The following is a 112,081-nucleotide window of genomic DNA, read 5'->3' on the forward strand; positions in this document are numbered from 1 at the left end:
ATGACAAGGAGGACGGTTCGGGAAATGATGACGGCGCGGACGGCGATGCTGCAGAAAACGGAGACGATGAGGCGGAGGACGGTTCGGGAACCGCTGAGGACGCGGACGATGATAGGGACGACATAGACGAGGACAATTCGTCGACGTCGAACGAGTCGACCGACCTCGACAACGAAACCGGAACGACCGACCCCGACGAACCGAACGCGACCGTCGACGAGGCGGAATCGAACGCGTCCGACGACGCCGACAACGAAAGTAGTCCGAACGCCTCCGACGACGCGAACAACTCGAGCAGTGGGCTCGGGATCGACCTATTCGACTGAAACCGTATCGGTCCGGAAAACTGTAGCCAGCCTATCTGTGTCTATCGAAAGCCCGAAAGTGCGACGCCACTGGGAGCGAAACACAGCTGCTCGATACAGCTCCGGGACAGGATATAATTACAGGGATATACACAAGAATTATATCGGTCGTCGATATGGTGTCGGTATGGTCCCACACAGACAATCGCTCACCCTCTCCGCCGAGACCCTCCACCGCGGAACGACGATCCGGTACCACTACCGGACCGGTAGCGCGCTCGCGACCGTCGTCGAACGGACGCCCGAACGGGTGACGTTCGTCGGCGAGGACTGCGACGGCACCTTCACCGACGACCAGATCGACCGCCTGTTCGCGACGGATCGCCTGCAGGTCGTCCTCGACGACGAGCTCCATCTCCCCGCCGACGCCACGTTTGAGGAGTAGTCGTCGCTCGAACGCCGCGTGCGCGGACGAAGAACAACTGTTTTGTGGTGATCAATGATACCGTACACAGTATGAAACACGTTCACGGACCATTGTGCTCGATCGATCTCGACGACCGCTCCTCGTCGACCGAGGACGTCGACGACGTCCTCGAGTCGTTCATCGGCGGGCGCGCGGTCGGGACGAAGCTGGCCCACGACCGCATCCCGTTTGACGCGGATCCGCTCGGGGCCGACAACCGGCTCTACCTCGCGACGGGACCGCTCCAGCACTCGACGATGAGCTTCACCGGGCGGATGTCCGCGACCGCGGTCTCGCCGCTGACCGGTGGCCTGCTGTCCTCGAACGCCGGCGGCTTCCTCTCGCGGAACTTCACCGCGACGGGGTACAGCGCCCTCGAGGTTACCGGCGCCAGCGACGAGCTCGTGATCGTCCACGTCACCGACGGGGTCGATGAGTCACACTCGTCGGGCAGCGAGACTTCGTCTCGCCCGCGCGTCGAGTTCGAGAAAGTACCGGAGCTCGAGGAAGCGACGGTCTCCGAGACCTGCGAGTACATCGAGGACGAACACGGCCTCGAGTCCGAACACACCGTCGTCGTCGGCCCCGCCGGCGAGAATGAGGTTCGGTTCGCCTCGATCATGACCTCGAAGGAGCGGGCGTTCGGCCGTGGCGGACTGGGTGCCGTTCTGGGTTCGAAGAACGTCAAGGCGATCACCTTCGACGGCGACTCGACCCGAGAAGTCGAGATCCCGCCACTGCAGATGGAGGTCCACGGCGAGGCCGCCCAGTCGGATCACATCATGAAACGACAGGGGACGTCCTCGATGACCGAGTTCGCGAACACCGTCGAGGCGCTGCCGACGCGGTACTTCTCCGAGCGCTCCTTCGAGGGCGCGGAGGGCGTCAGCGGCGACCGCGTCGAGGAGAAGAAGTACAAGAAAGGGACCTGCTCGGCCTGTGCGTTCGCCTGCAAGCTTCCCACCCGGGACGAGGAGTCGGGCCTCGAGACCGAGGGGCCCGAGTACGAGACCGTGATGGCGTTCGGGCCGAACTCGGGGGTCGACGACATCGTCGACGTCATGCAGTCGAACAAGCTCTGTGACGAGCTCGGACTGGACACGATCTCCTGTGGCGACACGATCGCTGCGTACCTCGCGAGCGAGGACGAGTTCGGCAACGCCGACCTGATCCACGAGCTCGTCGAGAAGATCGCCTACCGCGAGGACGTCGGCGACGACTTGGCGGAGGGGATCGACCGTGTCCACGACGAGCTGGGGGTCGACAACTGGACCGTCAAGGGCCTCGAGTTCCCCGCCCACGACGGGCGGACGCTGAACGGGCAGGGGCTTGCCTTCGCCACCTCCAACCGCGGCGCCGATCACATGTACGCCGAGTTCTACCCCTACGAGTACCCGCTGGTCGACTCCGAGAAGGCCTTCGAAAAGGAGGGGCTCGACGACAAGCCGCCGAAGGTGATCGAGCTCGAGAACGTCAACGCGATCAAGGACAGCGCCGTCCTCTGTAAGTTCTCGCGGGACTTCGTCGACGAGGACCGACTCGCGACCCTGCTCGACGCCGACTACGAGGACTTACTGGCGGTCGGCGGGCAGGTCGTCGCGCTCGAGCGCCACTTCAACAACCAGCGCGGCTTCGACCGAGAGGACGACGCCTTGCCCTACGAGCTGCCCGACTTCGAGGACGCACTCTCGGAGTACTACGCACAGCGGGGCTGGAACGACGACGGAACGGTTGCGGACGACCAGCTGAGCGCCGCGCCCGCCGACGACTGAGCTGTCCGTTTTCCAACTGTCAGGTGGCGGCGTCGACGGTCGGCGCCTCCGGCGTTCCCGTCCAGAGCCACGTCGCCGCGATCGTCGACGAGAGCAACACTGCGAACCCGATCACGAGCCAGATCGCCCGGTTCAGGCCGTAGACCTCCGCTAGGATGCCGACGACGGCCGGCGAGACTGCGATCCCGACGTAGGTCGCTCCGGTCGTAAGGGCGTTGATCGGACCGCTGTACTCGGGGGCCGCTTCGACCGCGTAAGCCGACAGCGCGGGGAAACAGCTCGAGAGCCCGGCGCCCGCGACGAAGACGGCCGCGAAGAGGACGGGGCCGGTGATCCCGGAGAACGCGACCGCGAAGGCCGGGATCGCCGGGACGGTCGCGACCAGCATCAACAGGAGGTAGGGGACACGATCCACGAGCAGCGTGTACCCCGTTCGAGCGGGGATGTACGCGAGCAGGTACGTCGACAGCAGCAAGCTTGCCATGCCCGTCCCGTAGAACCCCTCGGCGTAGTAGACGAGCCAGGTGAAGACGATCCCCTCGACGGCGCCGGTAAACAGGATTCCGACGGTAGCGCCGACGACGGCGGGGCGACCGAGCAGCGCGCGGAGCGCGTCGACCGAGATCGATCGCTCGGCCCCCATCGAGGGGAGTTCGGTCCGGGCGGCGACGACCGCGACCGGAACGAAGAGCCCGGCGAGAACGAGGAAGACGGCCCGCCAGTCCGCGACCGCGAGGACGACGGTGACCAGCTGCGGCCCGAGCACGGCGCCGACGGCCCAGGCAAGCGCGTAGGCGATGTAGACTCGCCCGCGGTTAGCCGAGTGGATGTGGCTCAGGGCCGCCCGATCGACGCCGCGAAAGACGCCCGCGGCGCCGCCCTGGGCCAGCAACGCGAGCAGGAAGACGGCGTAGACGGGCGCGGCCGCCATCGCGACCAGCGCACAGATCACGCCCGCGACGCCCGCGAACAGCGCCCACCGCATCCGGAGCCGTCCCGCGAGCAACCCCGTCGCGACGGCGGCGACGGCAAAGCCCGCGGTGCCGGCCGGCGCTACCAGTCCGAGCGCGGCCTCCGAGACCCCGAACGTCGCCTCCAGGCTCGAGAGGATCGGTCCCCGCGCCTGCATCGCCATCGCGTCCCCGAGGACGAACAGGAAGATCGCGACCGTCCAGACCGTCGCTCGCTTCATACCGGTGGTGTCGGTTCGTCGAAGAAAACCGTGGCTATCGTCGGGCGTCGAACGCGCCGTCGCTTTCATTACAGCAAGCGTAGTTTGGTAACGTTTGACGAACGGTGAAGGTCTTCCCCGCCCTATCGTCCGATAACAGATGGCAGTCAAAACCACGACGCCCGACACGGGGGATCGCTTCGACTCCGTCGTCGAGGTACTGGCCAAGGCGAACGAACCCAAGACCGGCGACGAGCTGGCCGGAGTCGCGGCCGACTCGGACGCCGAGCGGGTCGCCGCCAAGCGAGCCCTCGCCGGAATGCGACTCAAGACGCTGCGGGAGAATCCCGCCGTCCCCGCCGACGAGGACGAGGTGACCCGGGTCATCCAGGAGTCGGTCCGGGAACCGGTCTACGACGAGATCCGCGAGTGGACCGTCGCCGACCTGCGGGAGTACCTTGTCGCCACCGACACGGGCGAGCGGGAGATCGCCGCGATCCGACCCGGGCTCACAAGCGAGATGATCGCCGCGGTGACGAAGCTCATGTCGAACCTCGACCTGGCGCTTGTCACCTCCCGGATGGAGGTACCTGCGCGCTGTAACACGACGGTCGGCGAGCGGGGCACCCTCTCCTTTCGACTGCAGCCCAACGACCCCGCCGACGACGTCGCGAACATCATCGACGCGACCCGGGAGGGACTGTCCTACGGCGTCGGCGACGCCGTGATCGGCGTCAACCCGGTTCAGGACGGCGTCGAGACGACGACGCGGATCTTGGAGGCGACCCACGAGTTCATCGAGGAGTGGGCGGTTCCGACCCAGAACTGCTGTCTCTCCCACGTCACCACCCAGATGGACGCCATCCGCGAGGGCGCCCCCGCGGACCTCGTCTTTCAGAGCCTCGCGGGTACCGAGGCCGGCAACGACGAGTTCGGCGTCGACGTCGACCTGCTCGACGAGGCCCACGAGCTCGCACAACGTCGGTGTACGTCCTCGGGCCCGAACGTGCTGTACTTCGAGACCGGACAGGGCGCCGAACTGTCGGGCGACGCCCACGAAGGGGTCGACCAGCTCACCCTCGAGGCGCGCTGTTACGGCCTCGCGAAGCGGTACGACCCCTTTCTCGTCAACACCGTCGTTGGCTTCATCGGCCCGGAGTACCTCTACGACGGCCGCCAGGTGACCCGCGCCGGCCTCGAGGACGTGTTCATGGGCCAGCTCCACGGGATCCCGATGGGGATCGACGCCTGCTACACGAACCACATGCAGGCTGACCAGAACGACATCGAGAACCTCGCCGTGGTGCTCGCGGCGGCGGGGGCGAACTACTTCATCACGGTCCCGATGGGCGACGACGTCATGCTGAACTACCAGTCCAACAGCTACCACGACGCCCCCGCCCTCCGGGAGCTGTTCGACCGCGACCCGGCGCCCGCCTTCCGCGAGTGGCTCGAGGAGATGGGAATCCGGCGGGACGGCCGGCTCACCGACCGTGCGGGCGATCCAACGATCTTCACGTAACCATGGCATCCGACGCGAACTCCGACGCCGACGGACCCGAACCGACCGCAGACCGCGACGCCGAGATCGAGACCGAGGTTGGCGATGACGACGACCAGGACGGTCCGGACGAAGACGCGCTCCGGCGAATCGCCGACCGTACGCCGACCCGTCTCGGCGTCGGTCGCTCCGGTCCGCGGCCGACGACCGAATCGCTGCTGGCGTTCCGAGCCGACCACGCGGTCGCCCGCGACGCGGTCCACTCCCGGGTGGACGACGAGCTGCTCGCGGAGCTCGAACTCGTCGAACTCCGGACGCGGGTCGAGGACGCCGACCAGTACCTCGCCCGCCCCGACCTCGGCCGGGAGCTCGACGCGGAGAGCCGTGAGCGACTCCGAGAAGAGTGCGAGCCCGAACCCGAGGTCCAGCTGATCGTCAGCGACGGGCTCTCCTCGACGGCCGTCGAGGCGAACGTCCCCGAGCTACTGCCGATCCTCCGGGACGGGCTCGCGGACCGCGGGATCTCGGTTGGCTCCCCGGTGTTCGTCGAATTCGGCCGCGTCGACGTGATGGACGCGATCGGCGAGGAGCTCGGCGCCGACTGCTGTGTGATCCTCATCGGCGAGCGACCCGGGCTCGGCAGCGCCGAGAGCCTGAGCGCGTACCTCGTCTACGGCCCCGAGCGCGGAACGGCGACCTCGAAGAAATCGGTCGTCTCGAACGTCCACGACGGCGGGCTGCCGCCGGTCGAGGCCGGCGCCGAACTCGTCGAGCTGATCGAGGACACCCTCGCGGCCGAGGCCAGCGGGATCGACCTCCGCGAGGACGATCGCGAGTTCCGGGAGTCCTGACCGCCCGTGACCAACCGCTCGGAACGGCTCACCAGCGTCGGGATCGACGTCGGGACGACGACGACGCATACGGTCGTCAGCCGCTTACTCGTCGAGACACCTCCAGGGGGTGCCGCGAGCCCCGAGATCGCCGACCGCGAGATCGTCTACCGCGGTGCGGTCCGCGAGACGCCGCTGGTCGATCCCGAGACGATCGATATCGAGGCGGTCGCCACACACGTCGCGGCCGACCTCGAGGCGGCGAGTGTCGACCCCGACACCATCGACACCGGCGCGGTGATCGTCACCGGCGAGACCGCCCGCCGGGAGAACGCCGAGCCGCTCGTCCACCGGATCGCCACCGACGCGGGACGGTTCGTCGCGGCGACGGCCGGCGCAGAGCTCGAGGCCGTCCTCGCAGGTCGGGGCTCCGGCGCGGCGGCTCGCGCCGCAGCGACGGGCGAGACCGTCGCTAACGTCGACGTCGGCGGGGGGACGACCAACGTCGCGATCTTCGAGGGGCGATCGACCGATGGACGCGAGCGGGACGGTGCTCGGGTCCGGGAGACGCGCTGTCTCGACGTCGGCGGGCGACTCGTCCGGTTCGACGAGGACGGACGCCTCAGTTCGATCTCGCCACCAGTACGGCTGCTCGCGGACGCGCTCGAGCTGCCGCTTTCGGTCGGCGACCGACCCGACGGAGAGACGCTCTCTGCGCTCGCGGCGGCGATGGCCGACCGTATCGTCGACCTGCTGGAGGGACCGCCGTTCGATCCCCTCACGTGCGAGCTGGCGGTCGGCGATCTGCCGTCGGACCCCGTGTCTCTCGGCGGGGTCGTCTTCAGCGGTGGCGTTGGCCGTCTCGTCGGTTCGCCGCCGTCCGAGCCGTTCGCCTACGGCGACCTCGGCGGCCCGCTCGCGGCTGCGCTTCGTGACCACGAGCGGGTCCGATCCTGGCCCATCCGCGAGCCCGCAGAGGACTTGCGGGCGACCGTCGTCGGCGCCGGCACCGAGTCGACGACGCTCAGCGGGCGCACGATCTCGCTCGAGGACGCCCTGCTCCCGCTCAGAAACGTTCCGGTCGCCGACGCCGGCGACCTCTCGGAACTCGACGGGGACGCCCTCCGTGAGCCCCTCGAGGACGCGGTCGCGCGGCTCCGGGAGCTCCACGACCTCGCCGATCTCGACGGCGTCGCCCTCTCGATCCCGGCCGTCGGCCCGCTCGAGTACGAACGCCTCGGAGTGGTCGCGGACGTCCTCGCGACGGCCGTCGACTCGCTTCCGCCGTCGCTTCCGGTCCTCGTCGTGACGCGACAGAACTGCGCGAAGGCGCTCGGCCAGCTCCTCCGTCGGCGAACCGATCGGCCCCTGGTCGTGCTCGACGAGCTCCGTCCTCGGGGCGGCGACTACCTCGACGTCGGGACGCCGATCGCGGGCCACCGGAGCGTTCCCGTCGTCGTCAAGGCGCTGGCGTTCTGACGGCGCTACCGTTCGTCCTCGGCGCCCGACCCATTTGGTTCCTGGAGCTCCTCCGACTCCTCCCGGTCGTCGCCCCGCGAGGAAACGGGCGCGTCGTCCGCCCGAGAGGGGTGGATGTTGTAGTTTTGCCCCCTGTAGGGGTCGCTCTCGGGATCGTAGTCGAGCTCGCTGCGCTCGAACAGGTAGATAAAGAAGCCGAAGATCGGGATCGCGAAGGTGATCGCGACCCACTTTCGCGTCGGCTCGAGCCCGACGCGGCCGGAGTCGTAGTAGACGAACGCGGTGAGCCCGAGGTGCCAGGCGAGGGGGATGCCGACGATCGCCACCAGCAGGATGGTGCTCATTGGTCCCGATAGGCACTCGAGCGTTGTAAATCGCCTGCTGGTAGACTCCTGATGGCTCAGAAATCGCCTGAACTATCGCTCCTCGGGGGCCGAAAGACGCGACGCGTTCGTCTCAGTTGACCTCGAACTCGATCGCCGCGCCCTGTCCGAAGCCGACACACAGCGTCGCGAGGCCGCGTCCGCCGCCGCGCTTTTTGAGTTCGTGGATCAGCGTAACGGGCAGGCGCGCGCCGGAGGCACCGAGCGGGTGGCCGATCGCGATCGCCCCGCCGTTGACGTTGAACTTCTCGGGGTCGATTCCGAGCTGCTCGCGGGAGTAGATCGACTGGCTGGCAAAGGCCTCGTTGAGCTCGACCAGGTCGTAGTCCTCGATCTCGCGGCCGTTGCGCTCGAGCAGCCCCTCGGTCGCCGGCACCGGGCCGATCCCCATCACCGTGGGATCGACGCCCGCGACGTTGTTCGTGCCGACCTCGGCGAGAATCTCGAGGTCGTGTTCCTCGGCGAAGGCCTCGCTGGTGACCAGCACGGCCGAGGCGCCGTCGGAGATCTGGGAGGCGTTGCCCGGCGTGACGGTGCCGTCGGACTTGAAGACGGTCGGTAGCTCGGCGAGCTTCTCCGCCGTCGTCCCCGGCCGAATGCCCTCGTCTTCGTCGACTGTGCCGTCGTCGGTCTCGATGGGGACGATCTCGTCGTCGAAACGACCCTCTTCGGTCGCCTCGGCCGCGCGTTGCTGGCTCCGGGCGGCGTACTCGTCCTGCCGTTCGCGGCTGACGTCGTACTCCTCGGCGACCTTCTCGGCGGTCATCCCCATCTGGAGCTCGCCGATGTTGTACAGCTCGGCCATCCGCGGGTGGACGTTGTGAGTGTTCTCGCCCATCGCCACGCGGGACATGTTCTCGACCCCGCCGGCGATGATCGCGTCGCGGTTGCCCGCGGCGATGGCGTCCGACGCCGAGATTACCGCCTGCATCGAGGACGCACACCAGCGGTTGATCGTCGTCGCGGGGACGTCCTCGCCCAGCTCGGACAGCAGCGCGATCACGCGGGCCAGGTTGTTGCCCTGCTCGCCGCGCTGCTGGGCACACCCCCACATCAGATCGTCGATCTCATCGCCGGAGAGGCCGGTCTCCGTGAGGATCTCGTCGATCAGCGGGACCGAGAGGTCCTCGCTGCGCACGTCCGCGAAGGCGCCGTCCTCTTTCCCCTGGGGGGTTCGTACCGCCTTGGCGACGACCGGTGTCTGTGACATACCGTATCGAACATTCCTCACGAACTTAAATACGATAGAACTCCCGAGGATGCAAGCGGAGTTTACGCTGCTGCTGGAGAACAATGCTTATCCCGGGTAGCTGGCAATACGCGGCCATGAACGACGACGGTGCGGACGCCGGACTCGAGGCCGAGGACGCTCGGACCGACGGATCCGACAGCGATGAGCGCGATCCGGCCAACGCCGGAGACGCGGCCGATACCGGCGATTCCGGTGGCGGCGATCCGATGCCGAACGTCCCGGACCCCAAACCGGAGGAGAGCGACGTCCCCGAGGACGTCCGGAAGTACGCCCGGTTCAAGAAGATGGACGGCGCCCAGTACGAGCGGGTCAACGAGTTCCTGCGGGACCGAACGTACATCACGGCCCGCGAGTGGGCGATCGCCCGGCTCTGTTCGGACTTCCGGACCGAGACCGGCGTCGAGATGACCAAGATCGGCGAGAACCTGCCCGAGCTGGTTCCGTTTATGACCGACACCTACACGCCCCAGGCGGTCAATCAGGCTCGCGCGTCCTTCGAAGAAAAGGTCCGTATGGCGGGAGCGACCTTCCTCTACGGCGCGATGTGTGACTTCTTCACCGCCGAGGAGCTTGACGACGTGATGTACGAGTCGACGGAGGTCGCGAAGTTCCTGCTGGAAGTCGAGGGGGTCGACCTCTCGGTCGAGGAGGAACTCGAGGCCGAGGAGCGGATCTCGACGGTGATGCGGGAGGTACGGGAGGCCAGCGAGGAACTGCGCGAACAGGAGATCGACTCCGACTCGGACGCCGAGTGATCAGCCGTCGCTCCAGGCCCGAACGTCGCGCTCCTCGAGGAACAGCGACGGCTCCTCGTGGGAGAAGACGATCCACTCGTCGGCAGCCTCCGGCCGGACGTGGACCCGGAGATCGGATTCACGAAGCGCGTGCTCGAAGACCGCCCGAGCAGCGGGAAACACGTACGTGACGGGGACGAGGACGGCCGTCTCGCTGCACTCATCGCGCTCGACGATCAGCGCGAACCGCCGATCGCCGCCCTCCGAGGGGCGGTAGTACACCTCCGCGTCCCCGACCGTCACCGCCTCGTCGCCGACGACGTCCTCGAGCCGGTCGTACGCCGATTCGGCGATCGTGACGTCGAGCCCGGATCGGTCCCCGCGCTCGACTGGGGTCACGTCGATGGGCTCGAGGACGAGGACGTCCCACCCCTGCTCGCGGTACCCCGCGGCGATCCCGTCGGCGTCGGCGAGCAACTCCTCCCACTCGGGGGTCGTCGTCGGGTTCGGCTCGTCGCTCATCGCGATCCCTCCGCGAGTCGTGTCATACTCGAGTTCCCCACCGCCCGTCGGAAAAGCGTTGCTGGCGCCGCGTCACAGCCGATCGATCCCTCCCGGACTGTTTCGACGTGAGAACTGTCCGCGTCCTCGGGTAGCGAGTGCTTTTGATTCGTGTAAAGTCGCGAAAACTACGACCAGGCACCGTACCGGACGAAGCTGTCTGAGGCGGTCGTTTCGCCAGATACCTGTTCAGGACCCTACCGCTCGTTTCGGAGACGATACGTCGCGTCAGACGGGCCGTAACGGCTCGCGTCGACTGGTAGCCGGTTCGATACTTTGACGGGTGATATGTCAGTCGTAGCTGGAATGACGACGAACCGTTCGAATATCGACGACGCAGCGAGCGAACGACGCGACGAACACGACCCCTCCCGCGGGGCGAGCGGTCCCCGGATCTCCCGCCGCCGGACGCTTCGTGCGGGCGGGGTTCTCGGCGCCGGCGGACTGCTCGGCCTCGCGGGGCTCGGCGTCGATCGGGCCGCGGCGGCCTGTAGCGACCCCGAGGAGATCCTGCACCTCGACTACGACGCGGTCGCCGACTGGACCGATCTCTACCGGGTCTCGAACGGCGACGCCGGAAACCTCACCCTCGTCTCCAGCCCGACCGCCTCCGGCGATCGGGCCCTACAGCTGCGGATCGTGGAGGGCGACAACTGGGGCGTGAGCACCCACTACGACTTCGAGGACGGACTGTTCGAACTCAACGGCCGCGTCAACTTCGCCCTCGACACCGGATGGTCGATGGCGGGGCGGCAGTTGGCCAACTGCCGGCTCTGGAACTGTGCCATCGCGCGCGGACCCGGGAGCGCGGGCGGCGGCACGCCCGACGGCACCAACGGCTGGAGCAACCGAATGTACGTCACCACGCGGGACACCGACCCCGAGGGTCCCTACCACCTCCTCTCGAACACGTATCATCTGGGCGAGGGACAGGGCGCGTACGGCGAACAGGACTACATCGTCGACGGCGAGCAGTACGCGCTCGCACAGCCCGAAATCGTCCCCGGTCGGTGGTACGAGTTCGAGTACTACGTCCGCGTGAACACGGTCAGCGGCGGCTCGCCCAACGCCGACGGCGTCGTTCGCTACTGGCTCGACGGTGCCCTGATCTACGAGCGCGAGAACTTCCAGTTCACGACCGACCGGGAGAACAACGTCATCGACACGACGGGTCCCGTCGGCCACTACGGCGGCGGCTACACGGCCCCGAAGAACCTCTACGCCTACTACGACGACCACTCGATGGCGATCGAGGGGGCGTTCGACCCCGCGGCCTGTGACCCCTAACGAGGCGGGGCGGAGCGCGAACCGGCAGTCGTCGTCGCGATCATGCCACCTCGACGATCTCCGGGTTTCGATCGCCGACCAGTCCGTCCTCGATCACTCGCGCGATCGTGGTCGGATCGTCCTCGCCGGACACGCGGGCGACGCTGCCGACGGCGTCGGGGTCGAACGCCACCCCGAGCGCGCCGTAGACCGCCTCGAGGACGTCCGCAAGCTCCGCGCGGTTGTCGACCACGAGGATCCCCGAGACCAGCGCCGCGTCCTGGCGGACCCGCTGGGCGATCCCGGCGACCTTCCGGAGCCCCCCACGGTCCGACGTCGACAGCGAGTGGGCGCCCGGACAGAACGACGCGTCGGGCTCGCCGCGCTCGAGGACGACCCCTAGCTCCGCCAGCGTGCGGGCCACGTCCGTGGTCAGGCGCTCGTAGCGCTCGTCGGTGCCGCGTCGAAAGTCCTCGATCGGCTCGGCGCGGGCGAAGGCCAGCGTCGTCTCGCCGTCGTAGGCGACGGCCCGCCCGCCCACGCTGCGCTCGATTGGCGGAAACCCGCGTTCGCGGGCGGCCTCGCGGGCCCGCTCGTACCCGTCGAGTCGGCTATCCCGGCGCCCGAAAGCGACCTGCCGGTGGGGGGTCCAGACCCGGACTGCGGGCTCGCCGTCGGCGGCGTCCTCGAGCAGGCGCTCGCTCACCTCGCGGTCGGCGTCGATCGTCCCCGCTCGGCCCCGGAACACGCGCATGGCCCGACGTTCGGGTCGATGGGTCTAAACGCTCCCGCTCCCGACTCGCAGGCGAGAGATGGCCGTCACCCTCCCCGACGCGCTGCTCGCTCGCTACCGGCGGTTCTCGCTGTACAACTCCCCGTACCGCGCCCACGACGGGGGCTGTGCGGTCGATCTGTACCCAGGCACCCTGCGGGACGGTCGGACGACCGCTGCGCCCAGCCCCGTCTCCGGCGTCGTCCGCGAGACCCGCACCGTCCGCGCGCCGCCGAAGCCGTACGCCCCCGAGCACGACCACCTGATCGTGATCGACTGCGACGGCCCCGGTGAACTCGCGGAACTGACCGCCCGCATCCTCCACGTCGAGCCGACCGTCTCGGCCGGGGATCGGGTCTCAGCGGGCGACTCGCTGGGACGGCTCGTCCGCGCGGGGTTTTTCGCACCCTGGGTCGACAACCACCTCCACGTCGGCTTCCGCGACGCCGACCAGAACCCCTATCGCGCGTCGGGTTCGCTCCCGCTCGAGCCCGGCGTCGAGATCGAACCGCTCGCCTGGGACGGCACCGGCGAGGTCGTCGCGACGGGCGAGACCTACGCCGTGCTGGACGCGCCAGCCCACCCCGATCCGGGGTCGCGGTTCGTCGGCATCGGCGCCGACCGGAGCGAACCGAGCGGCGAACGGGCAGCCCCGTCCGCGCGACGCGTCGGCGGCGTCCTCGACGGCGGCCTCCCCCACTACGACGGCGGTGGGCTGCTCGGCTCCGCGAGGACGTCGTTGGGACCAGTCTCCCTGAACGGGGATCGGCTCGGCGTCCTCGACGGGCGGACGATCGCCTGGGACGACGTGGTTGTCACCGCGAACGGCAAGCCGATCACCGGCCTCTCGCTGTTCTGTGCCCGCGACGAGGAGTTCGGCGCGAAGCTGATCTGTCCGGACCGGGAGTTCGTGGTCGGCCAGCGGGTCGGCGTGAGAATCGAACACGACGGGTGAGACGTCCGTTCTGTCCCGAGAACTACTCCCGGTGGCGTTCCTTCGCCTCCCGGTAGGTCTCGTCCTCGCGAACCCGCTCCCAGTAGGACTCGAAGACCAGCGCGGCCCGGCGTTTCTCCTCGTCGGCCCACTGTTCGGGTTCGCGTTCCGTCCCGTCGTCGTCGTACTTCGTCCCACCGGGGTACTTCGCGTAGCGCATCGCCCGCGTGTACCCCATCTGGAGGTACTTCCGGGCCATATCCATCCCCGGAAAGTCGTCGTCCTCGCGGTACTCCTCGTAGCGCTCGTAGATCGCCTCGGCGGCGTCCTCGGCGCTCTCCTCGTCGGCGTACGACCACAGCGGGAGTAGTTCGCTCTTGTAGGGTTCGACCTTGAAGACGCCCTCCTCGCCGCGACCGATCTCGTAGGCGTCGGGGTGGTCGCGGAAGTCGACGTCGTACTCGGGGCCGTCGTCGCCAGGGTCGTCGGTCATCACTGCTCCCCTCCATCCGCGGACGTCCTGCCGCTCGATGGATCACTCACACCGGTGGGACGGCCCCGGAACGGATGAACGCCCGCCCTGTGCTCGACAGCCGTGAAAGCGTAGCCGTAAAGAGCGTCGCACGTGCACGGAGTGACATGACCGACGAGTCGCCGCGTTCGGCCGAGGATATCGACGACCTCGCCCGGTACCTCCAGCACTACATCGACGAGAACCACGAGTTCCTCTCCTGGATCGGCACCAGCGTCGAGGACGTCGACAACGGGACGATGACGCTGTCGATCCCCTACGACGAGAAGCTGACGAACACCCGGCCGACCGCGGGGCCCGACCAACGTCCGGACATCCACGGCGGCATCGCCGCGACGCTGATCGACACCGTCGGCGGCTTCGCGATCCAGACCCAGCTCGAGGACCCGCTCTCGACGGGCGTCGCGACGATCAACCTGAACGTCAACTACCTCCGGCCCGCCACGGGCGACCTCGAGGCGACCGCGGAGGTCGTCCGCGCGGGCTCGACGGTCGGAGTCAGCGAGGTCACCGTCGAGAGCACGACGCCGGACGGCGAGACGAAGGCCGTCGCGACGGGGCAGGGCTCGTTCCGGATCTTCCGGGACGACTAGGGCGACGAGCCGTCGGGCCGCTCGGCGTCGCGCGCGGGCTCGTCGTCTCGCGTCCGTCGTGCGCTGGCCTGGATCCGGAGATGGAGGTAGCAGCCGACCGCCGCGACCAGCAGAAAGTAGCCGTAGATCGCGGTCTCGAGGTGAGTGGGCAGCGGTTCCATACGTCCTCGTCGTCGCTCGAGCGGGTACGAGTACGGCTGTACGGATTGTCGCTTTATCGGTCGCTGGAGACCATCCAGTACCGGACGCTGAGGTAGACGATCACGAGCCCGAACGTCGCGGCGTACAGTGTCGACCCGGTCGTGGCTGCGGCGATGAGTGCGACGGCGTTGAGGGCGATCCCGCCGGCGTACAGCAACTGGAGGTTACGGCGCTTCATCCTCGACTCTCCCCGCAGGTTGGTCCCACGGTCGGTGTCGCCGATCCGAGTCGGTCGATCGCTCGCGTCCTGACGCGTCGCCGGAAAACGCTCATACTGGAGCGTTCGAAGGAGACACCAAAAGCGCTCTCCTCGAGGTGCCGTCCAGCAACGGCTCGCGATTCGGGACGGGAGCTGCCTACCCGTCGTCGAACGCGACGTCGTCGCTCTCGACGACCTCGCCGAACAGCCACTCGGCGTGCTCCAGGGCGTACTCGCGGTGGTCGGGCTCGACGTGGCCGATACAGTCCTCGACCATGATCGGCCGGAAGTCCCGCAGCCCGGCGCTGCCGCCAGTATGGAGCACGCAGACGTTCGCGAGGGTACCACAGATAACCAGATCGCGGAACCCCCGAGCCGAGAGCCACCCCTCGAGTTCCGTCTGGTAGAACGCGTCGTAGGTGTGTTTCTCGACGACGTGGTCCTCCTCGCGAACCGCGAGCTCCGCGACCAGTTCGGCGTCCCAGGAGCCCTCGAGGACGTGCTCGCCCCACTGGTCGAACTCGTCGTAGTAGTAGCTCTCCTCGAACTGCTCGGGCGGGTGGACGTCCCGCGTGTAGATCACCTGCGCGTCGGCCTCGCGTGCACGACCGATGAGGCCGACGATCGGTTCGATCGCGTCCTCGCTGCCCGGCGCGTACAGCGATCCCTCGGGGTGACAGAACGCGTTTTGCATGTCGACCGCCACGACGGCGGTGGTCGCTGGATCGAGGCGCATACGCGAGTGTAGGGAGCCGACCCACAAAACGTTCGCCCGACCGTCGGTCTTTTGATCCGTCCTCGCTTACGGGTCGGTATCCCGGAATGAACTCGAGGCGAACGCGGACGATCGTCGCCCTCCTCGCGGTGGCGTCGGTACTGCTCGTCGCCGCGGCCGGCGTCGCGGTCCCGGGGGTGCTCTCGGCGGGACCGCTGGGCGACACCGCTGCGACCGACCGCCCTGGCGAGCCGACGACCGAAGACACCGCCGGCTACGTCGAGGGGTACTGGTACGACGACGAGCTCGCCGTCGACGACCGCGAGGACGCCGTCGTCGAGGACGACGAGCTCGATTCGGTCGTCTACCGATCGATGGCCCGCGTTGAGGAACTGCGCGGGCTGACCTTCGACGAGGAGGTTGCCGTCGAGGTGATCAGCCGCGAGGAGTTCGAGGACGAGAACGACGAGCTGTTCGCGAACGCGACGGGCGACGAGCGGATCCAGTTGAACGTCAACGCGGAGGCGCTGTTCGCGGTCGATCGCGGGACCGACGCGACCGAGGAGCGAGAAGCCCTCTACGGCGGGACCGTGGGCGGCTACTACGAGCCCAGCACCGACCGGGTCGTCCTCGTCTCGGACAACGCCGAGATGCCCGAGGTGAACGAGGCGATCCTCGGTCACGAGCTGTTACACGCCCTGCAGGACCAGCAGTTCGATCTGACGAGCTACGAGCGGGAGACGGTCGACCAGGACAACGCCAAGAACGGCCTCATCGAGGGCGACGCGGTCTGGATCGAGTCCGAGTACGAGGACCGTTGTGAGACTGAGTGGGAGTGTCTGGAGCCCGGCGAGGCTGCGAGCGACTCGCCCGACGTGAACTGGGTGCTGTACGCGACGATCTTCCAGCCATATAGCGACGGCCCCGGCTACGTCGAACACCGCCTGGATGCGGACGGCTGGGACGCCGTCGACGCGGCCTACGACGAGCCTCCGGTGAGCAGCTCCGAAGTGATCCGTCCCGGGGAGGAGCGCGAGCCCGCCGAGATCGAGGTTGCCGACCGTTCGAACGAGAGCTGGAGCCAGCTCGAGATCGACGGCGAGCCCGCCACCGAGACCTACGGCGAGGCGGGGCTGGTCGCGATGTTCGCCGGCGACGCTCACGACCCCGACGAGCCGTCGGTGATCGGCCCCGAGGCGTTCTTCGAGTCCGATCTGGGCGGGTACGACTACGACCAGCCCTACACCGACGGCTGGGCCGGCGACGAGCTCGTCACCTACGTCGCCGTCGACGCCGAGACCGACGATCCCGCCGCGGCCGCCGATCGGGCCGGCTACGTCTGGGAGACCGAGTGGACCTCGAGCGAGGACGCCGAACAGTTCCTCGCGGGCTACCGGGAGCTGCTCGAGCTCCACGACGCCGACCCCGTCGAGGATCGTCGGGACACCTACGCGATCGACGAGGAGTTCGCCGGGGCGTACTACCTTGAGCACGACGGGGAGACGGTACGGATCGTCAACGCACCCACCGTCGAGGAGCTCGCCGCGGTCGACGAGGGGGCCGCACCCGACGGCGAGGACGCGATCGAGACCGACGACGTCGATCCCGACGCCGAAGCGAACGACGAGCCGTCCGCGGCCGACGACGGCGTGGACGACGAGTCGACTCCCGGGTTCGCCGCCCCCACCGCGGTCGTCGCAGTGGCGGTCGCGACTGCCGTCGCCGTCGCGAGCCGACTCGGCCGATCGAACCGATAACCGCCGGCGAGCGACGCACCTTTGGTCCCGCCGGCGAATGCACCACCGATGCGACGCGGGACGCTGCTCGCGGTCGTCGTCCTCGTCGTTCTCTCGGGGTGTACGCTGCCGTACGCGCCCGATCAGTTCGACGAGGACCGCGAGCTCGGTCAGATCGGCGACTACTCCCATGACGACAGCTTCGCGTTCGACGGCGAGGCTCGGCTCACGGAGTCCGAGCTCGAGGCCGCGAGCTACCGCTCGATGGCTCGGATCGAGCTCCTCCGGGGGCTGCCCTTCGAGCACGACGTCTCGATCGACGTGATCACCCGCGAGGAGTACCGCGAGCAACGGGCCGAGCCCGCGAACGCCTCGGCGTTCCGGAACGAGCTCTGGCGGGGTGCGTTCGTCGTCGACGGCGAGACCGACGTCAACCGCGAGTTCGACGACCTGTACGGCGCGTCGGTCCAGGGCTACTACTCGGACGGGGAGATCGTCCTCGTCGCCAACGACGCCGACTCGATCCGGGTCGATCGCGCCACGTTAGTCCACGAACTCGTTCACGCCCTGCAGGACCAGCGGTTCGGCCTCGAGCGCCGCGGGGAGACCCTCGACGAACGCCGCGCCGAGGAGGGCGTCCTCGAGGGCGAGGCGAACTACGTTCCGTACCTGTACGACCAGCGCTGTGACGCCGACTGGGACTGTCTCGCCGAGCCGCCCGAGCTGACGACCGCGCTCGGCGAGCGGCCGTTCAACGTCGGCCTCTTCCTCTCGATCTACGTCCCCTACGCCGAGGGGCCGACGTTCGTCTCTCACCTCCACGAGACGGGCGGCTGGGACGCCGTCGACCGTGCTCACGAAGAGCGACCGAACACTACCTCGGAGCTGATCCACCCGGAGCGCTACCCCGACGAGCCCGCCGAGATCGAGCTCGAAGACCGCTCGACCGACGCGTGGGAGCTCGCGACCGACGGCGACGGTGAACCCAGAACCGAGACGGTCGGCGAAGCGACCCTGTTCGCGAGCCTCTGGGCGAACGGCGTGATCGATCGCCCGATCGACGAGGGCGGGACCGAGCCGGTGCCGTACAACTACTCCCACCCCGCGACCGACGGCTGGGCCGGCGACGCGTTCCGGGTGTACGAGGGACCCGACGACGAGACGGCTCACGTCTGGTCGCTTTCCTGGCAGAGCGAGGACGACGCCGAAGCGTTCGCCGACGCCTACCGCGAGCTGCTCGCGGCCAACGGCGCCGAACCCGTCGACGACTCGAGCGCCGACGACGCCAACGCCTACCGTATCGACGACGAGGACGCCTTCGCCAGCGCCTACCGCGTCGTGGTCGCCGACGAGACCGTCGAGATCGTCGGCGCGCCTACACTCGAGGACCTCGAGGACGTCCACCCGATTGGAACCGAAACCGCCGCCGTGTCACTCGAACGCGTCGTGCCGGAGGCGCCGACGCCGGCCGGACTCGCCGCGCCGACGGCGGGGCCTGGATTGCCGACCGCGAGCGCGCCGGCAGACGGGTAGCTTATCTGATCGCCGCCTGAAACCGACGGTATGACGAATCCGTTCGGAATCGTGTCGTCCGAGGCGATCCTCGAGGGCGCCGCGACGGACGCGTACTTCGAGCGCACGCGGACCACCCTCGAGCACGCGGAGAAGAACCCCCGGGTGGTCGCCGAGGTGACCGCAGACCAGTTCCCTACCGGCTCCTTCGAGGTCTGTACCGGCGTCAAAGACGTCGCGACGCTGTTCGAGGGTCGCAACGTCGACGTCGACGCGCTTCCCGACGGCCAGCTGTTCGACGGCGGGCCCGTCCTGCGGGTCGAAGGCCCGTACCTCGAGTTCGCCGAACTGGAGACCGCCCTGCTCGGGTTTCTCTCCCAGCCAAGCGGCTTCGCCACGGCCGCCCTCGAGGCCCGCCTCGCGGCACCCGACGCGACGGTGCTTTCGTTCGGCGCGCGTCACGTCCACCCCGCGATCACGGCGACGGTCGAGCGCGCCGCCCTGCTGGCCGGGCTCGACGGGTTCTCCCACGTCGCCGCGGGCGATATTCTGGGTCGAGAGGCCGGCGGAACGATGCCCCACGCGCTCATGTTCTGTTTCGGTGAGGGGAACCAGGACGAGGCCTGGCAGACGTTCGACGAGGCCGTCCCCGCGGACGTCCCCCGGATCGCGCTCGCGGACACCTTCTGGGATGAGAAAAGCGAGAGCCTGCTGGCCGCGGAAACCCTCGGCGAGGATCTCGATGGCGTCCGGATCGACACGACGGGCTCCCGCCGGGGCAATTTCAGACACATCATCCGGGAGGTCCGCTGGGAGCTCGACGCGCGGGGCTACGAGGACGTCGACATCTTCTGTAGCGGCGGGCTCGGCCCCGAGAACATCCGCGAGCTGCGGGACGTCGCCGACGGCTTCGGCGTCGGCAGCCACATCACTGAGGCCGACTCGGTCGATTTCAGCCTCGACATCGTCGCGATCGGCGACGAGGCCGAGCCGATCTCTAAGCGCGGCAAGCTCTCGGGCGTGAAAGAGGTCTATCGGACCGACGATGGCGGCCACCACGTCGCGCTGGCCGACCGGGACGGCCCCGCCGACGCCGAGCCGTTGCTCGAGCCGCTGGTCCGTGACGGCGAGATCGTCCGAGAGTTCGACCTCGAGACCGCCAGCGAGCGCTGTCTGGCGGACGCTTCGGCGGTCGGGTTCGACAGCTGATCGATCGGCGACGAAGAGAACGGCTGCTATCGGCGTCTCAAAGCTCCTCGACGCTGCCGTCGGCCTCCCGCTCCCGGAAGACCTGCCCCTCGAACAGCGTGACGACGACGTCGTCGTCCTCCCAGGCCCCCGGGGCGAGTTTCGCCTTCCGACAGGTACGATCGAGGTACTCACGAGCGCTCCAGCCGTTCTCGACCGGAACCGTGGGGTAGAGCCAGCCACCCTCCCCGCCGTCGATGGCGACCCCGTGGACCCCAAGCTCGAGGTCGGCCAGCGGGTCGTCGGTGAGGACGACGCTTTTGACAGCACAGACCGAGACGGTGAGGTTCGGTAGCTCCGAGGGACTCACCTCCGAGCCACAGGAGTCCTCGCTTGCGGCCTCGATCGCCGCGTCGACGATGACGTGGCCGAGCTGGTCGTCCGAGCGGTAGCCGCCGGCACAGCCCCGCAGACTACCCCGTCCGCGGGTCGACTCGAGCCGGACGAACGCCCCCGTTCGCTCGTAGAAGGCTTCCCGCATGCTGCCCGGTTGCTCCCGCTGTCCGTGTTGCACGTAGGATTCGACGGCTTCGCGCGCGAGTTCGACGGCGCGTGCACCGTCCTCGTAGGAAAGGTCAACGCCCTGTCGCTGGGACATACAACCAGACATGGTGATTGTCGTCCTAAAGCGCTTCCATTCGGTTCGAGGACACGAGGGATCCGACCGCGGGACTTATTCGGCTCCCGACCCTACTTCTCACTGGGAGAGAGAGCCCGGCTGCCGCGATGACCGTGCCGGCGACGGCGCGGTCACCATGGGACGGCGCGACTCGACGTCGCGTCGTCCCCCCACGTTGCCCGTCCCTCCGGGACGCGCAACGCTCGCGAGGAAAGTCCCCCCACCCGTTCGGGCGGGTGACCGGACGCAAGTCCGGAGCGGGAGACCGCTGGCTCTGGAACAGAAACGACACGTCTCGGCCCGACCGATGAGGCGCGCGACCCCGACCGCGAGGAAGGGAAGCTAACCCGCCGAGGGACGCGCGGTCCAACGGACCGCGAAACGTGAGACGGCGCGAGCCGTCGAGCAGGCGACTCGAGCGCCAGAGGCGCTCGAGTCGCCGACAGACGAGGCGGTGCAAACCGCCGAGTCGCGTGTGGTCGCACACACGTGGTTCGAATCCGCGGACCGCGCGATTCACGTCGACTGGCGCGGTCGACCACACACAGACGGCCGAGGATCGATGGAACGGCGAACCCTCACCGGTGCAAGTCCGTGCCGTGGTAGCCCGAACGCCCCGCGATTTCGCGGACGGCACGGACGCTCAGCCGAATGCCGGATCGAACAGAAGGGGGCTTACTCCTCTCACCCAGTTTTCGTCCTCGAGTGGCGACACGGTTCAATTGACCCGCGATCTCGAGCGAAACAGTACCATGCTACCAGAACACCCGTTCTACGGCCGGTCGTTACGTACAGCGAACTTTTTTACCGAGGGCATCGGCTGGCGTCTGCGACACCAGCCTCAACCCCCGGCAAAAAACTTCGATGAAAAAAGGCCGACGGCTCGCCCGTCGGGCTCGCCGTCGGTGAAACGCCTCGCTTCGCTCGGCGTACGCTTCTCCGACCCGCTCCGTTCCATACGCTTATCCCTCGTACCGTCTCGATGACCGTCCTCGCTCGTGTTCGGACGGTCCACAGCGCGCGCTACCGCACGTGAAGCTTTCAGTCGTCTCGAGGTCGCCGACTCTCTCGCCCGTACCGCCGATTCGAACCGATCGAGCCTCGGCTCCGATCCTGCCGTCACTCGAGGACGTCGGCGATCCGATCCACGCAGCCGACATCGGGTTTCGTGTAGGCGCAGTGGTCGCCGACCTCGCCCGTGACGTCGACGTCGGTGTAGTTCGCCGGGCACGAACTCCCGCTGCGAAACCAGCCGCCGCCGCAGTCGCTGCCCGCACAGCCCAGCCCGCTCGCGAACGACTGCAGGTCGTAGCCGTAACAGACGCTGGCGTCGTCCTCGGAGTGGTAGTTGTACACCGCGTCGGCTCCGTGCTCGATCCCGCGGCCGTACGCGCCGGCCGTACAGACCGCGTCGTCGTCGGCCGCGGTCCCGAGCAGCGAGACGGTCTCGACGCGGGTCTCGAGAACGGCGAGCGTCTCGAGACACGCCCGACCCCCAAGCGAGTGGCCGACCAGGTGGACCGTCGCGTCGGGGACGTCCTCGAGCCAGGCGGCGAGGCGCTCGCCGACGGTTTCGGTGGTGCGCTCGGCGCGCCAGTAGTTGTAGGTGTCGGCCGCCCAGGTCGCCGCGAGGACGGGACGGTCGTACCCGTTCTGATCCAGCGCCTCCCGGAGGGTAGCGGCCTGGTCCGTACTCGTCTCGCGGCCGTGCCAGCCGTGGACGAAGACGACGAACTCCTCGCCGATTTCCTCGAGGTTCGAGGCGGTCGGCTCGGCGTCAGTGAGGTCGATCTCGGGGTAGTCGGCGGGTGCCTCGAGCCAGTCGTCACAGCCGACGCGGTCGCTCGCTGCCGCCGGATCGGAGACGGCGCCCACTCCCGCAACCCCGGCGGTCGCACCCGCCGTCGCGCCGAGGAGCTGGCGCCGGCTGACAGCAGTCGAGTGCGGTTCGCACTCGTTGTCGTCCTCGGTCGCCGTGCTCGAGCGGTGCCCGTTCATGGATGGATCGTCGTCGGAGTCACGACTCGAGTCGACTCTCGTGACCGACGCGGGTACGTCCCGTGCAGGCACGTTCCGGGCGCCGAGGGCGCAGCTTCCTACGAAAGAACGAGTAGCTCCGTGGTTCCCTCGCCTTCCCAGCCGGCGCTGGTTCCCGCGAACAGCTTCCCGTCGGCAGCGGTGACGGCGCTGACCGCGCCCTCGCCTGCGTAGTCGAACCGGCGCTCGCCGACGCGAAGCGAACGAACCCCGTACCCGCCCTCGATATCGATCGCGCGGAGCCGATCGCCCCCGACGTAGACCGTGTCGCCGACGACGATTGGCGGACTCTCGGCGCTCCGGTCGAGGTCGACCCGCCACCGCTCGTCGCCGTCGGTCGCGTCGAGCGCGTACAGGGTCGTCCCCGAGCGAGCCAGCAGCGTCCGGTGGCCGATCGCGATCCCGTCGGCGCCGAAGCTCCCGAGTTCGGTCTCCCACTCCCGCTCCCCGCCGATGTCGAAGTAGGTGATCGTCCCGTCGCTACCGGCGACGGCGACACCGTGACCGGTCCGACGATCCTCCGACGTCAGTATCGTCGGCGCGCTCGCGATCCCCGCTTCGATCGTCCGCCGCCACTCGACGGTGCCCCACTCCGTGATGCAGTACAGCTCCCCGCCCCTCGTGGGAACGTAGAGGTAGCCCCCGTACACCGCCGGCGTGTATCGGGGCGAGCCGAGCAGCTCCTGCTCCCACAGCCGATCGCCGCTTTCGGCCTCGAGTGCGTACATGGCGTTGCCGGCGGCCGCGTAGACGCGATCCCCGTCGTCGGTCTCCGAGACGGTCAGCGAGCCGGATCCGATCGTCGAATCGAACTCGCGAGTCCAGTCGGCCTCGCCCGTCTCGAGGTCGCGGGCGGTCAGCGTGCTCACCTCCGGCAGGTACGCCCGTTCGCCGATCACCGTCGGCGCCCCGTTGTAGGTGTAGGCCTCGTTGTCGGGATCGATCGACCACCGCCGCTCGCCAGTCTCGCGGTCGACGGCGACGATGTCGACTCCCGTGGTGACCAGAACAGCGTCGTCGGTCACGATCGGCTCGGCGGTGACGAACGCCGAGCCGAGCTCGTGGCGCCACTCGAGGGTCGGGTCCTCGCGGGGGGCGACGCCGCCGGCGACGGCTCTGGAGTTGCCGAGATCGGCGCCGGGCGTCGGCCACGTGTAGCCGTCCTCGGTTCCGGGCTCGGCGTCGACCCGTCCGAGACAGCCCGCGAGCGCCGCGGTACCGACGGCCCCGGCCCCGGCCCCGACCCTCGTGAGGAGATCGCGTCTGGTTGGCATTGCCGAACGACTCGCGGACGGCTCGGAATGAGTTTTGTGTCCGACCGCCGCTCGATCGCGGAGGCCGACTCGGCGTCAGGATTCTCGAGGTATCGACAGGATCGGTCCGCAGGGGTCTCTGCAAAGACCGCGAGCAGCGGCCGCTCACGCTGCTACGCGTCGCTCGCGGTTTGAGAAGCGTCCTGACGGAGTCCAACGCGAGTGAAACGAGCGTTGGGCACGTCAGGACCGAACGACGCAGCGAGTGCTGAACGAAGTGAAAGCACTCGTAAGGAGTGAGCGTCCTGACGGAGATTTGAACTCCGGTCCCTGGCTCCGCAAGCCAAGAGGATAGTCCACTACCCTATCAGGACTCATCTCTACGTACTGCCGTCGACATTAAAGCCCTTTCGAAAGTATCCGGTCGCTGGCCGCCGATTCCGGGTGTGAGTGTCACGCGGGCGCCGCGGGTTTATCCCGGAAGGCGCAGCCAACGATCGTATGCGCTCCGACCGTCGACTGCCCCGAGTCGCCGCGTCCGTCCCGACCGTCGTGTGGGTCATTCGCTCTCGAGGCTGTCGAATGAGCAATTCTTATGCGCGGGCTACTCATGAACGAACATAGAATGAGCGACATCGAGGGCGTGTACGAGGACCTCGAGGCCGACGTTTCTCTCGAGGAGTTTCGCGAGGCCGTCGAGGAGAAAGTCGAGCAGATGGGCGGGCTCGCCGACGAGGAGACGGCGGCGATGCTCATCGCCCACGAGATCGGCGAGAGCGAGGTCGGCGGCGTCGCCGACGTCGAACCCGGAATGGAGGAGGCCAAGTTCGTCGCCAAGGTGATCGACATCGGCGAGCTGCGCACCTTCGAGCGCGACGGCGAGGACGAGGACGGCCGCGTCGTCAACGTCGAGGTCGCCGACGAGACGGGGTCGATCCGGGCGGCGTTCTGGGACGACCACGCCGCGGCCGCCACCGAGGAGCTCGAGGAGGGCCAGGTGCTGCGAATCAAGGGCCGTCCGAAGGACGGGTTCTCGGGCGTCGAGGTCAGCGTCGACGAGGTCGAACCCGACCCCGACACCGAGATCGACGTGCAGATCTCCGATACCCACACCGTCGAGGCGCTGTCGCTTGGCCTCTCGAGTGTCAATCTCGTCGGCGTCGTCCTCGACACCGACAGCGTGCGCACCTTCGACCGCGACGACGGCTCGGAGGGGAAAGTCGCGAACCTCGTCGTCGGCGACGCGACGGGCCGAATCCGGGTGACGATGTGGGACGAACGCGCCGAGCAGGTAACGGCGTTCGAGACGGGTGACACCGTCGAGGTGATCGACGGCTACGTCCGCGAGCGGGACGGCTCGCTCGAACTCCACGTCGGCAACCGCGGCGCGATCGAGGACGTCGACGCCGACGTCGAGTACGTTCCCGACAACACGCCGATCGAGGACGTCGAGATCGGCGAGACCGTCGACATCGCGGGGGTCGTTCGCTCGGCGGATCCCAAGCGGACGTTCGACCGCGACGACGGCTCGGAGGGCCAGGTCCGTAACATCCGAGTCCAGGACGCGACCGGCGACATCCGGGTCGCGCTCTGGGGCGAGAAGGCCGACGTCGACGTCGGTCCCGGCGACGAGGTCGCGCTGGCCGACGTCGAGATCCAGGACGGCTGGCAGGACGACCTCGAGGCGAGCGCGGGCTGGCAGGCGACGGTGACCGTCCTCGATTCCGACGCCGAAGCGGGCGCTGGTGCCGGGACCGACGCCGGCGCTGCCGACGGTGGGGACGAGCACGCCGGACTGTCGTCGTTCGCCGACGGCGCCGGTTCGGCGACGGCCGACGACGGCTCGACTACTACCGGGGGCGAGGACGACGGTGAGACCGGTGCCGACGCCGATCGGAACGATCCCGAACCCGGCGAGGAGACCGAGTTCACCGGCGTCGTCGTCCAGGCCGGCGACCCGGTTGTCCTCGACGACGGCGAGACGACGATGAGCGTCGCGACCGACGTCGATGTCGGCCTCGGCGAGGAGGTAACCGCCCGCGGGGTCGTCCGCGACGGTCGACTCGAGGCGAGCGACGTGTTCTGAGACGTCGAAAAACGCCGAATCACGAGGAAAAGCGTTAAGGGAGTTAACTCCGGCTATCATGATATGAACGTCGAACTCCCGTTCGCGCCGGTGGATACGATCATCCGGCGGAACGCGGACGAGCTTCGGGTGAGCGCCGACGCGTCCGAGGAACTCGCAAAGCGCATCCAGGACCGCGGGAGCGAACTCGCGACCGAGGCCGCCGAGCGAGCGAACGCGGACGGGCGCAAGACGCTGATGGCCCAGGACTTCGGGGTCGAGACGGTCGTCAACAAGGAGAGTCTCGAGCTCCCGGTCGCTCCGGTCGACCGCATCGCGCGTCTCGAGATCGACTCCCGGTACCGGGTCTCGATGGACGCCCGGATCGCACTGGCCGATATCCTCGAGGACTACGCCGACAACGTCGCCCGGGCCGCGGCCGTCCTCGCTCGCCACGCCGATCGGCGCACGATCACGGACGACGACATCGAGACGTACTTCTCGCTGTTCGAGTGAGATGCAGTTTGGTTACAGCGAGACCTGTCTCGCACACGATCCCGGCGCGCGCCACCCCGAGTCGCCGGACCGACTGCGGGCGATCCGTGAAGGACTGAAACGAAAGTACGGCGTCGACTACGTCGAGGCCGATCCCGTCGGCATTGACGTCATGGCGGGTGTCCACGACCGCGACTACCTCGAGGACGTCAAGGAGTTCTGTGCCGATGGCGGGGGGAACTGGGACCCCGACACCACCGCGGTCGAGGAGACCTGGGAGGCGGTCAGATACAGCGCCGGACAGGCCTGCTGGGCCGCCGAGACGGCACTCGACGGTGCTGACGGCCGGGACACACCGTTCTCGATCGGTCGGCCGCCGGGTCACCACGCCGTTTACGACGACGCGATGGGCTTTTGTTTCGTCAACAACGTCGCCGTCGCCGCCCAGCACGCCCTCGACAGCCGGGACGTCGACCGGGTCGCGATCGTCGACTGGGACGTCCACCACGGCAACGGCACGCAAGACATCTTCTACGACCGCGAGGACGTCTTCTTCGCGTCGATCCACGAGGAAGGGCTCTACCCCGGTACCGGGGAGGTCGAGGAAACCGGCGAGGGGGCAGGCGAGGGGACGACGATGAACCTCCCGATGCCAGCCGGAACCGACGATCGGGACTACGTCGAGGCGGTCGAAGGTCCCGTCGCGAGCGCCCTCGAGGCGTACGATCCCGACCTTCTACTGATCAGCGCCGGCTTCGACGCCCACCGTCACGATCCGATCTCGCGGATCCGGCTCTCGACGGAGGCCTACGCCCTGCTGACCGATCGCCTCCGCGGGGTCGCCGATCGGACCGACGCGGCGCTTGGGTTCGTCCTCGAGGGAGGATACGGGCTCGATGTGCTAGCGGATAGCGTTGCGCTGGTTCACGAGACCTTCGACGGACGGGAGCCGATCGAGCCCGACGGCGACCGCAGCCCCGACGCCGTCGAGCTGCTCGAGGACGTCGCGCGGACCCACGACATCGAGCTGGATCTGGACTGAGGGTTCGAGCCAAGCGAGTTCTAGGGCTGCGGATCGAAGTACGCGCCCAGCTGACGGTCGAACTCCGGAAGCAGCGCCGCCGTCTCCTCGCCGACGAGGACGTCGTACCCGTCTTCGAGGGCCGTCTCGACGTGGGCGCCCAGCCCGACGTCGAAGACGGCGTCGCTCTCGAGGAACGCGCGGGCGGTCGTCCACTCCCGGGCTCGCTCCGCGACGTAGCGGTCGCCGTCGACGAAGGGGCCGTACACCTCCGGATCGTCGGCGTAAGCGTCGTAGAACCCCTCGGCGTGGGCGCGGACGTGAATCGGCGGGCCGAGGTGACGTTCGATCGCGGGTCGCTCGGCGACGGAAAGCTCTGCGAGGACGACGGCCGTCTCGGCGGCGAACGTCTGCGCCCGGAGCACGTCGAACCCGCAGTCTTCGAGCCCTGTGACGATCCCCGCGAGGGATTTCCGGAGCTGCGGGTAGAGCTGATCGTCGACGAGTTCGGGCGTCTCGAACCGGACCGCTACCGGCGTCGTCCCGCGATCGGAGAGATGTTCGCGAAGCGCCGCCTCGGTCAGCGGCGTCGGCTCGCGGGGCTCGAAGAACTCGACCGACGGCGCGGTGCGGAACTCGCGGGCGTAGTGTTGCAGACGGGCGACGTTTTCCATCGCGCAGACCGCGGCGACGTTTCGTTCGGGGTCGGTCGGATCGATGACGACCAGCGGGTCGCCGAACGAGATGTCGGCGCCGTGGTCCTCGGGATCGATCTCGACGGGCGGGTGCCAGTCGGCCGCTGCCTCGAGCAGCGAGCGAAAGCCGCCGTACTCGACGACCAACAGCTCGGTGAGGTAGCCGCTGAACCCCTGCGTCCGGAGGTCGCTCCCGTAGACGCCGATCCCCTTCAGAAACTGCTTGGCGAGGCGAACGTCGGCCGCGAGCGCCTCGTCGAGTCGCTCCTCGAGGTAGCGGTTGTGAAACGGCGTCCGATCGACGGCCGAGCGGATCTCGGTCGCCGACTCGAGCCGAAAGCAGGGGACGACGTCGACGTCGAACCCCTCGACCTCGCCTTTGACGTAGGGGTGTTCGGCGTACTCCTCGTGGCCGTCCGGAACCGTCGCGTGGCCGACCTCGAGACCGTACTCCGCGAGGGTCTCGCGGTCGAGTTCGGGCGGAAAGCGGACGAAGACATCGATGTCCCGATCGCCGCTGATCCAGGTGCCCCGTGCCGAGGACCCGACCTGCAAGACGTCGGCGCCAGCCACGAGATCGGTCGCCGCGTCCTCGGCGCGTTCGGTGAGCGTCGCCGCGACCGCGCGCAGCCGTGCCCGCTCGTCGGCGTCCGGATCGACTCGACTCTGGACCGTCGAGAGGACGTCCTCGAGCTCGCCCCCGTCGTTCGATCCGGTCGCACCGTCCTCGTCGCGGTCTGCCTCGTCGTCGCTCATCGGGTTGTGCTACTCGAGCGGTGCGTGAAAGCGTGTCGAACTCGGGGGAGGGAAAACGAAAGCCCTATCAAACCGACCCGATTACCTGATGATGAGCCGAAGTAGCTCAGATGGTAGAGCACCTCGCTGTTAACGAGGTTGTCCCAGGTTCGAGTCCTGGCTTCGGCGTCCGACAAATTTCTTCGAAATTTTCGGGCAACTGGGACGCAGAGCGTTCCAGCCCTGCTGATTTTCGAGCAATCACATGCGGGAAGCGGTAGCGCCGAGCGAACGCGGGGTTCACAAACGCGAGACGACCTGGCTCGACTCTCGAACCGATTACGTCGAGGACGGTTCCGGAGCCTCCCCGTTCGTACCGAAAAACGCCGAGAGCAGACACCAGTTCCCCCGGCGGAGGTGCTGGTGGAGCGTCGACGAGGAGATCCCGATCGAGTCGGCCAGCTCCTCGGCGGTGATCTTCCGGGGCCAGTCGTAGTAGCCGGCGAAGTACGCCGACTCGAGAGCCGCGCGCTGTTTGTCGGTTAGCCGATCGCCGACCGACTCCCGGAACGTGTCCGCGGTCGTCACCGACCGCTCGCGTTCGCGTTTTGCGACCAGTTCGAGCCCGTCGAACTCGGCGTCGAACCGCGCGACGATCTCGCGGACGTCGGCGCTCTGGGGGGCCTCGAGGACGATCGTTCCCGCGCCGTCTTCCGCCACCGCCGAGCGAACCGCGGTTCCGGACGCGAGCGAGAGCTGGATCATCGAGTTCGACGTAACCGTCTGGAGAACGAACCCGTCACTCCGTTCGGAGACCGCGCGGGCGCTCTCGATCCCGGCGGCGTCCTCGGCCGCCCCGAGGACGGCACCGGGATCGGCGCCCGACACCTCGTGGTAGAGCATCACGCGACCGTTATCGAGGGGGATGGCGCGCTGAAACACACAGCGACAGTCGAGCTCGTCGCTGATCCGCACGTAGAAGACGCCCGGGTCGCGAAGCGTAAACTCGAGCTCGACGATCGAGTCAGCGAGCAGCAGCTCCCGGCTCTTGAGGGCGTTCTTCGCGAAGCCGACGATCCGACCGAGCGACTCGAAGCCCGCGATGGCGTCGTCGGTGAAGACGTCGTCGCGGACGCTGTTTATGACGAGGACGCCGACGGTTCGGTCGCCGTACAGAAGCGGGACGGCGGCGATCGCCTCGACTTCTCGAGGTGGATCCCCGTCCGTCTCGGGATCGTCGGCGATCCGATACTGGCGGAGGACCCGAACCGTCCGAGCGTCGATCGCTCGCTCGACGATACCGCCGGCGATCGCGCCGAGCCGGGTGCGAGTCACCGTCTCGAGATACCCCTCCTCGACGCCGGCGCCGACGGGCGAGCCGATCCGGTCGTCGACGCCCTCGACGCGGCCGATCCATGCGCTGCGGTAGAGATCCGACGCGACCAGCTGCTCGCAGACCATCCGATCGAGCTCCTCGCGAGTCGTCGCCGCGACCAGCCCCGTGACGAGCTCGTCGTTGACCGCGCCGATCCGGTTTAACGTCTCGAGCTGATCGCGTTGCTGGCGAAGCTCCCGCTCTTGCGTGCGAAGCAGCTGGGTCCGCTCGGCGCGGGTCAACGCCGCGCCGATCCCCATCGCCAGCATCTCGGTGAGATGGACGTCGCTTCCGGTAACGGTCTCGTCGCTCCGGGCCAACACCGTGAGCACGCCGCGGGGGCCGATCGGAACGTGGATGCTCGAGTGTTCGAACAGCGAGGACTCGTCCCGTTCGCGCTCGCCGATTACGTTCTGAACCGACTCCCGGTTCCTGAACGCGCGCCCGGCCAGCGTCGCCTCGAGGTCGTAGGCGGCTCGTCTCTCGAGCAGGGCCTCGGCGCCGTCGGTCATCGCGACGCACTCGAGCTGATTCGTCTCGGGTTCGAAGAGGCGGACACAGGCGATCTCGAACCCCAGCACGCCGTCGACGGCGTCAACGCCCGTTCGGGCGATCTCCGGCGCGGTCTCGACGCCCATCAGCTCGCGGGCGACCTCGTTGAGCGCCTCGAGGCGTCGCTCCCAGGATTTCCGTTCGGTGACGTCGCGAACGACACAGACGATCCCGTCCTCGAGCGCGGTCAGCGAGTGATCCTGATAGAACCGGGTGCCGTCGGCCCGCAGTCCGACGGCCTCGCCACGCCAGTGGCCCGCCTCCAGCACCGCCGGGATCGCCTCCCGTTCGAGGCGCTCGACCTCCGTCTCCGGGAACAGCGTTCGCCAGGACGAGCCGACGAGCTCGTCGGGATCGGCGTACCCGTGCAGGTCGGCGAGTGCGCGATTCACGTAGCGGAGCTCGCCGGACTCGTCGGAGATCCCCATCCCGTCGGTCGCCGACTCCATCGCCGCCGATCGGTGGCGGATCGCGTCCTCGGCGTCGAGGCGGTCGAGCGCGGCCTGAATCGTCGAGGCCAGGATGCCGACGAGGTTCCGAAGCGAGTCGTCGATCGTCTCGTCGTCTGTCGAGCCGACGGTCAGAAGCCCGACCGTTCCGATCGGAACGACGAGGCGCTCCTCGAGCCCGATCTCCGGATGGGCGGGCCGACCGACCGTCGGGTACGCCTCGAACAGCCGAGCGACACCGTCCCGGAAGGCGTCCATCTCCACCGTCCCCGGTGAGATCGGCGCGATCCCCGCCGCGGCTCCGCCGTCGACGGTCGAAGAACGGACCGATCGGCTCGCGGCCAGCGGCTCGAGCCGATCCGCCGCCGAATCGAGCAGCCAGACGGCGGCGTAGGACCGACCGAGGACGGTCTGGACGAGCTCGACGGCGATCCGTCCGACGTCCTCGCGGCTCGTGGCCGCGTGAAGATTCCGACTCGCCTCGTAGAGCGCCTCGAGCCGGCTCTCGTCGCGCTCTGCTCGTGTTTCGGAGTCTATCCGTCGGTCGTCGATTTCGATGCGCGTGGCCGGTCGATCCCTTCGCCCCGACGGGTCGTCGGGATCGGTTCGAACGGCGACGGTGAGATAGCGGTCACCGTCGACCTCGACCGTCGACACGGCCAGCTCGACCGGGACCGAGCGCCCGGTGTCGTGGACGAGCGAGCAGTCGATCGGATCGGTGTCGAACGATGGCGCCCGCTCGAGGAGCGGACCGATCGGCGTCGCCTGCCCGTCGGGAAAGAGCCGATCGACCGGCTCACCGAGTAGCGCCTCGGTCCCGTAGCCGAGCAGCTCGGGGACGTGTGAACTCGTAAAGACGATCCTGCCCTCCGCGTCCAGGATCACGAACCCGTCGGTGACGGTTTCCACCACCTCCCTGAAGAGCGGATCGTCGGCTGGCGACGGGGTGTGTACGTTCATGTGTAGCTATTCACCACTGTAGTGCATAACTGTACGCCAACCACCGGATATTTCGCACGTTCTTTTCTCATTTTGTGATCTGTACGGACGATATCCGCACGAGCCGTGTCTGTTTGGTTACCGTTCGTCGTTCGTCTCGACGACGACGCGAACGTCGTCGCCGTCTTCGAGGACGTAGCGTTCGGGGTCGACCCGTTCGCCGTCGACGGTCGTCGAGACGGTCGTTCCGGGATCGTCCTCGCTGAACGTCTCGCCGTCGACGGCGAGGGAGTCAGCGGAGAGCTCGAACCCCAGCGTTCCCAGCGCGTACTCCAGGGTCACGTCCTCGCAGTGGACGTGCCAGCGTTCGGCGTCGTCGTAAGCGTGGAAGTGGAAACAGCCGTCCCGTTCGATGTACATCGGGTCGTCGAAGTCGACGACTGCCCCGTCGTACTCGAGGTGGATCGCTCCGTGGAGGTGGGTCGGAGCGTCCGGATCGGGCTGCTGGACCGCCGTCGTTTCGGGCGACGTGGCCGACGACAGCGCGAAGATCGCCAGGTACGCCGCAGCGAACAACACCAGCACGACGCCGCCCAGTACGTACAGCTTGCGCGGGCGCGACCGTGACCCCGATCGGCGGGCCACGAGCCGTCGATCGAGCCCCTCGAGCTCGTCCTCGTGGGCGCGCTCGAGGTGGCCCGGATACTCCTCGTCGGGCACCGACCGACCGCAGTACGGACAGGTTCGCGTCATCGGTACACACGCACGCGGCGAGCGCTCATCAACGAGCGACGAACGACGTCGGAGATCGTTCGCTACGCTTCGCGATCGTTCGCCGCCGAGCCGTCCCCGCAGCTTCGGACCGTCGTCGGCGTCGCCTGGAGCGCGGGCACCCCGTCACTCTCGCGCGGAACGCGAGCGGATCGACCCCAAGGCGCGCGAACCGTCCCGTTTCTCCCCGGTATTTCGCCGCCCGTTCTTGAGCGCGCCGGGCGAAGTGCGTGCCGAGCTGCTCGACAGCGCGGAGGAGACGACCAGGAAATGATTCAGGAACTCAGCGTACTCACGGCCATCGGACTCATCGTCCTCGCCGGCGCGATCGGCGCGGGTAGCATCGTCGGCCCCGACGATCACGTCGTCGTCTACACGCTGGACGATGAGCGATGCGACGTGAGCGAACAAACGGACGAAGTCATCGCGTCCGAGACCGACCTCGACGAGCGGGAAAGCGAGAGCCACAGCGACCGGGAGCGCGGTAATCTCGACCACAGCGAGAGCGATAGCGAGCGCGACCTGAGCGAGCGCGACAGCATCAGCGACAGCGAAAGCGACAGGGAGCGCTCCGAAAGCGAGCGCAGCGACCGCGACAGCGCGAGCGAGAGCGACAGCGAGCGCGACCGGGTCGACTCCGAGCTGAACGATCGCGACGAACAGCGCGACAGTTCGAGCGAGCGCGACGTCAGCGAGATCGACGAGAGCGACAGCGATCGTTCCGAACGGACGGTCGACGACACCGACGTCGAGAACGAACGGGACGACCGCGAGCACGAGCGCGACGCCAGCGACGCTTCCGTGAGCGAGCGCGAGAGCGACAGCACGCACAGCGAGCGCGACAGCCGCGACGGGGATAGCACGTACGACGAGGACGAGACGACTCAAAGCGAGTCCGACGAACGCGAGAACGCAAGCGAGAGCGACGCCTCGGAGTCCGAGCGCGACGCCAGTGAGAGCGACGTCGACGCCGACCGCGACGACCGCGAGGAGAGCGAGTCCGAGCGGGGCGACGCGAGCGAGCGCGAGGACGAACGGGCGTCGTCCGCGAGCGAAAGCGCGGAGAGTGAGCGCGACGCTAGTGAGGACGAATCGACCGAGAGCGACGCCGAGCGGGGCGAAAGCGAGCGCGACGAAAGCGAGAGCGCGTCTCAGGAGCGCGAGGAACACGAGCGCAGCGCCGAGACCGACGAGCGGGATCGGACCGACGGCGACGACGACCACGAGCGCTTCGACCGCGCCGAGAGCGAGGACGTCGGCGACCGCACGGCTCGCGACACGATCGACCGCGAGGAGGCCGCGTCGGATCTCGAAGAGAGCGAGCACGAAACGGCGGAACGCACCGCCGACGAGAGCGAGCGCGACGAAAGCGACAGTGAGGAAACCGAGTCGGAGTCCGACCGGGAAGCCGAGGAAGGCACCGAACGGGACGCCGAGCACAGCGAATCTACCGATCGGGGCGCCGAGAGCGAACGTGACGTGAGCGAACGGGATGCCGACGAGAGCGAGTCCGACCGCGAGAGCGCCGCCGCCGACAGTACGGAGAGCGATCGCAGCGTGAGCGAGACGGACAACGACTCCGCCGAGCGCGACCTCGAGACGACCGACAGTGAGGCCGAACGCGACGCGAGCGAGTCCGACGAGCGCGAGCACGCCAGCTCGAGCAGCGAGGCCGAGCGCGACGGCAGCACCGCCATCGACGAGCTCGACGAGAGCGAGCGCGACCGCAGCGAGGACGTCGCCTCCGAGCGCGAGTCCGACCGCGAGCGCGACGGCGGCACTGACGAGCGCTACCAGTCCGAGTCCGCCAGCGACTCCGAGAGCGAACGGGACAGCGCTCACGACTCGAGCGACCGCGAGGAACGCGAGAGCGAACGGGACAGCGCCGCGGAGAGCGAGCGCGAAGAAAGCGAGCGCGACAGCGATCTCGACACGCGCGAGATCACCCGCACCGACAGCGACCGCGACACCGACTCGCGGACGTCACAGAGCGAGCGCGAGGACACGACTCGCGAACAACAGTCCGACGAGGACTGCGAGACGGTCTCCGAACGCCTGCTCGTGACCGACGACAGCTACGACGAGCTGCGGGCCAAGGGAGCGATCGAGGAGAACGACGACGGGACGTTCGACGTCGACGTCTCCAAGCTCTGAACTCCCGTCTCTGCGAACTCGTTTTTCGTCGGCAGCTCGCGATCGCTCGAGTGCGACCGCGCCGGTCCGATCCGAAACGGCGTCGATCGGTCCGATCCTTCGTCGCCCTTCGTCGCCGGTTTTTGTAGCCGTTGCGCGGACGTTCGGCTAGCCTAGTGGGCAACCCGTAGAACAGCTAGGTACACAGATGAGTCGAAAAATCATTGTTATCACAGTCGTCGGACTTCTCGTCCTGGCCGGTGCGATCGGTGCAGGTGGCGTCCTCGGCGGCGACGCCGACCCGGCCGCACTCAGCGTCCAGGATACCGACCGGTGTGATTCGAGCGAACACGACGAGGAGGACAGCAGCTCCGTCGACGAGGTCGACGAGAGCGAGAGTGACAGCGAGAGCGAGTCCGATCGCTCCAGTAGCGACGCGAGCGAGAGCGATAGTACGCGGGACGTCTCCGAGCGCGACAGCTCGAGCGACAGCGACAGCGAGCGCGAACTGAGCGACAGCGAGGAGAGCGACAGCGACAGTTCGAGCGACAGCTCGAGCGACAGCGAGGAGAGTGACTCCGAGCTGAACGACCGCGACGAGCAGCGCGACAGCTCGAGTGAGCGCGAGGAAAGCGAGATCGACGAGAGCGAGCGCGACGTCAGCGAGAACGAGATCGACGACACCGACGTCGAGAACGTCCAGGACGACCGCGACAGCGAGCGCGACGCCAGCGACGCCTCCGATAGCGAGAGCGAGAGCGAGAGCACGCACAGCGAGCGCGAGAGTTCCAACAACGACAGTAGCCTCGACGAAACGGAGGTCACGGCAAGCGACAGCGACGAACGCAGCAGCTCGAGCGACAGCGAGGAAAGCGAGAGCGAGCGCGACAGCTCCGACCGCGACGTCGACAACGACAGCCTCGACCGCGAGGAGAGCGAGCGCGACGCCAGCGACGAGAGCGACAGCGAGCGCGACAGCGCCTCGAGCTCCCTCGACAGTGAAGAGAGCGAGCGCGACGCCAGCGACAGCGAATCCACGGAACGCGACAGCTCGAGCGACGAGAGCGACTCCGAGCTGATCGAGAGCGACGAGAGCGAGTTCGAGGAAAGCGAGAGCGACGCCGAGCACGACGAACGCGACCTCGTCGAACGCAACGGCGCGGACCGTGACAGCTTTGACGTCATCGATAGCGAGAGCGACAGCGAGGAGAGCGAGTCCAGCTCGAGCGAGCGCGAGGAGAGCGCCAGCGACAGCGAGTCGACCGACAGCGAGTCGACCGACGTCGCGAGCGACGAGAGCGAGCGCGAGGAAAGCGAACTCGACGACCGCGAGAGCGCAAGCGAGCTCGACAGCGCCGCCAGCGAGGAGAGCGAGCGCGAGGAAAGCGAGTCCAGCGATCAGGGCTCCGAGAGCGAATCCGACGAGAGCGAGCGCGACGCCAGCGAGAGCGCGAGCGAGCACGACAGCGCCGCGAGCAGCAGCGACGAGAGCGACCGCAGCGTGAGCGAGACGGACAACGACAACGCCGAGAGCGAACTCGAGACGTCCGACAGCGACGCCGACCGTGAATCGAGCGAATCCGACGAGAGCGAGCGCAGCAGCTCCAGTCTCACCACCGAGCGCGACGGCAGCACCCACACCGTCGACAACGATCTGAGCGAGAGCGACCGCAGCGAGAGCTCCGAGTCCGAACTCGACACCGAAAGCGAGAGCGACACCGGGCTCGACGAGATCGAACGCTCCAGCTCCGACAGCGAGCACAGCTCCGAAAGCGAGAGCGACTCGAGCGCCAGCGACCGGACCGAAAGCGAGAGCGACTCCGAGAGCGACTCCGAGAGCGAGCTCGATGAAAGCGAGAGCGATTCCGAGAGCGACGAGAGCGAGACCACCAGAAGCAGCAGCGACGTCGATAGCGACCGCGAGAGTTCCCAGTCGACGACCGAGGAGTCGAGCTCCTCCTCGAGCTCCGAGGACGACTGTGACACCTTCGGCACGGGTCTCAACTCCACGATGCTCCCGGCGACGGGTACCGTGGCGACGCTCGCGGCTGTCGAAGCGAACTGACCGTCCCGAACGGACGAACCGACCCAGCGGCCTTTTTGCGCGTCGATCCGACCGGCGGCCGATCGTCCGCGCCGAGAACCGGGTCCGACGGCGACGGTTCGACCCGATCCGCCCCCATCGTTCACCGACCCTATAGGCTCCCTGCCATCGTCCGTTCGGGCGATGAAACGACGGACGTTCGTCGGCGTCGCCGGTATGGGAGTCCTCGGGGTCGCGGGCTGTACCCACAGCAGGACGGAGCCGGAGGCCGACGGAAGCGAGGACGGCTCGACCGCGAGCGAGCCCAGCGGCGCGGACGACGGCGGTGACGAGAACGGCGCCGATGACGACGGTAACGAGGACGCGGCGGACAAAGCGTCCGAGACGATCGCCGTCGGCGAACTCGTCGGCGACGAGCTGGAGTTCGTCGTCAGCGACGTCGATCGACGACGCTCGTTCGCGGGGCTCGTCCCCGAAGACGACGGCTCCCTCCACGACGACGACGAACGCGGCCAGGCGAGCGCGGACGCGGCGTTCGTGGTCGTCGAGTTCGCCGTCAGGAACGCCAGCGACGAGTTCGTGTCGACGGCCGACGTCCTTGAACCGGTACTCGAGGACGACGCCGAACGCACGCACTCCGGGGTTCGCTCGGTCAGCGAGCAGATGCTCGCGGACGGCGTCCTCGCTCCCGGAGAGGTCGAGCGCGGGGAAGTTGCCTACGAGCTATCCCGGGACCGGTCGGGCTCGTCGCTAACCCTCGAGGCCGGAGCGACGGCACTCGGCGAGGACCTCGTCGTCGACCTCGAGCGCGAGGCCGACGAGGTCGCGACACTCGAACAGGAGCTCCGAGTCCCGATCCGTGAGTTCGGGGCCGCGATCGAGCGCGACGGGCTCGATATCGGCGTCGATCGGCTGGGGACGGGCAACGATCTCGGCTCGTTCTTCGAGCCCGAGCCGGACCACGAGTACGTCGTCGTCGGGCTCACCGTGACTAACGAGGCCGGTGAAGACAGGGAGTTCTCGCTCGGCGACCGCAGCCGGCTGAAGGACGGCGTCGGCCGGAGCTATCCGGCGGACCCCGACGCGCTGTCGTCGCTCGAACGGTTCGACGACTCGGTGTCGCTCGCGGACGGCGATCGGTACGAGGGGTCGATCGCCTACCACGTCGAGCGCGATCGGGAGGAGCTGTACTGGTTGCTCGAGCCGCCGTCGTGGACGGACGAGAAGGAGTTCTGGCGGATTCGGTAGATGGCGGGACGGCGAAAACTACAGCCGGGGCGCGTTCGCTCGGCGCCCTTCGGTACCGTCGTCCTCGTAGGTCGCCATCATCAGTCCCACGACCTCCGGGTTCGACGGCTCGTAGCCGAGTCGCTCCTCCATTCGGTGTTTGATCTCCTCGAATCGGTCGCTCTTCGATCCGTACAGTTTGATGTGTGAGGTCATTGCTTCTCCTCCGATCGTTCGGCCGGACGCCCCGTCCGGACGGGGTTTCCCGTACGGCCGACTGCAGTGTGTGGAAACGACCCGAACGGCAAAGAACGGGCGACCTACGTGGTGGAACCTTCCCCACCCGACGCCCTTCGGTACCCGTGGGCAAACAGGATCGCCAGGAGCTTTCGCTGTGCGGCATGGAGGTGGTGGTTGAACGTCGGCTGGGCGATATCGAGCATAGCCGCGACCTCGACCCCGCTGCTCTCGCGGGGGGTCTCGAAGTAGCCGCTGGCGTAGGCGGTTCGCAGGACCTCGTACTGGCGGTCGGTGAGTTGTTGCTCGACCGCAACGAGGAACTCGAACCGCGTCCGCGGTCGCCGGTCGCCGTGTTGGCGACGGACGAGCGTCGCCCCGGGATAGGTCGTGGTGATTCCGTCGACGAGCCGCCGGACGTCCGCGTCACCCGGGAGCTCGACGACGAGGGTCGCGCCGTCCGGATCGCTCTCCAGCGACCGAGCGACGGCACCGTACTCGAGCAGCCGCGAGACGATGCTGTCGGGCGTGAACAGACACGCGAACAACCCCGTCCCGTCGCGCTCGGTGACGAACGTCGTCCCGTTTGTCTCGGGCGCCCGACTCGCGAGCTCGAGGACTCGATCGACGGCAACCCCCTCGACCGTGAACAGCCCGCGGATCGAGCCGTCGCTGCGCGCGAAGGCGCCCTCGAGAGCGATCCGGCCGTCGGTCGCGGCGGCCCACCGGACGAACGACGGCTCCGTCCCGCGGAGCCGAAACTCCAGTTCGACGATCTCGGTCGTCTCGAGCTGTGCGTGCGCGAGTTCGAGCGTGTGGAGCGCGCGTCCGAGACGGTTGCCGATCGCCGCCAGCGCACGACGCTCGGCAGCGCCGAACGCGTCGTGTCGGTCGGCGTAGACCGTCAGCCCGCCATACTGGAGTGCATCGGAGTCGATGGGAACGCTTACCACCGACCGATAGCCGCGTCTGGCAGCCTCGCGGCGCCACCGTCCGGGACGGTCGTCCGAGAGCAGGCGCTCGAGGCTCTGTGGGGCTCCCGTCCGGACCGCGGCAGCCGTCGGCTCCTGGTCGTCGGTCGGCGCCGTCAGGTCGATCGCGACGCTGTTGAGGTAGCTGCGTTCGGCGCCCGCCCACGCGCGTGGCTCGATCGTTTCTCCGACCTCGTCGTACGCGCCGAGCCAGGCGAACGTGATCCGCTCGTGGCCGACCAGACGATCACACGTCATCGTCTCGAGGTCGGCCCGCGAGCCAGCCGCGTCGATCGCGCTATCGATCCGTCGGTCGAGGTCCGCGAGCGCTTCGAGGCGATCGAGTCGGACTGCCTGCGCGTCGATCGCCTCGTCACGGACTGTCAGTCGCCGCTCGCGCTCGCGGCGATCCAGCGCCGTGCGAACGAGCGCTGCGGCGACTGTGAGCTCCCCATCCGCACGCGCGGGCCGTCCGTCGATCGCGGCGAGGACGGCCCCGTGCTCTCCCAGCGGGAAGACGACGCCGCGAGCGTCGCCCGTCGAACCCGCTGCCGACGGCTCCGGACCCAGCTCCGCGACGGATGTCGCCTCTCGATCGACGAACGCCTGCCAGATCGCTCCCGCCTCGAGCGTTGGCGCCGGCTCCGGGCCGTCCCGGTCGCCGAACGTGCCGGCCCGAGCGGTACGCCGGAGCGCGTCCTCGTGGTCGTCGTACAGGTAGATCGCCGCGGCCGCGACCCCTTCGAGATCGGCGACGACGTCGACGGCTCGCCGGGACGCCTCCCGGATCGTCCCGGCGTCCTGGAGTGTTTCGGAGAGCGCTCGAAGGCCGCGACACGACGTCCTCGGTCGGTCGTGATCGTCGCCGATCCCGCGCTGGCGGCGGAGAGTTCGTTCGAGCGGGGCTGTTCGTCGGTCGGTGCCAGTGAGATCGAGCAGACGACATAGATACGTCCCCGGTTCGACTGCGGTCACCGACCGCTGGACCGGGACGAGCCGCCCGTTGGCCCGCTCGCCGAGCGCGTCGTCGACCGCCGAGCCGCGGCGCCTGACGGTCTCGCGTACCGCGTCGGTCGCCCCGGTGCCGCGATCGGTCGGGAACAGCTTTGCCCACCGCTTGCCGACCAGCGCGTCCGGCTCCGTCCCGTAGAGGTCAGCGAACAGCTCGCTGGCGTCGATTGCGCGCAGATCGCCGTCGAACAGACAGCTCCCGCCCGCGGTCGGAAGCGCGTCCTCGGCGTCCTCGTCGATCGGGACGATACCGGACCCAGTCCCGTCGACGATCGACACGAGACGGGACGTGAGTTGCTCGATGTTCTCACCGTCGGCCTTTCGGAGGACGTCGGTCGCCCCCGCAGCTCGCGCCCGCCGAACGAGTTCGCGTCGCGGCGAGCGAGCGAGTACCACGGTCGGAATCTCGGGCCATCGGTTCCTCACTGCCTCGAGAAGCTCGACGCCGTCCCGTCCCGGGAGCTCGGCGTCAGTTACGAGACAGTCGAACTCGCCGTCGGCAAGTCGTCCGAGCGCGTCGCTCGCCCGGGTCACCGTCGTCACCGTGATCTCCTGGGTCGCCTCGAGCGCGTCCGCTGTCGCAGCGGCCGTCTCGCGATCCGGATCGACGTAGAGTATCCGGACGCGTCGGCTCGACTGCGGGCTCGTGTGCGGTACCATTGTTCGTTTTCGTCGTGCGAGCGCTCCTCGCTCGAGGACTCTCGGAGCGATCGGCCGTCCGCGAGAACGGGTTGGCGCTCCCAGCGGAGAGGGTCGATCCGCGGACGCTGGCTCGATCCAGAACCGTCCTGAACCCCGCCGGAGCGGGGTCTGTGCTAGACGTGAGTTTCACCGGTAGCCTCGAGAAAGGACAGCCTTCGATCGTTGAACGAGCGAACCGACGTGGCTAGCCCGGCTGCCACCGCCGAAAACCGGTGGTTCCGGCTGCCACCGTCGAAAACCGATCGTCGAATCCGTGTCGATCGACGTGGAGGAGCCGTTCGGAGGTCGCGCCGATCGCTATCGTCGTCGACGGCTACCGACGTACGTGCCGTACTACTGGTCGATGGCGCCACTGGCGAGGGGCTACTCATTCAGTTACCTCGTTTTCCCGTCCTCGGCGCTACTACCGAGTGGAGCCCGACGATGACGACAGATCGTTCCACCGACGGGGACCGTGACATCGAGACGAACCAGCTCCCCGCTGCAATCGCCGCGACGATTCGAGAGTTCACCGAGTTACGAGCCGTCAGCGCGAGGCGTTCGGATGGCGTTACGGTTCTGGTCGAACCTGCCGACCAACCGTCGGCGCTCGACGGAGACGTGCTCCGTCTCGAGGGCGCCGTTTCGCTTTCGGAACCTGCGCCCGGCCTCGTCCTTCTCTGTTCCGTCGGCGCGCTCTCGACTTTCCGGGACGAATCGGCGGTACGTTCGCGCTCGGCGTTCGCTTCGTCGGTTCAGTGGCTGGTCTCCGAGGCGTGTCGAAACGGCGTCGACGTCCGCGGTAGCTGGTCGCTGCGGACCGAGGAGACGTTCCCCGACTTCGAGGTCGAGATCCTCGAGGTCGAGAAACCGATCCGAAGGGACGAGTCCTCATGACACCCTCCAGTCTATGATACACAGAAGATATGAATGATGGTAATAATACAATAATTGTGGTGTTAGTATATTATATATATATATATATATATATATATATATGTGTGTGTGTGTGTGTGTGTGTGGGTGGGTGTGTGTGCGTCCGCCTTTGTGTGTGTTTGTATTAGCATATTAATGAGTTCCTGGAGGGGGTGTTACATGATTTCGGACGACGCGGCTCCGCTACTGGTTGCCGCTAGGGGTGGGGTTCACACACACCTTTTTCGAAGTGAAATCCCCCTCGCAAGGTCTAGGGAGTCTACCCTCACACCCCTTTTTCGAAATGAAATCTTTCCGTAGAGCACGGAGACGCCGATTCAGGGCCTGGAGAGTCACAGAGACGCCTGTTGTGCGTATCACTTCTCGAATTCATTTCGATCGTGCCGGCTCGAGCAACCGATTCTGAGTCGACACTGGTTGCTCAACGGAAAATCGAGCGGTTCCCCGCTCCCTCTTCGCCGGTTTCATTTCGATAACGGTGTGTGGGTGCTAGAGCCACCGATTTCATTTCGACGATGGTGCCTTCATTTCGACGCCGGTAACTCGCCCGATTTTTCATCTCGATGACGGTGTTCTCATCTCGACGGTGGTGCGCTCACTTCGATACCGGTTCCGAACCGTATCATTTCGAAATGGGTGTCTTCATTTCGGTGATGGTGGCTTCAATTCGATCACAGCACCTTCTCTTCGAAATCGGTATTAGCGGCCAGCGTACATCACAAGCCGTGAATCACAATCCATCAGAGACACTCGGGACGAACGATGATGGATCAGACTCCGAGCCCTCTATCGTCGACGATATTCTCGACGGCGAACGAAAAACCGTCTTCGAGGACAAACAGCTCGTCGACTCGAATACGATCGTCGATCACAACCGGATCTACGGTCGCGACGAACAGCTCGCGGCCGAGGCCCGTGCGTTCCGCGATACGCTCGACGGTGAGCGTCCGCCGGATCTCCTCCTCTACGGACCGAGCGGAACCGGAAAGACCCTCACCGTGAAAGCAGTTGCCGAGAAAGTCAAAGACCGGGCCCTCCAGAACAGCATCGACTTCGATTTCGTCGCGGTCAACTTCAAGACGATGGAGTCACACTCGCTGGATCGGGCCGTCTGGAAGCTTGGCTACCAAACCGCCGAAAAGGCCGGCGTCGCATGGGACATTCCGCGAAAAGGGGTCTCTACCGACGCGAAGTACGTCCGTCTGTACGAAATCGTCGATCGCCACTTCGACGCGCTCGTGTTCATCCTCGACGAGATCGATACCCTCACCGGTCACGCCGGTGCCGACGAACCCGCGTACTCGCGATTGCTGTACAGCCTGAGCCGAGTCATGGCCGAGCAGCACGTCGATACGCTCGTCTCGACGGTCGTTATCACGAACCATCCGAAGTTCCGTGAAAATCTCGACAGCCGGACCGACAGCTCGTACAACCCCACTGGGATCCACTTCTCCGACTACGACGCGAACGAACTCATCGAGATCCTCAACCGCCGGCGTGACGCGTTCAAGGACGGTGCACTCGACGAGGGGGTCGTCGAACTCGTCGCCGCGTACGGCGCGAAAAACGAGGGCGACGCGCGACGAGCGATCGATCTGCTCCGCGACGCCGGAGAGATCGCGAACAGGAACGGAGAGACGGTCGTCACCGAACAGCACGTCCACGCCGCAAACGACTCGGTCGTCAAGAACCGGGTCCTGGAGATCGTCGGCGGAATGTCCCTCCAGAAGAAACTCTCCCTGTACGCCGCGGCCATCGTCGCGGACGTAAGCGACGGTACGGCGCCGAGTCCGGCGGTCTATACGTTGTATCGAGAGATCTGCCAACGGTCCGATCGCGACGTCTACACCCAGGAGACCGTCAACAGCCACATCAACAAAGCGGGAACGTACGGCGTCCTCGAAAGCGAGCGAACGAGCGACGGCTTCAAAAGCGGCGTCCATCTCGTGTTCGCGTTTACCGAACCCGTCGACGCGGTTATCGAGACGCTCGAGGAGGACGACGTCTTCGACGACATCGAACTGGCTACCGTACGGTCGATCGCGCGTCGAGCGCTTCGCAACACCTGATCTGCCCGAAGCCACTACTCAGCGGAACCAATGGTGACGAGACGCCAGCAGATCGTGCTCTGCTCTCGGGTATTCGATAGGAATAGCCCCGACCTGAGGACGAAGCTATTCAAACAGCTACCATCGCCTTGTAGATCGCTCCAAATGCACCGAATAGCGACGAATCGGGTCGGACGACGAAGAAACGACGACGATCGCTCCGCGCGAGACGACCCGTCGGATCGGCCGGCGAACCGATTGTCGGAGCGACCGATGGAGACCAGCGACCATGAACCGATCGAACCAAGCGACGCGTCGGCTTCGCGACCGCCGCTCGGGAACCATCTCAGGCGTTCGTGTCCCTACGGGCGTCGATAGTCTTGAACGGCACGGTTCGAACGTCGACCGTCGGTATCGCTGCGGTTCCGTGGCCTCCTGGAACCGTCTCCGCTTCCACTCCACTAAACGATGAACCTCACAAGCTTCTCTCGTCGGGATGTCCTCACAACGATGGCTAGTACCTCGGTCGCCGCTACCGGTCTCGGTGCAGTCGACGAGGACGACGCCGACGACTGCCACCGGTACGTCGTCGGAACGTCGCCCAACGCCACGACCAGATCGATCTCGAGTGACGCCGTCGCGGTCCACCGAACGTTCTCGTTCGGATCGACCGGCGGTGCGACGGTCTGTACGTGTACCGACGGCGTGGCTGCCGAGTACGAGACCCGAAGCGACGTGCGGTACGTCGTGCCCGACCACCGCCGACACGCGATCGGTCCCGCTGCCGTCGCGAGCGAGCGCTCGAGCGCCACCTTCGAGCCCGTCCCCGGGGAGGATCAGGTCGTCCCCTGGGGGATCGAACGCCTCGGCGTCGACTCGCTGCCGGACGACTCGAGCGGCGACGCGACCGTCGCCGTCCTCGACACCGGGATCGACCCCGACCACGAGAGTCTCGCGGTCGACGACGGCGTTTCGTTCGTCGACTGCGAGGACGGCTGTGACGACGACTGGGACGACGACGGCGTCCACGGCACCCACATCGCCGGAACCGCCGCGGCCGTCGACAACGACGTCGGCGTCGTCGGCGTCACGCCGACCGCGGAGCTGTGTGCGGTCAGGGTCCTCGACGGCGACGGCGGCGGACACGACTCCGAGATCGCCGCGGCCATCGAGTGGTGTGCCGACGAGGGGATCGACGTCCTCACGCTGAGCCTGGGCGGCCCCGAGCCCGGCCCGATCCTCGAGGACGCAATCGAGTACGCCTACGGGAACGGCGTCCTCGTCTTCGCGGCCGCCGGCAACGCGGGTCCGGACGGGGATACTGTCGACTACCCGGCCGCCTACGACGCCTGTATCGCGGTCGGTGCGACGGACCTTCGCGACGAGGTCGCCGACTTCTCCGCACGCGGGGAGGGTCTCGAACTCGTTGCTCCTGGCGTCGACGTCGTTTCGACGTCACCCGGCGACGAGTACGAGACGATGGACGGGACATCGATGGCCGTCCCTCACGTCGCGGGGCTGGCGGCACGGCTGCGCGACGCGGGGGTCCCCCACGCCGCGGACACCGACGACGCCGACGATCCGGGCGGCGTGCGCGGAATCCTCCGCGAGACTGCCCGCGACCTGGACACAGACGAACATGCACAGGGGTACGGGCTGATCGACGCCGCGAGCGCGCTCGACGCCGTCGAGGCGATCGTCACGGAGGAGGCGACCGCGGTGCGGGCCTCACGGGCGACGCTCGAGGGATCGCTGCGCACGCCCGCGGACGGCGACTCGGCTGCGGCGTTCTTCGAGTGGCGGCCGGCCGACGGGGACGGCTGGTCGGCGACCGACCCCGAGACGGTCTCCGAGGGAGAATCGTTCGCAGCGACCGTCGACGGCCTCGATCCCGAGACTGCCTACGAGTTCCGGGCCGTCCTCGACTCCGACGAGGACGAGGAGACGGGAGCGATCGCGACGTTCGCGACCGGAGCCGACGAGCTGGCAGTCGAGACGGGGGACGTGAGCGCCGTCGACCACGAGTCGCTGCGGTGTGTCGGCGAGCTCGAGGGGCTCGCCGACGAGGCCGTCGAGGTCGGTTTCGAGTGGCGCGAGGCCGGCGACGACTCGTGGACGGCGACCGACGACGCGGAACGGGAGGGGATCGGCGAGTTCGAGGACGACGTCTCCGGACTCGAGGCCGAGACCGCCTACGAGGTCCGGGCCGTCGCGGCGGGCGACGGCGAGACCGCGACGGGCGAGGCTCTCTCGATCGAGACCGATCCGGAACCCGGGGTCCCCGAGATCGAGCGCCTCGAGGCCTCGGACGACAGCTCCCAGCAGTTCGTCAGCGCGTCGGTCGAGTGGACGGTCACCGATCGGGACGGCGACCTCGCGGAGCTCACCTCCGAGCTGCGCTACGCCGACGAGACGACGGTTCTACATGGCGTCACTTCGGAGCTCGAGGACGGCGAGGAAAGCGGGAGCCACGCGCTCAGAAACACGGATCGGGTCGAAGGAGCCGGCGAGGAGTACGAGGTTACGATAACGGCGAGCGATCGTGAGGGGAACGTCGTCGACGCGAGCGAGCGACTCGTCCTCGACGAGCGCTCTCCTGCGCCGTCGATCGACACGTTCGAGGTCGAGCAGACGGAGTTTCTGGGGACCCCGAGCGCCGTCGTCGAGTGGGGAGTCTCGGACGAGGGTGGCGAACTCCGGGAGCTCGAACTCGAGTTACGTCTCGTGGACGGCGACGACCCTCTCGACGACGCCTCACCGATGGTTCGTGGCGAGGAAGCGACCGGCGAGCGGCGGCTCACCGGGGACGACGACGAGCGCGGGGAGTACGAGGTGGTAATCTCCGTCGCCGACTACTTCGGACAGACGACGACCGAGACCGAGCGGGTGACCCTCGGGGAGTGAACGGCTCCCGGTCGGGGACCGACGTCTATCGGCTCGTTCGGACGAGCGACCTCGGTGTGGCACTGAAACGGCCAGCACTCGTAGAGCGACCGATGATCGGGTCCGACGTAGCGATCGAGACGGCAGTGATGGCGAACGGAGCGGTGCCGACGGCGTTCCGAACTGGACGGCATCGGCTGTGTCCGACCACTGGGTGGGGAGGTGGTCCTTCGTGAGCGCAGACGGTCCGCTCGAGGACGGGAGCACCGACCCGGCCCTCGAGACATCGACCCGGGTCGAGTGGTCCGGGGCGGACGCGACCGATCCGTCGCTCTCCCGGGGCGGAACCGCTGCGTCGAGCGAGCCACCGACGGGGTCGCGGAACCTCGGCGGGCGCTGTCCTCGTTGCCGGGAACGCCTCGAGAGTCGCCTGCGGGCGCGGTACGACGACGAGCTGACCGCCCGGCTCGTCCTCGTCGGGTACTGTCGGAACTGTACCTACCACGCCGAGAGCACGCGACTCGGATTCGAGATGCGCGAAGTGCGCCTCTGAGCGCGGGACGCGGTGTCCGAGCCACCCGTCTCATTCGACGTCGGCGAGCGCCAGGGCGTACGTCGAGCTGATCCACGCTTCCGAACGGTGCTCGTCGTAGATGACGGTTTCTTCGTCCTCGGTACGGTACGTCCCGATTGCGGCGGACGGACCGGGGAGCTCCGGATCGGGATCGGCGGATGCGGGATCGGACGGTGACATGGGATTCGACTCCTCGTTTCGCACTCGAACCAACGCGACTCGAGCGAAAGAAGCCGGAGCCGAGACACCTTCCCGCCGGCAACCGAACCACGTCGAGCCGCGATCGGGGCGTTTGGATGCGACCGACGCTTACTGTGAACGACTCGGTCGGCCGTCGAGGAAGACGAGCGAGTCGTCGACGTCCGCGGCTCCGTCGATCGCCCACACTTGTCGACGACCGACGAGATCGTCTCGCGGTCCGCCTCGAGGACGAACAGGTCGGGGCAGTAGTCCCCGACGTGGCTGTGGTCGGTCGCCGCGACCGCCTCGTCGAACTCGTGGCGCAGCGCCGCCACACGGCGCTCGACGCTCGGCGTTCCGACGTCGTAGCGCACGTCGACCGTCCCCGCGAGCGCGCCGTCCTCGACCCGATCGTCCGTGAACGCCTCGAGTAGCGCTCGCGTGCTCTCCCGAACGACCTCGCTGCGGCCCGTGTACTCGTGTGCCGACGCGTGGGCGTCGAGCCGTTCGAGCAACTCCTCCGGCATCGAGACGCTGACGACTGGCATATGCTAAGATGGTAGGATAAATTAATAGTATTTGTTATTCAATAACGGGGACGTATATAATAACTAACCTTAACAAGCAGACGGACAACATTCACAAGTAGCTATGAGCAACGACCGCATTCCGGTGACCGTTCTGAGCGGCAGTCTCGGCGCCGGCAAGACGACCGTCCTCAATCACGTCCTGACCGCCGACCACGGCCTCGACGTCGCCGTCGTCGTCAACGACATGGGTGATGTCAACGTCGACGCCGAGCACGTCACCCAGCAGTCGGATCTCGGCGGGGAGGAAGAGATCATCGAGCTGTCCAACGGCTGCATCTGCTGTCGGCTCCGGGGCGACATGCTCGACGAGGTCGGGCGGCTCGCGGACCGACGGGAGTTCGACTACCTGCTGGTCGAGTCCTCAGGGATCTCTGAGCCGATCCCGGTCGCCCAGACGTTCGCGATGGGCTTCGAGGACGCGGAATTCGATCCAACTGACACCTACGTGCTCGACACGATGGTGACGGTCGCGAACGCCCACAGCTTCTGGGAGTCGTTCGACTCCGGGGAGGCGCTGGCGGCGGAGACCCCCACCGGGGAGTCGGGCCGGGTTCCCGAGACCGTGCTCCTCGATCAGATCGAGTTCTGTGACGTCCTCCTGCTGAACAAGTGCGACCTCGTCCCCGACGACGCGCTCGATGAGATCGAGGCCGTCCTCGAGCGGCTCCAGCCGCGCGCGAAGATCGTCCGCACCGAGTTCGGGAACGTCGACCCCGACGAGATTCTTGGCACGGAGCGGTTCGATTTCCAGGAGGCGTCGAACTCCGCCGGCTGGAAACACGAGCTCCAGCACGATCACCACCACGATCCCCAGGAGGAACACGGCGTCACCTCGTTCGTCTACGAGCGCCGGCGCCCGTTCCACCCCGAGCGGATCGCACAGTTGCTCTCGGAGCTGCCCGACGAGCTGATCCGCGCGAAGGGGTTCTTCTGGAGCGCCGGCCGCGAGGACGTCGCGATGGGCGTCGACAAGGCGGGACCCTCCGTCCGCGCGGGTCCCTCCGGCCAGTGGCTCGCGAACCTCCCTGAGGCCGAACGCGAGCAGTACTTCGCGGCCCGACCCGGGCTCGAGGACGACTGGGACGAGGAGTGGGGCGATCGGATGACGCGGCTGGTCTTTATCGGCCGCGAGTTCGACGACGAGACGCTGATCGAGCGGCTCGACGACTGCGTGCTCACCGATAGGGAGATGAACGACGACTGGTCGACGTACGACGATCCGTTCGAACCGGAAGAACGACGTGAGCTCGCGCTCGCGAACGAGTAAATGCCCGTTCCGGTTACCATCCTCTGTGGCGAGCTCGGCGCCGGGAAGACGACGCTGCTCTCGGGGCTGCTCGAGTCCGCGGACCGCGAGATCGCCGTGCTGGTCAACGACGTCGGCGAGGTCAACGTCGACGCGGACCTCGTGGAAGCGCGCACCGACCTCGAGACCGGCGACGAGGTCGTCGCCCTCGAGAACGGCTGTATCTGCTGTAGCCTCGGGAGCGAGCTCTCCCGGGCCGTGATCCAGCTCTGGAAGGAACACGAGTTCGACCACCTGGTCGTCGAAGCGTCGGGGGTCGGCGAACCGGAACCGATCGCTCGGCAGTTCGTCCGCGGCCCCGCGGGCGGTCCCTACGATCTCGAGGCCGTCGTCACCGTCGTCGACGCGCGGCGGTTCCACGATCGGTTCGCCGACGGCGACGACGTACCGGTCCAGCAGGGAGCCGACGAGGAGGGAACGCGTCCCCTGTCGGATCTCGTGCTCGAGCAGGTGGAGTTCTGTGACCTGCTCGTGGTGAACAAGTGCGACCTCGTCGACGACGAGGAACGCGAGCGAGTCACCGCTCTGCTCGAGACGCTCCAGCCCCGCGCGGAGATCGTGACGACCGAGTACGGCGACCTAGAGCCCGACGTCCTGCTCGAGAGCGAGCGCTTCGAGCTCGAGACGGTCCGGGATTCGGCGGGCTGGAAGCGCCAGATCGAGGCCGATGCCGCCGAGGACGGCCACGAACGGGACGACGATGAACACGACCAAGGACACGATCACGAACACGACCACGCTCACCCGCCCGAACGGTACGGGATCGAGGTCGAGGGCTACCACCGCCGCCGTCCGTTCCACCCCGAGCGATTCGTCGAGTTACTTCGCTCGCTTCCCGATGGACTCGTGCGCGCGAAGGGACTCACGTGGATCGCCGGCCGCGAAGACCAGGCGATCACGGCGAGCACTGCTGGCGCCGAAACCACGCTCGAGGTGACCGGACGATGGATCGCCAGTTTCTCCGAAGATCGACAGGAGACGTACCGCCAGGGCCAACCCGATCTCGCGTGGGACGAGGACCACGGCGATCGGGAGATCCGGCTGGCGCTCATCGGCCGCGATATCGACTGGGACGTCCTCGAATCCCGGCTCGACGACTGCCTGCTGACCGACACCGAGATGGCGGCCGACTGGAGCGACTCCGAGAACCCCGCACCGACGTGGATGGGCGAGACAATGACGGTATCGAGCACTGACGACCCGGAGGCGTCGACCCGATGACCGCACCGCTTCGGGGGCAGGAATTATCGCCCTCCGGTATGGAGGTACGCGTATGACGACCGACCGCGCAGACCGACGGAGCACCGACGACCACGGCCACGACATCATCGACCCGCTCTACGTCGGGATCGTCACGGTCTCGAGTTCCCGCGCCGCCGAGGCTGGCGACGACCCCGACGACCCCGGCGGCGACACGATTCAGGCGTGTTTCGAGGACGCGGGCCACGAGGTCCGAGAACGCGTCCTGGTTCGGGACGACTACTCCGCGATCCGCACCGCGGTTCGGAGCCTCGTCGCCCGCCAGGATATCGACGTCGTCTGCACGACGGGCGGCACCGGCGTCACGGCCGACGACGTCTCGCCCGAGGCGACGTCCTCGCTGTTCGAACGCGAGCTGCCGGGCTTCGGCGAACTCTTTCGGTCGCTGTCCTGGGACGAGGTCGGTACCCGGGCGATGGCCTCGCGGGCGACCGCGGGGATCGCCGTCGACACGCCCGTCTTCTGTCTCCCCGGGAGCACGGGTGCCTGTAGTACGGCCTGTGAGGAGTTGATCGTCCCCGAAACGCCCCACCTCGCGGGGCTGGCGACGCGCCACCGCGAGGGCACGACCGAGCAGACGCTCGACGACTACGAGGACTGACTTCCTCCCACGACTGAAGTCGTGGGTGTTCTCCTCGAACCTCTGTAACGCCTCTCGTCCCGGTGTTGTTATTTCGAAGGCGCTCGCTAGCAGCCGTCGGAACGCCTGAAATAGCTCTTATTGGTGCTCGGGTCTCAGTCTTCCATGCTATGTGCCATCACTTCGAATCCGTCGACGAACTCGACGCCGAGGAGCGGGCGGACGTCCTCGAGTCCCACAGCGACGAGGAGCTCGAAGCCGAGCTAAGTGAGGACGAACTCGAGGCCCTGACTGCGTAGTCGAACCATCGCTTTTTCTCGGGCAAAACAGACAGCAAGCGTTAACTATTGTGACCGGGTTCGTTCGACTCAAGGGCCCTTAGCTCAGTCTGGTTAGAGCGCTCGGCTCATAACCGAGTGGTCGATGGTTCGAATCCGTCAGGGCCCACGTATCTCGCGGCGAACAATCCGTGAGCCGCGAGTACGGGATCGCTGGCGGTTCGAACCAGACTGAGGTTCTGCGAGTAACGCGAGCAGGTTCTCAGGCGAGGTTCGAATCCGTCAGGGCCCATCGATTCTGTGAGGGCGGCGAATACTGCGATCAACGGTTCGACTCGCTTCGTCCGGAGCTCGAATCCCTCTGTCGGTCCCGTGACCGAGCGCCAGTGTTCGACTCCGCCATCGTTACGGCTGAATTATATATGCCATAACGCGGGTAACTGCTGGCGATACCGTGTTCGACAGCCGAGGACGCAACGACCGGCGAGATCGCGCTCGCCGCGTTCGAGTCGTCCCGCGGCCGTCGGCGCGCAATACAGCTATGCATTCGAACGCATCTACGCAGAACGGACGGAGTAGTGACACCGAACGAGCGGTCTCGCCGGTGATCGGCGTCGTCCTCATGGTCGCGGTAACGGTCGTCCTCTCGGCCGTGATCGCGGGGTTCGTGATGGAGATGGGCGACGGGATGGAGGATTCGCTGGAAGCGACGGGCGCGGCGTCGTTCGATTTCGACGCGGACGACGGCGTGATGACGGTCTCGCTGGTCTCGGAAGGAAACGCCGACGAATGGGAGATCGTCGGTGATGTCGAGGACTCTCCGGTGACCGAAATTAACGGGGCAGGCGAAGCCGTGACTCTTGCCTGCTCCGACGACACTGGCAACGACGACAGCACCGACGGCGAAAGCAACGAGGAGCTTACCGCTGCCGAGACCGGAACAATAAGCGTCACGGCCTCGATCGACGGCGGTAGCTCGACCGTCATCGGCGACACGGAGTACGACTGTAGCGATGTAGCCGACTAACGGTCGCGTCGTCAGTCCTCAGCCGCGGCGAACTCCTCGAGCAGCGTCTCGCAGAACGCCTCGAGATCGTCCGGGTTGCGGCTGGTAATCACGCCGTCGTCGACGACGACCGCCTCGTCGACCCACTCGCCGCCGGCGTTTCGAATATCTGTTTCGAGGCTCTGATAGGAGATCAACGTCCGTCCGTCGACGACGTCGGCCTCGACCAGCACCCACGGACCGTGACAGATCACGGCGACAGGTTTGTCCGCCGCGAGGTGCTCCCGGAGCAGGTCGACGGCGTCGTCGTCCGTCCGGAGAGTGTCGGCGCCGACGGTTCCGCCGGGAACGATCAACGCGTCGTACTCGTTGGCGTCCTCGAACGTCCGATTGACCTCGTAGCTGCCGTCGGATTCGAGATCGTTGTTGACGGTTTCTGCTCGCCGGTCTCGGAGCTCAGCACGTCGACGGTTGCGCCGGCGTCCGTAACGGCGTCTCTCGGTTCGGTGAACTCGACCTCTTCGCTCCCGTCGGGTGCGAGGAAGATTCCGACGCTCACACCTTCGAGTTTGGCAGTTTCGCTTATCAGAGATGCCGTCGGCTCCGAGACGGACAACCGTTGGACCTGCCGTTGCAACCACTGGCCGGTCGCCGTGTTGCCGGGAGCCGCTTCGCTGTTCGGCCCTTTGCCAGTCGCCGATCGGCAAGGCTGCCGCTAGCTGTCCTCCGTGGCCGGAACTGCGGCCCGTCGACTAGGTATCGACGTACTGCGATTCCCAGTCGCGGCGCTCTTCGATCGCCTCGTGACCGTTGTCGCTGATCGCGTAGTAGTTCGTTCGTCGATCGAGCTCCCCTTTCTCGACGAGTTCCTTGTTGACAAGGGTGTCGAGGTTCGGATACAGTCGCCCGTGGTTGATGTCGCTACTGTAGTAGGTCTCGATCTCTTCTTTGATATCCTGGCCGGATGGTTGGTCCGCCCCTGCGATTACGTACAGGAGATCTCGCTGGAAGCCGGTCAAATCGTCCATACTTTACCTATCAACCCCTACCAGAAACACTCTATTTGTTATCAATCACGTATTACGTCTGTTGCAGCGGTTGGGGAGGCACTAGGCCGTTTGCAACTGATGTGATGGTACCTATACGCTCCGTAACCGGTCGGTACAGCGAGCGTTTCGTGATTTATCCGTGGCTGGGATGAAATCCGGAGAGAACTCCCAAAAGCGTCGAATACGGCATCTCGGCCTTCGAAACAGTCTGTTAGTAATGTTTTATCGACGTTGCAGATGGTTCGATAGTCGAGACAGTCCATAGTAATAGAATTGTACCGAATATATTCGGTATCCTGGACGGTACCGGTCACCACGGTGGGGAATCGGGGAACGGGGACGAGACGGCACCGTTTAGCCCCCTGGTCCGCGAGACCGAATATATGGACGACCGCCGTGCGACACCGTCGATCGCGCAGGTTTCGTTGATCGGGCTGTTCGTCGCCGTGCTGGCTACCGCGCAACTGACCGCTTCGAAGGTGCTCGCGTTCGATCTTCCCGTGTCGTTGCCGGTAACCGGAGCGGAGCTTGTCTTGCCGGGCGCGGCGCTTGCGTACGCGCTTACCTTTCTGGCGAGTGACTGTTACACCGAACTGTACGGACGCCGTGCAGCCCAGATCGTCGTCAACGTCGCGTTCGCGTTGAACTTCGTGGTGCTGGCGCTGGTCTGGTCGACGATCGCGGCGCCGGCCGCCGAGACGAGCGTCGACCCGGACGCGTTCGCGACGGCGCTTGGCGCCTCGACGAACGTCGTCCTCGGAAGTCTTCTCGCCTACCTCGTCAGCCAGAACTGGGACGTCTGGCTCTTTCACCGGATTCGAGACCGAACGGGTCGGAAGAAACTCTGGTTACGAAACCTCGTCTCGACGGGCACCAGCCAGGCGATCGATACCGTCATCTTCGTCTCGATCGCCTTCGCCCTCGCACCAGCCGTGCTCGGCGTCGGCGAGGTGCTCCCTCTCGAGGTGTTGCTCGCGCTGGCGGTCGGCCAGTACCTGCTCAAACTCGGGATCGCGGTCTTGGACACGCCGATCGTCTACGCCGTCGTCTCGTTCGTTCGCTCGCGCGAATCGGCCGACACCGAGGAGGCCCACGCCGCGTGAGCGTCGACCCGAGCGGGAGGATTTAGTAGCCGGCAGCTAAGCCACCGATATGGACGAGCGAATCCGTGAACACGCTGCGGTGCTGGTCGACTGGAGCGCCCGCGTCGAGGACGGAGACGACGTGGTCCTCTCGGCCGGTCCCGACGCACACGAGCTGGCGGTCGCCGTCGCTGAGGAGCTGGGCGAGCGAGGCGCGAACCTGCTCGCGACGTACAGCTCCGGTGAAATCACGCGCGCGTATCTGACGGCCCGCGACGACGAGGACGGCTTCGAGGAACCCGCCCACGAACGGGCGCTGCTCGAGGCGGCCGACGTCTACCTCTCGCTGGGCGGGGGCCGGAACACGAGTGCGACGGCGGACGTCCCGGGAGAAACCCGACAGAAGTACCGCAGCGCCCGAAAGGCGGTCCGTGAGGCGCGATACGATACGCGCTGGGTGTCGACGGTCCATCCGACCCGATCACTCGCCCAGCAGGCGAACATGAGCTACGAGGCTTACCGGGAGTTCGCCTACGACGCGATCCTCCGGGACTGGGAGTCCCTCGCCGAGGAGATGGGGCGGCTCAAGACGCTACTCGACGAGGGCTCGGCGGTTCGACTCGTCTCTCAGAACACCGATCTCACGATGCGGATCGACGGCCGAACCGCCGTCAACAGCGCGGCGTCGGTCGCGTACGACTCCCATAACCTCCCGAGCGGCGAGGTCTTTACCGCGCCGTACGGTACCGAAGGCGTGGTCGCCTTCGACGTCCCCATGACGATCCGCGGCGAGCCCGTCGAGGACGTCCGCCTCGAGTTCGAGGACGGCGAGGTCGTCGATCACACCGCCGAGCGAGGTGAAGCGGTGATCGGGGACGTCCTCGAGACTGACGCGGGCGCGCGGCGACTGGGCGAGCTCGGCGTCGGAATGAACCGCGGCATCGACCGCTACACGGACAACATCCTCTTCGACGAGAAGATGGGCGAGACCGTCCACCTCGCGGTCGGACGGGCCTACGACGCCTGTCTGCCCGAGGACGAGTCGGGCAACGACTCGGCGGTTCACGTCGACCTGATCACCGACGTCTCCGAGGACTCCCGTCTCGAGATCGACGGCGAGGTGGTCCAGCGAAACGGCCGGTTCCGCTGGGAAGACGGATTCGAGTCCGAAGACGGTCGGAGCCGCTGAGAGTCGGGCTGGCCGATCGGCCACCCGTCGTGCGATCGGTGTCCCACCCGGGTCAGTTACCCCGTCGAGACGGTCTGACGTCCTCCCACGACGTCAGTCGTGGGCGTTCGCACCGTTCAGCGGGTAACTCCCCCCTATCAGTCGTTAGGGACCTGTTATCATCGTTATCTCCCCGGGAGACGGGGGAAGCAACTGCATAATAAAACCCGATCCCGACGTTCGTTCGAGTACCGCCATAACCGGTGGCGGAAGTAACCGGTTGGGGCGACCGCTGCACGTCCCGATCTCCGCTTGTCACAGTTGTCTGCCCGCCCCGCCGGAGGCGGAACGTATCCGGCAACTCACCGCTTCCGTGACGTTGACACCCCTCGAGAGTCTACGCTAGGTATGCGCGATCGGATCCGGGCCGGAGCCGCGATCTACAACGACGGCTACTACCACGCGGCACACGACGCCTGGGAGGAGCGCTGGCTCGAACTCGAGGACGGTACCGACGACGAGCGACTGCTCCACGGGCTGATTCAGTTCACCGCCGCCGTCTACCACGCTCGCAACCGCAACTGGGAGGGGGCGGTCGGGCTCGCGGACAGTGCTCGCGAATACCTTGCCGCGGTGCCGTCGGACTACCGGGGCCTTCGGCTCGACTCGATCCGTCGGGCGCTCGCGGATCTCGCTGCGGATCCCGCCGTCCTCGAGCGTCGTTCTCCACCGTCGATTATCCACGAAAACGGGGTGCCGAGACTCGCGGCTCTGAATCTCGACGAAACGGCGATCGCTGCGACCGTTCTGGCCGAGGAGTTCGGATTCGACCCGGAGCCGATCGACCGCGCCCGGACGTACGCGCGACGGGATCTCGATGCCGGCGAGGACGACAGTCGGTTCATCTCGTTGTTGTTCGATTTCGTCCGCGAACGGGACCACCGCGGGCTCGTCTACCGACGGCTGAGCCAGCACGCCGACCGACGGCGCGCTCGGGAGAACGACGTCGAGGGGCTGTTCTGATCGAGGATGGGACTTACACGAGGTACAGGCGAAAGCCCACGACGTCAGTCGTGGGATGAAGCCGTCACACCGAGTCGTCGTCAGCGTGTTCGGCCGAGTTATCTCTGGGTTCGTAGCCAAGCACCTCGCGGGCGCGGTCGATCGAGTAGTACTTTCGGTCGTTGTCGGAGATGCCGTAGACGATCTCGTAGCCGTAGTCGGCCTGGATACAGCGATCGAACAGGTGCGCACAGTCACGGTAGGAGAGCCACATCGCCTGGCCGCGCTCGTAGTCGATCGGCGGATGGCCCTTCGTGAGGTTTCCGATACGGACACAGACCACCGAGAGGCCGTACTCGTCGTGGTAGTATCGTCCGAGCGACTCGCCGGCAGCCTTCGACACCCCATAGAGGTTGCCGGGCCGTGCCAGCTCGGAGCCGTCGAGCAGGTAGTCGTCGTCCGAGCGGTACATTTCGGGCGTTCGCTCGTCGGTCTCGTAGGCACCGACGGCGTGGTTCGAGGAAGCGAACGCGACCTTCTCGACGCCCGCGTCCGCGGCCGCCTCGAAGACGGTCTGGGTGCCGTCGATGTTGTTCGTTAGAACGCTGTCCCACGGCGCTTCCGGGCGCGGATCGCCCGCGAGATGGACAACGACGTCGATTCCTTCCATCGCCTCCCGAACCGTCTCCTCGTCGGTGATGTCGCCGATGACGAACTCCCCCGGCTGGTCGTCGGTCGGCGGATCGCGGTCCATCAGGCGCCACTCGTGGTCGTCAGCGAGGCCACCGAGGATGGCCTGCCCGACCCGCCCCGCAGCCCCCGTTAACAGGACTGACTGTGCCATTCGTTCGGTGTGAGGGAAAGCGTCGGTAAGTAACGTGCGGTTCGCACCCGTCCGGAGCTACCGCAATTCCCTTCCTCCCTGGCTCCGAGCTACCAGGTATGTCGGAGGCGACACACACGGACGCGCAGGCGGCGTGTTTCGAGGCCGGGATCAAGTTCGGGACGCTGTACCACCAGTTCGCTGGAACGCCGGTCGCGCCCGAGAGCGCGGCCAGCCTCGAGACGGCCATCGAGGAAGCCATCGAGAACCAGCCCTACTGTACGGACGCGACCGTCGAGATCCGACGCGGGGAGCTCGAACGCGAACTCGCCGCCTCGACCGCCGAATACACGGAACTGACGGGCCGGTTTCTCGAGGTCGAGATCGTCGTCGACTACGAGGGCCATGAGGTCGTCAGCCGCATGGAGATGGAGGACGGCTACCCGTTGATGCGGCTCGTCTCGGTCCGCGACGCCTCTTGAGCGCCGCTCTCGATTCGCCTGCAGTCGTACGGACGCTCGGAACGACGGTCCGTTCGACCCCGTCGCGTTCGGGGCATTCCTTTCGAAGTTCGATCCCCGTTCGGTCGGTATCGGCCCATCAGTGCCCGTTTTCACTTTCACTTTCGGGCTACCTTTTAAACACGGCGCCGGTGAAGGTGGTGACATGAGTCAAGCGACGCTCGGTGACGACGAGGAACTGTTCGGCGAAGCGGCCAGCGAGATGCGCGAGGACGTCGAGTCCTCGCTCGAGCAGGCCTGGAGCGAGCTGCCGGCGGCCGACGACGTCTGGGAGAGCGACGCCGAGAACGTCCTCGGCGTGCTCAACGGGCTCAAATCCGCGCTCGACACCGGCGACGCCGAGGCACACCTCCGTGACGCCAAGAAGTGGTACACGATGGGCCAGCGTGCCGACGCCTTCGAGGACGCCGACGACCTCGAGGCCGAGATCGAATCGCTCGAGGAGACGATCGCTGACGTCTCGGCGGCCGGCGAGCAGGCCACCGATCTCGCCTCGACGATCCCCTCGCTTCGCGGTGCGCTCCAGGAAGCCGAGTCCGAGACCGAGGACGAGGAAAGTGCGGAGACGAGCGAGGAGACGGCCGACAACGACGACGACGAGGACGACACCGACGAGACGGTGGCTGACGAGGAAAACGAGGAAGCGTAACCGTTCGCTTCGGCCCCGTCGGTGCCGCTACCGTCGCTGGGGCCGCGAGACGTCCCGCTCGGCAACGGTCTCGAGGAGCCGAACCAGGGAATCGGCCGCAAGCTCGAGCAGTTCTTCGCCCCGCCGTTCGTCGCCGTCGGTCGGATCCCCGACCACGCCATTGTCGGTAAACTCCGCCGAATCGTACGCCAGGTTCGCGTAGCTGGTCCACTCCCCCCAACCGTCGGCGGCACCGTCGCGGGCGTCCTCGAGCCGATTCTCACGGACGAGCTCCGGGTCGACGTGACGAACCAGCGACGTCTCGAGGGGACCGCCGTGGCCCATGTCGCTTGCGTGCTCGCCGACGGCCTCGAACCAGGTGTACGGGACGGCGTAGGCCTCGCTGCTCCGGGTCAGTCTGCCGCCGACCTCCCGGAGTGCGTCGATGTTTCCGCCGTGCCCGTTCACGAGAACGACGCGGTCGAAGCCGTGGTGGGCGAGGCTCTCGACGGACTCCCGGACGTAGCTTCGGAAGGTGTCCTCGGAGACCCACATCGTCCCGGCGAACTGGCGGTGTTCTTCCGCGACGCCGACGGGGATCGCCGGCGCCCGGACGACCTCGCGGTCGGTCCGTTCGAGGGCTGCGTCGGCGACCGCCTCCGCGGTCAGGACGTCCGTTCCAAGCGGCGCGTGAGGGCCGTGTTGTTCGGTACTACCGACGGGAACGACCGCAAGCTCCGTCTCGAGGTTCCGTACCTCGGTCCAGGTTGCCTCCGAGAGATGCATACCGAACGAACCGAGCGTGCGGCCATGAAACTCCCGGTAACGGGAGCGCGGAGACGGTCTCGATCGCGACGACGACCGGCAAACTGCCGTGGCGTACGCAGGGTCAACTTGTTTGCAGCGCGTGGCGTACTGTTCGAGTATGACCGACGATAGCCGCGAACTTGGAGTCGACCTGAGCGACGTCGAGGAGGACCTCGAGAGCCTCGATTACCCGGTCGAACAGGACGAACTCCTCGAGGAGTACGGCGACGAGGAGGTCGACATGGGCGAGGAGTCGGCCACCCTCGAGGAGCTGCTCGAACCGCTCAACGAGGACGAGTACCAGTCCTACGACGAGGTCGAGCAGGCGATCATGAACATGGTCGGCGACGACGCGATCGGTCGGAAAAACTACAGCGACCGGACCCCGCCCGCGGCGGGCGAGCAGCGCCAGGACGAGGGCGGCCCCGACCAGGAGGGCCAGAGCGGTCAGGAGTCGTTCTAGTCGTCGTCGGCGTCGACCTCGGTGCGGGCCTGTCGTCGCTGGGCCCGTTCGATGAACTCCTGCGGTAGCTCGTCGATCTCGCCGGCCTGTACCCCCCAGAGGTGGGCGTAGAGCCCGTCGTTCGCGAGGAGCTCCTCGTGAGTCCCCCGTTCGTCGATCTCGCCGTCCTCCAGGACGATGATCTGGTCGGCGTCCTTGATCGTCGAAAGGCGGTGGGCGATGGCGAAGGTAGTCCGGTCTTCGGTCAACTCGTCGAGCGAGCGCTGGATGAGCATCTCGGTTTCGGTGTCGACGTCGCTGGTCGCCTCGTCGAGGATCAGGATCTCCGGATCCTTCAGAATCGCTCTGGCGATCGCGACTCGCTGGCGCTGGCCGCCCGAGAGCTTGACGCCTCGTTCGCCGACCATCGTGTCGTAGCCGTCAGGGAGGTTCTGGATGAACTCGTGGGCCTCGGCCGCTTTCGCGGCCGCGACGATCTCCTCGCGGTCGGCCTCGAAGGTGCCGTAGGTTATGTTCTCCTCGACGCTCCCGTAGAACAGGAACGAGTCCTGGCCGACGTAGCCCATCGATCGCCGCAGACTCGCCAGGGAGACGCCCCTGACGTCCTGGTCGTCGATCCGGATCGCGCCGTCGTCGACGTCGTACAGCCGGAGCAGCAGTTTGAGGACGGTCGACTTTCCGGCCCCCGTCGGCCCGACCAGCGCGACGGTCTCGCCGCCGTCGACGTCGAAACTGACATCGTCGATGATGCGCTCGCTGTCGTCGTAGCCGAAGCCGACGTCGTCGTACTCGACGCGTCCCTCCCGGACCTCGAGCTCGTCGGCGTCCTCGTCGCGCTCGATGCGCCCCTCTTCGTCCATCAGTCCGAAGATACGCTCGCTCGAGGCCTCCGCGCGCTGGTACATGTTGATCACCTGGCCGAACTGGGCCATCGGCCAGACCAGCTGCTGGGTGTACATGATGAACGCGACGAAGACGCCGGTCTCGAGGGTGCCAGTAAATGGACCGGGTGCGGTTCCCGTGAACACCCAGTAGCCGCCGACGAGAAACGTCAGCACGAAGCCGATCCCGGAGATCAGCTGAAGTCCGGGGAAGAACTTGATCCGGAGCCAGATGGCGTCCCAGTTCTTGTCGTAGTACTTCCGGGAAACGTCCTCGACGCGGTCGGATTCGTACGACTCGGTGTTCGAGGACTTGATGACGTTGATCCCGCCGAGGTTGTTCTCGAGCCGGGAGTTGACCTTCCCGACCGACGAGCGAACGGCGGCGTACTTCGGCTGGATCTTCTTGACGAAGATGTAGGTGAATATCGCGATCAGCGGCACCGGGGCCAGCGACACCAGCGCAAGCTGCGGGTTGAGCCAGAACAGGAGTCCGGTGATCCCGACGACCATCACGATCAGCCGCGTCGCAGAGTTCATTCCCTCGTTCAGGAACCGCTCGAGCTGGTTGACGTCGTTGCTTAGCACCGACATCATCTCGCCGGTCTGCTTGTTGGCGAAAAACTCCATGTCCAGGCGCTGCATCTTGTCGTAGGTCGCGGTGCGGACGTCGTGTTGGACGCTCTGAGAGAAGGCGTTGAACCCCCAGTTGCGCAGCCAGTGGAAGATCGCCCCGAACGCGAACGAGCCGGCGATCGCAACGACGACGAACCAGAACTGCTCTTCCTGGGTCGTCGGTAGCCACCCCTCCGGCAACACGACGAGCGGGACCTGCTCGTGAAACGGCTGGTCGCCGAAGATCGAGTCGATCGCGACTGCGAGCAACAGCGCGGGCAACAGATCGAGCGCGCGGGCAAAGATACTCGAGATGAGACCGACGGTAACGGAGAACCAGTATGGGCGACCGAAATCGAAGATCAACCGACGCATCGGGCTCTCGACGGACTCCCGTTGTTCCTCGAAGGGATCGTCTTTCTCCCAGTCGATGCCGCTCATTGCGTTCGTCTCCGTGACCGCCGGCAATAAGAGTTCCCTACGAATCGAAATACCGATCAGTCGGCTTCCGAACCGATCTCGACCTCGTCGCCGACCTCGATCCCGGCCTCGTCGGCGTAGCCGATCGGGACCTCGAGGACCCACTGCGCCTGGCCGGTGTACTCCTGGTCGGCGCCGTCCTCGTCGGGCCCGGGCTCGGGGGCGCTGTGGATCGTCGTGATCTCGCGGTCGGCGTCGATGAAGACGATGTCGATGCCGAAGTCCATATCTCGCATCACGTAGGTCCGCTCGTCCTCGCTCCCGTGGACGAACAGCATTCCCTCGCCGTCCTCGAGCGAGTCGTGGTCGCTCAGCCCCGTGTAGCGGTCGGTCGGCGTCTCTGCGATCTCGGCGTCGACTGTGGCTTTGGGCTCGCCGTCCGCATCGAGGACGCGGACCTCGGTTCGCTCCTCGCCCCAGGGTGTTGCCACGACGCCAAGCTGGACGAGCAACAGCGCGACGACGCCGAGTGCCGCAACGACGAGCAGTCCTTTCCAGACCCGCTCGAGAGCCATACCCCTGCTCCGACTCGAGAAAGTAAAGGTTATTCGGACGGGGCGACTGGGTTCGGATGCGGGCTCGTGGTCTAGCTGGTTATGACGCGGCCCTTACAAGGCCGAGGTCGGTGGTTCGAACCCGCCCGAGCCCATTTCTCTGGCGAACAATCCGTAAGCCAGAGAAATGTCTGTGAGGACGGTTCGAACTAGCCAAGACGCGCGCAGCAAAGCGAGCACGTCTACAGGACTCGAAATCGAAGCGTCCCTGCGAGACGTTACGCGAAAGCGGGCGTCTACGTTGCCGCGTCGATTGCTGGCTCGGGCGGTCGATCCACGTCTCGCGTGTAGCCGTCCATTGGCTCGAGTAGTGCTCCCATAGGATCGGGAAGTCAGTGCTTGAGTCGCGCCACGTTCTCCCGGATCTGGCCCAGAATTCCCTCGCCGGTGTCGGCTTCCAGCGCCGAATGGAGCGTCGAGTCCTCTGGCTCGTCCTTGACGACGACCCGGAGGTACGGCTCGAGCTGTTCGAAGTTGTCCGACAGGACGACCGTATGGTTCTCCTCGTCGTGATCGACGACGCCCGCGTCGGCCAGTTTCGGTACGTGACACTGCACCGACGAGACGTAAACGCTCTTGTACTCGTTTTTCGCAACCTCGTCTGGAGGGACGTCGTGTTCCCAGCCGGCGACCCGTTCGGCTACCCGCGAGAGCTCGATCGGTCCTTCCCGTCCTCGGAGCGCGTACAGGAGGTACCGTCGTCGACGGTTTGCCAGCAGCTCGAGGATCGTGTCCGCCGATAGTTCTTGATCGTCCCGATCCGAGCCAAGTGCTTCCATAACACACTATTACCTACCGGCGCAGAAAAGGGTGTCTTGAATATCCGAAAAACCAATACACAGTGGTAAATGGACGGTATACTCGGCATTATTCTCTCCATTACTGTCTGTTCATTTCTATTATTCCGAATTGGGTAGACGAGATTGGAAGTTAATCGATCTCGATCTCGATTCGAAATCCTTTTTTATACCATGGACGGAGATAGAGGTAGGCCGCCTTAGCTCAGACTGGGAGAGCACTCGACTGAAGATCGAGCTGTCCCCGGTTCAAATCCGGGAGGCGGCACTTCTGTTGCGAACAACGACGACGAGCGCGGCGAGTCGTCTGTGAGCAGTAGAATACACCCGGAGGATTTTGAACCCTGGAAGTCATGGCCCGGGAGCGCAGCGTAGCGAGCACCCCGGACTGTCTTCCTCCGGTTCAAATTCGGGAGGCGGCACTTCTCACGACGACTGATCTCGTGAGTGCTATCTGGACACTTGGACCCGTAGCTACACACTCGATCGCACAGCAATCGTGCGATTGGGTGTGCTCCGAGTTTCAGTGGTCCCTCTCGGTTTCAGAGTCGCCGATCGCTTCGACGGCAGTCGCGAACGTGTCGACAAACGTATCGAGATCGCGCTGGTCGAGTGCCGTCGAGAGATTCCCCATCCCTCGAGGGGCGATCAGAACGCCCTCGTTGCGCAGTCGGAGGAACAACTGTTCGGACGGCGGATCGCCCGCAGTCGAGTTCTTGAGGTCGGTGACCCGCTCGTCGGTAAAATGGATCTGGAAAAGCGAGCCGTCGCCTGTGATGCGGATGGGAACGTCGGCCGTCTCGCCGACTGACTCGAGCCGGTCGCGGAGACGGTCTCCGCGTTCGTTCACCGTCTTGATCCGATCCGCACCGAAGTGATCGAGCAACGCGACGCCGGCTGCCATCGTTGCGGGATTCCCGTTGAAGGTTCCCGAGTGGTTCAGCACGCCTGTCTCCGGATCGAACTGCTCCATGAGATCGACCCGACCGCCGAAGGCCCCGACCGGAAGGCCGCCACCGATGAGCTTCCCGAACGCCGTGAGATCGGGCTCGATCCCGTACCGCTCCTGTGCGCCACCAGGTGCCAGCCGAAACGACATGACTTCGTCGAATATCAGCACCGTTTCGGTCGCTTCGGTAAGATCCCGGGCCGCTTCGAGGTACGCTTCCGTAGCCGGGATCATCCCCGCTACACCGGCGATCGGTTCGAGGATGAAACACGCGTACTCGTCGCCCGATCGTTCGAACCGTTCTTTGAGTGCCTCGACGTCGTTGAAGCGAACGGCGTCGACGCGCTGCTCGACAGACGACGGAATCCCCGCCGTTACGCCTTCGTGGCCAACTGCCACTTCGACGGTGTCGTGGGTTCCGTGGTAGCCGCCCCGAACCTTCAGAACGCGGTCCCGATCGGTCCACGCCATCGCCGCGCGGATCGCGTTCATCGTCGCTTCCGTCCCCGAGTTCGTAAAGCGCACTCGTTCGACCGACCGCACGCGCTCGACGAGACGTTCCGCGAGTTCGACGATGTCCTCGTTCGGTGCGGCGACGTCGTTTCCGCGCTCGAGTCGATCGCAGGCCGCTTCGACGACGGGTCCGGGTGCGTGTCCGAGGACGGATTGAGTGTAGTTGTTGAGAAAATCGAGCAACTCCTCGCCGTCCGCCGTCGTTACCTGGGCGCCGGACGCTTCGGTGAAGAACGTCGGGTACGGTCGGTGGTATGTGACCGATCGAGTATCTCCGCCGGGCAGTACCTCTCGCGCTCGCTCGGCCAACCGTGCCGACTGTGTGGACTGGTTCCGGTATCGGGTGTGTGGGTCGGGGCCATCGCTCATGATTTATGGAAGCGATCGCTCGCATAAAAACTACTGTGGACGATCGTTGCAGCGACGCGACCGAAACTCCGCTAGAGCACCGTCGTAACGGATCGATCCCCCGTCGCCGAGGCGGACGTCGTCGAACGCGAGTGTGGCTATCGGATCCGCGGAGCAGCCGCGTCATTGACTACTCTCCGACGAAGATCGTCTTCAAGCGGGTTCCACAGTCCGGACAGCAGAGCGTCTGCCACTTCGTCGGATCCAGCCCACCCATCGTTTTCGTACGGATCGCGTTCTCGCGATCGATCGCGGTGGTACAGGTCGAACACTCGAGGACGTCGTCGGGGCCGGCCATCGGTATCGACTACGAACCCCGTCACGGTAGGTATTGCGCCCTCGATCGAGCGGTGGTGGTCCGTCCTCGGTCCGACGCTGACACGGCTGCAAGCCCAAGACCGTTAGTCGTCCCGACATCTCACTCACGTATGTCCGACGACCAGTCGATCGAGACCGGTGAAGCGGACGTTAGCGACGACGTCCTCGAACGGATCGCAGACCGTACCGACGCCGACGAGGACGCGATCGCGGACGCGCTCGTCGTCCTCCACTCGGCGTTGATCGGTCGCCACGCCGAGTTCGAGCGAGAGTACGATTACGTGACTGTCGATGGGACCCGAGCGTACCGCGTTCCAGAGTCGGTCTGGGACGATCTCCGCGGGGGGCTCGAGTTCGACGACGAGGTCGCCGACGCGGTCGAGCTTGCCCACACCGAGCAGGCGCGGCTCGCGTTCGCCGACGCCGTCGACGTCGACGAGCGCTTTGGAGACGACGACCGCGGCGTCGTCGTTGGGATCGACACTGCCGAGGAGTTCTAGCTTCCGACCCAGCGATTCGTTCCCGATGCTGACGTCCTCCTACGACTGAAGTCGTGGGCTGTTGCGCTGTTCAGCGGGTAATCGAAGCGTTCGGGCCGGCAGCCGAGTCCCGATCGGTTTCGCTTCCGGCGCTCGTACGCGACGTTCTCGAGACCGAGGACGCTCGGTTCCGCCCGGAGCTAAAACATACACGTTTATTCCCGGTGAACGAGACCCCCTCGCATGCCACGCGATTACGATCGATCGGCGGTTCCGTCGGTGTACGACCTCGCGAGCGTCGAGCCCTACCGCAGCGAGCCTGGCTTCGAGCAGGTAGTCTTTCGGGGTATCGATCAGATGATCGGCTTCTCCCGGATCGGCCCGGAGAAGGTCGACGGCGAGCCCCACACCCATCCCTACGAACAGATGAACATGCTCGTCGAGGGGCGGCTGGACTTCCTCGTCGACGGTGAGCGCGTCGAACTCGAACCCTACGACACGCTGGCGATCCCGCCCGAGGTCCCGCATACCTCGCGTGCGCTCGAGGACGAGACGGCGACGCTGCTTGCGTTCTGGCCGCTGCGGGAGGATCGACTCGACGGGACGGCCTACCAGCGGGAGTTTCCCGAACTCTGAGCGCCGTTCGGTCTCGGCTCGCGACCGGCAGGCGCCCACGCAATAGTTAACCGCTCGATTCCGGTACTGCATTCCGTGACCCGGAACGAAAGCGACACGTTCGAGATCGGCTCGACGACCGTCCACCGGCTCGGATTCGGCGCGATGCGTCTCTGCGGCGAGGAGATCATCGGCCCGCCTGAGGACGAAGACGCCGCTCGCGAGCTAGTTCGGACCGCCGTCGAGCAGGGCGTCGACTTCATCGACACCGCGGACTCCTACGGCCCCGGCGTCAGCGAACGGCTCATCGGCGAGGCGCTCGACGATCCCGACGACGTGCTGGTCGCCTCGAAGGCGGGCCTGCTTCGCAACCGCGAGGGCGAGTGGCTCCACCACGGCGATCCCGACTACATCCGCAATCAGGTGTTGTGCTCGCTCGATCGGCTCCGGACCGACACGATCGACCTCTACCAGTACCACCGACCCGACCCCGACACACCCTTCGAGGACTCCGTCCAGGCGTTTGCCGAACTGAAAGACGAGGGGCTCGTCGAGCAGGTCGGGCTGAGCAACGTCTCGGTCGACCAGCTCGAGACGGCCCGCGACCACGTCGACGTGGCGACGGTCCAGAATCGGTACAACGTCGGCGACCGCTCGGAGGCCGACGTCCTCGAGGCCTGCGAGGAGTACGGGATCGGCTTCATCCCCTGGGCGCCGATCGACGGCGACGATCTCGCAAGTCACGGCGACGTCCTCGACGAGATTGCGGACGACCACGACGCGACCCGGCGCCAGGTCGCGCTGGCGTGGCTGCTCGAGCGATCCGACGTCATCCTCCCGATCCCGGGTACCTCCGACCCCGACCACCTCGAGTCCAACCTCCAGGCGTCGCAGCTCTCGCTGTCCGACGACGAGGTTGCTCGAATCACCGATCTCGAGAACTAACTCGGCGATCTCGCCTTCCGGCTTTTCCGCTCCTCGTGGTACTCGTCGCGAAAAAGTCCGGGTGCGAGAATCGAACCCGCGTCTCAGCCTCCACAAGGCTGAAGGATAACCACTACCCCAACCCGGACACGCTTACACCTATTTCTACACGCGGTTGGACTGAAATACGTTACGACTCGAGGACGGGAGCGTGCGATTCCGTGCCGTGCGTTTTCGACCGCCACGCTTCCGATTGCGGTTCGACGTTCGTTTTTCGCGGTTCTCACTTCGTTTGCTCACGGGTCGTTCCTCCCCGTCTGCTCGCGGGCACCAGGCGCCCGCTCGCATGGTCCGCGGGACCGCTGGTCCCGCGCTATTCGCGTTCCGCGGTTCTCACTCACTTCGTTCGCTCCGAACCGCGCTCGATCCGAACCGCGCTCACTCCGAACCGCGCGACCGAGATGTTTTTCGGCTGGCCGCTCCTACTTCGAGCAACGCCGTGGCTATTACCGACAAGATCTACGTCAAGAACCACCGCCAGCTCGCCTCCCAGCTCGAGACGAACATTCCGAAGGGAGCGTTCAAGGGCGCGACGCTGGACGTTCTCTTCCAGGGTGAGGGCCTCGAGAAACTCGACGAGGCGACCCAGGAGCGGGTGCTCGACTTCTCGAGTGACTTCCTCGACTGTGACTGCGACAACAACCCCTACTGTGGCTGTCCCGAGCGGAAGTTCGTCCGGTACCTGCTCGAGCTGCGCGCACAGGGGCTGGGTCCCGACGCCATCGTCGACGTGATGACCGACGACTACATGGTCTATGCCTACTCCGGGGACGTCCTTTCGTTCCTCGACAGCGGCGTCCGTACACTCGAGGCCGCGGAGGGGCTCGCCGAGGTCGAAGGCAGCGACGAAACACGGGCGGAGATCCGGCAGGCAAAGCGGGATCTCGCGAAGTAGTCAGCGCAGCTGCGAGGGATCGTCGGCGTCGTCCAGGTCGTCGAGCAACAACACTTCGTCCTCGTCCTCGAGGCGATCCTGGAGCTCGGTGACGTAGGATTTGTGCTCGTCTAACTGCTCGCGGAGGTGATCGGCCTCGAGCTCGAGGCGTTCGTGCTCGCGGATGAAGCTCTTGGGCACCTCGACGGTCGGTGGGAACGCGAGATTCTCGTCGCCGTCGCCTGTCTCGGCGTCCTCGAGCTCGGCTTCGGGAACGACCGCGACCTGCCCGTCGTGCTCGACGAGCTGCTCGACGTAGTCCCGGAAGACCGCGGACAACGAGATGTCGCGCTCCTCGGCGATCTCCTGGAGCGCCTCGAAGGCGTCCTCGCTGACGCGAAACGAGATCGTCTTGTTCTTGTTGCCCATCGCAGTGTAGTCGTCGGCCACGATACTTAACGATTCGTCAGACGATCGACCCGTCGCCGAGAGCGACCGGGTCGCTGCTCGACGAACTCCGGACCGAGTGAAAAACTGGAGCGTGTCCTCGAGAGCAGCCGATCAGGCCGTCGCTTCGACGTCCTCGACGTTCTCGAGGGCTTCGATCACGTCGCGGCGGTAGTTCTCGACCGGCGAGTCGTACCGTTCACGGGCCATCTGTGCGTACTCGTTGGTCGGCGCCGTCGAGCCGCTCTCGGGGGCTTCCTGGTCGTCCTGCCAGGCCTCGAACTCCTCGATTCGATCGAGGGTTCGCTCGGCGGTCTCGACGACCCAGCGGTCCCGGGTCGCCTCGTCGACGATCGAGATCGTCTCCGGACGGACCGAGACGTTGACCGTGCCGTCCTCGGTCTCGTACGTTCGAGGTTTGCCGACGACCGAGACGTACGCCGGCGTCTCCGTGTCCCGCAGCACCGAGGCGGCCTCGGGCTGGTACTGGCCGGCGTAGACGAAGAAGGTTCCCGTCGGATCGACGACCCGGCCACGCCAGTACTCGCTGTCCTCGCCGACGTCCTCGGTTTCGGTCAGCGTCCCGACGGCGAACACGCGGTTGGCCCGGTCGCCCGTCGGCAGCAGGGCGTAGTTGGGGGCGCGCTCGTCGTCGCTTTCCTTGAACGTGTACGTCGAGTCGTTGAATTCGGAGGCGAAGACGCGACGTGCGACTTCGCGGGTGAGTTCTGCCTGAGACATTTACATCGACCTCGCTTTGATCAGCAGCTGTTCGGCGTCGACTGGTCCGTCGAGCTCCTCGACGTCGTCGGCCAGGACGTAGCGACCGAACGTCGGCCCTTCGATCCGGTAGTAGGTGCCGACGACCAGGTCGCGGATCTCGTCGGCGACGACGGTCGTATCAAGGGCGTCCATCGCCATGTCCTTGGCCTCCTCTAAGCTGATTCCCGTCAGGTTCTCGGTCGCGTCCTTGTCGAAGATGACCTCGTGGGCGTCGAGCCCGTCGTCGACGACGGCCTTGATTCGCAGATCGAACTCGCCCTCGACCTCGCCGTGTTCGTTACAGCGGCCGTTCTGGAGGACGCGGGTGCAATCGTCCTTCGGGCAGCGCTTGATCAGGCCGCTGCCGCTTTGCATGTCGACGAGTGCACCTTCGATCTCGCTGGTGTCGTCGCCGACCTCGAGCTCCTCGTCGAGCTCCTCGATGACGGTCGTGCTGTTGAGTTTGACCGAGTAGCGACCCTCGTACTCGTCGGTGACGACGTTGCGAAGTTCGTAGACGCCGCCCTCGTCGAGCGCCGGGAGGTCCGATTTGGCCCACTTGGTGAACTTGATCGTCCCCGTCGGGTCGCCCAGCAGACCGACCTGTGCGACCGAGTCACTGCGGGGTTCCCACAGCTCGATGACCTTGGCCGTGATGTCGATCCACTGTTCGGGTTCGTCGACGTCCTCGATCTCGGCCGCCTCGCTCGAGCCGCCCGCGAGGTCCTCGCGGTCGAGGCCGGCTTCCTCGAGGTAGTGGTTGGTGACGCTCCGGCGTGCCTCGTCGATCGGGACCTTGTACTCGTCGACGAGCGTCGTCAGTCGGTCCTCGACGTCGTCGACCGAGACGTCGATGTGGTCCGAGAACTGGTCGTGTATGTCGTCCGCGTGCTGTCGTACGTCGCTCATTGTGTCACGCCTCCTCTTCGTTTCACTGGGAGGCATACCGACGTTCGCTCCCGATCGTATTTAAACTGCCGGCACCGGAGCGAAAGTGCTTCCGTCGGGCGATTACGGTGTCTGGATTTCGACCTCGAGGGCGTTCGGCAACACGGCGTTGGCGGCGTACCCGCCCTCGTTCCAGGGGAACTCGTCGTCGGCGATGGCGTCGCGCCACGCGTCGGGATTCGAGATCCGCATCGGCTGGCGCTTCCCCCGGTCGTCGGTCGCGCGGGAGGCCAGCACGTACTCACCGGGCGTCGCCGCCCAGTCGTACCGGAACAGCCGCCACGCGCCCGCGTAGTCGGGGCCGAACAGCTCCGCCTCCGCCCAGCTGTCGCCACCGTCGGTCGAGACCTCGACGCTCGCGACGTCGTCGTCGCCGGCCCACGCGACGCCCGTGATCTCGACCGTTCCGTCCTCGGGAACGGTGACGGCCGACTCGCCGTCGGGCTCGCCAATGACCGACATCACGGTCTGGTCGAAGGTGTAGGGGTAGGCGGGATCGCCGCCCTCGAGTTGCTCCCAGGTGTCGACGGTCTCGACGGTCGCGTTGCGTTCGGGTTCGACGTCCTCGGGGTGGATCCGGTAGGCCTCCTGTTGCCAGTAGGCGTGGTCACCGGGGCGATCCAGCGACTCGTCGGTAACCATTTCGTCCATCACGCGGAGTTCCTCGAGCCATTTGACACTGTTGACGCCGTACCAGCCGGGGACGATCAGTCGAATAGGAAAGCCGTGCTCGCGGGGTAACGGCTCCCCGTTCATCTCGTAGGCCAGGATACAGTCGTCTACCGCCTTCGAGAGCGGGATCGAGCGCGCGAAGACGTCCTCGCCGTCCGATGGGTCGCCGCCGACTGCCGTGAGCCACGCGTCGTCGGGGACGTCCTCGAGTTCCCCGCGCAGCAGGGAGCTGACCGGCGTTCCCGACCAGACCGCGGTTCCGGCGGCCTCGTACCCCCACTGGACGCTGCCGGTCTCCGGGCGGTGCTGGCCGCGACCGTTGCCCGCACACTCCATCGTGTGTGCGACCGCGACCGTCGGGAACTCCTCTCTGATCTCGGTGACCGAGGACGCGTCCTCGAGATACCCCGTCAGCGAGACCGTCCACTTGCCGCCCTCGGCGTCGGGAATATCGTTGCGGTGGCAGACGAAGTGTTCCTCGATCGGCGTCAGCCAGTTCGCGTACGTCTTTCGTTCCGCTGCGCCGACGACGGTGTACTTGTCGGCGTCGTCGCGGGCCTCCTCGACGCCGCCCTTTCGCTCGAGGATCGCTTCGATCTCGTCGTGACGGGTCGGTCGAGACTCTTCCGTGGCCATAGCTTCCGTGGGACGCGAATCGAAAAAACGATTCCCCCTGAATCCGGGTCCCGAATCGGTTCGATGGCCGAGGACGTCGGCGACGAGACTATGTGTCCGCCCGCCTAACCGAACGACGATGTCGGATCGCCGTCGACTCGAGCGGTTCCTCCGGACGAAGCTCCAGGAGGCGGGCGAGCAGTACGAGGAGCTGCGGGGATCGACAGATGGTCAGCTCGGCGAGGCCCGGGAGGCCTACCGGTCGGCGCGAAACGCTCGCGGGCTGCCGACCGACGAGCAAGGTCGCGCCAAGATCGTCTGTCGGCGCTACGCCGAACGGCGGGCTGCCCTGCTCGACGAGGAGTACCGTCCGGCCTGCTACGAGGACGGCCATCCCGACTGCGAGGGCTGTGTCGAGGACGTCCGGGACGGGCGGATCGAAACCTGGCAGTAGCCGAACCGGCGGCGCTCAGTTCTCGCTTGAGGCGTCTCCCTCGGTTGTTTTTCCGTTTCCGTTCTCGGGGAGAAACGCCCAGACGAGGATCGCAACGACGAGGACGGCGCCGACGAGTCCCGTCTCGAGGACGGTCAGCTCGACGTTCACCCAGGACAGCACCGTCCGTAGCTCGACGAGCAGCGGCGCCAGCAGCGCCAGGACGACGAGCAGCCCGGCCTTCGAGATCCGCACTACCGGCTCACCTCCAGAACGGGCCGGATCGATTCGAGCGTGCCGGCGGTGAGCTGTTCGACGGCCCCCACGAGCAGTGCCGGGGACTCGATGAAGACCGGGAGCGGGATGATCTCGGGACCGAGCAGCCCGCCCCGATCGATAATCGAGAGCAGTGGGAACGTGTAAGCGAAGATCACGAGCACGATCGCGATCCCCGTCCACAGCTTGAGGTTGTCGAGGACCAGCGGGGCGTCCTCGGGACCCGAGAGCGCGTCGGCGTACTCGTTTGCTGGCAGGTCGTCGCTACGGCCGTTGAGAGCCGTTCCGAAGACGTTCGCGAAGAACAGGACGAGCGAGAGCGTCAACAGTACTCCTCCCAGCGCGATCTGGGCCTGGAGCTCACCCATGCTTCCGACGGCGGCCTCGAACTCGAATCCCTCGTACTGGGGTTCGGCCGTTCGGCGGGGAACGCCCAGCAGACCGGCGCGGTGCATCGCGTTCGACATGAACGTCATCCCGACGAACCAGAGCACGACCTGTCCGAGCGCGACGGAGCGACTCCACAGTTCCTTGCCGGTTATCTGCGGGAGGAACCAGTAGGTGACTGCCATGAACGTCAGGGCGACGGCGGTGCCGACGGTGAGGTGGAAGTGGCCGACGACCCAGAACGTGTTGTGGACGAGGTAGTTGATGTTCATCCCGGCGTTGATCATCCCCGAGAAGCCGGCGGCTGCGAACATCAGTCCGGCCAGGGCCATCCCGGTGAAGACGGGGTCGCGCCACGGGAGCGCCTTCAGCCAGCCGAAATAGCCCTTCCCGCCGCGCTGGCGGGCGCCGTGTTCCATGCTGGCGACGACGGTGAAGGCGGTCAACAGACTCGGTAACAGCAGGAACATCGTGTTCGTCATCGCGATGAATTTGAAGCCCTCGGCGATCCCCGGATCGAGGTACTGGTGGTGAATCCCCGTCGGGACCGAGAGGATCAGGAAGAGAACGAAGACGACGCGAGCGAGCGGATCGCTGAACAGTTTGCCACCCGAAACTTTGGGCAGCATGACGTACCACATCATGTACGCCGGCATCAGCCAGAAGTAGACGACCGGGTGGCCGAAGAACCAGAACAGCGTTCTGGTGAGCAGGGGGTTGACGGAGTCAATCAGGCCGAGCGACCACGGCAGCAGGAACAGCAGGATCGCCGCGGCGACGCCCAGTGTTGCGATGTACCACATCAGCATCGTCGTCAGCACCATAAACGTCGGCAGCGGAATCCGCTCGTCGGGGTTTTCCTGCTTCCAGGCCCACCACGAGCGGAACCAGTCTGCGCCCGCGAGCCAGGTTCCGACGACGAACAGGACGAGTCCGAGGTAGAACATCGGATGCCCCTGCAGCGGTGCGTAGAACGTAAACAGCACCGACGCGCTGATATCGGTTGCGTCAGTAAAGCCGGCCAGGATCGCAACACCGCTCAGCGTGATTCCGATCGCCATCAGGCCGTACCAGCCCCACGTGAAGCGAAGATCCTCGAGGCCACGGTCGAGACTGGTCGTCACCGCCCACGTGAACACGCCGACGAGGAAGAAGATCGTAAACGAAATGACGAGAAAGACGCCGTGAGCGGTGAGGACGGTGTAGTAGTCCGCGGAATCGATAAACCGGTAGTAGCCCGTCCGGTGGAGCGTCTGAACGATTCCGAAGACGCCCCCCAGTGCGAGCGCGAGGAACGCACTGTAAAACGCCGTACGGACGACCTTCGCTTCCGCCGGGAACTCCTCGATGTACGCGTTACTCATCGTCATCATCCTCCTCGAGTTCGTCGGCCACGGTCAGCGTCCCACCGTCCTCGTAGTCGTCGACGGTGACCGTCCAGTCGTGGTCGCCCTCGCCGAGGTCCGCGGCGTCGATCGTAAACGTCGTCGTCTCGGTCTCGCTGCCGTCGACCGTGACGCTCTCCGAGAGTGCCTCGTCGCCGATTTCGAGCGTGACGGTCGTCTCGAGGGCTTCGAGCATGCGGTTCTCGACGTCGACCTCGATCGTCGCTTCGTCGCCGGTCTCTACTTCGTCGTCGGCCTCGATCTCGAGTTCGGTCATGTCGAACTCGTCTTCGGGGACGACGTGAAGCTCCCCTTCCATGTTGTGATGACCGGAGCCGCAGTACTCGTTACAGACGACGCCGTACTCGCCGGGTTCGTCGAACTCGGCGGTCATCGTCGCTACCTCGCCGGGGATCACCATCGTGTTGATGTTTGTTCCGGCGACGCTGAAGCTGTGGATCACGTCCCGGCTCGTCGCGTGGAAGGTGACCTCGCTTCCCGCTGGTATCTCGATCGGATCAGGACTGAACATGAACGTCTGGGCGACGACGTAGGCCTCGTACTCGTCCTCGCCAACCTGTTCGACGCGTGGCTCCGCGAACCGTTCGTCCTCGTCGAGCTCGGTCGGCTCGATGGTCTCTTCGCTGTCGTCGACCATCGCGATACCGAGCCCGACCGCGCCGTACGTGACCGTGACGATGAACCCGACGATCAGCACCATCGAGCCGATCAGCCACACCTTCTCGTAGGTGTGGATGTTCATGCGACCCCCACCACCGTCAGGAAGGTACCGACAACGGTCGGCTCGTTTCCGAGGAATTCGACGAAGTACATGAATACCCACAGAAACGCGATAATGAGAAAGTAGAGGGTGATTAACGCGAGTGTCCCCACGGGATCGTACTCGTCGTGGCCGATCTCTCGGCGTTGCCTTGACTCATCTGGCATCGCACACATGCGCTGGGGTAAGGATGTGCCTTGCATAATCGCACGAGACGGTTCCCATCCCGTAGGAACGGGGGTCATTATTAAGCCCGATCGATCCCTGAGTTCTGGTATGGATCTCGAGGCGCTCTCCCCGCGAGCCGCGCTCGTCGTCGGTCTGCTCGCACTCCTGCCGGTTAGCTGGTACGGGCTCGGCAGCTCGCTCTCGGCTGGCGTCGTCTCCGCGATCAACGTGGTGATCATCATCGCCTGTCTTTACATCGCGTTCACGCCGGTCTCGGGTGGACACGGTCACGACTCGAGTGAGGCGTCCTAGCTCGATCCCGGTTCCCGTCGGTACGCCGTTCGAACCCGTGCAGTCACGACTCGAGCTACGTCACGCTCTCCCCACTGCGGATCGCCTCCAGCGCCTATGACCTCCTCACACGCTCGTCCCGACGCGGTCGGATCCGAATCCGCTCGCGACTCCACCGAGAGCGACGCGTGTACGCTCTGTGAGCTTCCGACGCCGTCCAAGCCGATCACTGATCCGGACGTCGACGGGACGTTCTGCTGTCGGGGCTGTCTCGACGTTCACCGCGCGCTCGAGACGGTCGAGGACGCCGACGCCGATTCGATCCGCGATCGACTCGAGAGCGAGACGCCGTCGCTTGACGACCTCGAGGGCGAGGACGCCTTCTTCGCGGTCGAGGGGATGCACTGTGCGACCTGCGAGGCGTTTCTCGAGTCCCGGGCGACCGAGCGTGAGGGAATCCGCGGAGCGGAGGCCAGTTACGCGACCGACACGCTGCGGCTCGTCTACGATCCCGACGCGGTCGAGGCGGAGCGCCTGCCCGAGGTCGTCTCGGGGTACGGCTACGAGGCCCGCAAGCGAGGGGCGGGCCGCGACGACCAGCCCCGCGACGCAGCCCTCGTGAAGTTCCTGATCGGGGGCGGGATGTTCGGGATGATGGTGATGATCTGGTACGCGGTGTTCCTGTACCCCACCTACTTCGGCTACGAGGCCCTCGCGGACTTCGGGAGCTACGACGGCTACTACGTCGCCGTCAACATCTGGCTCATGACGACGTTCGTCCTCTTCTACACCGGCCTGCCGATCCTTCGCGGGGCCTACGTCAGCCTCCGGGCGGGGATGCCGAACATGGATCTGCTCGTCTCGCTGGCCGCGCTCGGCGCCTACGCCTACAGCACGCTCGCGATGGGGCTCGGCCGAACCGACCTCTACTTCGACGTCTCGGTCGCGGTCGTCCTCGTGGTCACCGCCGGCAGCTACTACGAGGGGCGGATCAAGCGCCGCGCTGCCGGCCTGCTCTCGGATCTCACCGAGGCTCAGGTCGACGAGGCCCGCCGCGCCGAGACCGGCGAGACGGTTCCGATCTCGTCAATCGAACCCGGCGAGGAGCTGCTGGTCCGTCCCGGCGAGCGGATCCCGCTCGACGGCACGGTTCGCGAGGGGCAAGCTGCCGTCGACGAGTCACTCGTCACCGGGGAGTCCCTCCCCGTCGAGAAGGCCGTCGGCGATCCCGTCCGCGGCGGAACCGTCGTCACTGACGCCCCGATCGTCCTCGAGGTCGGCGAGGACGCCGAGAGTACCCACGACCGACTCGTCTCGATGCTGTGGTCGATTCAAAGCGCCAGTCCCGGCGTCCAACGACTCGCGGACAAGCTGGCGACGATCTTCGTCCCGCTTGTCGTCGTCATCGCGACCGCGGCGACCGTCGTTTTGCTCGCAACCGGCTCGAGTCCTTCGACGGCGTTTCTCGTCGGGCTGACGGTGGTGATCGTCTCCTGTCCCTGTGCGCTCGGACTGGCGACCCCGCTGGCGATCGCCTCCGGCGTCCAGCATGCGGCACGCCGGGGGATCGTCGTCGCCGCGGAGACGATCTTCGAGGACGCGTCCGAGATCGACGTCGTCGTCCTCGACAAGACGGGGACGCTCACCGAGGGAACGATGTCGGTCGAGGACGTCCTGACAGTCGACTCCGCCGACGCTGAAACGGTGCTTCGCCGGGCCGCGGCCGTCGAGGCGCTCTCCGAGCACCCGATCGGCACCGCAATCGTGGACGCGGTCGGCGAAGACGAGGTGGCCGACACCGCGGCCGTCGACGGCTTCGAACGTCACCCACGGGGTGTGACCGGTCGCGTCGACGGCGACCGCGTCGTCGTCGGTCACCCCGCGTTCTGCCGCGCGGACGGACAGTCGCTGTCCCCCGAGTTCGAGTCGCGACTCGCGGCGATCCGCGAGGACGGCGCGGTTCCGGTCGCCGTCGCGTGGGGTGGACGCGTTCGTGGCGCGATCGCTGTCGCCGACGCGGTCCGCGAGGAGTGGCAGGAGGCGGTCGGGACCCTCGCGGACGGTCGGGAGGTCGTCGTCCTCACCGGCGACGAGGGGGCCGCGGCCGATCGGTTTCGCGACGTCGAGGGCGTCGACGAGGTCTTCGCGGGCGTTCCGCCGGAAGCAAAAGCCGAAACCGTCCGGCGGCTGCGCTCGCGGGGTCGGGTCGCGATGGTCGGCGACGGCAGCAACGACGCGCCGGCACTCGCCGCCGCCGACGTCGGCATCGCGCTGGGCAGCGGGACCGAGCTCGCGACCAACGCGGCCGACGCCGTCATCGTCGAAGACGACCTCGGGCGGGTCGCCGAGACGTTCGACGTCGCGACCGCCACCAACCGACGCATTCAACAGAACCTCGGCTGGGCGTTCGTTTATAACGGGATCGCGATCCCGCTTGCAATCACTGGCCTGCTGAACCCGCTGTTTGCCGCCGTCGCGATGGCGACGAGCAGCCTGCTGGTCGTGCTCAACTCGGCTCGCTCGCTGTGACTACTCCTCGTCCCGCGTCACCACCCGTTCGACGACCGACCGCTCGCCGTCCTCGTAGACGTACGTCGTCTCCGCGTCCTCGTCGTCGGTTCGACGGTGGCTCCCGTCACAGAACGGAAACGACTCCGAGAGGCCACACTGACAGACTGCGACGTCGCCCTTTTCGTCGTCGATATCGGCGGGATCGAGCGTTCGTGGACCGTTCGACTCGAGTTCGACAAGTCGGCTCATCGATTTCGATGCGGACTCGAACGAGGAAAACGTTCCGTCGCCCGTTCGAAACGACCAACGGTCAGCGAGGGAGACGGTCATGGCTTCCCTGCAGTCTCCTGCTGTGGCTATTCCCACACGGGCTCCGTCGTACGTGATGTATGTGTGCAACGTTCACAGCGGAGGACGAGGGCAAAGACGTCGTCAACGATAACGGCGACCAGATCGGGATCGTTACCGAGGTCGATGCGGGAACCGCGTACGTCGACCCCGACCCGAACGTCACGGACACGTTCAAATCCCAGCTCGGGTGGGGCGACGCCGACGAGGAGGCGTACCCGCTCGACGAGAACAACGTCAAGGCCGTCACCGATCGAGAGATCAGACTGAAACGGCTCTGACGGGTCGCTGGACGGAACCGAGGGCCGACAGTTCAGCTTTCGAGCGACACCCTCCGAACGGGAGCGAATCCCGAGGCTTGCGAATGCCACCGCCGCTCACTTCTAGCGGTGGTGCCACTAGTCGAATATGCCACTGCGGGTACCGACGAAAGACGATTTCGAGGAGCTGGGCGACGATCTCTTTCTCGATCTGACCGACGAGGAACTCGAGTTCTTCATCGAGATGGCCGAACGGAAACTCGAGTCCTACGAGACGGTCATGTCCTACGACCCTAAACCCCGTCTCGGCGGCACGGAAAACCGGACGCGAAACGCCGGCCGTCGTGTCACCAGCGAGGAGGACCCGTACAACGCCTGGGTCACCCAGTGTTTCGTCGAAGGTGACGACGGCGGCGAACTCGACGGCTGGGAGGTCGGAATCAAGGACAACGTCTCGGTCGCCGGCGTCGAGATGACCTGTGGCTCCTCCGTCGTCGAGGGGTACGTCCCGAACCGCGACGCGACCGTCACGACCCGGCTGCTGGAGGCGGGTGCCGACATCGTCGGCAAGACGAACATGGACGACATGGCGATGACCTCGACGGGCCACAGCGCCTTCGGCCCCGTCCTGAACCCCCACGACGACGACTATCTCGCCGGGGGCTCGAGCGGCGGCAGCGCGGTCGCGGTCGCGAGAGACCAGGTCGACGTCGCGATCGGCTCCGACCAGGGCGGCAGCGTTCGGGTCCCCGCGGCCTTCTGTGGCATCGTCGGCCACAAGCCCACCTACGGGCTGGTTCCCTACACGGGCTGTATCGGTATCGAGCACGCGATCGACCACCCGGGACCGATGGGGCCCGACGTCGAGAGCGTTGCCCGAACGCTTACGATGATCGCGGGGAGCAACGAGCGCGATCTCCGGGATCACAGCACCGTTCCCGTCGAGCAGTACGCGGACCAGCTCGACGGCGACGTCTCCGATCTCTCCATCGGAATCCTCCGGGAAGGATTCGAGCGTGAGGGAGCCAACGAGGACGTCCTCGAGACCGTCCGGGACTCGATCGATCGGCTCGAGGAGCTTGGTGCGACAGTCGAGGAGGTCTCGATCCCGATGCACCTCGACTCGAAGGACATCCACGACGTCTGTACCTCCGAGGGGCTGCTCGACGCGATCTCCGGCGAGGGGCTCGGCCACGGCTGGAAGGCGTGGTACAACCGCTCGTGGATCGAGTCGTTCGGTAAGTACCGTCGCGCCCAGAGCGACGACTTCCCGCCCCGGCTCAAGCTCCTGTTGCTCATGGGGTCGTACACCAACACCGAGTACCACTCCCGGTACTACGCCCGCGCGATGAACCTCATCGTCACCCTCACCAAACAGTACGACACCGTCCTCGAAACGTACGACCTGCTGGCGATGCCGACGGCGGTGACGAAACCACCGGAGCACGAACCCGGGCGAGATCAGTACGACCGCCTGCGGGAGAACAACCTCGTTCACAACGCGACGCCGTTCAACCGAACCGGTCACCCTGGGGTCAGCGTTCCCGCCGGCGAGGTCGACGGGCTCCCCGTCGGGCTAATGCTCGTCGGCTCCCGGTTCGACGACGCCACGGTGTTGAACGCGGCCCACGCGCTCGAACAGGCCTGAGACGGCACCGCCAACAGTTATCCGACTGTCCGTCGAACTGTCGGTCGCAATGAACGCTGCGATTGAGGAACTCGATCTGGAGCACGAACTGGTGCAGCTACTCGCCCGCGAAGCGGTTCGTGCCGCCATGGCGACGCCGCTACAGGAACCGATCCTCGAAGGTGTCGAGGACGTCCTCGACGAACCAGTTGCGGCGCCGGACGGCGAGTCCGCGGCCGTTCGCGACGAGACGACGGACGAAGCGCCGATCGAGGACGAACCCGATCCCGAGACGTCCGAAAAGAGCGCACTCGCGAAGGCGACGCAGGGACTGACCGTCTTTCTCGTCCTGTTCGTCGTCCTCTACGTGGTGTTCAGACGGTTCTCGGGCGACGACTGAGCGAGAGCGTGGCGTCGATTCTCGTCCCCGTTGCTTGACGTCTCGAACGACGGCCACCGAGAACCGATTCATGGAGCGGTTCGTCACTCGAAGCGGAGATCCGACCGTTTCCGCTACACCACGAACGTCAGAACGAAGGCGCCCACCACCACGATTCCGATCCAGAGGCCGAACACGATCGCCGCGTGCTTGCCAGTCAGTGCCTCACCGTCGAGGAACTCGTTCGTCTCCATCAGTCGGTGCTGAGGAGGTCGTCGGTACTGAATTGTAACCCGATTCCCAGTTCACGGGAACCGTCGAAACGAGCGGTCGCCCCGCCGTTGGGCGCGAGGCGCTGACGGCGTTGCGGGCCTTACCGAACGACCGTTACCGGCACCTGTGCGCGTCGGACGACCTGCTCCGCGACGCTGCCCAGGAGGACCCGGGAGACGCCCTCGCGTCCGTGGCTTCCGAGGACGATCCCGTCGACGTCGTGTTCGCTTGCGTACTCGACGATTCCACGGGGTGGAGCGCCGACCATCGTCGCGGTCTCGAGCGTTCCGTCGTGGTCTGTGGCGAGCTCTCGTGCTGTCTCGAACAGCGCCTCGGCTTTCTCCTCCTCGAGTTCGACGGCTCGCGGAAAGTTGTAGGGGGCGTCGCTGCGGTACGCGGAGACGGACGGGTTGACGACGTGCAGGATCGTGAGGTCGGCCTCCGGAAACGTCTCGAGGGCGTGTTCGAGAGCCGTGAGCGCCGGCTCGGAGTCATCGAGCGGGACGAGTATCTTCATACGAAACCGTTCGACTCCCCGTCACATATACGGGGTCGTCCGTTCTCGGATGCTGGGAGACTGGAGCGTGGTTTCGGCTCCGGGGACTCTTCGGAGGAGAAAAAGACGGTTGTTCACGTCCCGCGCAGGGATTAACGATTCTTCACCGGCTACAGAACGACGCAGCTCCTGCCCAAATGCCACGACATAGCTACACTGCTCCCCCGTTTCGTACTTTTATTTCACGTCTGTCTCAACGGAACGAGTTGTTCGGTACGGGCCCGAGTGATCGCTGTCATCGTCAGGCCTGGCAGTCCCGATTCGGTTGCTGCATGAATGCCAGCAACTGCAACACTGTCACCAGGTAACTACTTGCAGTTTCTCGTGGGAGTCTCACGCCCACTCTCAACGAAACCAGTTCACTACTGGACGGAGGAGGGGTGAGTACCAATGACACAAGACTGGAACCTCAAAGGAAACTTCATCGAAGCGTGCAACTGTTCGGTACCTTGCCAGTGTTTGTGGTGGGAACCAGCAGATGACGGTGGGTGTACTGTCGCTCTGTTCTGGAACATCGAAGAGGGGACGTACGGAGACGTCTCCGTAGACGGGCTGGGGGCAGGACTCCTTCTCATAGACGAGGGAGTTCTCCTCGAAGGCGGGTGGCGCGTGGTTCTCGTAATCGACGCCGCCGCTGACGAAGAGCAAGCCGAGGCGCTCGAAACCATCTTCTCCGGTCAGGCCGGCGGGTTGTTCGAAGCCGCCGCGCCGCTGATCGATACTGTTGAAGACAGCGTCGTCGTGCCGTTTTCCTACTCGGCAGCGGATGGTCACCTCTCGTTCAGTGCCGGCGATATCGTCACCATCGAGACTGACAGCGCTGCTGGCTTCGGAGACGAGCAGGGATCGGTGTCCCCTCACCCGTTCGTTCCACCAGCGGAAACAGCAAACACTGGAAAGACGACCGAAGCGACTGTTTCCTTCGACAACGACTTCTCGTGGGATGTCAGCGGCAACAACTCGTACTTCAGCGAGTTCGAGATGGCGAACACCTGACTCAGTATCTCCCACGAATATGCCAACACACGAACCGAGACGGGGAGTTTTCACCGTTCGTCAGCTTCCGCTCATCGCCATCGTTATGTACGTGATCGCACTCGGTGCGTGGGTCGCAGTTCTCTGGCGGTGGGTGCCGATGCCGGGAGGGGAAGGAATGGACATGCAGATGTCCGATCCGGGTGTCCCGGAGGCAATGGCACTTGGGCAGGGCGCTGTCGGCATCGGACTCTATCTGGTCATGTGGGGAGTGATGATGATCGCCATGATGTATCCCTCGACGGTGCCGCTGTTTCGGCTGTACAACAGCACACTTCGGGAGCTGTCGACCCTCGCAAAAGCTGCCCGGCTGAGCACGTTGCTCGCGGTATATACCCTTGTCTGGACGCTCACCGGACTGGTCCCACTTGCGGTGAACTCGGCGGTTGCGATCGCTCCACTCGCCGGCAATCACGGCTCCCTTCTCTTCGGGGGCGTGTTGATACTCCTCGGTGGATACCAACTGTCTCCGTACAAGTACCGATGTCTAGATAACTGTCGATCCCCGTTCGGTTTTCTGATGAGCTATCACCGTCCGGGCGTCCGAGGCGCCGCGAGCATGGGCTTTCGGTTCAGTCTCTTCTGTGTCGGGTGCTGTTGGGCTCTCTTCGCGTTCATGGTCGTCGCCGGCTCGATGAACGTTCTCTGGATGGCGATTATCGCGGTGGTGCTTTCGCTCGAACGAACGGTTTCGTGGGGTCCACGGCTGGCCACAGCTGTTGGTATCCTCGCTGGTGTCGCCGGCATCGTTCTCATCGGGGTCACGATGATATGAACCCCGACACTCGCTACGCTATGCATATTTTTTACTGGATGGCATCCCACTAGTCTGGTAGTGGTCAGCGGCCCACAGTTGTCGCTGGTCACGGGCCGCGGTCAATCGGCCCTTGAAGTCAGGGATGCCGACCCGTGAACGCCGAGAATCACTCGGTACGACGCGGTGAGTTCACTGACAAGCCCCGTGCCACCGTGCGCAGGGCAGTTGACACGAGCGGTGGCTCTCTCACTCTCACCTACTGCCGCAACTCGTCGGTAGCCTCACTCTCAGGCCCTGCAGCTACAGCTCGTTCGTACGGTTGGTAACAAAACAACAAGAGCCTAGGCCGGGATTTGAACCCGGGCTCTCGTCGCCTGCGGCGGCAGAAGTACGCACTTAGGCCGTAAGCCCTTGAAGTTGCGACTTGCGGGTTCGAATGCTCAAAGAAACAACACCCGCCGAAGCGAAGGACCGATATCTTAGAGAGAAGCGCACACACGTTAGCCAAAAGACATTACACAACTACACTGCTGCGTTGAATGCGTTTGCCGATTGGTTGGTTAATAACGGGTACCTTGATATGCGAGACGTCGATAGCAACGTGATAGAACAATACAAAGATTACCGTTTGCAGAAGGTCAAGCCGATAACTGCGCGTAACGATCTATGGACGATCAAGGGGTTCATACAAGCGTGTGAACGGTACCAAGCGGTTTCCCTTGGGACATATGACCTTGTGCAACCACCACAAGTTAGGCCGGAAGACGAAATTTGTGACGATGTACTAACACGTGAGGAAGCACAAGCGATACTCGAGCATCTTGAAAAATTTGAGTACGCAAGTCTCCGTCACGTAATCGTCCTAATTCTCTGGAAAACGGGTATGCGGATTGGTGGATTGCGTGCACTTGATGTCGGGGACTTTGATGGCGATCGGCCAGCACTTGAGGTTCGGCATAGGCCGGAACAAGGAACGCCCCTCAAGAGACGACTAAATAGCGAACGTGACGTGCTACTTACCGACAGCGCGAGTGATGTGATACTTGATTATCTCGACACTAGCCGACCTAGTGTCACGGACGACTATGGACGGAAGCCATTGATAGCAACGGATCATGGCCGTGCTGCACGTACAACTATCACTCGCCATGTCTATGGATCGACCCGCCCTTGCTTCTATTCGAATAGTTGTCCTTTTGACGACAAACCCGATCCGGAGAATTGTGAAGCGACTAGTTGGAATATGGCAAGTAAGTGTCCGGGTTCGGTAAGTCCCCACGCCTTGCGGAGGGGGTATGTAACGGCGGCACGGAACGCGGGACAGCCCAAGGAGATCACAAGTGAGCGAGTGAACATGAGCGGGAAGATACTCGAGAAGCACTACGACAAAGGAACACACGACGAGAAGGCTGAACGTCGGAAAGAGTTCTTGAAGGACATATAGATGCCCACGCGGAATAGGAAAGAAGTGCTACGACAGCCCGAAACTCTTCTAATTAGAAGACCTTAAGTATTTAATACTTGTGCCATTTCACATGTGTTGGCAATGGATTCGTGACTTCTTACGAAATATGTGGTATGAAAAATACCTCTTGATTGCATGGTGCATTCCGATTTCCTTGTTGATTATTATCGTGCTTGAATATGTGGGAACGACCTCATTTGCAACCTACCAGACCCCATTTAGTTCCGACACTTTCGCACAAATTCTCGGTGCTGGCGGTTCTCTCTTATTAAGCTTCCTCCTTGTCATCTTATACCACAAGCAAGCTAAAATGCATCGTCAATCACATGAACCCCATCTTGTAGGTGAAATCGAATCAAAAGAAGTTGTGTCATCGGTTTTTTTAATAAAAAACACCGGCGATGGATATGCATATGATGTGTCTGCCGAATGGACGGTAGATGGGAGAACAAGAGAATGGAAAATATCAAGCCTTGCTCCCGGTGAGCAGTCTGAATTTCCGGTGCTGGTAGATGAAGATGATAATTGGATTTTGAACACGAATCTAATTGAGAAGAAATTGAATGATGGAAATCATGATACAATAATTGAATGGAACACTACTTGCAAAAACCAATTTGGACGTACAATGAAGAATGATGGGTCGGTAGACTTTTTAATTCAGAGCAAAAGATCGGAAGCATCTGAAATATGGCAAAAAGAACCAATAGACGAAATAAGAAAATCGATCGATAATATAGAGGGGGACTTCAAAAAAATAAGGCGTGATACGCGAAAAAGAAGAAGAGAGACTAAGTGGGAAACAAGAAGCAAAAAGTCGCTACTCATCGGACAAATCATAGATGAATATGGGAGCATGGACATAGAGGAGTTAAGCTATCTTACCGGTATTAAGGAAAGCTCACTGGAATATCGCCTTTCTGGACTAGAAGACGTAGGTGCCATAGAATTTAATGAAACCACGGGGAAAATTCGTCCCAAGCGACCTGCTGCATCAAATCATTCTCTGGATGATTTCCTATGAAAAAGAACATTTTAGCGGAGGTGATGAAACAACAATATTGTGCAATTTGTTCTACTGGCGAAAGTATAACACACCGTATAGTACCATTAAGCGACGTAAACAAGCAACCGTTGCATATATGCCAAACTTGTTATGACGAAGAACTAATTAAAACTGGAAGCTCTTGTACTTATTGCGGTAAAATAGCTACATATGGCACTTGGAGGACGCGACGTTGGAATCAATTAGGTGGCGTTAACACAAAGGATATTACACGAGAACCTCATCACCGGATATTGTGCGAAACACATTTTAATGAACTGCTGGAAGAAGTGAAATCCAGAGAAAGACAATCGAATATAAAAGACTTTTAATTTTTACCATGAAATCTTACTATTGGAAAATCACGCAAATTAGCTAACAATCTCTAATTTCGGAGTTTTTCGCTATCGGCGGAAGGGCAGCGGAATCATACTGGCAAGAACGGAATAGGTTGCTCCGGGTCGCTTCGCTCCCCCTTCGCTTTCGGGGCCGCTTCCGTCTATAACGAAACAATTCAGTTTACCTTTCTTATATTTCCTCGCTCCGGTCGCTTCGCTCCCTCCGCTCTTTGTATAGGTTACCCGGCCTTCGGCGAAGCCAATAACTTGCTCCGGGGTCGCTTCGCTCCCCCTCCGCTTTCTATACGGAAATATCGTCTATTGAATCCTAATAGGGAAAAGTTCCGAAGTAGAACTGCTAAATCTACTCACCATCAAATATTACGTGTCCCTCTTTGCCGATTTCAGTAAGCCGCTTACCGGACCAAAGATATGGCCTTACACTATCGTCGCATTTGAGATAGCCGTGATCCCGGAGCATGTTCAAGTGGTTCCGAACTTGGCGGTCAGTCACTTGCACCCCTTCGTGTTCTACTATATCCTCCACCGTCCATGTGTCTTGCCGCAGGTCCCGTATCGCGTCGAGAACCTTGTTCATTCCTTTCGACCATGTATGGATAGCGGGTAAGTTCTCGGCTCGTTCAACCCATTCGGGAAGGGCAGCGGTATGTACGTAGACCGTTGCTTGTTTGCCGTCCCGACCAAATCGCATCACCGCTTGCAAGACTTCATTCTCACGCATCCCGTAGAGGACGTCGTTTGCGACGGAGTCTCCATAGTCGAGAGTCTTCCCGCGAGTTCCCTCTACCCGCTTAGCTGATTTGCCAGCGAGCGCGGCCCACATCTCAACGTATGGATCGCCATAGTGAGCACTCCCAATCACAATCCCAAGAGAAGTATCTTTGAACTTGTTAGAGCCTTTAAGATTCCCATAGTGCTCGGTATCCGTTACAAAGTTGGCTACTCCAAGTTGTTCGTATCTCTCGCGTGCAGTTTTTGTCGTAATGAGAACCGGAGATTGCTTTTCACGTTGTTTTATCGCCTTGATTAGGACTAAACCTTCTCTCTCATTGATACCCTTCCCATGACGGGCAGCGTAAGGTTTGAAGTGGTTCGTTGTTTGGATCACTCGCAATTTGAGGCACTCACTAACGTATGTTCGCCGTTCACGGTCGGTGAGCACTTGTTGGTGCTCGAGTTCAGACCCAAGGAGAAGTTCCCATTTCGGGACCGTGGGGGTTCCATCCAAAGCAACAACGCCCTTTGCTCCATCGAGCGCAGGCGGATTTAACATGTAAAGTATGCTGTCACGGGAACTTCGGACGGCGGTACGACCATCTGATAGCCGAGTGTACTCCCATTCGTTCCTCAAATCTTCGGCCATCGCAACAGCGTAAACCATAGCAGCAGCTTCGGTGTGAATTCTTGCATTTCGTCCTTCTACAATGCCTTTTGGATCACGCGAGAGCGTTGGGTTATACAACTCAAACAAAGTCTTTGTAGCTAACTGCCTGCGCCCGGTATACCGATTCTCCAGCAAATCCTCGAAATGCTCAAATGGAAGCATATCATCGCGCGAAAGGTAGTTGTTTATGGCTCGAGTTACCGCTCCCACCTCAAACTTCTCTAGAAAATCGTTTTCTGGAAACTCATCAAACACAATGTAACGTCCTTCCACACGATGTGGAACATAGGCGTGCTTGTAGTGGCCGATCAAAACGTCAACATCACTCTTGTTAGTGATCTGCCGGTTCGAGAGATAGGTGCACTCTCCGTTCTCCTGACAAGGGAGCTCCTTACTGAAGAGATCGAATGCTTCCTCATGGATCTCGGTTCCGGTTAATCCGGCCCCGTAGTATTGGCGCATATCCTTCCTCCACTTATCACCGTGGGTTCCATTTGCCGTCTCACAATCCCGATGGAATGAGGGAAGGTGATTATACGATAGATTTTGTTTTTCACACCACTCGGCGTACTGGTCATACATATCATATCGGGCTCCAAAGATCGTTAGCGGATTTCCCGTCTCAGCAGCCCACCGAATAACTCCCGAGCTCTTACCCATCGCCGGGAGTGCGTCAATTAATACGGGGTGATCAGCTCGAAAGCCATCGTCTATCGCTTCTTGGCAGCGTTCTCGAGCACTCTCTAGGGTTAATGTTGAAATGCTGGCTGAAGAGCTCTTATCTTGCTTTGTGGTACCCATAGCGGATGGAGAATATAGAGGCAATCGGAGAATATATCAATTCCTACAAAATTTAGAGAAGGTTGAGGAACAATCGCCATGGAGCTTCGTAATAAAGAGATAGTCAGCAGTCACGACTAATATGGTGGAGTAGGTGGCCCGCCTTCGGCGAAGCCGGGCAGCGAATGATAGTCAACATTCATAGTCGATTTGAAGGGCCGTAGGCTACGCTGACGCCGGTCTTCATCTCATCGAATAGATTTGCATTCAGGTTACCCAAAAGCCAGTAGGAACCGTGTCAGACGACTAGGGGGGTTATTACACCATCAACGGGGAGTGAGTACAAAACGATGGTACTTCTTGCGGAAAATATTGCTGGGAATTGAAACCTCAAAGCCAAATTCGGTATGTAATCGCCGGCGCTTCTGCTGATAGCGAATCACTTCAGTAAGTCGGAATGGGCTACTACTCTCTAACTAGTCGGTCGCTAATCGGTACAATATCTCTATCCCTGGTAGCGGACTTCACCATCGGAACGGCGACGGAATCCACTTTCCGATGGCACCCAAACTTGATTTCTGATAGAGAGATATCCTATATTTCGTTTTCATATTCGTATATTTAGCTCTTCTAGAATTTCAGCAACCGATGTTCTTAAATCAATGACCTAAATCAAGACTGGAACAATCTAATCAATTGTGTGTACAAACACCGAAGAATAAATTAGATATGGATAACAAGCCGGGATATGGAAAGTAAATCGATCCAGGGTAGATGGTACAAGCCTGGAAATCCCAATAACTCAGTCCCGGGAGTTTTAGAGTATAGCCCGGAGAAGGGTGCAGAGCTCACATTGTTTGATTTGATTGGTGAGCAAAACATCGGATCTAGAAGTAGGAAATCTCTTGACGCCTTATTTGGAGAAAGTATAAAGGGCGAGAATATAACCCTAAGAAATAATGTTCAGACAAGTGAAGGGATGAAAGGTGGAACGGGGTGGGAAACATATAGAGCAGAGGAATTGTATCTTGGTTACCATGTGTCTGAGTTTGAATTTTCGTCACTTGAGGTTGAGTATCCAGACATAGCTCCGTGGATGGAAGAACGGGCAGTGAAATCAGGCCTTAGTATGGACGATAACACGGCAACAATTGAACAAAAGGCCATATCGCGCCCTAAAATATCAATATCCGACATATGTGATCTAAGGGTACGGCAGAAGACTGGAGTTGAAAATATAAGTACCGTTCCAAGCCCGTATGAACGAATAGTGTTTGAATTTATCTTCGATTCTAAGCAAGAGGTAGAAAAAATTCATGAGTACATTCGGATCTTGAACGATTACTTTGCTTTAGCTTCTAAGCCAGTATTTCCAAATAGTGTTAGAATAAACTACAACGATTCCATTCTGCCAAATGACAACATCGAATTGCTATATAAAGAACCGGACTATGTCGAGTCGTCAATCAACTTTTCGGACTGGAATTTTACTGAAAGGGATATAGATTTAGAAGAATCGCTTTCTTCTTGGTATTCGCATTCAATGGGTGCAAGAACCTTTCACTCAATGTATTTCAGCAACCTCTACAACCCTGATATGTATTATCGATTTAAGGCATTATCATTGTTTATCGGACTTGAGTCTTATTTTGATTACGTGTCGGATGAAAAATATTTGATGGAACCTAGCGAGTATCACGATTGGCTGGATGAACACATTCAAACAATTTCGGATGAATTTGTAGCTAAAGATCGGCTTTATAAACTTCTTCGTTCAATAGGATTTCGGTATTCTTATGGAGATAAACTAAAAATGATAATTGATGGGTATCCGTTCTTTGAGGAAATAATAGATATTGATAGAGTGACTTCACTAATCAAAAATAATAGACATGGTATAGTTCACTCTACTTCTATAGATGAAGATGATTTTGTGGAGGCGATGTACTATGCACAATTGTTAGCAGAGGGCATACTACTGAGTGCTGCTAAGTTAGGACCAGATCAAATCATTAAATACTTTGATAGAAATTATAACAACTTACTCTCTAACGAAGGGTAAAACTGGAAAACTCAAATATTCTGCTTGTCGTTTTGAGTAGTGCAGATATCTATTCGTAGCAATAACATCTGAAGCAGGGGAGATCGTCCCCATAGGGACCACAGCATCCTTCTTGACCGTTCCGGCAGACGTCAGCGTAGTCGGCGAGTGTTGCGTTACTATTTTGCGAGTCGGTTGCTTTGACGGACATGGGTTCACTCCTAAGAACCCCGGTTCGGTGTCTTCAGCACCGAGCCACTTTCAGTGTGACCAATTCCCGGAGTTCTTACTACGTACTACGGTAGCAACCCTCTTAAATATATTTTCTAATATCTATTACATTGGTGTTGAATATATTCAATATGGAAGAAAGTAAGGTTGCTCGAGCAAGATGATGCGCGCGCCTTCCGCGAGAGCGGTACACTTGAAAGACCACTAATTAGACGAAGATCCATAGATAGCGGGCTGCCGAGGCTCTTAAGGGATTAAATGGCCGCTTCACGGGATCAAATGTATTCGCCGTGAATTGGCAAGATATGCGGAAAAAGGGATCAAATGTAGCGACGAATTCGGGCAAAACTATATGCTAGAGGAGCTCTTCCTATCCAATAGCAAGTTGCCCGAAGGGCAAGCCTAGGCCGGGATTTGAACCCGGGCTCTCGTCCTTACCAAGGACGCGCTTTACCGCTAAGCTACCCAGGCGCGTAATTCTGCCTTCGGTCGAGACGAATTTATCCCTTTCGAAACCCGTCCCGCGAGCACCGACGGCGGGTGAACCACGGCGTCGTCGACCGAGGACGTCGCCGACGCTCGCGTCCCCGTCGCTCCGAACGAAGCGTCGAACCGCAGAAACGGTGAGAGCCTAGGCCGGAATTTGAATCCGGGGTCTCGTCCTTACCAAGGACGCGCTTTACCGCTAAGCTACCCAGGCGCGCACTCGTTCGTTACGCCGAGTCCACTTTAGGGGTTTCGATTCGCCACCGGGCGTGGGTCGGCGTGTCGCGATCAGCTGTCGGTGACGGAGGTCGCGCGATCGGTCGGCGAGTCCTCGAGCGAGCGCTCCGAGAGCGGATCGGTACCGATCGCCGACCGCTCGACCGCGGGAAACGACGTTCCGGCGGCCGCAGCGATCTCGTCGGCGGTCTCGAGCAGTGACGGTGACGGGTTCTCGTCGACGGCCGTGGCGCCGGCAAGCACCGCGAGTTCGAGGACGTCCCGCTCGAGGTTGGTATCGCGGGTCGCCGCGTGGTCGGAGCCGTCGCGGTCCTCGAGGCGGTGGGTCTGGTCGCGGCCGAACGCCTGGACGGTACGAACCGCCTTGTCCGCGGCGTCGGTCCGGGCCAGCAGGTAGAAGCCGCGGGCGACGAAGATGTCGGCTGCGAGGATCTCGAGGTCGCCGTCGACGTCGGTTTCCGGGTCGGTCCAGGGCTCCTCGTGGGCCAGCGAGCGCGTGAGCCGGAGCCCCTCGTAGATGAGCTGTACGCCGGCAGCGTGCGTGACGATCCCGTCGTCCCGTCCGATCGGGTCGGTCGAGCCGACAGTACGGGCGCTCTCGAGGGTGAGCGCGCCGGGAACCATCGACGCGCTCTCGAGCGTGGATTCGATATACTCGTGTAGCGCCGCAGGTTCGACGTCCGTGACGGCCTCGAGGGCCGCACGCCGACAGCTGTCCGCCTGTTCCATCATAGGGCCGTTACGAGGGAGGAGGCAAAGACCTTTGGAAACGCCCGGTACACTCGACCCATGATCGACGTCGACAGCGACGGAGCGATCCGAACGGTCACGATCGACAGGCCGGACCGACGCAACGCCCTGACCGTCGCGGGACTCGAGGCCCTCGAACGGGCGGTCGCCGACGCCGACGAACCGGTGATCGTCATCCGTGGCGCCGGGCCCGCGTTCTGTGCCGGCGCCGACCTCGAGGTGGTCGCCGACCTCGACCGGGACGGCGCCGAGGAGTTCGCCCGGCTCGGCCAGCGCGTTGCCCGAACGATCGAGGACGCGGCGGCGGTCGTCGTCGCGGAGATCGACGGCCCCGCCCGCGGCGGGGGACTGGAGCTCGCGCTGGCCTGTGACCTGCGGGTCGGCACCCCGGACTCGACCTACGGCGAACCGGGAGTCACGTTCGGGCTGTTCGGCGCCTGGGGCGGCACCGTCCGGCTCCCCCGAATCATCGGGGAGGGTGCCACCCTGGAACTGGCCTGTACCGGACGGGTCGTCGACGCCGACGAGGCGCTCCGAATGGGGCTCGTCTCGCGGCTCGAGGACCGGCCGCGGACGGTCGCCGAGGAGCTCGCTGAAACCGAGACGGACGCCCTCGCCGCCCTGAAACGGCGGGTACGCGACGACGCCGACCGGACGACCCAGGAGCGACGGGAGGCCGAGGCCTTCGGCGAGCTGGTGGCGACACACGCTGCGGAGCTCGATGGGCTGCTCGAGTAGCGAGGCACGAGGCGGACCGCGGACGGCCGAATCGCTTTTTTCGCCCGGCGTAGAGGTGTCGGGTAGATGCCCGGGCCCGCGTTTCTGACCGGCGACGACGTAACGCTGCGGACGATCGAGGAAGAGGATCTCGAGTTCCTCCAGACCCAGGTCAACGATCCCGAGATCCGGCGACCGATCGGGCGCTCGACGCCGCTTAACGCCGATCAGGAGCGGGCGTTTTACGAGGACGTCGTCTGCTCGGACGACACGATCCACCTCCTGGTTGTCGTCGACGCGACCCCCGTAGGGACGATCGGGCTCGAGTCGATCGACTGGCAGTCGGCCGGCGCCGAGCTGGGCTACTGGATCGCGCCGGCCCACCAGCGGCGGGGGTACGGCTCCGAGGCCGTGGAGCTTATCGTCGGCCACGGGTTCGACCAGCTCGGTCTCCACCGGCTCGCCGCCCGCGTCTACGGGTTCAACGACGGCTCGAAGCGGCTCCTCGAGTCAGTCGGGTTCTCCGAGGAGGGCGTCCACCGCGACGCCGCGTTCGTCGACGGCGAGTACCGGGACACCCACTGGTATGGCCTCCTCGAGGAGGAGTGGCGGTAGGTGAACCGTTCTGTGGACCGCTACTCGAGCGGGTCGGGGGACGGTGGCGCCCGACGTTTGTGCTCGCTTCGCTCGTACATTCGTCGGACTTTCTCGACGGTTTCGACGTCGAGGTCGTGCTCGCGGGCCGTCGTGTCGGCCGATAGCGGGCCGTCGATGTGGCTGGCGAGGATCGTATCGAGCGTCTCGTAGTCGAAGCCCATCTCGTCTTCGTCGGTCTGATCCTCCCAGAGTTCGGCCGTCGCGGGTTTGGCCGCCAGATTCTCGGGGACGCCGACGTGGCGGGCGAGCTGGCGGACCTGGGCTTTGTAGAGGTTGCCGATCGGATGGCAGTCGACGGCGCCGTCGCCGTACTTCGTGAAGTAGCCGACCGCGCCCTCGCTGCGGTTGCCGGTGCCGAGGACGAGCCGCTCTTCGTGGTTCGCGACGAGGTAGTTCAGGACGCCCCGCACGCGGGCTCGTGCGTTCCCGACCGCCATTCGATCGCCCTCGGCCTCGGGGTAGGCACCGAGCAGCGAGTCGACGATCGGTTCGATCTCGATCACGTCGAAGCTCATCCCGAGCTCCCGGGCGACGCGCTCGGCGTCGCTCATGTTGTCGTCGGCGCTGACCCGCGCCGGGAGGACGAGCCCGTGGACGTCCTCGGTGCCGAGGGCGTCGACGGCCAGGTACGCGACGAGCGTGCTGTCGATCCCCCCCGAAAGCCCGAGGACGACGCCGTCGGCACCCGCGTCCTCGACCTGTTCGCGAACGAAGTTCGTGATGTGATCGCGCCGTTCGTCCAGTTCCGCGTCGGAAAACCGAAGATCGAGCATCGAACGGGAGTACGGGTGGACGGACCTAATAGGCTCCCCTGAACGACGCAACGTGGACGTTCGGTCGGTTTCGATCGGCGCTCGAGCCGGAGCGCTACGTTAAAGTGTGACCGACGAATACGATCGGTTGGCACTCACGAAAAACGAAGTGGCGAACCGCGTCGGTGGTCTAGTGGTAGGACATGAGCTTCCCAAGCTCATAGCCCGGGTTCAATTCCCGGCCGACGCATTCTCTTCCGCCGATCCTCAGACCCCGTCGAGCTCGCGGCTCACCGTCGCGAACAGGACGGCATCACACGCATAGCAGGTGAACACGTCCGGCTCGATCGTTTTCGTTTCTCCGTCCTCGTGGACGGTCACCGCGTCGGGTTCGACCTCGACCTCCAGGGGCTCCTCGCAGTGCGGACAGATTGCCATGTACGCCGTTACGGGGGGAGCCGTCGTATACTGTCGGCCCGCACACGCGTCTTCCGTGTGGAAATAGAATGTGTAGTGCTAACAATATACAATCACTAAGTACTGCAGTGACGAACCGGATACTATGCGGGGACTCGAAGAGCAAACGTTCGAAAACGAAACGCAACAGCGAGTGTACGACACGGTCGAGCGAAACGGCGCTCTGAAAACCGCGCGGCTCGAATCGGAGCTCTCGATGGCTGCGGAGGACCTCGACGACGATCTCGACGCCCTCGAGCGCGAGGGATTGCTCGAGATCGAGGACGATCTCGTGCGGCTCGCGATCGATATCGGCGAGGAGACGACCTACGAGACCGACGACTTCGAGTACACCGTTCGGCCGGCGAGTCAGTCCGACCTCAAGGGGATCGTCGGCGTGATGCGACAGGTCGCCGAGGAGAACGATTATCTGGTCGCCGAAACCGTCGTCGACCTGCTCGACCACGAGGAGGTCGTCTTCCGACACAACGATCTCTCCTCCAGGATCTTCTTCGTCGCGACCGTCGACGACGAGGTCGTGGGCTGGGTTCACCTCCACTCGCCGAACTACGAGAAACTCTCCCACACTGCCGAGCTGACGATGGGTGTCCTCGAGGAGTACCGCGGCTGCGGGATCGGGAGCAACCTCCTGGAGCGGGGGCTACAGTGGGCCGCCGAAAACGGCTACAACAAAGTGTACCAGAGTCTCCCCGCGACGAACCAGGACGCTGTCCGGTTCCTGGAGAACCACCGATGGGAGACCGAAGCGATCAGGCAGGCCCACTACAAGATCGACGATCAGTACGTCGCCGAGCAGATGATGGCCGTCATGCTCTCCTGAGCGCGATCCCTTCGGGGGTCGTCACAGGTAGCCCAACAGCGTCCCGACCAACACCAGTACCCACATCGCGACCCCGCCGACCAGCAGGTCGTTGAGCCGTCGCGCTCGGGTTGCCCGCCTCGCCGCGCCGGCAGCGATCAGTCCGAGCGCGATCACGACGAGGGTTCGCTGGAAGACGACGTCGAGCGGGATCACGTCGACGCCGAGCAGGCCGTAGTCGAGCCAGATCGCCAGCGCCAGCGATCCCGCAGCGACGATCGCGGCGTCGAGCCGGCGGGTGAGCCCGCGCGCGATCAGGTACGTCGCGACGGGGATCCCGACCGCGATCACCGGGTACAGCAACGCCGCGATCATGTGGGGCGTGAGGAAGGCCACCCGTCGCTCGAGCAAGAGCCCGCCCATCCGCACGCCCAAGAATAGCGCGAGGACGGCGAAGACGAGCAAGAGGTGGCCGGCTTCGAGGCGGTCGGCGACGGCCGCGAGCCGCTGGCGGTCGACCTCCGTTAGCCCGCGTTCGAGGACGCCGTCGTCGTCGCGGGCGGGAGTCCGTTGCTTCCCGACGCCCTCGGCTGCCGAGGCCCGACCGCGGCGACCGGCTGCGAGCCCGATACCCGCAGGGAGGACGACCATCGAGGTCAGGTCGACGACGGTCGCCCAGCCGTCGGCGTCGGACGGGCCGGCGTTGTCGACGTGCATCCGGCGGACGTCGGTTTCAGTGTCGACGTCGGGGAGCTCCATGAAGTCCTGCTCGACCCGCAGCTGGGCGGCCTCGACGCCGTCGACGCGGTGCCGAAGGGTAAACCAGTCGAAATGCTCGGTGTGGGCTTGCATGGCGAGCCACTCGTCGTCGGGGTTCGGGCTCTCGTAGAGCCGGATGTGGTAGCGCTGGCCGTAGTAATCCCCGTCCTCGAGCTGGAGCGACTCGGTGGCCCAGTAGCCGTCCTCGCCCTCGCCGGGATCAACCCAGGCGTAGCGGGTCGTCCCGTCGGCCTCGCCCCAGGCGATCCCCGTCGCGTGGCGGTGTTCCTCCTCGAGGACGGTCGCGTTCTCGAACTCCCCGGGCGCCTCCGCTTCGGTCTCTTCCTCGACGTCTTCGATCTCTTCCCACTCGCCGTCGTCGCGCTCGCTCATCGCCCGCAGGACGTCCTCGGTCTCGCCGCGGACGATGACGTTGATCGGACTCCGCTCACGGAACTCCGCTTCGGGACTCAGAAACCGCCAGAACTCGCTCTCGGAGTCCTCGAGCGAGACCAGTTCCGGTGTCTCCTGGGTCTCTTCGGTCAGCTGTTCGTCGATCGAATCCGCAAACAGCAGCGACGGACCCCCGATAAACAGTACCGCGACGACCACGAGGGCGACGGCGACGACGTGCGAACGACGCATTTCCGGTCAGTTACGAGCACTGACCTATCAATGTACCCGTTGCAGGAGCCCGTTTCGGGAGCCGTTCGTCCCGGAGAGTACGCGCGATGGCCACGGCCCGCTACGAGTCGGGCTTCCAGCTCATCGTCACCGTCACCGTCTCGCGGTCGCCCCGCAGCCGGGAGGACCGCTCCACGACGTCGACCGAGACCGAGACGTCCTCGGAGTGACCGAGCGAGACGGTCTTGTTCCCGACGGGGACGTCGACCCCGCTTTCACCCTCCTCGAACCGTCGGGAGAGTTCCGAGAGGTAGTCGGCGAGTTCGCTTCGGCTCAGTACCTCGTCGTTGGTCGTCCGTTCGGCCATAGCTGTACCTCGATGCGGTCTCGAAAGAACGTGTGGGTTGCGAACGCATCCCGTTCACTGCGCCGCTCGAACGGACGGGTGAACTTTTCACCCGCGAACGGGTATGCGGTCACGATGGACGTCGCCGTCGGAATCGTCGCCCAGCGCGACAACGAGCGGGCACAGGCTCTCGCCGCGACGCTGATCGACTCCCTCGAGGACGCCACCACCGTCGTCGACGAGGCGACGGCCGCCGCGATCGGCGAGGGCGGCGTCCCGGTCGCGTCGATGACGGATCGCGATCTCGTCGTGAGCATCGGCGGCGACGGAACGTTGCTGTTCGTCGCCCGCGAGGTCGGTCAGACGCCGATCCTCGGCGTCAACCTCGGGGAGGTGGGCTTTCTCAACGCCGTCGCTCCCGACGACGCCGTCCCGGTCGTCGCCAACGTCGTCGATTCGCTCCGGGCGGACGGCGCCGTCGACGGCCGTCAGCTCGATCGACTCCGGGCCGACGGCGACGGCTGGGACCTCGAACCGGCGCTCAACGAGATCGTCGTCCACGGCCCCCGCCGGGGTCACGGCGGCGGTGCGACGATCGAGATCCGCGTCGACGGCGAGCGCTACGCCGAGAGCCACGCCGACGGCGTCCTCGTCGCCACGCCGACGGGGTCGACGGCGTACAACCTGGGCGAGGACGGCCCGCTCGTTCGCCCCGGAACCGACACGCTGATCGTCAACCAGATGGCCGCGACCGAGGCGATGCCGCCGCTGGTCGTCGATCACGACGCCGAGATCGAACTCGCGGTCACGGACGCCGAGACCGCCTACGCGATCAGCGACGGCCGAAGTCGCCGGGAGCTCGAGCCGCCGACGACCGTCAACGTCTCGGTCGCGGACGAGCCCGTCACGCTCGCCGGTCCGCGGTCGAACTTCTTCGAGGCCCTTGAGAAGCTCGAGTGATCACTCCCCCTCGAGGAGCGCCTCGAGCTGTGCGGGCGGCACCGCACCGCGGGCTGCCCGTCCCTCGTGGACGAACGTCGGCACCCCCGTGACGCCCCGCTGTCGGGCGTCGGCGAACCGCTCCTCGAGCTCCGCTCGCAGTCCGTCATCGTCGATCGCGTCGCGGATTTCCCCGGGAGCGAGGCCGACGTCCTCGGCGATCGTAGCGAGCACGTCGGGGTCGCCGATATCCCGGCCGTCCTGCCAGAGCGCCTCGTAGATCGCCGCGTCGAACGCGGCCCATCGGTCGGGATCGGTCTTCGAGACGTGCCACGAGGCGAGCTGGGCGTTCAGCGAGTCGACGTCGGCCGCGATCTCCTGGCTCATCTCGACGCCGTACTCCGCCTGGAGCCGGCGGACGTTCTCGCGGGCCTGTTCGAAGTACGCCTCGTCTTTCCCGTCGTCGGCGTCGTGGTCGATCGAGCCGTCGGCGTTTCGCTTTCCGCTCCGGAGATCGAAGGGGTGCCACTCCAGCTCGAGTGCGTCCTCGCGGCTCTCGCGGTACTGCTCGAGGGACTGCTTCCCAAGGTAACAGAACGGGCAGACGTAGTCGGCGTAGATCGTGAGTCGGTCGGCGGCGTCGATCTCGGACATGGTTGCAGTAGGTGTCTGCGACGGAAAAGACGACGGCTACGGGTGGGGGATGTGGCTCGGGCTCACTCGTGGCTCGCGTCTGTATTACTCGTGTCCGCATCATCCGCGTCCGCGTCGACCGTCTCCGCGTCGGTTCGGTCCTCGAGGCTCGGCAGGTTCGAGTCCCGGTAGGGGTTGCGGCCGTAGGCGGGCAGTTCGTCCTCGAGCTGGGATTTCAGCACGCGCCGCAGCCGGTTCAGGCTCGTCGTATCGAGCCCGTGGTCGGCGGCGAGGCGTTTGAAGGCGTCTTCTTCGGTAATGTCGTGGGCGCGGTACTGGCCGAACAGCTCGTCCATCCGATCGGGCGAGAGCTCCGAAACGTCGACATTGTCGAGGCCGAAGTACGCGCGGCGGTCGACGTCGACGACGTGGCGAATCACGACCAGCGCGACCTTTGGGATCGCGCGCTGGCTCCCGAACTCGGTGAGATCGATCTCGTCCATCACGCCCAGCGCCAGATCACGCTGCCAGGGAGTCAGATCGAGGGCGTTACACAGCGCCTGGGTCGTTCGCAGGCGATCGAGTCGGTGAGCGCGCTCGCTGTACCCCGGCGTCGCGCCGTGTTGTTCGTCGTGGAGTCGCCGGACGCTCTCGGAGAGTTCCTCGTCGGGCGACTCCGCGCGGCCGATGACGGTCGCACTCGGCGTGACGACGCCCCACTGGCGAACGGTCGAGTCCCGCTGGACGTCTGCCCGGGAAAGCGCCCCGGAGCCGGGACGCGTCTCGAGGCGACGGTCCTCCTCGAGGCCGTTGGGGGCGGATTCCCGCCGGAGGGCTGGCCCGGAGTTACCAGCGTCGTCGTACATCGTGTGTCGCTCAGACCGGGAGACGGAAAAAGACTTGCTCGTTTCACCGAGGCCGAGAGCCGACGCTCGACGAGATTGGGTACCCCATCTGCGAAAAGCCCTTCGTAGCTCTACCTTGTGACCAGAGGTACTTAAAGGACGAGCGATACGCTCGAGTTTCGACCTGGCACCCGCAGCTACCAGCGGTAGGAATTCGAAAAGCGACGACCTCCGTCGTAGCTCTACCTTGTAGCCAGAACTCCGTAAAGAGCGAGCGGAGGCGCCAGGTTTCGGCCGAGGACGCACGGCTACCGAACTGAGAAACTCGAGAAGCGACGATCTCCCGTCGTATCTCTACCTTGTGACCAGAGATACTTAAACCGAGGACGTCGACCCACACCGCTGACTTGCCGCAAGCATCTCGTCGATGGCGTCGTTCAGCCGTGCCCGATCGGGGCCGTCGCGAGCGTGCACTGCCGGATCGATTCGCTTCGGCGGGTTGGCGAACGCACGACCGACCGCGTCGCCGATCCGGACGCTTCCCTCGCCCGCGCGCTTGCGCTCGCGGAGCTTCCGGGTTCGGCCGATCCGATCGTCGTTGAAGACCGTGGGGGCCTGGTCGTCCAGGAACGCCTCGAACTCGATCGCGGGCAGCTCGTGGTCGCCGCGCTCGCCGGTCGCCTTCAGGTATCGTGCGGCCATCGCGGCGCGGACGACGGTCAGGTTGCGCTTGACCGTCGGTCTCGTCCCCGTCTCGGCGAACCGCTCGTCGTCCGCGGCGACGGTCATCGTCCCGTCCTCGGTCTCGACCACGTACGCGTCCTCGCGGCGCTCGCGGATCGGAAAGATCTCGTCGTCGTTCCGAACCAGGTGCTCAGAGAGGTACTTGCGGTAGTTGTTCGTCGCGATCCCGCGCCAGGCGTGGTAGAGGTCGATCGGGTTGTACGCCCGCTCGACGTCGGCCGCAAGCGCGCCGGGATCGTAGCGCGTTCGGTACCGGATCGGACTCCGCAGAAGGTCGATCGCGCCGTCGTTCGAGTCGGCAAGCAGTGCGGCGAACGTGCGGACGTCCCACCCCTGGTACTCGAATGCGCCGCGCTCCTCGAGGAGCACCCCGTCGACGCCGCCGAGGTGGGCGTACCGCCGGAGGTCCGTCGGCGCGTAGACGAAGCTGATATCGTAGTCGCTGTCGGGCCCCGCCGCGCCCCAGGCGTGGCTCCCGCGGGCGACCGCCAGAACGATCGACACCTCCCGAGAGCGCTCGATCTTTTCCAGGTGTCGATCCACCGTCTCGCGTGCGTGGGTGGGGATCGATGCCATCGCTACCGTCTGTCGCTCCTCGCGTCCTCGGATCGCGATCCCGTCCGGGACGCGCGGCTATCGACTAACTGAGAACCGTAGAACGTCCGGCCTCCCGTCATAGCTCTACCTTGTGACGGGAACCACTTAAAGAGCGAGCGCTCGAGCGTCGCCCTTTCGAAACGGCGGACGGCAAGACGCGTGGCTCCCGAGTTCGAGCGTCCGAGAGAACGACGACTTCCCGTCGTATCTCTACCTTGTAGCCAGAACCACTTAAAGAACGGTCGGTGCACCCGCTCTCGGAACGCGACCGACCCTCGACGAACGAGGACGTTCGCCGTCACGACGCCGTGCGATCTGATACCGCACCCGCTTTCGAAAGGTTGAATCGCGCGCTCGCCTGAATGTGATCAATGAGTCAGCAGCTTCCGGACGTCCAGGCGTCCTCGCCCGACGTCACCGTCGGCCTGAGCCAGGTCGGCGTCACCGGCGTCGAGAAACTCGTCAAGATCGCCCGCGAAGACAAACGTCCGATCGTCCTCACGGCCGAGTTCGAGGTTTTCGTCGACCTCCCGTCCTGGCGGAAGGGCGCGGACATGAGCCGCAACATGGAGGTCATCGACGAGATCCTCGAGGACGCGACCCGCGACGAGGCCTACCGCGTCGAGGAGGTCTGTGGCGAGGTCGCCGAACGGCTGCTCGGGAAACACGACTACACCTCCCGCGCGGAGGTCACGATGGAGGCGGAGTTCATGCGCCGCGAGCAGACCCCCGCCAGCGACCGCGAGACCCAACACACCGTCGACATCATCGCGTCCGCGACTGCCACGGAGGAGGGCACCCGCGAGGAGATCGGCGCCGAGGTCGTCGGGATGACGGTCTGTCCGTGTTCGCAGGGGATGTCCGCCGCGCGCGCGAAACAGACCCTTGAGGACCTGGGCGTCGAGGAGGAGACGATCACGGAGTTCCTGGAGGAAGTTCCACAGCCGGGCCACTCCCAGCGTGGACACGCGACGCTGACGATCGAGTCGAGCGGCGACCCGGACGTCGATCTGAACGACGTCATCGACATCGCGCGGGACTCGATGAGCGCCCGGATCTACAACCTGGCGAAACGTCCCGACGAGGACCACATGACCTACGCGGCCCACGCCGACGCGAAGTTCGTCGAGGACTGCGTGCGCTCGATGGCCGAAGGAGTCGCCGAGGAGTTCGATCACCTTCCCGACGACGCCGTCGTGACGATGAAACAGTCCAACGACGAGTCGATCCACCAGCACAACGCCCACGCGGAGCGGGTCGTCGAGATGGATCAGCTGCGCACCGAAGTCGACGACTAGAAGGTAAGCGGCTTCGCTTCCTCCCACCGGGGTGCGAACTCCCCGTGGACGTTCGCCGCGAACTCCGGATCTTTCAGATCGATCATGCCGAAGGCGTCGCCCGACGACAGCGGGTTCGGCACCTGGATGCAGATCTCGACGCCGTCGATGATGTTGAACGAGCCAGTCACGTCGTCGTTCGTTCGGACGTGGAAGTCGTCGCGGTTCTGCAGGGCACTCTGATACCGCGCGCCGACCCTCTCGGAGAGGGAGTCGACCATCTTCCGCGTCATCAGGATGTCGACCGAGACGCCCCGATCCAGGGCGTCCTCGAGCTGGGCGAGGACGTCCTCGCTGACGGCCTGCATATCGCGCTCGGGGACCGGATCTGCGGCGACCATCACGATGTGGTCGTCCGCGGCCCCCAGCCGCTCGAGCAGCAGATCGATCGTCTCCTCGGGTCCGACCGCGGCGGTCCAGAACTGCTCCTCGACGGGGTCGGCTGCGTCGAGCTCGTCGGCGAGATCGTCGACGATCGACTCGTACTGGTCGGCCTTCTCCTCGAGTTCGCGTTTCTTGTCCTCGAGGAGGCGATCGAGGGCAGTCGATGGTTCGACGGCGACGTACTTCTTCGGGCGACTTGCGGTCTGGCTGCGGACGAGGTTGTACTGTTCGATACTGTTGAGGACGTCGTAGATCCGCCCCATCGGCACGTCGCTCGCTCTCGACAACTCCTTTGCCGTTGTGGGCCCGGTGTTCAGCAGCGCTCGATACGCCCGAGCCTCGTACTCGGAGAGTCCGAGGTCCCTAAGACTGGCCATACTCGTAACGGCTCACCCGAGAAACAAAAACACTGTGGTGGTTTGACTCTCCCTCGATGCGACGGTGTTCACCCCGTACGTTAGTCGAGAATTTCCCCCACCCGCTCGCTCAACTGCTCGGGAGTTTCGGCGGGTTCGGAGCGACGGTCGCCGCGTTCGACGCGGGCGGTCCCGGTCTCGAGGTCGGCATCCGGGACGACGACCTTCTCGTGGTCCGCGAGCCGCAGCGCCGCGCGGTGGAGGTCGGAGCCGGGCGCGTCGCCGACCCGGATCGCCAGCGGTCCCTCGAGCAGCCGGCTCGTGGCTGTTCCGTACCGGGCGATCTGGACGCCGAAGCGATCGCTGGCGCCCGCGAAGTCCTCGAGAGTCTCCCTGGCGATCGTCCGATACTGTTCCTCGCCGGAAAGCACTGCCAGCTCGAGCAGTCCATCGGCGAGAGCGACGTTCGTGTCCAGGGGCCGCAGCGGGCGATCGCAGAGTCCGACGTCCGCCGCCGCGCTGTCGATAAAGGAGTCGCCGTCGCGAAGCCGTTCGACCGTCGCGTCGGCGACCGCCTCGGCCTCGGCGACAGCGTCGGTCTCGAGGGTGCTCGCGGTCGTCGTCAACGCGCCGAGGACGCGGGCCTGAGTCGAGAGCAGCGGCGTCGGCTGGTCGTCCTCGTCGGCGGACTCGAGCTGGTGGCTGGCGACGCCGTCCTCGAGCAGCTCGCTTCGCAGCGTCGAGAGCGCGCGCTCGGCGTAGCGTCGCGCCCGCTCGTCGTCGGTGTACGCGAAGTACGTGAGCAGTCCCTCGATCGCCAGCGCGTTCGGACCGGCGAAGACGCCGTCGTCGACGGGTGGCTCGTCGGCGGCCGCGCGATCGGTCGGGTCGAGTCCGTGGCTCTCGAGGTCTCCGGGTGCCTGGCTGTTCGCGAACGCCTCGGCGTCGCCGTTCCACAGCGTCGTCGTCAGATACTCGACGGTACGCTCGGCGGGGTCGCGGTACTCGGATTTCCCCGTCAGGAGGTAGGCGTTCGCGAACGCGCGCACGAGCGCGCCGTTGGAGTCAAGCAGCTTCTCGTGTTGCAGCCCGGACCAGTCGCGGTCAGTCGCGAACCGGTAGAACCCGCCGTCGTACTCGTCTAACAGGTTCGCGCCGACGGCGTCGAACGACCGCAGCGCCATCTCGCGGTCCCGTTTGAGGGCGAACTCGAGGGCGTCGGGCAACGGGAACTTCGGCTCGGTTCCCCAGCCGCCGGCGACCTCGTCGTAGGCCTCCTCGAGCTGGCTGAGCATCGTTCCCTCGATGTCGTCCGTGAGCTCGCCGGCCGGGGGTTCGTCCTCGCGAATCGGTCGCGGAACACGACCCGCACCGCTGCCCTTGGTCTGCCACATCGTCCGGACGCTATCGAGGACCTGGCGCATCCCGTCGGGACCGAGGTAGCCGGCCCCGGTCAGCACGGTCCCGTCGGGTGCCAGAAAAACCGTCGACGGGAACCCGCCCATGTTGTACCGATCGCGGACGCGTGGGTTCCGATCGACGTCGACTCGCACCGGAACGAACCCGTCGTTGATGTGGGCCGCGATCCGCGGTTCGGCGTAGGTCTCGGCGTCCATCTCGTGGCAGTGATCACACCACGTCGCGGTGAGCGCACAGAGGATCGGGACGTCCTCGGACGCGGCCTCGTCGAAGGCGTCCTGACCCCACTCGCGCCACTCCACGCGGGTCGAATCGTTCATACCGGTCGTCCGGGCGTCGACAGGGTAAGCGCTTCGTTCGGCGGACGTCCTCGGCGCGGGCGCGAGCGGGCGCGGAGTGTAAAGGGTTTTCACCCGTCGCCGGCTATATCGGGATATGCTCCGGTGGATCCTCGCGTTACTGCTGATCCCGTTTCTCGATGCGATACTTCTCGGGTTCGTCGCGACCGCCTATATCGGCTGGGTGCCGATGGTACTGCTTGTCGTTCTGACCGGTCTCGTCGGGATGTTGCTCGTCCGGGCGGAGGGACGACGGACGATTCGAAAGATGCAACGCTCGCTCGCCGAGGGGAAGCCTCCGACTAACGAGTTGCTCGACGGCGGCTTCCTGATCGCCTCGGGCGCGTTCCTGCTAACTCCGGGTCTGGTCACCGATCTGATCGGGTTTCTGCTGGTCGTTCCGGTCACTCGGATCCCGATTCGGACGGCGCTCAAACGCTACGTGATCGTCCCGTACGCGGACAAGAAAACGGACGGCTTCGCGAGCGGAAACGTCTGGACGTTTGGATTCCCTGGCGGAAGCGCCGAGCAGGACGAAGCCCGTGCCCAGTGGTCCGATGGCGGTACCTACGACCTCGGCGAGGACGACTACACCGTCGACAGCGAGGAGTCGTACACGGTTGAGTTCGGCGACGAGCGGACCGACGACGCCGACGTCGACGACGACGATCCCTACGCCCGGTAGCGATTCTCACGGCTCTTCCAGAAAGAAACACTTAACCATCCCAGCGCACAACTGGCTAATGCAGTCGCGGGCCAATAGCTCAATTAGGTTGAGCGCCACTCTGATAAGGTGGAGGCTCTCGGTTCAAATCCGAGTTGGCCCACTCAGCTTCTGAACGCTGTTATACACCCGATAACGCCAGTTTTAGCGTTCAACAGCTCCGTTCACGACGTTCGAGGAGAGCGGTACCCCTCGATTTCGCCGCTTAGTTGATTCACTTCTGAACGCGGGTCGCCTCCGTCTTCGGAGTCCGATTCGCTCAGACGGTAAAACGGGTGATGGATATTGGGATCAAAGGAGGGTTCAGATGCCGGCGAGCGCATCCATCAATTCCCACAGGAGGCCGGACACCGATCGTGAGCGGAACGAAACCGGCTCGTAGGTGGACGTGTCGTCCGCGTCATCGCGCTCCTGATACTGAAGTAGTTCGTCGACGTGGAGGTTCGGTTCACAGTGGTACCCGTCAGAATCGCTGTAATGGATTGTGTAGTACGGCTGTATCGGAGTCCGAATCTAGGTATCGTTCGTCCGGTCGGCCGCTTCGAGACCGGATGGCGGATTCGGGATCCACGTCACTCGGAGAGACGCGGTCTCTGCTGCGCGACCGAACCACAATGGATCGAGCGTGGCCCTAACCAGTGTCCGGCAGGCGCTGTGTCAGACGTTCGAACCGGTCAGGCTGGACGACGTCGGATCCGCGAACCCGATCGTCCGGTCACGCTCGAAAACCGGCTCGATTGCTCATACGATAGCTGGCAGATTCTGAGTAGGCGGCCCGAGTCAGTGTGTGACCATCGTTGAAACGATCGAGATATTCCTCCGTGAGTGCTGGTATTCCTCCGGTTGCCGCCTTAACACCCGGTTAACTCGAATTCGAGAGTCGGTTTTTTGATCTGTCGTATCTGGAACTGTTCCGGATATGCCGCCGTCGAGTTGGTCCCTCGATACGAGACCTTACCGACGCTATAATAAACAGCCAGAATAGATTTCCTCTGACTGTGATGTTGCCAGTCTGTACGTATCGACTGCTACCGATCGGCCGAGACGGCGCCGCCGATTCGGAGCTGAGGTGATCTCTCAAATGAGGTATACGCACGGTGTGGTTCGCGCCGACGGATCACTATCCGAGAAGGTGTTCGAGGAGTGGCTCCCCTCCAAGCCCGAAATTCGGTATACGTCCGATCGTGTCGCGCTCGCGACCGAACGCGACGCGTGTCACTCGGCCGGTGAGGCGGCCGACGCCGAAAACGAGTCGGTTCGGTGCTGGCTTCTCGGTGACGTCTACGGCTACGAGGACGGCGGGCATGGATGCCCGCGCGGGTACGAGCCCCGTCCCGCAGACATCGATCCCGCACAGTACTGTTTGTCTCTGTACGAACGGACGGGATTCGAGTTCCTCGAGGGGCTCAACGGGAACTACACGCTACTGCTCTACGATCGAGAACGGCAACGGTTTGCCCTCTGTACCGACCGGTTCGGAACGGTTCCGGTCTACTGGACCCGGGCCGACGACGGCTCGATCGTCTTCTCGACGAACGTTCAGCTGCTTCCGTTTCACCCGGCCGTCGACACCGCGTACCACCCGGCGTATCTCCACGAGTATCTCGCGTTCCGGTGCACGTTCGGAGTCAAGACGCCCCTGGAGGGCGTCGAGAAACTCGAACCGGGGACGATCACGTCGATCGCGCTCGGCGACGGATCGCTCCGGACCGAGCAGTACTGGCGGCCGCAGTACCGCCCTCGCGACGAGTCCTTCGAGTGGTTCGTCGAGGAGTTCGCCGATCGGTTCCGAACCGTCGTCGACGAGTGGACCCACGACGGCCACGAGTACGGCGTCTTGCTGTCGGGGGGCAGCGACTCCCGACTCGTGCTCTCGGTGCTCGAGAACGCGACCGCGTTCCACATGAACGACTGGATGAACCGCGAGGCCCGAATCGCCGAGCGAGTTGCGCTCCAGGCCGGTGCGACGTTCGAACTGCTCGAGCGAGGACCCGAGTACCGGATCGGCTCCCTCGAGCGAAACCGGTGGGCCGAATCCTTCAACGGCTGGTTTAGCCAGCCCTACACGAGCGGGTTCGAGTCCAGAATTACCGAACAGGTCGACGGGCTGTTGTCGGGGCTGTACAGCGACTCGTTGTTCGGCGGGTACAGCGTTCCCTCGCCCAACGTTTCGCTGGGACCGCTCGGTTCGATGACGGTGCCGATCGAGCGCCCGATCGAAACCGTCGACGAGTACATCGACCTGCTGCTCGAGCGTGCCCACGACAACCTCGATATGCCGACCGATCTCCGGACCGTTCTCGAGTCGAACATCCACCGGGACGGCGACCGGATCGTTCACCACGGCGTCACCTACGAATCGCTCGAGGATCTGGTCTACTACGGAAGCTGTTATCCGCTCTCGAACGACGACGATATGCGGTTCCACACCGATCTCCGTCGGATGTTACCCTATCGGTCGCCGTTTCTCGATAACCGGCTGCTGGATCTCTCGCTGTCGATGCCGCCCCGGTATCGCCTTCGACGGGACCTCGTCGGACAGGCCGTTACTCGGCTGGATCCCGACCTCGCAGCGATTCCACACGCCAGTACCGGGGTCTCGCTCTCGCGGTCGTTCCCGGTCGAGTACGCCGGCGAACACTTCCTCGAGTTCTGGCGCAAGCACGTGACCAACCGAACACCCCCGAAACCGTATCTGACCGACGGCCCCTGGCTGGACGACGCGGAGTTGCTTCGTTCCTTCGAGTTCACGAACGACGTCCTCGATCAGCGGGGCCATCTGGCGGATGCGTTTCCCGGGCCAGACGCGGACGCGATCCGAGAGCTGTACCACACCCACTGCCACGACGAGGATCGTGTCGGTGAGCTCTACACGCTGTTGACGGTGTTGACGATGCCTGTAACCGAATACCTTACCGACGTTCCCGAGTCGAACCGAGCGGAGACGATCGATCTTCTCTCCCGACAGTCGCAGGTGATCGACGTTGAGTGACGAACGCGACGCGGTCGTCGTCACCGCCTCCCGGTACCCCCACGGATACACGTCGGTCCGCTCGCTCGGATCGAAGGGCGTATACACGATCGCCGCGGTCGACGACACCGACCTGAGCGTGACGGCATCGCGGTACTGCGACGAGTCCGTCCTCGTGCCGCCGCCGAGCAATCTGCCGGCCTACAGGGACGCGCTGCTCGGACTGGCCGCCCGTCCGGACGTTCGCACCATCATCCCCCATCGCCCGCACGACACGTACATCCTCTCGCGGGATTACGAGGCGTTCGATCGCCACATCGACCTCGTCGTGCCGCCGATGGAGACCCTCCGGAACGTCCACGACCGCAAGCGGCTCGCGGAGATCGCGACCGACGCGGGCGTGGCGATTCCGGAGACGCAACTGCTCTCGGAGGTCGAGGACTGGAGCGACAACCGGATCGTCAAGTCGCGGTACAACCTGTTGACCGACGCCTATCTCGAGGAGTTCGAACTCGAGGACTCGAAGATCGCGAAATCGGTCGAGCACATCGCGCCGGGGGAGACTCCGGACGTCGACGCGCTGATCGAGAAGATGGGCCACGAGCCGATCGTCCAGGAGTACGTCGAGGGCGCCGGCGAGTACGTGTTCGGTGCGCTGTACGAACACGGCGAGGCGCTTGGCACCTTCCAGCACCGTCAGCTCCGGGGTGACTCCTACACCGGCAGCGGCGGCGTCTACCGGGAATCGGTCCATATCCCCGAACTCGAGGAGGCGGGGCTGGCGATCCTCGACGAACTCGAGTGGCACGGGCTGGCCTGCATCGAGTACATCGAGGACGCAGAGACCGGCGAGTTCTCGATCGTCGAGATCAACCCGCGGATGTGGCAGTCGCTCGCGTGTGCGGTCAAGGCGGGCGCCGACTTCCCGGCCTGGTACTGGCTCGCCGCGACGGGCCGCAGCGAACTGATCGAACCCGGCTACGAGACCGGGGTCAGCACCCACTACCTCTACGGCGAGCTCGAACACCTCGTCAGCGTCGCTCGCGAGGAATCCCCGTTCGTCGAACGACCCTCGCTGGCGGGCCGGACCGGCGAAATCGCCAGATCGTGTGTCGAAGACCGGTCGTTCGACGTCCTCCACCGCGACGATCCGATGCCGATCGTCCGCCAGGTCCGCAATGAGATCGAGGACGCTGTCGGTCGAAGACTGGGCTGATCGGCTTTGGGGGGAACCGAACAGACCGTCGCTCAGATGTAGTTGCTCTCGCTCTCGTAGACCGAGGGATCGTCCCTGAACTTCTCGGCGACCGTCTCGAGGGTGACGAAGCGGGCGTTCTCGTGGCCCTTGACGTACTGGATGAACTCCTCGAACAACGGGATCATGTGGGGAAGCCCGTGAAGGTCGGGGTGGATCGTGAAGGTGTAGACGCCCGCGCCCCGACGGTTGTGGAGGTAGTCGAACTGTCGCTTGTAGTACTGCTCGTACATCATCTCCGGATCCTTGTAGCCGGCGTGGTAGATCGGCTGCTTGATGAACAACATTGGAGGAATGTCGTCGCGATACCAGCTGATCGGGATCTCGACGACGTCGGTTTCCTCGCCGTACCGGTACGGCTCCATCCACGCCTCCGGACTCTTGTCGTAGTCGATCTTCTCCCAGCTGTCTCCCTTGCGCATCCAGCCCGGTTCGAACTGCCGTTCCATCAGGCTGCTGTCGTACTCGAAGCCGTGCTTCTCGACGAGGTCGGGGGTGTTCTCGCTGAACTCCCACCAGCTGGCCCGATGTCCGACCGGCTCCGAGCCGGTGACGTCCTCGATCAGGTCGATCGAGACCTCGAGAATCTCGTCTTCCTGCTCCCGGGAGAGATCGGTCGGGTTCTCGTGGGAGTAGCCGTGCACCCCGAGCTCGTGGCCCGCGGCCGCGACCGCCTCGATCTCGTCCCGAAACGTCTCGATCGTGTGGCCGGGGACGTACCACGACGTCTCGATGTCTTGCTCCTCGAACAGCTCGAGCATCCGGGGGATCCCCTCGTTGCCGGCCGACAGGCCACGGGAGAGATCCGCGGGCGAGTCCTCGCCACCGTAGGAGCCGAGCCAGCCGGCGACACAGTCCGCGTCGACGCCGATTGCTACGTCAACAGTACCCATAGTTCGTTCGAAGCGGCCACCGACCAGGAGTAAGGAACTAGGGGCTGCACATGCGCAACCGACCGCAGATTCATTCGGCGGCCGGCGACAACCCCATCAGGCTCGGGCCGAAGCTCCGGTATGGAACCGACGGAGTCGACGACTGACGAGCCGGCACTGCTCGAGGACGCTCCACTCGAGATACCCGCCGAACGCGAGGCGGCGACGTTCGGGGTGGGCTGTTTTTGGGGTCCCGACGCCCGCTTCGGCGCGCTCGAGGGGGTTGCCCGAACTCGGGTCGGCTACGCGGGCGGGACCGAACCCGATCCGACCTACTACTCGCTCGGCGATCACACCGAAGTCGTCCGGATCGCGTACGATCCGGACGTCGTCACCTACGAGGAGCTTCTCGAGACGTTCTGGGCGAGCCACGACTGGCACTCCGCGGCGCCGAAACGACAGTACCGAAGCGTCGTCCTCGCTCACGACGACGAACAGTACGAACTCGCGTGTCGGGGATGGGACGCGGTCGCCGATCGAACCGGTCGGACGCCGGCTACCGACGTCGAACGGCTCGGGGCGTTCTACTCGGCCGAGCCGTCCCACCAGAAGTACGAACTCCGCTCCCGACCGGTCGTCGGCGACGAACTCGAGACGCTGTACGGCGAGGCGTTCGTCGATTCGACGGTCGTCGCTCGACTCAACGGATTCGCAGCCGGTCACG

The 112,081-nt window shown here is 64.7% G+C and carries 105 protein-coding genes, 10 tRNA genes and 3 pseudogenes (2 of these 118 running past the window's edge); 64 read left to right on the plus strand and 54 right to left on the minus strand.

Annotated features, from left to right (window positions below; all coding sequences use genetic code 11):
• The 3 genes from NATOC_RS21645 to NATOC_RS01080 all read left to right on the plus strand — a co-directional run.
• On the plus strand, positions 1–326 hold the 3' end of the coding sequence (locus NATOC_RS21645; RefSeq protein WP_049888612.1) for a hypothetical protein. It extends 1,477 nt beyond the left edge of the window; only the last 326 of its 1,803 coding nucleotides appear in the window; the start codon falls outside the window, past its left edge; its stop codon occupies positions 324–326.
• 166 nt (positions 327–492) lie between these two features.
• Positions 493–750, plus strand: a complete 258-nt coding sequence (locus tag NATOC_RS01075) for a hypothetical protein (protein WP_015319559.1) — start codon at positions 493–495, stop codon at positions 748–750.
• 71 nt (positions 751–821) lie between these two features.
• Positions 822–2,543: an aldehyde ferredoxin oxidoreductase family protein gene (locus NATOC_RS01080; RefSeq protein ID WP_015319560.1), complete on the plus strand. Its 1,722-nt coding sequence runs from the start codon at positions 822–824 to the stop codon at positions 2,541–2,543.
• 19 nt (positions 2,544–2,562) lie between these two features.
• Here the strand turns inward: NATOC_RS01080 and NATOC_RS01085 are convergent, their stop codons facing one another.
• On the minus strand, positions 2,563–3,735 hold the full coding sequence (locus NATOC_RS01085) for an MFS transporter (protein ID WP_015319561.1): 1,173 nt from the start codon (positions 3,733–3,735) through the stop codon (positions 2,563–2,565).
• Between the two features lie 139 nt (positions 3,736–3,874).
• On the opposite strand from NATOC_RS01085, the gene NATOC_RS01090 reads away from it, so the two are divergent.
• Genes NATOC_RS01090 through NATOC_RS01100 form a run of 3 tightly spaced genes read left to right on the plus strand, consistent with a single transcriptional unit; the run spans position 3,875 to position 7,524 of the window.
• The gene (locus NATOC_RS01090) at positions 3,875–5,236 is read left to right on the plus strand and encodes an ethanolamine ammonia-lyase subunit EutB (RefSeq protein ID WP_015319562.1); all 1,362 of its coding nucleotides are present in this window, start codon (positions 3,875–3,877) and stop codon (positions 5,234–5,236) included.
• A 2-nt stretch (positions 5,237–5,238) separates the two neighbouring features.
• Positions 5,239–6,066 carry an ethanolamine ammonia-lyase subunit EutC gene (eutC, locus tag NATOC_RS01095; RefSeq protein WP_015319563.1) on the plus strand — a complete coding sequence of 276 codons (828 nt, stop codon included), beginning with the start codon at positions 5,239–5,241 and terminating at the stop codon, positions 6,064–6,066.
• Between the two features lie 6 nt (positions 6,067–6,072).
• Positions 6,073–7,524 (plus strand): ethanolamine ammonia-lyase reactivating factor EutA, encoded by a 1,452-nt coding sequence (locus tag NATOC_RS01100; RefSeq protein ID WP_015319564.1) that lies wholly within the window; start codon positions 6,073–6,075, stop codon positions 7,522–7,524.
• Between the two features lie 5 nt (positions 7,525–7,529).
• Here NATOC_RS01100 and NATOC_RS01105 read toward each other — a convergent pair whose 3' ends face one another.
• Together NATOC_RS01105 and NATOC_RS01110 are read right to left on the minus strand one after the other, a co-directional pair.
• Positions 7,530–7,868 carry a hypothetical protein gene (locus NATOC_RS01105; protein WP_015319565.1) on the minus strand — a complete coding sequence of 113 codons (339 nt, stop codon included), beginning with the start codon at positions 7,866–7,868 and terminating at the stop codon, positions 7,530–7,532.
• 112 nt (positions 7,869–7,980) lie between these two features.
• Entirely contained in the window at positions 7,981–9,117 is a 1,137-nt protein-coding gene (locus NATOC_RS01110; RefSeq protein ID WP_015319566.1) for a thiolase family protein, read from the minus strand.
• 116 nt (positions 9,118–9,233) lie between these two features.
• Here NATOC_RS01110 and NATOC_RS01115 point away from each other — a divergent pair, with 116 nt between their 5' ends.
• Positions 9,234–9,914: a DUF5806 family protein gene (locus tag NATOC_RS01115; protein WP_015319567.1), complete on the plus strand. Its 681-nt coding sequence runs from the start codon at positions 9,234–9,236 to the stop codon at positions 9,912–9,914.
• On the opposite strand, the gene NATOC_RS01120 is transcribed toward NATOC_RS01115, so the two are convergent.
• Positions 9,915–10,415, minus strand: coding sequence for a DUF7529 family protein (locus NATOC_RS01120; protein ID WP_015319568.1), 501 nt, complete (start codon positions 10,413–10,415; stop codon positions 9,915–9,917).
• Between the two features lie 345 nt (positions 10,416–10,760).
• On the opposite strand from NATOC_RS01120, the gene NATOC_RS01125 reads away from it, so the two are divergent.
• Complete coding sequence (locus tag NATOC_RS01125; RefSeq protein ID WP_015319569.1) at positions 10,761–11,741, plus strand: hypothetical protein; 981 nt, start codon at positions 10,761–10,763, stop codon at positions 11,739–11,741.
• Between the two features lie 40 nt (positions 11,742–11,781).
• On the opposite strand, the gene NATOC_RS01130 is transcribed toward NATOC_RS01125, so the two are convergent.
• Positions 11,782–12,474 (minus strand): lipoyl protein ligase domain-containing protein, encoded by a 693-nt coding sequence (locus NATOC_RS01130; protein WP_015319570.1) that lies wholly within the window; start codon positions 12,472–12,474, stop codon positions 11,782–11,784.
• 58 nt (positions 12,475–12,532) lie between these two features.
• On the opposite strand from NATOC_RS01130, the gene NATOC_RS01135 reads away from it, so the two are divergent.
• Positions 12,533–13,447: a hypothetical protein gene (locus NATOC_RS01135; protein ID WP_015319571.1), complete on the plus strand. Its 915-nt coding sequence runs from the start codon at positions 12,533–12,535 to the stop codon at positions 13,445–13,447.
• Between the two features lie 22 nt (positions 13,448–13,469).
• Here the strand turns inward: NATOC_RS01135 and NATOC_RS01140 are convergent, their stop codons facing one another.
• Entirely contained in the window at positions 13,470–13,919 is a 450-nt protein-coding gene (locus tag NATOC_RS01140) for a DUF4385 domain-containing protein (RefSeq protein WP_015319572.1), read from the minus strand.
• Between the two features lie 146 nt (positions 13,920–14,065).
• Between NATOC_RS01140 and NATOC_RS01145 the strand changes: the two genes are divergently transcribed.
• The gene (locus NATOC_RS01145; protein ID WP_015319573.1) at positions 14,066–14,551 is read left to right on the plus strand and encodes a PaaI family thioesterase; all 486 of its coding nucleotides are present in this window, start codon (positions 14,066–14,068) and stop codon (positions 14,549–14,551) included.
• Here the strand turns inward: NATOC_RS01145 and NATOC_RS22145 are convergent.
• The 3 genes from NATOC_RS22145 to NATOC_RS01150 all read right to left on the minus strand — a co-directional run bounded on the left by NATOC_RS22145 (position 14,548) and on the right by NATOC_RS01150 (position 15,687).
• A complete protein-coding gene (locus NATOC_RS22145; RefSeq protein WP_015319574.1) occupies positions 14,548–14,712 on the minus strand; it encodes a hypothetical protein in 165 nt (54 codons plus the stop codon). The two genes, NATOC_RS01145 and NATOC_RS22145, sit on opposite strands and share 4 nt — an antisense overlap.
• Positions 14,713–14,765: 53 nt before the next feature.
• Positions 14,766–14,930: a hypothetical protein gene (locus tag NATOC_RS22150; protein WP_015319575.1), complete on the minus strand. Its 165-nt coding sequence runs from the start codon at positions 14,928–14,930 to the stop codon at positions 14,766–14,768.
• 178 nt (positions 14,931–15,108) lie between these two features.
• Positions 15,109–15,687 (minus strand): cysteine hydrolase family protein, encoded by a 579-nt coding sequence (locus NATOC_RS01150; protein WP_015319576.1) that lies wholly within the window; start codon positions 15,685–15,687, stop codon positions 15,109–15,111.
• An 86-nt stretch (positions 15,688–15,773) separates the two neighbouring features.
• Between NATOC_RS01150 and NATOC_RS01155 the strand changes: the two genes are divergently transcribed.
• The 3 genes from NATOC_RS01155 to NATOC_RS01165 are packed head-to-tail and all read left to right on the plus strand — an operon-like array spanning position 15,774 to position 20,123.
• Complete coding sequence (locus NATOC_RS01155; protein WP_015319577.1) at positions 15,774–17,423, plus strand: Hvo_1808 family surface protein; 1,650 nt, start codon at positions 15,774–15,776, stop codon at positions 17,421–17,423.
• Positions 17,424–17,471: 48 nt separating this feature from the next.
• On the plus strand, positions 17,472–18,935 hold the full coding sequence (locus NATOC_RS01160) for an Hvo_1808 family surface protein (RefSeq protein WP_015319578.1): 1,464 nt from the start codon (positions 17,472–17,474) through the stop codon (positions 18,933–18,935).
• Between the two features lie 30 nt (positions 18,936–18,965).
• Positions 18,966–20,123, plus strand: coding sequence for a nicotinate phosphoribosyltransferase (locus NATOC_RS01165; RefSeq protein ID WP_015319579.1), 1,158 nt, complete (start codon positions 18,966–18,968; stop codon positions 20,121–20,123).
• Positions 20,124–20,160: 37 nt separating this feature from the next.
• Here NATOC_RS01165 and NATOC_RS01170 read toward each other — a convergent pair whose 3' ends face one another.
• From NATOC_RS01170 to NATOC_RS01185, 4 genes are all read right to left on the minus strand, one after another.
• The gene (locus NATOC_RS01170; RefSeq protein ID WP_015319580.1) at positions 20,161–20,760 is read right to left on the minus strand and encodes a TIGR00296 family protein; all 600 of its coding nucleotides are present in this window, start codon (positions 20,758–20,760) and stop codon (positions 20,161–20,163) included.
• A 1,140-nt stretch (positions 20,761–21,900) separates the two neighbouring features.
• Positions 21,901–22,779, minus strand: a complete 879-nt coding sequence (locus NATOC_RS01175) for an esterase/lipase family protein (RefSeq protein ID WP_015319581.1) — start codon at positions 22,777–22,779, stop codon at positions 21,901–21,903.
• 98 nt (positions 22,780–22,877) lie between these two features.
• Entirely contained in the window at positions 22,878–24,092 is a 1,215-nt protein-coding gene (locus NATOC_RS01180) for an outer membrane protein assembly factor BamB family protein (protein WP_015319582.1), read from the minus strand.
• Positions 24,093–24,372: 280 nt separating this feature from the next.
• Positions 24,373–24,445: transfer RNA gene (locus tag NATOC_RS01185), tRNA-Arg, on the minus strand.
• 251 nt (positions 24,446–24,696) lie between these two features.
• On the opposite strand from NATOC_RS01185, the gene NATOC_RS01190 reads away from it, so the two are divergent.
• From NATOC_RS01190 to NATOC_RS01200, 3 genes are all read left to right on the plus strand, one after another.
• Entirely contained in the window at positions 24,697–26,157 is a 1,461-nt protein-coding gene (locus tag NATOC_RS01190; protein ID WP_049888613.1) for a single-stranded DNA binding protein, read from the plus strand.
• Between the two features lie 63 nt (positions 26,158–26,220).
• Positions 26,221–26,652, plus strand: a complete 432-nt coding sequence (locus NATOC_RS01195) for a histone family protein (protein ID WP_015319584.1) — start codon at positions 26,221–26,223, stop codon at positions 26,650–26,652.
• Position 26,653: 1 nt separating this feature from the next.
• Positions 26,654–27,673 (plus strand): histone deacetylase family protein, encoded by a 1,020-nt coding sequence (locus NATOC_RS01200; RefSeq protein WP_015319585.1) that lies wholly within the window; start codon positions 26,654–26,656, stop codon positions 27,671–27,673.
• 20 nt (positions 27,674–27,693) lie between these two features.
• On the opposite strand, the gene cca is transcribed toward NATOC_RS01200, so the two are convergent.
• Positions 27,694–29,103 (minus strand): CCA tRNA nucleotidyltransferase, encoded by a 1,410-nt coding sequence (cca, locus tag NATOC_RS01205; RefSeq protein WP_015319586.1) that lies wholly within the window; start codon positions 29,101–29,103, stop codon positions 27,694–27,696.
• Positions 29,104–29,198: 95 nt separating this feature from the next.
• Here cca and NATOC_RS01210 point away from each other — a divergent pair.
• Positions 29,199–29,271, plus strand: a tRNA-Asn gene (locus tag NATOC_RS01210).
• A gap of 150 nt (positions 29,272–29,421) precedes the next feature.
• Here the strand turns inward: NATOC_RS01210 and NATOC_RS01215 are convergent.
• Positions 29,422–32,418: a bacterio-opsin activator domain-containing protein gene (locus tag NATOC_RS01215; protein ID WP_015319587.1), complete on the minus strand. Its 2,997-nt coding sequence runs from the start codon at positions 32,416–32,418 to the stop codon at positions 29,422–29,424.
• A 117-nt stretch (positions 32,419–32,535) separates the two neighbouring features.
• Positions 32,536–33,150: a hypothetical protein gene (locus NATOC_RS01220; protein ID WP_015319588.1), complete on the minus strand. Its 615-nt coding sequence runs from the start codon at positions 33,148–33,150 to the stop codon at positions 32,536–32,538.
• Between the two features lie 288 nt (positions 33,151–33,438).
• Between NATOC_RS01220 and NATOC_RS01225 the strand changes: the two genes are divergently transcribed.
• From NATOC_RS01225 to NATOC_RS01235, 3 genes are all read left to right on the plus strand, one after another.
• Positions 33,439–35,322: a midas domain-containing protein gene (locus tag NATOC_RS01225; RefSeq protein ID WP_015319589.1), complete on the plus strand. Its 1,884-nt coding sequence runs from the start codon at positions 33,439–33,441 to the stop codon at positions 35,320–35,322.
• A 187-nt stretch (positions 35,323–35,509) separates the two neighbouring features.
• A complete protein-coding gene (locus tag NATOC_RS01230; protein ID WP_015319590.1) occupies positions 35,510–37,366 on the plus strand; it encodes a hypothetical protein in 1,857 nt (618 codons plus the stop codon).
• A gap of 162 nt (positions 37,367–37,528) precedes the next feature.
• Positions 37,529–38,593 (plus strand): DUF4352 domain-containing protein, encoded by a 1,065-nt coding sequence (locus tag NATOC_RS01235; protein ID WP_015319591.1) that lies wholly within the window; start codon positions 37,529–37,531, stop codon positions 38,591–38,593.
• A gap of 18 nt (positions 38,594–38,611) precedes the next feature.
• On the opposite strand, the gene NATOC_RS22155 is transcribed toward NATOC_RS01235, so the two are convergent.
• Both NATOC_RS22155 and NATOC_RS01240 read right to left on the minus strand, forming a co-directional pair.
• Complete coding sequence (locus NATOC_RS22155) at positions 38,612–38,788, minus strand: hypothetical protein (RefSeq protein ID WP_015319592.1); 177 nt, start codon at positions 38,786–38,788, stop codon at positions 38,612–38,614.
• 104 nt (positions 38,789–38,892) lie between these two features.
• The gene (locus NATOC_RS01240; protein WP_015319593.1) at positions 38,893–41,451 is read right to left on the minus strand and encodes a bacterio-opsin activator domain-containing protein; all 2,559 of its coding nucleotides are present in this window, start codon (positions 41,449–41,451) and stop codon (positions 38,893–38,895) included.
• Positions 41,452–41,916: 465 nt separating this feature from the next.
• Here NATOC_RS01240 and NATOC_RS01245 point away from each other — a divergent pair, with 465 nt between their 5' ends.
• The 4 genes from NATOC_RS01245 to NATOC_RS01260 all read left to right on the plus strand — a co-directional run bounded on the left by NATOC_RS01245 (position 41,917) and on the right by NATOC_RS01260 (position 47,892).
• Positions 41,917–42,369 (plus strand): hypothetical protein, encoded by a 453-nt coding sequence (locus NATOC_RS01245; RefSeq protein ID WP_015319594.1) that lies wholly within the window; start codon positions 41,917–41,919, stop codon positions 42,367–42,369.
• Between the two features lie 764 nt (positions 42,370–43,133).
• On the plus strand, positions 43,134–44,477 hold the full coding sequence (locus NATOC_RS01250) for a Cdc6/Cdc18 family protein (RefSeq protein WP_049888614.1): 1,344 nt from the start codon (positions 43,134–43,136) through the stop codon (positions 44,475–44,477).
• A gap of 489 nt (positions 44,478–44,966) precedes the next feature.
• A complete protein-coding gene (locus tag NATOC_RS01255; protein ID WP_015319596.1) occupies positions 44,967–47,360 on the plus strand; it encodes a S8 family serine peptidase in 2,394 nt (797 codons plus the stop codon).
• Positions 47,361–47,571: 211 nt separating this feature from the next.
• Positions 47,572–47,892 (plus strand): hypothetical protein, encoded by a 321-nt coding sequence (locus tag NATOC_RS01260; protein ID WP_174299192.1) that lies wholly within the window; start codon positions 47,572–47,574, stop codon positions 47,890–47,892.
• 30 nt (positions 47,893–47,922) lie between these two features.
• On the opposite strand, the gene NATOC_RS23240 is transcribed toward NATOC_RS01260, so the two are convergent.
• Entirely contained in the window at positions 47,923–48,093 is a 171-nt protein-coding gene (locus tag NATOC_RS23240) for a DUF7331 family protein (RefSeq protein WP_174299193.1), read from the minus strand.
• Positions 48,094–48,222: 129 nt separating this feature from the next.
• Positions 48,223–48,641 (minus strand): annotated as a pseudogene (locus tag NATOC_RS23245) (CopG family ribbon-helix-helix protein).
• A 103-nt stretch (positions 48,642–48,744) separates the two neighbouring features.
• Between NATOC_RS23245 and NATOC_RS01270 the strand changes: the two are divergent.
• From NATOC_RS01270 to NATOC_RS01290, 6 genes are all read left to right on the plus strand, one after another.
• Positions 48,745–49,950, plus strand: a complete 1,206-nt coding sequence (locus NATOC_RS01270) for a GTP-binding protein (protein WP_015319599.1) — start codon at positions 48,745–48,747, stop codon at positions 49,948–49,950.
• Entirely contained in the window at positions 49,951–51,210 is a 1,260-nt protein-coding gene (locus tag NATOC_RS01275) for a CobW family GTP-binding protein (RefSeq protein ID WP_015319600.1), read from the plus strand.
• 52 nt (positions 51,211–51,262) lie between these two features.
• The gene (locus tag NATOC_RS01280) at positions 51,263–51,850 is read left to right on the plus strand and encodes a MogA/MoaB family molybdenum cofactor biosynthesis protein (RefSeq protein WP_015319601.1); all 588 of its coding nucleotides are present in this window, start codon (positions 51,263–51,265) and stop codon (positions 51,848–51,850) included.
• A gap of 149 nt (positions 51,851–51,999) precedes the next feature.
• Positions 52,000–52,128, plus strand: a complete 129-nt coding sequence (locus tag NATOC_RS23015; protein WP_015319602.1) for a hypothetical protein — start codon at positions 52,000–52,002, stop codon at positions 52,126–52,128.
• A 73-nt stretch (positions 52,129–52,201) separates the two neighbouring features.
• A tRNA-Ile gene (locus tag NATOC_RS01285) sits at positions 52,202–52,276 on the plus strand.
• Between the two features lie 372 nt (positions 52,277–52,648).
• Positions 52,649–53,134, plus strand: a complete 486-nt coding sequence (locus NATOC_RS01290; protein WP_015319603.1) for a type IV pilin — start codon at positions 52,649–52,651, stop codon at positions 53,132–53,134.
• Positions 53,135–53,145: 11 nt separating this feature from the next.
• On the opposite strand, the pseudogene NATOC_RS01295 reads toward NATOC_RS01290, so the two are convergent.
• Positions 53,146–53,702 (minus strand): annotated as a pseudogene (locus NATOC_RS01295) (type 1 glutamine amidotransferase domain-containing protein).
• 163 nt (positions 53,703–53,865) lie between these two features.
• Positions 53,866–54,141: a PadR family transcriptional regulator gene (locus NATOC_RS01300; protein WP_015319604.1), complete on the minus strand. Its 276-nt coding sequence runs from the start codon at positions 54,139–54,141 to the stop codon at positions 53,866–53,868.
• Between the two features lie 404 nt (positions 54,142–54,545).
• On the opposite strand from NATOC_RS01300, the gene NATOC_RS01305 reads away from it, so the two are divergent.
• The 3 genes from NATOC_RS01305 (at position 54,546) to NATOC_RS01315 (ending at position 57,435) form a co-directional block, all read left to right on the plus strand.
• Positions 54,546–55,265: a queuosine precursor transporter gene (locus tag NATOC_RS01305; RefSeq protein ID WP_015319605.1), complete on the plus strand. Its 720-nt coding sequence runs from the start codon at positions 54,546–54,548 to the stop codon at positions 55,263–55,265.
• A 49-nt stretch (positions 55,266–55,314) separates the two neighbouring features.
• Entirely contained in the window at positions 55,315–56,433 is a 1,119-nt protein-coding gene (locus NATOC_RS01310) for an aminopeptidase (RefSeq protein WP_015319606.1), read from the plus strand.
• A 387-nt stretch (positions 56,434–56,820) separates the two neighbouring features.
• Positions 56,821–57,435: a DUF309 domain-containing protein gene (locus NATOC_RS01315; protein ID WP_015319607.1), complete on the plus strand. Its 615-nt coding sequence runs from the start codon at positions 56,821–56,823 to the stop codon at positions 57,433–57,435.
• A gap of 64 nt (positions 57,436–57,499) precedes the next feature.
• On the opposite strand, the gene azf is transcribed toward NATOC_RS01315, so the two are convergent.
• Positions 57,500–58,258, minus strand: a complete 759-nt coding sequence (gene azf, locus NATOC_RS01320; RefSeq protein WP_015319608.1) for an NAD-dependent glucose-6-phosphate dehydrogenase Azf — start codon at positions 58,256–58,258, stop codon at positions 57,500–57,502.
• 98 nt (positions 58,259–58,356) lie between these two features.
• Between azf and NATOC_RS01325 the strand changes: the two genes are divergently transcribed.
• Positions 58,357–58,719 carry a dihydroneopterin aldolase family protein gene (locus tag NATOC_RS01325; RefSeq protein ID WP_015319609.1) on the plus strand — a complete coding sequence of 121 codons (363 nt, stop codon included), beginning with the start codon at positions 58,357–58,359 and terminating at the stop codon, positions 58,717–58,719.
• Positions 58,720–58,903: 184 nt separating this feature from the next.
• Positions 58,904–59,407 (plus strand): DUF5790 family protein, encoded by a 504-nt coding sequence (locus NATOC_RS01330; protein WP_015319610.1) that lies wholly within the window; start codon positions 58,904–58,906, stop codon positions 59,405–59,407.
• A 27-nt stretch (positions 59,408–59,434) separates the two neighbouring features.
• Here NATOC_RS01330 and NATOC_RS01335 read toward each other — a convergent pair whose 3' ends face one another.
• On the minus strand, positions 59,435–60,172 hold the full coding sequence (locus NATOC_RS01335; RefSeq protein ID WP_015319611.1) for a creatininase family protein: 738 nt from the start codon (positions 60,170–60,172) through the stop codon (positions 59,435–59,437).
• Between the two features lie 139 nt (positions 60,173–60,311).
• Here NATOC_RS01335 and NATOC_RS01340 point away from each other — a divergent pair, with 139 nt between their 5' ends.
• Positions 60,312–60,656 (plus strand): DUF5789 family protein, encoded by a 345-nt coding sequence (locus NATOC_RS01340; RefSeq protein ID WP_015319612.1) that lies wholly within the window; start codon positions 60,312–60,314, stop codon positions 60,654–60,656.
• Here the strand turns inward: NATOC_RS01340 and NATOC_RS01345 are convergent.
• Entirely contained in the window at positions 60,653–62,593 is a 1,941-nt protein-coding gene (locus NATOC_RS01345; RefSeq protein WP_015319613.1) for an ABC transporter ATP-binding protein, read from the minus strand. The genes NATOC_RS01340 and NATOC_RS01345 overlap by 4 nt on opposite strands.
• A 56-nt stretch (positions 62,594–62,649) precedes the next feature.
• Positions 62,650–63,147 carry a DUF192 domain-containing protein gene (locus NATOC_RS01350; RefSeq protein WP_015319614.1) on the minus strand — a complete coding sequence of 166 codons (498 nt, stop codon included), beginning with the start codon at positions 63,145–63,147 and terminating at the stop codon, positions 62,650–62,652.
• Positions 63,148–63,207: 60 nt separating this feature from the next.
• Between NATOC_RS01350 and NATOC_RS01355 the strand changes: the two genes are divergently transcribed.
• Positions 63,208–63,281: transfer RNA gene (locus NATOC_RS01355), tRNA-Val, on the plus strand.
• A gap of 237 nt (positions 63,282–63,518) precedes the next feature.
• Here the strand turns inward: NATOC_RS01355 and NATOC_RS01360 are convergent.
• Positions 63,519–63,965 (minus strand): DUF7344 domain-containing protein, encoded by a 447-nt coding sequence (locus NATOC_RS01360; protein WP_015319615.1) that lies wholly within the window; start codon positions 63,963–63,965, stop codon positions 63,519–63,521.
• 212 nt (positions 63,966–64,177) lie between these two features.
• Between NATOC_RS01360 and NATOC_RS01365 the strand changes: the two genes are divergently transcribed.
• Positions 64,178–64,251 (plus strand) — tRNA-Phe (locus NATOC_RS01365).
• A 255-nt stretch (positions 64,252–64,506) separates the two neighbouring features.
• Here NATOC_RS01365 and NATOC_RS01370 read toward each other — a convergent pair.
• Complete coding sequence (locus tag NATOC_RS01370; RefSeq protein ID WP_015319616.1) at positions 64,507–65,814, minus strand: aspartate aminotransferase family protein; 1,308 nt, start codon at positions 65,812–65,814, stop codon at positions 64,507–64,509.
• Between the two features lie 169 nt (positions 65,815–65,983).
• Positions 65,984–66,151: a hypothetical protein gene (locus NATOC_RS22160; RefSeq protein WP_015319617.1), complete on the minus strand. Its 168-nt coding sequence runs from the start codon at positions 66,149–66,151 to the stop codon at positions 65,984–65,986.
• A 130-nt stretch (positions 66,152–66,281) separates the two neighbouring features.
• Between NATOC_RS22160 and NATOC_RS01375 the strand changes: the two genes are divergently transcribed.
• From NATOC_RS01375 to NATOC_RS01385, 3 genes are all read left to right on the plus strand, one after another.
• Complete coding sequence (locus NATOC_RS01375; protein ID WP_015319618.1) at positions 66,282–66,671, plus strand: hypothetical protein; 390 nt, start codon at positions 66,282–66,284, stop codon at positions 66,669–66,671.
• A gap of 222 nt (positions 66,672–66,893) precedes the next feature.
• Positions 66,894–67,286, plus strand: coding sequence for a cupin domain-containing protein (locus NATOC_RS01380; RefSeq protein ID WP_015319619.1), 393 nt, complete (start codon positions 66,894–66,896; stop codon positions 67,284–67,286).
• 75 nt (positions 67,287–67,361) lie between these two features.
• Positions 67,362–68,210, plus strand: a complete 849-nt coding sequence (locus tag NATOC_RS01385) for an aldo/keto reductase (protein WP_015319620.1) — start codon at positions 67,362–67,364, stop codon at positions 68,208–68,210.
• 55 nt (positions 68,211–68,265) lie between these two features.
• On the opposite strand, the gene NATOC_RS01390 is transcribed toward NATOC_RS01385, so the two are convergent.
• Positions 68,266–68,337, minus strand: a tRNA-His gene (locus tag NATOC_RS01390).
• A 351-nt stretch (positions 68,338–68,688) separates the two neighbouring features.
• Here NATOC_RS01390 and NATOC_RS01395 point away from each other — a divergent pair.
• The gene (locus NATOC_RS01395) at positions 68,689–69,144 is read left to right on the plus strand and encodes a DUF5814 domain-containing protein (RefSeq protein WP_049888616.1); all 456 of its coding nucleotides are present in this window, start codon (positions 68,689–68,691) and stop codon (positions 69,142–69,144) included.
• Here NATOC_RS01395 and NATOC_RS01400 read toward each other — a convergent pair whose 3' ends face one another.
• From NATOC_RS01400 to NATOC_RS01415, 4 genes are all read right to left on the minus strand, one after another.
• Positions 69,145–69,552, minus strand: a complete 408-nt coding sequence (locus NATOC_RS01400; protein WP_015319622.1) for a ribbon-helix-helix domain-containing protein — start codon at positions 69,550–69,552, stop codon at positions 69,145–69,147.
• Between the two features lie 132 nt (positions 69,553–69,684).
• The gene (locus tag NATOC_RS01405) at positions 69,685–70,311 is read right to left on the minus strand and encodes an RPA family protein (protein WP_015319623.1); all 627 of its coding nucleotides are present in this window, start codon (positions 70,309–70,311) and stop codon (positions 69,685–69,687) included.
• Positions 70,312–71,241: a single-stranded DNA-binding protein gene (locus tag NATOC_RS01410; RefSeq protein WP_015319624.1), complete on the minus strand. Its 930-nt coding sequence runs from the start codon at positions 71,239–71,241 to the stop codon at positions 70,312–70,314.
• Positions 71,242–71,343: 102 nt separating this feature from the next.
• Positions 71,344–72,588: a sulfite oxidase gene (locus NATOC_RS01415; protein WP_015319625.1), complete on the minus strand. Its 1,245-nt coding sequence runs from the start codon at positions 72,586–72,588 to the stop codon at positions 71,344–71,346.
• A gap of 118 nt (positions 72,589–72,706) precedes the next feature.
• Between NATOC_RS01415 and NATOC_RS01420 the strand changes: the two genes are divergently transcribed.
• The gene (locus tag NATOC_RS01420; protein WP_015319626.1) at positions 72,707–73,021 is read left to right on the plus strand and encodes a DUF7091 family protein; all 315 of its coding nucleotides are present in this window, start codon (positions 72,707–72,709) and stop codon (positions 73,019–73,021) included.
• Between the two features lie 15 nt (positions 73,022–73,036).
• Here NATOC_RS01420 and NATOC_RS01425 read toward each other — a convergent pair whose 3' ends face one another.
• From NATOC_RS01425 to NATOC_RS01440, 4 genes are read right to left on the minus strand one after another with little or no spacing between them, the layout of a single operon-like run.
• The gene (locus tag NATOC_RS01425; protein WP_015319627.1) at positions 73,037–73,255 is read right to left on the minus strand and encodes a hypothetical protein; all 219 of its coding nucleotides are present in this window, start codon (positions 73,253–73,255) and stop codon (positions 73,037–73,039) included.
• Positions 73,255–75,027, minus strand: a complete 1,773-nt coding sequence (locus NATOC_RS01430; protein ID WP_049888867.1) for a b(o/a)3-type cytochrome-c oxidase subunit 1 — start codon at positions 75,025–75,027, stop codon at positions 73,255–73,257. The genes NATOC_RS01425 and NATOC_RS01430 overlap by 1 nt, the downstream gene beginning before the upstream one ends.
• Positions 75,020–75,811: a cytochrome c oxidase subunit II gene (locus tag NATOC_RS01435; RefSeq protein WP_015319629.1), complete on the minus strand. Its 792-nt coding sequence runs from the start codon at positions 75,809–75,811 to the stop codon at positions 75,020–75,022. The genes NATOC_RS01430 and NATOC_RS01435 overlap by 8 nt, the downstream gene beginning before the upstream one ends.
• Positions 75,808–76,005, minus strand: coding sequence for a hypothetical protein (locus NATOC_RS01440; protein WP_015319630.1), 198 nt, complete (start codon positions 76,003–76,005; stop codon positions 75,808–75,810). The genes NATOC_RS01435 and NATOC_RS01440 overlap by 4 nt, the downstream gene beginning before the upstream one ends.
• 100 nt (positions 76,006–76,105) lie before the next feature.
• Between NATOC_RS01440 and NATOC_RS01445 the strand changes: the two genes are divergently transcribed.
• A complete protein-coding gene (locus tag NATOC_RS01445; RefSeq protein ID WP_015319631.1) occupies positions 76,106–76,309 on the plus strand; it encodes a hypothetical protein in 204 nt (67 codons plus the stop codon).
• Positions 76,310–76,405: 96 nt separating this feature from the next.
• Entirely contained in the window at positions 76,406–78,817 is a 2,412-nt protein-coding gene (locus NATOC_RS01450; RefSeq protein WP_015319632.1) for a heavy metal translocating P-type ATPase, read from the plus strand.
• Here NATOC_RS01450 and NATOC_RS01455 read toward each other — a convergent pair whose 3' ends face one another.
• Complete coding sequence (locus NATOC_RS01455; RefSeq protein ID WP_015319633.1) at positions 78,818–79,048, minus strand: CDGSH iron-sulfur domain-containing protein; 231 nt, start codon at positions 79,046–79,048, stop codon at positions 78,818–78,820. It lies immediately after the preceding gene.
• Between the two features lie 140 nt (positions 79,049–79,188).
• Here NATOC_RS01455 and NATOC_RS01460 point away from each other — a divergent pair, with 140 nt between their 5' ends.
• The 3 genes from NATOC_RS01460 (at position 79,189) to NATOC_RS01470 (ending at position 81,434) form a co-directional block, all read left to right on the plus strand.
• Positions 79,189–79,428, plus strand: a complete 240-nt coding sequence (locus NATOC_RS01460) for a PRC-barrel domain-containing protein (protein ID WP_015319634.1) — start codon at positions 79,189–79,191, stop codon at positions 79,426–79,428.
• A 127-nt stretch (positions 79,429–79,555) separates the two neighbouring features.
• Entirely contained in the window at positions 79,556–81,055 is a 1,500-nt protein-coding gene (locus NATOC_RS01465; protein WP_015319635.1) for an amidase, read from the plus strand.
• Between the two features lie 49 nt (positions 81,056–81,104).
• Positions 81,105–81,434 carry a hypothetical protein gene (locus NATOC_RS01470; RefSeq protein ID WP_015319636.1) on the plus strand — a complete coding sequence of 110 codons (330 nt, stop codon included), beginning with the start codon at positions 81,105–81,107 and terminating at the stop codon, positions 81,432–81,434.
• 352 nt (positions 81,435–81,786) lie between these two features.
• Here NATOC_RS01470 and NATOC_RS01475 read toward each other — a convergent pair whose 3' ends face one another.
• Positions 81,787–82,203: a universal stress protein gene (locus NATOC_RS01475; protein WP_015319638.1), complete on the minus strand. Its 417-nt coding sequence runs from the start codon at positions 82,201–82,203 to the stop codon at positions 81,787–81,789.
• Between the two features lie 429 nt (positions 82,204–82,632).
• On the opposite strand from NATOC_RS01475, the gene NATOC_RS01480 reads away from it, so the two are divergent.
• The 4 genes and pseudogenes from NATOC_RS01480 (at position 82,633) to NATOC_RS21650 (ending at position 86,523) form a co-directional block, all read left to right on the plus strand.
• Positions 82,633–83,238, plus strand: a complete 606-nt coding sequence (locus NATOC_RS01480; protein ID WP_015319639.1) for a DUF1326 domain-containing protein — start codon at positions 82,633–82,635, stop codon at positions 83,236–83,238.
• 19 nt (positions 83,239–83,257) lie between these two features.
• The gene (locus NATOC_RS01485) at positions 83,258–84,052 is read left to right on the plus strand and encodes a DUF2182 domain-containing protein (protein ID WP_049888618.1); all 795 of its coding nucleotides are present in this window, start codon (positions 83,258–83,260) and stop codon (positions 84,050–84,052) included.
• Positions 84,053–84,470: 418 nt separating this feature from the next.
• A pseudogene (locus NATOC_RS23250) lies at positions 84,471–84,719 on the plus strand (phage integrase SAM-like domain-containing protein); the annotation flags it as partial.
• Between the two features lie 850 nt (positions 84,720–85,569).
• Complete coding sequence (locus NATOC_RS21650) at positions 85,570–86,523, plus strand: CARDB domain-containing protein (protein WP_015319642.1); 954 nt, start codon at positions 85,570–85,572, stop codon at positions 86,521–86,523.
• Positions 86,524–87,246: 723 nt separating this feature from the next.
• On the opposite strand, the gene NATOC_RS21655 is transcribed toward NATOC_RS21650, so the two are convergent.
• Positions 87,247–88,869: a hypothetical protein gene (locus NATOC_RS21655; RefSeq protein WP_157224577.1), complete on the minus strand. Its 1,623-nt coding sequence runs from the start codon at positions 88,867–88,869 to the stop codon at positions 87,247–87,249.
• 946 nt (positions 88,870–89,815) lie between these two features.
• Here NATOC_RS21655 and NATOC_RS21660 point away from each other — a divergent pair.
• Entirely contained in the window at positions 89,816–91,129 is a 1,314-nt protein-coding gene (locus NATOC_RS21660; RefSeq protein ID WP_015319644.1) for an ApeA N-terminal domain 1-containing protein, read from the plus strand.
• Positions 91,130–91,738: 609 nt separating this feature from the next.
• On the opposite strand, the gene NATOC_RS01495 is transcribed toward NATOC_RS21660, so the two are convergent.
• The 3 genes from NATOC_RS01495 to NATOC_RS01505 form a co-directional block, all read right to left on the minus strand.
• Positions 91,739–91,810 (minus strand) — tRNA-Thr (locus tag NATOC_RS01495).
• A gap of 157 nt (positions 91,811–91,967) precedes the next feature.
• A tRNA-Thr gene (locus NATOC_RS01500) sits at positions 91,968–92,039 on the minus strand.
• Positions 92,040–92,113: 74 nt separating this feature from the next.
• On the minus strand, positions 92,114–92,791 hold the full coding sequence (locus tag NATOC_RS01505; RefSeq protein WP_015319645.1) for a DUF7114 family protein: 678 nt from the start codon (positions 92,789–92,791) through the stop codon (positions 92,114–92,116).
• Between the two features lie 60 nt (positions 92,792–92,851).
• On the opposite strand from NATOC_RS01505, the gene NATOC_RS01510 reads away from it, so the two are divergent.
• Positions 92,852–93,550 carry an enoyl-CoA hydratase/isomerase family protein gene (locus NATOC_RS01510; protein WP_015319646.1) on the plus strand — a complete coding sequence of 233 codons (699 nt, stop codon included), beginning with the start codon at positions 92,852–92,854 and terminating at the stop codon, positions 93,548–93,550.
• A 66-nt stretch (positions 93,551–93,616) separates the two neighbouring features.
• A complete protein-coding gene (locus NATOC_RS01515; RefSeq protein ID WP_015319647.1) occupies positions 93,617–94,144 on the plus strand; it encodes a GNAT family N-acetyltransferase in 528 nt (175 codons plus the stop codon).
• A 20-nt stretch (positions 94,145–94,164) separates the two neighbouring features.
• On the opposite strand, the gene NATOC_RS01520 is transcribed toward NATOC_RS01515, so the two are convergent.
• Positions 94,165–94,959: an NAD+ synthase gene (locus tag NATOC_RS01520; protein ID WP_015319648.1), complete on the minus strand. Its 795-nt coding sequence runs from the start codon at positions 94,957–94,959 to the stop codon at positions 94,165–94,167.
• Positions 94,960–95,117: 158 nt separating this feature from the next.
• Between NATOC_RS01520 and NATOC_RS01525 the strand changes: the two genes are divergently transcribed.
• Positions 95,118–95,188, plus strand: a tRNA-Gly gene (locus NATOC_RS01525).
• A gap of 17 nt (positions 95,189–95,205) precedes the next feature.
• On the opposite strand, the gene NATOC_RS22165 is transcribed toward NATOC_RS01525, so the two are convergent.
• Positions 95,206–95,376, minus strand: coding sequence for a hypothetical protein (locus NATOC_RS22165; RefSeq protein ID WP_015319649.1), 171 nt, complete (start codon positions 95,374–95,376; stop codon positions 95,206–95,208).
• Positions 95,377–95,500: 124 nt separating this feature from the next.
• On the opposite strand from NATOC_RS22165, the gene NATOC_RS01530 reads away from it, so the two are divergent.
• Positions 95,501–96,235, plus strand: a complete 735-nt coding sequence (locus NATOC_RS01530; RefSeq protein ID WP_015319650.1) for a GNAT family N-acetyltransferase — start codon at positions 95,501–95,503, stop codon at positions 96,233–96,235.
• A gap of 21 nt (positions 96,236–96,256) precedes the next feature.
• Here NATOC_RS01530 and NATOC_RS01535 read toward each other — a convergent pair whose 3' ends face one another.
• Both NATOC_RS01535 and NATOC_RS01540 read right to left on the minus strand, forming a co-directional pair.
• Positions 96,257–97,618, minus strand: a complete 1,362-nt coding sequence (locus NATOC_RS01535) for a hypothetical protein (RefSeq protein ID WP_015319651.1) — start codon at positions 97,616–97,618, stop codon at positions 96,257–96,259.
• A gap of 100 nt (positions 97,619–97,718) precedes the next feature.
• On the minus strand, positions 97,719–97,964 hold the full coding sequence (locus tag NATOC_RS01540; RefSeq protein WP_015319652.1) for an amphi-Trp domain-containing protein: 246 nt from the start codon (positions 97,962–97,964) through the stop codon (positions 97,719–97,721).
• Positions 97,965–98,078: 114 nt separating this feature from the next.
• Here NATOC_RS01540 and NATOC_RS01545 point away from each other — a divergent pair, with 114 nt between their 5' ends.
• Complete coding sequence (locus NATOC_RS01545) at positions 98,079–98,903, plus strand: NAD(+)/NADH kinase (protein WP_015319653.1); 825 nt, start codon at positions 98,079–98,081, stop codon at positions 98,901–98,903.
• On the opposite strand, the gene NATOC_RS01550 is transcribed toward NATOC_RS01545, so the two are convergent.
• The 3 genes from NATOC_RS01550 to NATOC_RS01560 all read right to left on the minus strand — a co-directional run bounded on the left by NATOC_RS01550 (position 98,904) and on the right by NATOC_RS01560 (position 101,680).
• On the minus strand, positions 98,904–99,536 hold the full coding sequence (locus NATOC_RS01550) for a DsbA family oxidoreductase (RefSeq protein ID WP_015319654.1): 633 nt from the start codon (positions 99,534–99,536) through the stop codon (positions 98,904–98,906).
• 62 nt (positions 99,537–99,598) lie between these two features.
• Positions 99,599–100,381, minus strand: coding sequence for a hypothetical protein (locus NATOC_RS01555; protein WP_015319655.1), 783 nt, complete (start codon positions 100,379–100,381; stop codon positions 99,599–99,601).
• A 354-nt stretch (positions 100,382–100,735) separates the two neighbouring features.
• Positions 100,736–101,680: a nucleotidyltransferase domain-containing protein gene (locus NATOC_RS01560; protein WP_015319656.1), complete on the minus strand. Its 945-nt coding sequence runs from the start codon at positions 101,678–101,680 to the stop codon at positions 100,736–100,738.
• Positions 101,681–102,072: 392 nt separating this feature from the next.
• Between NATOC_RS01560 and mptA the strand changes: the two genes are divergently transcribed.
• On the plus strand, positions 102,073–102,999 hold the full coding sequence (mptA, locus tag NATOC_RS01565; protein ID WP_015319657.1) for a GTP cyclohydrolase MptA: 927 nt from the start codon (positions 102,073–102,075) through the stop codon (positions 102,997–102,999).
• Here the strand turns inward: mptA and NATOC_RS01570 are convergent.
• Positions 102,996–103,799, minus strand: coding sequence for a TrmB family transcriptional regulator (locus tag NATOC_RS01570; RefSeq protein WP_015319658.1), 804 nt, complete (start codon positions 103,797–103,799; stop codon positions 102,996–102,998). The two genes, mptA and NATOC_RS01570, sit on opposite strands and share 4 nt — an antisense overlap.
• 80 nt (positions 103,800–103,879) lie before the next feature.
• A complete protein-coding gene (locus NATOC_RS01575) occupies positions 103,880–105,517 on the minus strand; it encodes a DUF255 domain-containing protein (RefSeq protein ID WP_015319659.1) in 1,638 nt (545 codons plus the stop codon).
• 115 nt (positions 105,518–105,632) lie between these two features.
• Here NATOC_RS01575 and NATOC_RS01580 point away from each other — a divergent pair, with 115 nt between their 5' ends.
• From NATOC_RS01580 to NATOC_RS01595, 4 genes are all read left to right on the plus strand, one after another.
• Positions 105,633–106,220, plus strand: a complete 588-nt coding sequence (locus tag NATOC_RS01580; RefSeq protein WP_015319660.1) for an FxsA family protein — start codon at positions 105,633–105,635, stop codon at positions 106,218–106,220.
• 68 nt (positions 106,221–106,288) lie between these two features.
• Positions 106,289–106,362: transfer RNA gene (locus NATOC_RS01585), tRNA-Ile, on the plus strand.
• A gap of 978 nt (positions 106,363–107,340) precedes the next feature.
• A complete protein-coding gene (locus NATOC_RS01590; protein WP_015319661.1) occupies positions 107,341–109,251 on the plus strand; it encodes an asparagine synthase-related protein in 1,911 nt (636 codons plus the stop codon).
• Positions 109,244–110,446, plus strand: coding sequence for a carboxylate--amine ligase (locus NATOC_RS01595; RefSeq protein ID WP_015319662.1), 1,203 nt, complete (start codon positions 109,244–109,246; stop codon positions 110,444–110,446). Before NATOC_RS01590 ends, NATOC_RS01595 begins: the two co-directional genes overlap by 8 nt.
• Before the next feature lie 32 nt (positions 110,447–110,478).
• Here the strand turns inward: NATOC_RS01595 and NATOC_RS01600 are convergent, their stop codons facing one another.
• The gene (locus NATOC_RS01600) at positions 110,479–111,378 is read right to left on the minus strand and encodes a polysaccharide deacetylase family protein (RefSeq protein WP_015319663.1); all 900 of its coding nucleotides are present in this window, start codon (positions 111,376–111,378) and stop codon (positions 110,479–110,481) included.
• Positions 111,379–111,498: 120 nt separating this feature from the next.
• Between NATOC_RS01600 and NATOC_RS01605 the strand changes: the two genes are divergently transcribed.
• Positions 111,499–112,081 carry the 5' portion of a peptide-methionine (S)-S-oxide reductase MsrA gene (locus NATOC_RS01605; RefSeq protein ID WP_015319664.1) on the plus strand. 83 nt of this gene lie beyond the right edge of the window, so 583 of the gene's 666 nt are visible here — the first part of the coding sequence; it begins with the start codon at positions 111,499–111,501; its stop codon lies beyond the right edge, outside the window.

The organism is Natronococcus occultus SP4 (assembly GCF_000328685.1).
Taxonomy (GTDB): Archaea; Halobacteriota; Halobacteria; order Halobacteriales; family Natrialbaceae; genus Natronococcus; species Natronococcus occultus.

What these genes read in the sequence shown, in the direction of transcription:
- NATOC_RS01075 (WP_015319559.1), top strand. Translation starts at nt 493, where the DNA reads ATGGTCCCACACAGACAATCGCTCACCCTCTCCGCCGAGACCCTCCAC.
- NATOC_RS01080 (WP_015319560.1), top strand. Translation starts at nt 822, where the DNA reads ATGAAACACGTTCACGGACCATTGTGCTCGATCGATCTCGACGACCGC.
- NATOC_RS01085 (WP_015319561.1), bottom strand. Translation starts at nt 3,735, where the DNA reads ATGAAGCGAGCGACGGTCTGGACGGTCGCGATCTTCCTGTTCGTCCTC.
- NATOC_RS01090 (WP_015319562.1), top strand. Translation starts at nt 3,875, where the DNA reads ATGGCAGTCAAAACCACGACGCCCGACACGGGGGATCGCTTCGACTCC.
- eutC (WP_015319563.1), top strand. Translation starts at nt 5,239, where the DNA reads ATGGCATCCGACGCGAACTCCGACGCCGACGGACCCGAACCGACCGCA.
- NATOC_RS01105 (WP_015319565.1), bottom strand. Translation starts at nt 7,868, where the DNA reads ATGAGCACCATCCTGCTGGTGGCGATCGTCGGCATCCCCCTCGCCTGG.
- NATOC_RS01110 (WP_015319566.1), bottom strand. Translation starts at nt 9,117, where the DNA reads ATGTCACAGACACCGGTCGTCGCCAAGGCGGTACGAACCCCCCAGGGG.
- NATOC_RS01115 (WP_015319567.1), top strand. Translation starts at nt 9,234, where the DNA reads ATGAACGACGACGGTGCGGACGCCGGACTCGAGGCCGAGGACGCTCGG.
- NATOC_RS01120 (WP_015319568.1), bottom strand. Translation starts at nt 10,415, where the DNA reads ATGAGCGACGAGCCGAACCCGACGACGACCCCCGAGTGGGAGGAGTTG.
- NATOC_RS01125 (WP_015319569.1), top strand. Translation starts at nt 10,761, where the DNA reads ATGACGACGAACCGTTCGAATATCGACGACGCAGCGAGCGAACGACGC.
- NATOC_RS01130 (WP_015319570.1), bottom strand. Translation starts at nt 12,474, where the DNA reads ATGCGCGTGTTCCGGGGCCGAGCGGGGACGATCGACGCCGACCGCGAG.
- NATOC_RS01135 (WP_015319571.1), top strand. Translation starts at nt 12,533, where the DNA reads ATGGCCGTCACCCTCCCCGACGCGCTGCTCGCTCGCTACCGGCGGTTC.
- NATOC_RS01140 (WP_015319572.1), bottom strand. Translation starts at nt 13,919, where the DNA reads ATGACCGACGACCCTGGCGACGACGGCCCCGAGTACGACGTCGACTTC.
- NATOC_RS01145 (WP_015319573.1), top strand. Translation starts at nt 14,066, where the DNA reads ATGACCGACGAGTCGCCGCGTTCGGCCGAGGATATCGACGACCTCGCC.
- NATOC_RS22145 (WP_015319574.1), bottom strand. Translation starts at nt 14,712, where the DNA reads ATGGAACCGCTGCCCACTCACCTCGAGACCGCGATCTACGGCTACTTT.
- NATOC_RS22150 (WP_015319575.1), bottom strand. Translation starts at nt 14,930, where the DNA reads ATGAAGCGCCGTAACCTCCAGTTGCTGTACGCCGGCGGGATCGCCCTC.
- NATOC_RS01150 (WP_015319576.1), bottom strand. Translation starts at nt 15,687, where the DNA reads ATGCGCCTCGATCCAGCGACCACCGCCGTCGTGGCGGTCGACATGCAA.
- NATOC_RS01155 (WP_015319577.1), top strand. Translation starts at nt 15,774, where the DNA reads ATGAACTCGAGGCGAACGCGGACGATCGTCGCCCTCCTCGCGGTGGCG.
- NATOC_RS01160 (WP_015319578.1), top strand. Translation starts at nt 17,472, where the DNA reads ATGCGACGCGGGACGCTGCTCGCGGTCGTCGTCCTCGTCGTTCTCTCG.
- NATOC_RS01165 (WP_015319579.1), top strand. Translation starts at nt 18,966, where the DNA reads ATGACGAATCCGTTCGGAATCGTGTCGTCCGAGGCGATCCTCGAGGGC.
- NATOC_RS01170 (WP_015319580.1), bottom strand. Translation starts at nt 20,760, where the DNA reads ATGTCCCAGCGACAGGGCGTTGACCTTTCCTACGAGGACGGTGCACGC.
- NATOC_RS01175 (WP_015319581.1), bottom strand. Translation starts at nt 22,779, where the DNA reads ATGAACGGGCACCGCTCGAGCACGGCGACCGAGGACGACAACGAGTGC.
- NATOC_RS01180 (WP_015319582.1), bottom strand. Translation starts at nt 24,092, where the DNA reads ATGCCAACCAGACGCGATCTCCTCACGAGGGTCGGGGCCGGGGCCGGG.
- NATOC_RS01190 (WP_049888613.1), top strand. Translation starts at nt 24,697, where the DNA reads ATGAGCGACATCGAGGGCGTGTACGAGGACCTCGAGGCCGACGTTTCT.
- NATOC_RS01195 (WP_015319584.1), top strand. Translation starts at nt 26,221, where the DNA reads ATGAACGTCGAACTCCCGTTCGCGCCGGTGGATACGATCATCCGGCGG.
- NATOC_RS01200 (WP_015319585.1), top strand. Translation starts at nt 26,654, where the DNA reads ATGCAGTTTGGTTACAGCGAGACCTGTCTCGCACACGATCCCGGCGCG.
- cca (WP_015319586.1), bottom strand. Translation starts at nt 29,103, where the DNA reads ATGAGCGACGACGAGGCAGACCGCGACGAGGACGGTGCGACCGGATCG.
- NATOC_RS01215 (WP_015319587.1), bottom strand. Translation starts at nt 32,418, where the DNA reads ATGAACGTACACACCCCGTCGCCAGCCGACGATCCGCTCTTCAGGGAG.
- NATOC_RS01220 (WP_015319588.1), bottom strand. Translation starts at nt 33,150, where the DNA reads ATGACGCGAACCTGTCCGTACTGCGGTCGGTCGGTGCCCGACGAGGAG.
- NATOC_RS01225 (WP_015319589.1), top strand. Translation starts at nt 33,439, where the DNA reads ATGATTCAGGAACTCAGCGTACTCACGGCCATCGGACTCATCGTCCTC.
- NATOC_RS01230 (WP_015319590.1), top strand. Translation starts at nt 35,510, where the DNA reads ATGAGTCGAAAAATCATTGTTATCACAGTCGTCGGACTTCTCGTCCTG.
- NATOC_RS01235 (WP_015319591.1), top strand. Translation starts at nt 37,529, where the DNA reads ATGAAACGACGGACGTTCGTCGGCGTCGCCGGTATGGGAGTCCTCGGG.
- NATOC_RS22155 (WP_015319592.1), bottom strand. Translation starts at nt 38,788, where the DNA reads ATGACCTCACACATCAAACTGTACGGATCGAAGAGCGACCGATTCGAG.
- NATOC_RS01240 (WP_015319593.1), bottom strand. Translation starts at nt 41,451, where the DNA reads ATGGTACCGCACACGAGCCCGCAGTCGAGCCGACGCGTCCGGATACTC.
- NATOC_RS01245 (WP_015319594.1), top strand. Translation starts at nt 41,917, where the DNA reads ATGACGACAGATCGTTCCACCGACGGGGACCGTGACATCGAGACGAAC.
- NATOC_RS01255 (WP_015319596.1), top strand. Translation starts at nt 44,967, where the DNA reads ATGGCTAGTACCTCGGTCGCCGCTACCGGTCTCGGTGCAGTCGACGAG.
- NATOC_RS23240 (WP_174299193.1), bottom strand. Translation starts at nt 48,093, where the DNA reads ATGTCACCGTCCGATCCCGCATCCGCCGATCCCGATCCGGAGCTCCCC.
- NATOC_RS01270 (WP_015319599.1), top strand. Translation starts at nt 48,745, where the DNA reads ATGAGCAACGACCGCATTCCGGTGACCGTTCTGAGCGGCAGTCTCGGC.
- NATOC_RS01275 (WP_015319600.1), top strand. Translation starts at nt 49,951, where the DNA reads ATGCCCGTTCCGGTTACCATCCTCTGTGGCGAGCTCGGCGCCGGGAAG.
- NATOC_RS01280 (WP_015319601.1), top strand. Translation starts at nt 51,263, where the DNA reads ATGACGACCGACCGCGCAGACCGACGGAGCACCGACGACCACGGCCAC.
- NATOC_RS23015 (WP_015319602.1), top strand. Translation starts at nt 52,000, where the DNA reads ATGTGCCATCACTTCGAATCCGTCGACGAACTCGACGCCGAGGAGCGG.
- NATOC_RS01290 (WP_015319603.1), top strand. Translation starts at nt 52,649, where the DNA reads ATGCATTCGAACGCATCTACGCAGAACGGACGGAGTAGTGACACCGAA.
- NATOC_RS01300 (WP_015319604.1), bottom strand. Translation starts at nt 54,141, where the DNA reads ATGGACGATTTGACCGGCTTCCAGCGAGATCTCCTGTACGTAATCGCA.
- NATOC_RS01305 (WP_015319605.1), top strand. Translation starts at nt 54,546, where the DNA reads ATGGACGACCGCCGTGCGACACCGTCGATCGCGCAGGTTTCGTTGATC.
- NATOC_RS01310 (WP_015319606.1), top strand. Translation starts at nt 55,315, where the DNA reads ATGGACGAGCGAATCCGTGAACACGCTGCGGTGCTGGTCGACTGGAGC.
- NATOC_RS01315 (WP_015319607.1), top strand. Translation starts at nt 56,821, where the DNA reads ATGCGCGATCGGATCCGGGCCGGAGCCGCGATCTACAACGACGGCTAC.
- azf (WP_015319608.1), bottom strand. Translation starts at nt 58,258, where the DNA reads ATGGCACAGTCAGTCCTGTTAACGGGGGCTGCGGGGCGGGTCGGGCAG.
- NATOC_RS01325 (WP_015319609.1), top strand. Translation starts at nt 58,357, where the DNA reads ATGTCGGAGGCGACACACACGGACGCGCAGGCGGCGTGTTTCGAGGCC.
- NATOC_RS01330 (WP_015319610.1), top strand. Translation starts at nt 58,904, where the DNA reads ATGAGTCAAGCGACGCTCGGTGACGACGAGGAACTGTTCGGCGAAGCG.
- NATOC_RS01335 (WP_015319611.1), bottom strand. Translation starts at nt 60,172, where the DNA reads ATGCATCTCTCGGAGGCAACCTGGACCGAGGTACGGAACCTCGAGACG.
- NATOC_RS01340 (WP_015319612.1), top strand. Translation starts at nt 60,312, where the DNA reads ATGACCGACGATAGCCGCGAACTTGGAGTCGACCTGAGCGACGTCGAG.
- NATOC_RS01345 (WP_015319613.1), bottom strand. Translation starts at nt 62,593, where the DNA reads ATGAGCGGCATCGACTGGGAGAAAGACGATCCCTTCGAGGAACAACGG.
- NATOC_RS01350 (WP_015319614.1), bottom strand. Translation starts at nt 63,147, where the DNA reads ATGGCTCTCGAGCGGGTCTGGAAAGGACTGCTCGTCGTTGCGGCACTC.
- NATOC_RS01360 (WP_015319615.1), bottom strand. Translation starts at nt 63,965, where the DNA reads ATGGAAGCACTTGGCTCGGATCGGGACGATCAAGAACTATCGGCGGAC.
- NATOC_RS01370 (WP_015319616.1), bottom strand. Translation starts at nt 65,814, where the DNA reads ATGAGCGATGGCCCCGACCCACACACCCGATACCGGAACCAGTCCACA.
- NATOC_RS22160 (WP_015319617.1), bottom strand. Translation starts at nt 66,151, where the DNA reads ATGGCCGGCCCCGACGACGTCCTCGAGTGTTCGACCTGTACCACCGCG.
- NATOC_RS01375 (WP_015319618.1), top strand. Translation starts at nt 66,282, where the DNA reads ATGTCCGACGACCAGTCGATCGAGACCGGTGAAGCGGACGTTAGCGAC.
- NATOC_RS01380 (WP_015319619.1), top strand. Translation starts at nt 66,894, where the DNA reads ATGCCACGCGATTACGATCGATCGGCGGTTCCGTCGGTGTACGACCTC.
- NATOC_RS01400 (WP_015319622.1), bottom strand. Translation starts at nt 69,552, where the DNA reads ATGGGCAACAAGAACAAGACGATCTCGTTTCGCGTCAGCGAGGACGCC.
- NATOC_RS01405 (WP_015319623.1), bottom strand. Translation starts at nt 70,311, where the DNA reads ATGTCTCAGGCAGAACTCACCCGCGAAGTCGCACGTCGCGTCTTCGCC.
- NATOC_RS01410 (WP_015319624.1), bottom strand. Translation starts at nt 71,241, where the DNA reads ATGAGCGACGTACGACAGCACGCGGACGACATACACGACCAGTTCTCG.
- NATOC_RS01415 (WP_015319625.1), bottom strand. Translation starts at nt 72,588, where the DNA reads ATGGCCACGGAAGAGTCTCGACCGACCCGTCACGACGAGATCGAAGCG.
- NATOC_RS01420 (WP_015319626.1), top strand. Translation starts at nt 72,707, where the DNA reads ATGTCGGATCGCCGTCGACTCGAGCGGTTCCTCCGGACGAAGCTCCAG.
- NATOC_RS01430 (WP_049888867.1), bottom strand. Translation starts at nt 75,027, where the DNA reads ATGAGTAACGCGTACATCGAGGAGTTCCCGGCGGAAGCGAAGGTCGTC.
- NATOC_RS01435 (WP_015319629.1), bottom strand. Translation starts at nt 75,811, where the DNA reads ATGAACATCCACACCTACGAGAAGGTGTGGCTGATCGGCTCGATGGTG.
- NATOC_RS01440 (WP_015319630.1), bottom strand. Translation starts at nt 76,005, where the DNA reads ATGTGTGCGATGCCAGATGAGTCAAGGCAACGCCGAGAGATCGGCCAC.
- NATOC_RS01445 (WP_015319631.1), top strand. Translation starts at nt 76,106, where the DNA reads ATGGATCTCGAGGCGCTCTCCCCGCGAGCCGCGCTCGTCGTCGGTCTG.
- NATOC_RS01450 (WP_015319632.1), top strand. Translation starts at nt 76,406, where the DNA reads ATGACCTCCTCACACGCTCGTCCCGACGCGGTCGGATCCGAATCCGCT.
- NATOC_RS01455 (WP_015319633.1), bottom strand. Translation starts at nt 79,048, where the DNA reads ATGAGCCGACTTGTCGAACTCGAGTCGAACGGTCCACGAACGCTCGAT.
- NATOC_RS01460 (WP_015319634.1), top strand. Translation starts at nt 79,189, where the DNA reads ATGTGTGCAACGTTCACAGCGGAGGACGAGGGCAAAGACGTCGTCAAC.
- NATOC_RS01465 (WP_015319635.1), top strand. Translation starts at nt 79,556, where the DNA reads ATGCCACTGCGGGTACCGACGAAAGACGATTTCGAGGAGCTGGGCGAC.
- NATOC_RS01470 (WP_015319636.1), top strand. Translation starts at nt 81,105, where the DNA reads ATGAACGCTGCGATTGAGGAACTCGATCTGGAGCACGAACTGGTGCAG.
- NATOC_RS01475 (WP_015319638.1), bottom strand. Translation starts at nt 82,203, where the DNA reads ATGAAGATACTCGTCCCGCTCGATGACTCCGAGCCGGCGCTCACGGCT.
- NATOC_RS01480 (WP_015319639.1), top strand. Translation starts at nt 82,633, where the DNA reads ATGACACAAGACTGGAACCTCAAAGGAAACTTCATCGAAGCGTGCAAC.
- NATOC_RS01485 (WP_049888618.1), top strand. Translation starts at nt 83,258, where the DNA reads ATGCCAACACACGAACCGAGACGGGGAGTTTTCACCGTTCGTCAGCTT.
- NATOC_RS21650 (WP_015319642.1), top strand. Translation starts at nt 85,570, where the DNA reads ATGTGTTGGCAATGGATTCGTGACTTCTTACGAAATATGTGGTATGAA.
- NATOC_RS21655 (WP_157224577.1), bottom strand. Translation starts at nt 88,869, where the DNA reads ATGTATGACCAGTACGCCGAGTGGTGTGAAAAACAAAATCTATCGTAT.
- NATOC_RS21660 (WP_015319644.1), top strand. Translation starts at nt 89,816, where the DNA reads ATGGAAAGTAAATCGATCCAGGGTAGATGGTACAAGCCTGGAAATCCC.
- NATOC_RS01505 (WP_015319645.1), bottom strand. Translation starts at nt 92,791, where the DNA reads ATGGAACAGGCGGACAGCTGTCGGCGTGCGGCCCTCGAGGCCGTCACG.
- NATOC_RS01510 (WP_015319646.1), top strand. Translation starts at nt 92,852, where the DNA reads ATGATCGACGTCGACAGCGACGGAGCGATCCGAACGGTCACGATCGAC.
- NATOC_RS01515 (WP_015319647.1), top strand. Translation starts at nt 93,617, where the DNA reads ATGCCCGGGCCCGCGTTTCTGACCGGCGACGACGTAACGCTGCGGACG.
- NATOC_RS01520 (WP_015319648.1), bottom strand. Translation starts at nt 94,959, where the DNA reads ATGCTCGATCTTCGGTTTTCCGACGCGGAACTGGACGAACGGCGCGAT.
- NATOC_RS22165 (WP_015319649.1), bottom strand. Translation starts at nt 95,376, where the DNA reads ATGGCAATCTGTCCGCACTGCGAGGAGCCCCTGGAGGTCGAGGTCGAA.
- NATOC_RS01530 (WP_015319650.1), top strand. Translation starts at nt 95,501, where the DNA reads ATGCGGGGACTCGAAGAGCAAACGTTCGAAAACGAAACGCAACAGCGA.
- NATOC_RS01535 (WP_015319651.1), bottom strand. Translation starts at nt 97,618, where the DNA reads ATGCGTCGTTCGCACGTCGTCGCCGTCGCCCTCGTGGTCGTCGCGGTA.
- NATOC_RS01540 (WP_015319652.1), bottom strand. Translation starts at nt 97,964, where the DNA reads ATGGCCGAACGGACGACCAACGACGAGGTACTGAGCCGAAGCGAACTC.
- NATOC_RS01545 (WP_015319653.1), top strand. Translation starts at nt 98,079, where the DNA reads ATGGACGTCGCCGTCGGAATCGTCGCCCAGCGCGACAACGAGCGGGCA.
- NATOC_RS01550 (WP_015319654.1), bottom strand. Translation starts at nt 99,536, where the DNA reads ATGTCCGAGATCGACGCCGCCGACCGACTCACGATCTACGCCGACTAC.
- NATOC_RS01555 (WP_015319655.1), bottom strand. Translation starts at nt 100,381, where the DNA reads ATGTACGACGACGCTGGTAACTCCGGGCCAGCCCTCCGGCGGGAATCC.
- NATOC_RS01560 (WP_015319656.1), bottom strand. Translation starts at nt 101,680, where the DNA reads ATGGCATCGATCCCCACCCACGCACGCGAGACGGTGGATCGACACCTG.
- mptA (WP_015319657.1), top strand. Translation starts at nt 102,073, where the DNA reads ATGAGTCAGCAGCTTCCGGACGTCCAGGCGTCCTCGCCCGACGTCACC.
- NATOC_RS01570 (WP_015319658.1), bottom strand. Translation starts at nt 103,799, where the DNA reads ATGGCCAGTCTTAGGGACCTCGGACTCTCCGAGTACGAGGCTCGGGCG.
- NATOC_RS01575 (WP_015319659.1), bottom strand. Translation starts at nt 105,517, where the DNA reads ATGAACGATTCGACCCGCGTGGAGTGGCGCGAGTGGGGTCAGGACGCC.
- NATOC_RS01580 (WP_015319660.1), top strand. Translation starts at nt 105,633, where the DNA reads ATGCTCCGGTGGATCCTCGCGTTACTGCTGATCCCGTTTCTCGATGCG.
- NATOC_RS01590 (WP_015319661.1), top strand. Translation starts at nt 107,341, where the DNA reads ATGAGGTATACGCACGGTGTGGTTCGCGCCGACGGATCACTATCCGAG.
- NATOC_RS01600 (WP_015319663.1), bottom strand. Translation starts at nt 111,378, where the DNA reads ATGGGTACTGTTGACGTAGCAATCGGCGTCGACGCGGACTGTGTCGCC.